This is a genomic window from Nitrosomonas aestuarii, assembly GCF_003046585.1.
Lineage (GTDB): Bacteria > Pseudomonadota > Gammaproteobacteria > Burkholderiales > Nitrosomonadaceae > Nitrosomonas > Nitrosomonas aestuarii.
The window spans coordinates 57,672-173,014 of record NZ_QAAE01000005.1 but is presented as its reverse complement, the minus strand read 5'-3'; the positions used below and the strand labels follow the sequence as shown (position 1 = coordinate 173,014).

Annotated in this window: 97 protein-coding genes, 2 tRNA genes and 1 pseudogene (2 of these 100 cut by a window edge); 35 read left to right on the top strand and 65 right to left on the bottom strand. The window is 44.8% G+C overall.

Translation table 11 applies throughout. From position 1 onward, the window contains the following. On the top strand, positions 1 to 1,174 hold the 3' portion of the coding sequence (locus tag C8R11_RS06500; protein ID WP_244907573.1) for a putative bifunctional diguanylate cyclase/phosphodiesterase. Its footprint begins 1,172 nt before the window's first position; the window shows 1,174 of its 2,346 coding nt (coding positions 1,173-2,346); its start codon lies off the left edge, out of view; the stop codon is at positions 1,172 to 1,174. A 522-nt stretch (positions 1,175 to 1,696) separates the two neighbouring features. Next, positions 1,697 to 2,818 (top strand): site-2 protease family protein, encoded by a 1,122-nt coding sequence (locus C8R11_RS06495; protein WP_107794991.1) that lies wholly within the window; start codon positions 1,697 to 1,699, stop codon positions 2,816 to 2,818. A gap of 55 nt (positions 2,819 to 2,873) precedes the next feature. Here C8R11_RS06495 and C8R11_RS06490 read toward each other — a convergent pair whose 3' ends face one another. From C8R11_RS06490 to atpD, 9 genes are all read right to left on the bottom strand, one after another. Next, the gene (locus C8R11_RS06490; RefSeq protein ID WP_107794990.1) at positions 2,874 to 4,307 is read right to left on the bottom strand and encodes a lipopolysaccharide biosynthesis protein; all 1,434 of its coding nucleotides are present in this window, start codon (positions 4,305 to 4,307) and stop codon (positions 2,874 to 2,876) included. A gap of 373 nt (positions 4,308 to 4,680) precedes the next feature. Beyond that, entirely contained in the window at positions 4,681 to 5,541 is an 861-nt protein-coding gene (locus C8R11_RS06480; RefSeq protein WP_107794988.1) for a F0F1 ATP synthase subunit gamma, read from the bottom strand. Between the two features lie 7 nt (positions 5,542 to 5,548). Further along, positions 5,549 to 7,036 carry a F0F1 ATP synthase subunit alpha gene (locus tag C8R11_RS06475; protein WP_107794987.1) on the bottom strand — a complete coding sequence of 496 codons (1,488 nt, stop codon included), beginning with the start codon at positions 7,034 to 7,036 and terminating at the stop codon, positions 5,549 to 5,551. Beyond that, complete coding sequence (locus tag C8R11_RS06470) at positions 7,026 to 7,775, bottom strand: F0F1 ATP synthase subunit delta (protein ID WP_107794986.1); 750 nt, start codon at positions 7,773 to 7,775, stop codon at positions 7,026 to 7,028. The genes C8R11_RS06475 and C8R11_RS06470 overlap by 11 nt, the downstream gene beginning before the upstream one ends. A gap of 8 nt (positions 7,776 to 7,783) precedes the next feature. Next, positions 7,784 to 8,056 carry a F0F1 ATP synthase subunit C gene (locus tag C8R11_RS06465; RefSeq protein ID WP_107794985.1) on the bottom strand — a complete coding sequence of 91 codons (273 nt, stop codon included), beginning with the start codon at positions 8,054 to 8,056 and terminating at the stop codon, positions 7,784 to 7,786. After that, complete coding sequence (locus C8R11_RS06460; RefSeq protein ID WP_107794984.1) at positions 8,053 to 8,727, bottom strand: F0F1 ATP synthase subunit A; 675 nt, start codon at positions 8,725 to 8,727, stop codon at positions 8,053 to 8,055. Before C8R11_RS06460 ends, C8R11_RS06465 begins: the two co-directional genes overlap by 4 nt. Beyond that, on the bottom strand, positions 8,727 to 8,999 hold the full coding sequence (locus tag C8R11_RS06455; RefSeq protein ID WP_107794983.1) for an AtpZ/AtpI family protein: 273 nt from the start codon (positions 8,997 to 8,999) through the stop codon (positions 8,727 to 8,729). Before C8R11_RS06455 ends, C8R11_RS06460 begins: the two co-directional genes overlap by 1 nt. Positions 9,000 to 9,024: 25 nt before the next feature. Beyond that, positions 9,025 to 9,432 (bottom strand): F0F1 ATP synthase subunit delta/epsilon, encoded by a 408-nt coding sequence (locus C8R11_RS06450; RefSeq protein ID WP_107794982.1) that lies wholly within the window; start codon positions 9,430 to 9,432, stop codon positions 9,025 to 9,027. Further along, complete coding sequence (gene atpD / locus C8R11_RS06445) at positions 9,429 to 10,826, bottom strand: F0F1 ATP synthase subunit beta (RefSeq protein ID WP_244907572.1); 1,398 nt, start codon at positions 10,824 to 10,826, stop codon at positions 9,429 to 9,431. The genes C8R11_RS06450 and atpD overlap by 4 nt, the downstream gene beginning before the upstream one ends. Before the next feature lie 167 nt (positions 10,827 to 10,993). Between atpD and ygfZ the strand changes: the two genes are divergently transcribed. The 4 genes from ygfZ (at position 10,994) to C8R11_RS06420 (ending at position 17,030) form a co-directional block, all read left to right on the top strand. Further along, the gene (gene ygfZ, locus C8R11_RS06440; RefSeq protein ID WP_342352460.1) at positions 10,994 to 12,037 is read left to right on the top strand and encodes a CAF17-like 4Fe-4S cluster assembly/insertion protein YgfZ; all 1,044 of its coding nucleotides are present in this window, start codon (positions 10,994 to 10,996) and stop codon (positions 12,035 to 12,037) included. A 511-nt stretch (positions 12,038 to 12,548) separates the two neighbouring features. Beyond that, positions 12,549 to 15,332 carry a response regulator gene (locus C8R11_RS06430; RefSeq protein ID WP_107794980.1) on the top strand — a complete coding sequence of 928 codons (2,784 nt, stop codon included), beginning with the start codon at positions 12,549 to 12,551 and terminating at the stop codon, positions 15,330 to 15,332. Between the two features lie 115 nt (positions 15,333 to 15,447). Then, positions 15,448 to 16,626, top strand: a complete 1,179-nt coding sequence (locus tag C8R11_RS06425) for an acetyl-CoA C-acyltransferase family protein (RefSeq protein WP_107794979.1) — start codon at positions 15,448 to 15,450, stop codon at positions 16,624 to 16,626. Between the two features lie 17 nt (positions 16,627 to 16,643). Beyond that, positions 16,644 to 17,030 (top strand): hypothetical protein, encoded by a 387-nt coding sequence (locus C8R11_RS06420; protein ID WP_107794978.1) that lies wholly within the window; start codon positions 16,644 to 16,646, stop codon positions 17,028 to 17,030. Between the two features lie 17 nt (positions 17,031 to 17,047). On the opposite strand, the gene C8R11_RS06415 is transcribed toward C8R11_RS06420, so the two are convergent. From C8R11_RS06415 to C8R11_RS06400, 5 genes are read right to left on the bottom strand one after another with little or no spacing between them, the layout of a single operon-like run. Then, entirely contained in the window at positions 17,048 to 17,218 is a 171-nt protein-coding gene (locus C8R11_RS06415; RefSeq protein WP_090700411.1) for a DUF3330 domain-containing protein, read from the bottom strand. 39 nt (positions 17,219 to 17,257) lie between these two features. After that, positions 17,258 to 17,902 (bottom strand): hypothetical protein, encoded by a 645-nt coding sequence (locus C8R11_RS06410; protein WP_107794977.1) that lies wholly within the window; start codon positions 17,900 to 17,902, stop codon positions 17,258 to 17,260. Further along, positions 17,895 to 18,368 carry a universal stress protein gene (locus tag C8R11_RS06405; RefSeq protein ID WP_107794976.1) on the bottom strand — a complete coding sequence of 158 codons (474 nt, stop codon included), beginning with the start codon at positions 18,366 to 18,368 and terminating at the stop codon, positions 17,895 to 17,897. The genes C8R11_RS06410 and C8R11_RS06405 overlap by 8 nt, the downstream gene beginning before the upstream one ends. A gap of 57 nt (positions 18,369 to 18,425) precedes the next feature. Further along, the gene (locus C8R11_RS16920; protein WP_280142074.1) at positions 18,426 to 18,557 is read right to left on the bottom strand and encodes a hypothetical protein; all 132 of its coding nucleotides are present in this window, start codon (positions 18,555 to 18,557) and stop codon (positions 18,426 to 18,428) included. 22 nt (positions 18,558 to 18,579) lie between these two features. Beyond that, complete coding sequence (locus C8R11_RS06400) at positions 18,580 to 20,163, bottom strand: YeiH family protein (protein ID WP_107794975.1); 1,584 nt, start codon at positions 20,161 to 20,163, stop codon at positions 18,580 to 18,582. 344 nt (positions 20,164 to 20,507) lie between these two features. Here C8R11_RS06400 and C8R11_RS06395 point away from each other — a divergent pair, with 344 nt between their 5' ends. Together C8R11_RS06395 and C8R11_RS06390 are read left to right on the top strand one after the other, a co-directional pair. Then, entirely contained in the window at positions 20,508 to 21,059 is a 552-nt protein-coding gene (locus C8R11_RS06395) for a peroxiredoxin (RefSeq protein ID WP_107794974.1), read from the top strand. Between the two features lie 107 nt (positions 21,060 to 21,166). Next, positions 21,167 to 21,538 (top strand): TraR/DksA family transcriptional regulator, encoded by a 372-nt coding sequence (locus C8R11_RS06390; protein ID WP_090700422.1) that lies wholly within the window; start codon positions 21,167 to 21,169, stop codon positions 21,536 to 21,538. Positions 21,539 to 21,570: 32 nt separating this feature from the next. On the opposite strand, the gene C8R11_RS06385 is transcribed toward C8R11_RS06390, so the two are convergent. Together C8R11_RS06385 and trxB are read right to left on the bottom strand one after the other, a co-directional pair. Next, positions 21,571 to 22,122 carry a Smr/MutS family protein gene (locus C8R11_RS06385; protein ID WP_107794973.1) on the bottom strand — a complete coding sequence of 184 codons (552 nt, stop codon included), beginning with the start codon at positions 22,120 to 22,122 and terminating at the stop codon, positions 21,571 to 21,573. A 34-nt stretch (positions 22,123 to 22,156) separates the two neighbouring features. Beyond that, entirely contained in the window at positions 22,157 to 23,107 is a 951-nt protein-coding gene (gene trxB / locus C8R11_RS06380) for a thioredoxin-disulfide reductase (protein WP_107794972.1), read from the bottom strand. Positions 23,108 to 23,379: 272 nt separating this feature from the next. On the opposite strand from trxB, the gene C8R11_RS06375 reads away from it, so the two are divergent. Next, a tRNA-Arg gene (locus C8R11_RS06375) sits at positions 23,380 to 23,455 on the top strand. A 143-nt stretch (positions 23,456 to 23,598) separates the two neighbouring features. Here C8R11_RS06375 and cysG read toward each other — a convergent pair. From cysG to C8R11_RS06305, 14 genes are all read right to left on the bottom strand, one after another. Beyond that, the gene (gene cysG, locus C8R11_RS06370; protein ID WP_107795025.1) at positions 23,599 to 24,984 is read right to left on the bottom strand and encodes a siroheme synthase CysG; all 1,386 of its coding nucleotides are present in this window, start codon (positions 24,982 to 24,984) and stop codon (positions 23,599 to 23,601) included. 27 nt (positions 24,985 to 25,011) lie between these two features. Further along, positions 25,012 to 25,764, bottom strand: coding sequence for a hypothetical protein (locus tag C8R11_RS06365; protein WP_107794971.1), 753 nt, complete (start codon positions 25,762 to 25,764; stop codon positions 25,012 to 25,014). 83 nt (positions 25,765 to 25,847) lie between these two features. Beyond that, positions 25,848 to 26,231: a type II secretion system protein gene (locus C8R11_RS06360; protein ID WP_090699857.1), complete on the bottom strand. Its 384-nt coding sequence runs from the start codon at positions 26,229 to 26,231 to the stop codon at positions 25,848 to 25,850. 25 nt (positions 26,232 to 26,256) lie between these two features. Then, a complete protein-coding gene (locus C8R11_RS06355; protein WP_090699858.1) occupies positions 26,257 to 26,766 on the bottom strand; it encodes a type II secretion system protein in 510 nt (169 codons plus the stop codon). A gap of 10 nt (positions 26,767 to 26,776) precedes the next feature. After that, on the bottom strand, positions 26,777 to 29,089 hold the full coding sequence (locus tag C8R11_RS06350) for a secretin and TonB N-terminal domain-containing protein (protein ID WP_107794970.1): 2,313 nt from the start codon (positions 29,087 to 29,089) through the stop codon (positions 26,777 to 26,779). After that, positions 29,086 to 29,682, bottom strand: coding sequence for a hypothetical protein (locus tag C8R11_RS06345; RefSeq protein WP_244907571.1), 597 nt, complete (start codon positions 29,680 to 29,682; stop codon positions 29,086 to 29,088). Before C8R11_RS06345 ends, C8R11_RS06350 begins: the two co-directional genes overlap by 4 nt. Continuing rightward, entirely contained in the window at positions 29,675 to 30,217 is a 543-nt protein-coding gene (locus tag C8R11_RS06340) for a hypothetical protein (RefSeq protein ID WP_107794969.1), read from the bottom strand. Before C8R11_RS06340 ends, C8R11_RS06345 begins: the two co-directional genes overlap by 8 nt. Positions 30,218 to 30,479: 262 nt before the next feature. Further along, positions 30,480 to 31,025, bottom strand: coding sequence for a PilN domain-containing protein (locus C8R11_RS06335; RefSeq protein WP_107794968.1), 546 nt, complete (start codon positions 31,023 to 31,025; stop codon positions 30,480 to 30,482). Then, positions 31,013 to 31,849, bottom strand: coding sequence for a hypothetical protein (locus tag C8R11_RS06330; protein ID WP_107794967.1), 837 nt, complete (start codon positions 31,847 to 31,849; stop codon positions 31,013 to 31,015). The genes C8R11_RS06335 and C8R11_RS06330 overlap by 13 nt, the downstream gene beginning before the upstream one ends. Continuing rightward, positions 31,830 to 33,506 (bottom strand): GspE/PulE family protein, encoded by a 1,677-nt coding sequence (locus tag C8R11_RS06325; RefSeq protein WP_107795023.1) that lies wholly within the window; start codon positions 33,504 to 33,506, stop codon positions 31,830 to 31,832. The genes C8R11_RS06330 and C8R11_RS06325 overlap by 20 nt, the downstream gene beginning before the upstream one ends. Before the next feature lie 11 nt (positions 33,507 to 33,517). Continuing rightward, positions 33,518 to 34,702, bottom strand: a complete 1,185-nt coding sequence (locus tag C8R11_RS06320; RefSeq protein WP_107794966.1) for a type II secretion system F family protein — start codon at positions 34,700 to 34,702, stop codon at positions 33,518 to 33,520. Between the two features lie 20 nt (positions 34,703 to 34,722). Further along, the gene (gene gspG, locus C8R11_RS06315) at positions 34,723 to 35,160 is read right to left on the bottom strand and encodes a type II secretion system major pseudopilin GspG (protein ID WP_090699870.1); all 438 of its coding nucleotides are present in this window, start codon (positions 35,158 to 35,160) and stop codon (positions 34,723 to 34,725) included. A 79-nt stretch (positions 35,161 to 35,239) separates the two neighbouring features. Then, entirely contained in the window at positions 35,240 to 35,923 is a 684-nt protein-coding gene (locus C8R11_RS06310; protein ID WP_107794965.1) for a zinc metallopeptidase, read from the bottom strand. Positions 35,924 to 36,323: 400 nt separating this feature from the next. Beyond that, on the bottom strand, positions 36,324 to 37,712 hold the full coding sequence (locus C8R11_RS06305; RefSeq protein WP_107794964.1) for a KamA family radical SAM protein: 1,389 nt from the start codon (positions 37,710 to 37,712) through the stop codon (positions 36,324 to 36,326). Between the two features lie 1,421 nt (positions 37,713 to 39,133). On the opposite strand from C8R11_RS06305, the gene C8R11_RS06295 reads away from it, so the two are divergent. Further along, positions 39,134 to 39,514 (top strand): hypothetical protein, encoded by a 381-nt coding sequence (locus C8R11_RS06295; protein ID WP_146159087.1) that lies wholly within the window; start codon positions 39,134 to 39,136, stop codon positions 39,512 to 39,514. A gap of 191 nt (positions 39,515 to 39,705) precedes the next feature. On the opposite strand, the pseudogene C8R11_RS16670 reads toward C8R11_RS06295, so the two are convergent. The 7 genes and pseudogenes from C8R11_RS16670 to C8R11_RS06245 form a co-directional block, all read right to left on the bottom strand. Beyond that, positions 39,706 to 40,347, bottom strand: a pseudogene (locus tag C8R11_RS16670) (IS256 family transposase); the annotation flags it as partial. A 223-nt stretch (positions 40,348 to 40,570) separates the two neighbouring features. Next, on the bottom strand, positions 40,571 to 41,104 hold the full coding sequence (locus C8R11_RS06270) for an aspartate carbamoyltransferase (RefSeq protein ID WP_244907570.1): 534 nt from the start codon (positions 41,102 to 41,104) through the stop codon (positions 40,571 to 40,573). 75 nt (positions 41,105 to 41,179) lie between these two features. Continuing rightward, a complete protein-coding gene (locus C8R11_RS06265; protein ID WP_107795020.1) occupies positions 41,180 to 42,307 on the bottom strand; it encodes a cytochrome-c peroxidase in 1,128 nt (375 codons plus the stop codon). A 406-nt stretch (positions 42,308 to 42,713) separates the two neighbouring features. Then, entirely contained in the window at positions 42,714 to 42,974 is a 261-nt protein-coding gene (locus tag C8R11_RS06260; RefSeq protein WP_107794958.1) for a hypothetical protein, read from the bottom strand. A 268-nt stretch (positions 42,975 to 43,242) separates the two neighbouring features. Then, on the bottom strand, positions 43,243 to 44,202 hold the full coding sequence (locus tag C8R11_RS06255; RefSeq protein WP_181258182.1) for a hypothetical protein: 960 nt from the start codon (positions 44,200 to 44,202) through the stop codon (positions 43,243 to 43,245). A gap of 185 nt (positions 44,203 to 44,387) precedes the next feature. Further along, entirely contained in the window at positions 44,388 to 46,529 is a 2,142-nt protein-coding gene (locus C8R11_RS06250) for a TonB-dependent receptor (RefSeq protein WP_107794956.1), read from the bottom strand. A 67-nt stretch (positions 46,530 to 46,596) separates the two neighbouring features. After that, positions 46,597 to 47,529, bottom strand: coding sequence for a hypothetical protein (locus C8R11_RS06245; RefSeq protein WP_107794955.1), 933 nt, complete (start codon positions 47,527 to 47,529; stop codon positions 46,597 to 46,599). A 54-nt stretch (positions 47,530 to 47,583) separates the two neighbouring features. Between C8R11_RS06245 and C8R11_RS06240 the strand changes: the two genes are divergently transcribed. Further along, positions 47,584 to 47,817 carry a hypothetical protein gene (locus C8R11_RS06240; RefSeq protein WP_107794954.1) on the top strand — a complete coding sequence of 78 codons (234 nt, stop codon included), beginning with the start codon at positions 47,584 to 47,586 and terminating at the stop codon, positions 47,815 to 47,817. Positions 47,818 to 48,127: 310 nt separating this feature from the next. Continuing rightward, a complete protein-coding gene (locus tag C8R11_RS06235) occupies positions 48,128 to 48,631 on the top strand; it encodes a hypothetical protein (RefSeq protein WP_146159085.1) in 504 nt (167 codons plus the stop codon). Between the two features lie 280 nt (positions 48,632 to 48,911). On the opposite strand, the gene C8R11_RS06230 is transcribed toward C8R11_RS06235, so the two are convergent. The 3 genes from C8R11_RS06230 to C8R11_RS06220 all read right to left on the bottom strand — a co-directional run bounded on the left by C8R11_RS06230 (position 48,912) and on the right by C8R11_RS06220 (position 50,737). Next, entirely contained in the window at positions 48,912 to 49,319 is a 408-nt protein-coding gene (locus C8R11_RS06230) for a hypothetical protein (protein WP_107794952.1), read from the bottom strand. A gap of 173 nt (positions 49,320 to 49,492) precedes the next feature. Then, a complete protein-coding gene (locus tag C8R11_RS06225) occupies positions 49,493 to 49,714 on the bottom strand; it encodes a hypothetical protein (protein ID WP_107794951.1) in 222 nt (73 codons plus the stop codon). A 414-nt stretch (positions 49,715 to 50,128) separates the two neighbouring features. Continuing rightward, the gene (locus C8R11_RS06220) at positions 50,129 to 50,737 is read right to left on the bottom strand and encodes a cytochrome P460 family protein (RefSeq protein WP_090699912.1); all 609 of its coding nucleotides are present in this window, start codon (positions 50,735 to 50,737) and stop codon (positions 50,129 to 50,131) included. A gap of 553 nt (positions 50,738 to 51,290) precedes the next feature. On the opposite strand from C8R11_RS06220, the gene C8R11_RS06215 reads away from it, so the two are divergent. Beyond that, a complete protein-coding gene (locus tag C8R11_RS06215) occupies positions 51,291 to 52,484 on the top strand; it encodes an NnrS family protein (RefSeq protein WP_244907569.1) in 1,194 nt (397 codons plus the stop codon). Positions 52,485 to 53,101: 617 nt separating this feature from the next. Here C8R11_RS06215 and C8R11_RS06210 read toward each other — a convergent pair. Continuing rightward, on the bottom strand, positions 53,102 to 53,485 hold the full coding sequence (locus tag C8R11_RS06210) for a RidA family protein (RefSeq protein ID WP_107794949.1): 384 nt from the start codon (positions 53,483 to 53,485) through the stop codon (positions 53,102 to 53,104). Positions 53,486 to 53,586: 101 nt separating this feature from the next. Here C8R11_RS06210 and sbcB point away from each other — a divergent pair, with 101 nt between their 5' ends. From sbcB to C8R11_RS06195, 3 genes are all read left to right on the top strand, one after another. After that, complete coding sequence (gene sbcB, locus C8R11_RS06205) at positions 53,587 to 55,056, top strand: exodeoxyribonuclease I (protein WP_107794948.1); 1,470 nt, start codon at positions 53,587 to 53,589, stop codon at positions 55,054 to 55,056. A gap of 87 nt (positions 55,057 to 55,143) precedes the next feature. Continuing rightward, positions 55,144 to 56,655 (top strand): threonine ammonia-lyase, biosynthetic, encoded by a 1,512-nt coding sequence (gene ilvA, locus C8R11_RS06200; protein ID WP_107794947.1) that lies wholly within the window; start codon positions 55,144 to 55,146, stop codon positions 56,653 to 56,655. Positions 56,656 to 56,939: 284 nt separating this feature from the next. Continuing rightward, entirely contained in the window at positions 56,940 to 57,986 is a 1,047-nt protein-coding gene (locus tag C8R11_RS06195) for a hypothetical protein (RefSeq protein ID WP_090699925.1), read from the top strand. A gap of 85 nt (positions 57,987 to 58,071) precedes the next feature. On the opposite strand, the gene C8R11_RS06190 is transcribed toward C8R11_RS06195, so the two are convergent. Together C8R11_RS06190 and bioA are read right to left on the bottom strand one after the other, a co-directional pair. Further along, positions 58,072 to 59,481 carry an MBL fold metallo-hydrolase RNA specificity domain-containing protein gene (locus C8R11_RS06190; protein ID WP_107794946.1) on the bottom strand — a complete coding sequence of 470 codons (1,410 nt, stop codon included), beginning with the start codon at positions 59,479 to 59,481 and terminating at the stop codon, positions 58,072 to 58,074. A 31-nt stretch (positions 59,482 to 59,512) separates the two neighbouring features. Beyond that, positions 59,513 to 60,847: an adenosylmethionine--8-amino-7-oxononanoate transaminase gene (gene bioA, locus C8R11_RS06185; protein WP_107794945.1), complete on the bottom strand. Its 1,335-nt coding sequence runs from the start codon at positions 60,845 to 60,847 to the stop codon at positions 59,513 to 59,515. A 215-nt stretch (positions 60,848 to 61,062) separates the two neighbouring features. On the opposite strand from bioA, the gene C8R11_RS16110 reads away from it, so the two are divergent. The 9 genes from C8R11_RS16110 (at position 61,063) to lon (ending at position 71,221) form a co-directional block, all read left to right on the top strand. Continuing rightward, the gene (locus C8R11_RS16110; protein WP_181258180.1) at positions 61,063 to 61,212 is read left to right on the top strand and encodes a hypothetical protein; all 150 of its coding nucleotides are present in this window, start codon (positions 61,063 to 61,065) and stop codon (positions 61,210 to 61,212) included. 707 nt (positions 61,213 to 61,919) lie between these two features. Then, positions 61,920 to 62,210: a co-chaperone GroES gene (gene groES, locus C8R11_RS06180; protein WP_107794944.1), complete on the top strand. Its 291-nt coding sequence runs from the start codon at positions 61,920 to 61,922 to the stop codon at positions 62,208 to 62,210. 68 nt (positions 62,211 to 62,278) lie between these two features. Continuing rightward, a complete protein-coding gene (groL, locus tag C8R11_RS06175; RefSeq protein ID WP_107794943.1) occupies positions 62,279 to 63,934 on the top strand; it encodes a chaperonin GroEL in 1,656 nt (551 codons plus the stop codon). Between the two features lie 184 nt (positions 63,935 to 64,118). Further along, positions 64,119 to 64,877, top strand: a complete 759-nt coding sequence (locus tag C8R11_RS06170) for a YciK family oxidoreductase (RefSeq protein WP_107794942.1) — start codon at positions 64,119 to 64,121, stop codon at positions 64,875 to 64,877. Positions 64,878 to 64,939: 62 nt separating this feature from the next. Beyond that, positions 64,940 to 65,024: transfer RNA gene (locus C8R11_RS06165), tRNA-Leu, on the top strand. Between the two features lie 144 nt (positions 65,025 to 65,168). Beyond that, positions 65,169 to 66,473, top strand: a complete 1,305-nt coding sequence (gene tig, locus C8R11_RS06160; RefSeq protein WP_107794941.1) for a trigger factor — start codon at positions 65,169 to 65,171, stop codon at positions 66,471 to 66,473. Between the two features lies 1 nt (position 66,474). Beyond that, on the top strand, positions 66,475 to 67,116 hold the full coding sequence (gene clpP, locus C8R11_RS06155; protein ID WP_090699942.1) for an ATP-dependent Clp endopeptidase proteolytic subunit ClpP: 642 nt from the start codon (positions 66,475 to 66,477) through the stop codon (positions 67,114 to 67,116). 78 nt (positions 67,117 to 67,194) lie between these two features. Further along, positions 67,195 to 68,472, top strand: a complete 1,278-nt coding sequence (gene clpX, locus C8R11_RS06150) for an ATP-dependent Clp protease ATP-binding subunit ClpX (RefSeq protein ID WP_090699944.1) — start codon at positions 67,195 to 67,197, stop codon at positions 68,470 to 68,472. A 331-nt stretch (positions 68,473 to 68,803) separates the two neighbouring features. After that, positions 68,804 to 71,221, top strand: coding sequence for an endopeptidase La (gene lon, locus C8R11_RS06145; RefSeq protein ID WP_107794940.1), 2,418 nt, complete (start codon positions 68,804 to 68,806; stop codon positions 71,219 to 71,221). 838 nt (positions 71,222 to 72,059) lie between these two features. On the opposite strand, the gene holA is transcribed toward lon, so the two are convergent. Continuing rightward, positions 72,060 to 73,100, bottom strand: coding sequence for a DNA polymerase III subunit delta (gene holA, locus C8R11_RS06140; RefSeq protein WP_107794939.1), 1,041 nt, complete (start codon positions 73,098 to 73,100; stop codon positions 72,060 to 72,062). A gap of 9 nt (positions 73,101 to 73,109) precedes the next feature. Next, on the bottom strand, positions 73,110 to 73,655 hold the full coding sequence (locus tag C8R11_RS06135; protein ID WP_107794938.1) for an LPS-assembly lipoprotein LptE: 546 nt from the start codon (positions 73,653 to 73,655) through the stop codon (positions 73,110 to 73,112). 363 nt (positions 73,656 to 74,018) lie between these two features. Between C8R11_RS06135 and C8R11_RS06130 the strand changes: the two genes are divergently transcribed. After that, positions 74,019 to 74,486 carry a DUF5658 family protein gene (locus tag C8R11_RS06130; protein WP_090699953.1) on the top strand — a complete coding sequence of 156 codons (468 nt, stop codon included), beginning with the start codon at positions 74,019 to 74,021 and terminating at the stop codon, positions 74,484 to 74,486. Positions 74,487 to 74,544: 58 nt separating this feature from the next. Continuing rightward, positions 74,545 to 74,751, top strand: a complete 207-nt coding sequence (locus C8R11_RS06125; protein ID WP_090699956.1) for a DUF6447 family protein — start codon at positions 74,545 to 74,547, stop codon at positions 74,749 to 74,751. Here C8R11_RS06125 and C8R11_RS06120 read toward each other — a convergent pair whose 3' ends face one another. The 14 genes from C8R11_RS06120 to C8R11_RS06055 all read right to left on the bottom strand — a co-directional run bounded on the left by C8R11_RS06120 (position 74,752) and on the right by C8R11_RS06055 (position 94,226). Beyond that, positions 74,752 to 76,098: a TolC family outer membrane protein gene (locus C8R11_RS06120; RefSeq protein ID WP_107794937.1), complete on the bottom strand. Its 1,347-nt coding sequence runs from the start codon at positions 76,096 to 76,098 to the stop codon at positions 74,752 to 74,754. After that, the gene (locus C8R11_RS06115) at positions 76,099 to 77,451 is read right to left on the bottom strand and encodes an HlyD family type I secretion periplasmic adaptor subunit (RefSeq protein WP_107794936.1); all 1,353 of its coding nucleotides are present in this window, start codon (positions 77,449 to 77,451) and stop codon (positions 76,099 to 76,101) included. Positions 77,452 to 77,513: 62 nt separating this feature from the next. Further along, on the bottom strand, positions 77,514 to 79,307 hold the full coding sequence (locus tag C8R11_RS06110) for a type I secretion system permease/ATPase (RefSeq protein ID WP_107794935.1): 1,794 nt from the start codon (positions 79,305 to 79,307) through the stop codon (positions 77,514 to 77,516). Positions 79,308 to 79,394: 87 nt separating this feature from the next. Next, positions 79,395 to 80,267 (bottom strand): NAD-dependent epimerase/dehydratase family protein, encoded by an 873-nt coding sequence (locus C8R11_RS06105; RefSeq protein ID WP_107794934.1) that lies wholly within the window; start codon positions 80,265 to 80,267, stop codon positions 79,395 to 79,397. Beyond that, entirely contained in the window at positions 80,260 to 81,201 is a 942-nt protein-coding gene (locus C8R11_RS06100; protein ID WP_107794933.1) for a glycosyltransferase family 2 protein, read from the bottom strand. Before C8R11_RS06100 ends, C8R11_RS06105 begins: the two co-directional genes overlap by 8 nt. Beyond that, the gene (locus C8R11_RS06095) at positions 81,198 to 82,169 is read right to left on the bottom strand and encodes a glycosyltransferase family 2 protein (RefSeq protein ID WP_107794932.1); all 972 of its coding nucleotides are present in this window, start codon (positions 82,167 to 82,169) and stop codon (positions 81,198 to 81,200) included. Before C8R11_RS06095 ends, C8R11_RS06100 begins: the two co-directional genes overlap by 4 nt. 41 nt (positions 82,170 to 82,210) lie before the next feature. Then, positions 82,211 to 86,791, bottom strand: coding sequence for a rhamnan synthesis F family protein (locus C8R11_RS06090; protein WP_107794931.1), 4,581 nt, complete (start codon positions 86,789 to 86,791; stop codon positions 82,211 to 82,213). A gap of 27 nt (positions 86,792 to 86,818) precedes the next feature. Next, positions 86,819 to 87,916, bottom strand: a complete 1,098-nt coding sequence (locus C8R11_RS06085; RefSeq protein ID WP_107794930.1) for a glycosyltransferase family 2 protein — start codon at positions 87,914 to 87,916, stop codon at positions 86,819 to 86,821. A 38-nt stretch (positions 87,917 to 87,954) separates the two neighbouring features. Next, the gene (locus tag C8R11_RS06080) at positions 87,955 to 88,908 is read right to left on the bottom strand and encodes a GNAT family N-acetyltransferase (RefSeq protein WP_107794929.1); all 954 of its coding nucleotides are present in this window, start codon (positions 88,906 to 88,908) and stop codon (positions 87,955 to 87,957) included. Positions 88,909 to 89,065: 157 nt separating this feature from the next. Beyond that, a complete protein-coding gene (locus C8R11_RS06075; protein ID WP_107794928.1) occupies positions 89,066 to 90,229 on the bottom strand; it encodes a class I SAM-dependent methyltransferase in 1,164 nt (387 codons plus the stop codon). Then, positions 90,226 to 91,152, bottom strand: a complete 927-nt coding sequence (locus C8R11_RS06070; RefSeq protein ID WP_107794927.1) for an LpxL/LpxP family acyltransferase — start codon at positions 91,150 to 91,152, stop codon at positions 90,226 to 90,228. Before C8R11_RS06070 ends, C8R11_RS06075 begins: the two co-directional genes overlap by 4 nt. Next, positions 91,128 to 92,174, bottom strand: coding sequence for a glycosyltransferase family 4 protein (locus C8R11_RS06065; RefSeq protein WP_107794926.1), 1,047 nt, complete (start codon positions 92,172 to 92,174; stop codon positions 91,128 to 91,130). The genes C8R11_RS06070 and C8R11_RS06065 overlap by 25 nt, the downstream gene beginning before the upstream one ends. Beyond that, the gene (locus C8R11_RS06060; protein WP_107794925.1) at positions 92,174 to 93,409 is read right to left on the bottom strand and encodes an ABC transporter ATP-binding protein; all 1,236 of its coding nucleotides are present in this window, start codon (positions 93,407 to 93,409) and stop codon (positions 92,174 to 92,176) included. Before C8R11_RS06060 ends, C8R11_RS06065 begins: the two co-directional genes overlap by 1 nt. Then, entirely contained in the window at positions 93,399 to 94,226 is an 828-nt protein-coding gene (locus tag C8R11_RS06055; RefSeq protein ID WP_244907568.1) for an ABC transporter permease, read from the bottom strand. Before C8R11_RS06055 ends, C8R11_RS06060 begins: the two co-directional genes overlap by 11 nt. 484 nt (positions 94,227 to 94,710) lie before the next feature. Between C8R11_RS06055 and C8R11_RS06050 the strand changes: the two genes are divergently transcribed. Together C8R11_RS06050 and C8R11_RS06045 are read left to right on the top strand one after the other, a co-directional pair. Continuing rightward, positions 94,711 to 97,629: a beta strand repeat-containing protein gene (locus C8R11_RS06050; RefSeq protein WP_107794924.1), complete on the top strand. Its 2,919-nt coding sequence runs from the start codon at positions 94,711 to 94,713 to the stop codon at positions 97,627 to 97,629. Between the two features lie 789 nt (positions 97,630 to 98,418). Beyond that, positions 98,419 to 100,878 (top strand): O-linked N-acetylglucosamine transferase family protein, encoded by a 2,460-nt coding sequence (locus tag C8R11_RS06045; RefSeq protein WP_107794923.1) that lies wholly within the window; start codon positions 98,419 to 98,421, stop codon positions 100,876 to 100,878. Positions 100,879 to 101,130: 252 nt separating this feature from the next. Here C8R11_RS06045 and C8R11_RS06040 read toward each other — a convergent pair whose 3' ends face one another. The 5 genes from C8R11_RS06040 to C8R11_RS06020 form a co-directional block, all read right to left on the bottom strand. After that, the gene (locus tag C8R11_RS06040; protein ID WP_146159084.1) at positions 101,131 to 102,015 is read right to left on the bottom strand and encodes an HDOD domain-containing protein; all 885 of its coding nucleotides are present in this window, start codon (positions 102,013 to 102,015) and stop codon (positions 101,131 to 101,133) included. A gap of 319 nt (positions 102,016 to 102,334) precedes the next feature. After that, positions 102,335 to 103,024 (bottom strand): orotidine-5'-phosphate decarboxylase, encoded by a 690-nt coding sequence (gene pyrF / locus C8R11_RS06035; RefSeq protein ID WP_107794921.1) that lies wholly within the window; start codon positions 103,022 to 103,024, stop codon positions 102,335 to 102,337. A 95-nt stretch (positions 103,025 to 103,119) separates the two neighbouring features. After that, positions 103,120 to 106,020 (bottom strand): RNA polymerase-associated protein RapA, encoded by a 2,901-nt coding sequence (gene rapA / locus C8R11_RS06030; protein ID WP_107794920.1) that lies wholly within the window; start codon positions 106,018 to 106,020, stop codon positions 103,120 to 103,122. A 102-nt stretch (positions 106,021 to 106,122) separates the two neighbouring features. After that, complete coding sequence (locus C8R11_RS06025; protein WP_107794919.1) at positions 106,123 to 106,701, bottom strand: response regulator transcription factor; 579 nt, start codon at positions 106,699 to 106,701, stop codon at positions 106,123 to 106,125. A gap of 5 nt (positions 106,702 to 106,706) precedes the next feature. Continuing rightward, positions 106,707 to 107,966: an ATP-binding protein gene (locus tag C8R11_RS06020; protein ID WP_107794918.1), complete on the bottom strand. Its 1,260-nt coding sequence runs from the start codon at positions 107,964 to 107,966 to the stop codon at positions 106,707 to 106,709. Positions 107,967 to 108,209: 243 nt separating this feature from the next. On the opposite strand from C8R11_RS06020, the gene C8R11_RS06015 reads away from it, so the two are divergent. From C8R11_RS06015 to ispH, 3 genes are all read left to right on the top strand, one after another. Continuing rightward, on the top strand, positions 108,210 to 109,940 hold the full coding sequence (locus tag C8R11_RS06015; protein WP_107794917.1) for a chloride channel protein: 1,731 nt from the start codon (positions 108,210 to 108,212) through the stop codon (positions 109,938 to 109,940). A 94-nt stretch (positions 109,941 to 110,034) separates the two neighbouring features. After that, positions 110,035 to 111,150: a 3-deoxy-7-phosphoheptulonate synthase gene (locus C8R11_RS06010; protein ID WP_090702201.1), complete on the top strand. Its 1,116-nt coding sequence runs from the start codon at positions 110,035 to 110,037 to the stop codon at positions 111,148 to 111,150. Positions 111,151 to 111,206: 56 nt separating this feature from the next. Beyond that, positions 111,207 to 112,151 carry a 4-hydroxy-3-methylbut-2-enyl diphosphate reductase gene (gene ispH / locus C8R11_RS06005; protein WP_107794916.1) on the top strand — a complete coding sequence of 315 codons (945 nt, stop codon included), beginning with the start codon at positions 111,207 to 111,209 and terminating at the stop codon, positions 112,149 to 112,151. Between the two features lie 16 nt (positions 112,152 to 112,167). Here ispH and thiO read toward each other — a convergent pair whose 3' ends face one another. Then, positions 112,168 to 113,310, bottom strand: coding sequence for a glycine oxidase ThiO (gene thiO, locus C8R11_RS06000; protein WP_342352459.1), 1,143 nt, complete (start codon positions 113,308 to 113,310; stop codon positions 112,168 to 112,170). A gap of 235 nt (positions 113,311 to 113,545) precedes the next feature. Here thiO and C8R11_RS16915 point away from each other — a divergent pair, with 235 nt between their 5' ends. The 3 genes from C8R11_RS16915 to C8R11_RS05985 all read left to right on the top strand — a co-directional run. Further along, positions 113,546 to 113,896, top strand: coding sequence for a type IV pilin protein (locus C8R11_RS16915; RefSeq protein ID WP_425320576.1), 351 nt, complete (start codon positions 113,546 to 113,548; stop codon positions 113,894 to 113,896). 62 nt (positions 113,897 to 113,958) lie between these two features. Further along, a complete protein-coding gene (locus C8R11_RS05990) occupies positions 113,959 to 114,495 on the top strand; it encodes a PilV family protein (RefSeq protein ID WP_219908550.1) in 537 nt (178 codons plus the stop codon). Between the two features lie 29 nt (positions 114,496 to 114,524). Further along, a protein-coding gene (locus C8R11_RS05985; protein ID WP_181258179.1) for a PilW family protein crosses the window boundary here: on the top strand, positions 114,525 to 115,343 show its 5' portion. Its footprint extends 225 nt past the window's final position; the window shows 819 of its 1,044 coding nt (coding positions 1-819); its start codon is at positions 114,525 to 114,527; its stop codon lies off the right edge, out of view.

Below are 115,343 nucleotides of genomic sequence, written 5' to 3'. Positions count from 1 at the left end.
TTATTTTGATCTGGATGAGTTTAAATTTATCAACGACACTTTTGGGCATGGCGTGGGTGACAGTGTGTTATTGCGTACTGCTAACGAAATCAGTGTCCTGGTGCGTGGGATTGAAATGTTTGCGCGTGTGGGTGGTGATGAATTTGCCTTGATTGCCGCACTGGGACAAAGCGATGATGTCAGTGCTTTGCCGGTACGCATTATAAGCAAAATTGCATCAATCCCTTTTCGGTTTCGCAATACTAATTTACGTTTAACCGCCAGCGTGGGCGTGGCAATTTTTCCGGAACATGGAAATACTGTTGAAGATTTGATTGCTCACGCAGATACGGCGATGTATCAAGCAAAAAATCATGGTAAAAATACTTGGTCAATTTATGATCCTGGGCGTAGCAACTCAGTGCAGATGGTTAATCGCATGAACTGGAGTCGTCGAATTGGTCAAGCGTTAGAAGGTGGCCACTTCGAATTGCACTTTCAGGGTGTTCACCATATAGACACGCGTAAACTCAGCCATTTTGAGGTTCTAATACGCATGCGTGATACCGTCGATCCTGAAAATTTAATTATGCCGGGTGCTTTTATACCGTTTGCTGAAAAAAATGCACAGATTGTTGAAATTGATCGTTGGGTGCTTGATCATAGTATTGCGTTACTGGCTTTGTATCCTGAACTACCCACGCTTGCAGTCAATATTTCCGGACGCTCTTTTGATGAACCGTCATTGCCAGATTATATTAGTGGAAAATTAAACCATTACGGCGTTATTCCAACGCGGCTGATTATTGAATTAACTGAAACTGAGACTGTTTCCGACCTGCATGATGCGCAACGATTCATCGAAGCCATTAACCAGGCGGGGTGTAGAATATGTTTGGATGATTTTGGAAGTGGGTTCTCGACTTTTACGTATTTAAAATACCTGAACGTCGAAATTCTAAAAATCGATGGTGAGTTTATTCGGGATTTGCCGAATAATCATGAAAATCAGATTTTTGTAAAAGCGATGGTAAACATTGCCCAAGGTCTGGAAAAATTGCTGGTCGCTGAATTTGTTGAAGATGCTGAAACACTTCAGCTACTGCAAGATTTTGGCGTGCAATTTGCACAAGGCTATTATCTGGATCGCCCGGTAGGTCAGGAAGATATGCTGCAACAACAAGGTATTACTTGAATCCGAATATCAACAGGCCGTTGAAAAAAATTTTTCGAGGCAGGTAATACAAGGTAAAAACAGTCGGTAAAGCTGCTACAAGCAGTTTTTGGATGGCTGGAAGCCGGTCCAAAGGGCGAGGTAAATAATGTGCCGAGTAAAAAGCTGGGTTATGCATAACAAATAAGCATTCTGAGTCTGTATTTGGCGCCGCAGTGTCAACGCAGACAGTTTTTCAACAGCGTGTTAGCGTTCATTTGTTTTTACAAGTTACAAATTTCACAAATTTTGTAATTTACAGAGTTGAGACGACCGCAAATGCATCGAAAGAGAAATTCGCCCCAGATAAAAATGGGGAGTATCATTATCTTTGACACATACGCATCACTTGAGTGCTGAAGCCTAAAAAACTCAGTTGGCCGTTATGGAGAGGAGTAACACAATGAATAAAAACCAATATTTTGGTTGCACGTCTTTGTTGGATTCTGTCAGGATAAAACAACAGCGCACGCTAATCAACATTCAATTGAGGACTTAGGTTAAATGCTTGAATCGTCATTGCGTATCGGTGCAATTGCAGGTATTCGCATCGGTGTGCATTACACGTGGTTTATCGTCTTTTTGCTGCTTAGCAGCGTGCTTGCAGCCTATTTCAGAGAAACACATCCCGAATGGAGCGGGGTAGCGGTGGTACTGACTGCTTTGGTAACTACATTGATGTACTTTGTCAGTATCGTCTTGCATGAACTGGGACATAGTCTGGTAGCGATTGCGCGGGGTGTTCAGGTACGCGCTATTACGTTGTTTATTTTTGGCGGTATTGCACAAACTGAAAAAGATGCCGATACTGCGGCAACCGAATTTTATATTGCGATTGCAGGGCCTCTGGTAAGTTTTTTACTGGCTGGCCTGTTTTATCTTCTCAAACTCGGGTTTGTGTCATACAGTACAATCGCCACAGAAGCTTTTAACTGGTTGGCCACGATTAATTTGGTATTGGCTGTTTTTAATTTGATACCCGGCTTTCCACTTGATGGTGGGCGTGTTTTTCGTGCGCTGGTATGGCGGTTTACGGGAGACGCTGCAAAGGGCATGCAGTGGGCTGTATTGGGCGGTAAGCTGGTCGCTTATGGTCTGATGCTTATAGGTGCACTGGTTGGTCTGCAGCCTGGCATGTTGTTCAATGGCATCTGGCTGATAGGAATAGGCTGGTTTCTGTTTGCCGCTGCCGAAGGCAGTCGGCGTGCCTATTTCTCGTCGCAACTGGCAGCACATGTGCTTGTCGGCGATGTCATGCAAAAACAGGTGCCGACGATAACGGCAGACATGAGCATCCTGCATTGGATTGATACGCAGATGCTGTTGACCGGTCAGCGCTTCGCGCTGGTTACTGAAGGTGGCCAGATCGTTGGTCTGATAACACTAAATGACGCAATACAGTGTCCACGTGCACAGTGGGCAGATACTCCGGTGTGCGAGGTCATGACTACATTTGAGCGTCTATATACGGTTAAGCCTGCCAACAGCGTACTCGAAGTAATGGAAATCATGCGGGAGCAGAATATTAATCAAGTTCCCGTGATGGATGAAGCGGCAGTTATCGGTTGGATTGATCGTGAACACTTACTGAAGATTCTTCAACTGCATTCGGCCATCGGACGTTGATTCAGTGTGTTCGAACAGACCATATGCCGTGCGGGTTTTGCGGCACTTATCTTTCTCAGCCTTTAAGTGTATGGTATGTCTTGAGAAGATCATTTTTGAAAAAAAGCATCATAACCGATGAATAGGCGATGACACCGATACCGATCAGTTGCACCAAGTGCAGTATTTCTCCCGATGAGCCGAAGGCAAATTGATTCAGGTAAATAACGGATAAATACATAAAAACACTTGCAATGACAGGTCCCGTCATGGTCTTCAGGCAATCGGTTACCTTGATGTCTATGAGCGGGCATGCTCTCGCCAGGAAAATAAAGTAGATTATTGGAAAAACGAGTACCCAACTCAAACTTAATCCCACCAGGCCCCAATGCGCACCTGTCACAAAGGCGATGGGCATAATTGTGGCGGCTATCACCAAATTGGTTGCACTCACTTTCGGCTTGCCTATTCCCCATAAAAGCGGAGTTATGATGTTGCCGAGTGCTCTAAACGGCATGACCAGTGCCAGAATCTGTAACGGTAAAATAACAAGCTCCCATTTATCTCCAAGTAAAATGATCGTCATTTCGGGTGCGACGCACGAAATACCAAAAAACACCGGAAACGTAATGACGCAGGCCACCTGGTTCGCCTGTAAGAAATATGTGCCGGTCTTGTCGGTAATTTGTTTTGCTTTTGAAAATGCTGGAAAGGCAATGGACTGGATAAGCCCCGCAAGCTTCTGAATCGGCAGCGATGCCAGATGCGATGCAACGGAAAAATAACCCAGCAAGTCGGCACCCATCATCCGGCCGCAGATGAATTTGTCAGATTCCGTATATATTCTTAACAGACCCCTTTCAAGCGAAACAAAGCCACCGAAAAAAAAGTGTTGTTTCAAACCGGTGAAGGTAAAATCGGGTTTGCACCAACTGGGCGCGATAAAATTAAGACCAATGGTTTTTGTCGTGTGTAAAATAAGCGTCCCATACACCAAAGACCATACTCCAAATCCATGATATGCAAATGCCAGCACTGACAGGCCGGTGAATACTGTAGTGATGAATTCGACAATGGATCGATGTTTGAATGCAATTTCTCTATCCAGATTTGCTAAAGGAAGTATCAGGAAAATATCAATTAAAAAAGAAAGAGAGAGGACTCTGATAATGGCGATCAGTTGTTGCTCGTCAAAAAAACTTGCGATAAACGGTGCTGAAAAAAACAATCCGAAATAAAAAAACAAATTGACCAATATTGCAACACCAAAAATACGCGCACGCTCTGTCTCTGTCAGGTCTTTTTTCTGAACCAATGATGTATCCAGACCAAGTGTGTTCAGTGCCATTAAAAACGCAACGAATATGGTAGCCATGGCTAAAATGCCATAATCCTCCGGATTCAATAGCCGGATCACAATAATAGTTACCACCCAGTTGAATAGCTGGGCTGCAAAACGGGCGCTGATGGTCCAGCGCAGCCCTGAAAGTACTTTTGCTTTTATGTCCACAATAAAAAAATCAAAAAAGTAAGTAGGTGTTGGTATTCGACATGGTTTCCGTCTGTATTTAGCTGGAAACTAGAAACTGCTGAAGTTCATCGTTTCGACTTACAAAAAATGCTAGAAACATGCAATTAATTAGCAGGTCGTTAAAAAACATTTTCGAGGCAGCCGATGCAAGGTAAAAACAGGCTCAAAATGCTCATTTATTATGTAAAACGCTGCATCGACAACGCGGATAGTTTTCCAACGGCTTGTTGGGCGGTTCGTTTGATTAAAAGCGAGCCAGTATACTATTTTTTTGTGCCACTTGTTTTGCTTAAAAGAACCGATTATCGGCGTCTGATTTTGTATCCATATAAATGAGCGGACAATAAGCAATTTATAAACGAAAAAATGATTCTTCACTATTTGACAGAGCTTCCGCACTCAAAAGAATGATTTCAATTTCTTCAATTATTTCTTCCTGGCGTACTCTGTTGTAGTGCAGACGTAATTGCGCATCATTTTTTTCCAAACGATGAATGGCGTTTTCCATATGTTCTAACCGCATGTGATTTTCCACCATTAAAGACGTATAGAAAACTTCATGTAACGCAGCATAAAGATATTGGTCGGTCAATTGCGTCAGAAACTGTGCAGGTTCCAGATTCAGTAGGGGAGGATAAGCAAAGTTTGATTTTATATCGGGTATTGCCAGTGGTAACAGCTGTCTCAGTCTTACAGTTCTTTTTTCATAATCGTGATAAATTGCGCAGATGCGCCCAATTTGTTCGAGTTTTAACTGCTGCCGCAGCTGATTGAGTGCCTCGGTCAGATGTATCAATGTAACATGAATTTCTTCAGCAACACTATGACCGGTAATATAAGCTACGACTCGCTGATCATCCTGAAGTTTGGTATGCAATTTGTTTCCAATAACCAGCAATAGCATATTAGTTTGTGTCGCTTGGGTCTGTACAAACTGCAATAGCGCTTTATTAAAGTCACCACAAAAACCACGCTCAGAACCGATCACAATCCAGAGTTGCTGTAAATGCGTTGATTCTGCCTGAAGATTGGAATAGAAACTCAGAAAATCCTGCGATGCTGCTTCAATACTGTTAACAACACGTTGCTGTGTGGATAAGAAAACATCCAGCTTGCGTATTTCCAGTAACGCTAGATTCTTCATTGCGCCCATAATGTTTTTAATTTCACCCAAGGTAGTCAGGCGGTCTTTCAGTTCGCGGCGCTTACTCATTTCAAATTCATTTTAACCAAGTGCGCACTAACATCTTCCATTGATCACGGCTTTCATCAATATGGATACTCGCATTTTTAACCTGTTCTTGCAGATGCGTTAAAGAAGCTTTGACTTGCTCGGGTTCCAGGTTATCCAGCAGTTGTTCATTATAAGCCAGCAACCAGGCCATTTGAAATTCGACAGACAAAGGTGTAAGTAAATCCTGCTTGAGTATCTCACGTAACAGTTGACCACGTCTGATGCGCGCTTCCATGCTGGCTTCCAGTCGCGAGCCAAAACGGGTAAACACTTCCAATTCTAAAAACTGCAGATAGTCCAGTTTCATCCGCCCCGCTTCTTTTTTGATGGCAGGGTGCTGTGCATTACCGCCGATGCGTGATACCGAGCGCGTAACATCGATAGCGGGCAAAAAACCACGGGCAAATAGCTGACGGTCAAAATAAATTTGACCATCGGTAATTGAAATTAAATTAGTAGGAATGTAAGCGGCAATTTCGCCCTGTTCCGTTTCTATGATTGGCAATGCTGTCATGCTGCCGCCGCCCTCTTTTGCTGACAGACGTGTAGACCGCTCGAGCAAGCGCGAGTGCAGAAAAAAAATATCTCCCGGGTAAGCTTCCCGGCCTGGCGGTTTGCGTAATAATAATGAAAGTTCACGATAACTGCGCGCGTGCGTGCTTAAATCGTCATAAACAATGAGCGTGTCGTGCCCTGCAGCCATCCAGGCTTCCGCTACTGCGCAGCCTGCAAATGGAGCCAGATATTTCATGCCCGGCATGGCGGTAGCTTCTGCCACTACCACGACCGTATAGGTCATTGCTTCGTTACGGCGCAGTGTTTCAATGGTATTCACTACCGTGGAGCGTTTTTGTCCAATCAATACATAAATACAATAAACATCCTTGGCATGTTGATTGATAACGGTATCAATAGCCAGGGTACTCTTGCCGCTGCCGTTATCTCCAATAATCAATTGCCGTTGACCTTTACCGATAGGAATCATGGTGTCGATCATTTTGTTGCCGGTGTACATGGGTTGTGCAACAAAATCACGTGCGATAATCGGCGGTGAACGCACGTCCAGTAAACGACTGGCGCTGAATGAAATGGCTCCGGTTCCATCAAGCGGAATCCCTAATGGATCAATCACGCGCCCCAGCAAGGCATTACCCACACCAATACTGAGCCGTTTTCCCGTAAGAAAGACCTGCGTGCCGGCAATGAGTTGACTGGTCTGGTGCAATATTATTGCCCCCAACCGATCATGTGCCAAATGAAATACCAGTGCATTGCTGCCATCTTCCAGTTGTACCACCTCATCCATGCGGGCGGAAGGTAATCCGGTAATCCAGGCGATACCGTCACCAACTGAGATGACAGTGCCCTGCTCAGATAAACGCAAACCATACTGGTATTGCGACAACCAGGTTGCTTGCCTGGCGAGTGGCGAGTCGGTCTGAGCATTGGCAGAGATGGCTGCGTCATCCGGCATGTCGCAATGCTCCGCTAAAGAATTTTAATTCATCGCGTAAATTGGCATGTAAGATCCACGGGCCAATGTCTATCTGAAATCCAGAAATCAGTTCCGGGTTTATATGAAATTCAATCGGCAATGCTCGATCAGTCATCTTGAAAAGTAATCGGGTTAATTCGTTGCGTTTCTGTTCATCCAGCGAAAAAGCGCTTTGTACTTTTATATGTAATCCTGGTTCAGACATCGCTTCAGTGACAATATGTCTGTTTTGTTCGTGTAAGCCTTGCAAATCTTCCAGTAGTAATACGTATAGTCTGTCCTCCAGTTCCGGGGAGGCGAGTCTGGTCAGCAATTTGCTGGAAAATTGTGCGCCTTGCGCTATGCCCTGTTCCTCTATTAAACGTTGAAAGTCAGCCTGGCGCCGCTCGTCCAGAACACGGCGACGCTGTGCTTCCTCGGTGATTTTAACCTCAAGTTCAGCCAGCTTGCTTTCTCGTAAAGCCGCTAATTCTGCATTTAACTGTGCCTGTTCATTTTCTTTCTTGACTTCCCACTCGGCTAGATACTGTTCATTCCGGTGCTTGAGTTCATTGGCTTCTGCTTCGATACGCTGTGCATCTGCCAGTTTTTTTTCGATATCTTCACGGCGTCTGGTAATGGCGTTCAGGACGGGTTGGTACAAGAATCTCTTCAGTATCCATATTAGAATCAGGAAGTTAATGATTTCCAGTATGAACGTGGTCCAGTCAAAATCCATGTTTCCTGTCAGCTCCCGGTAACGAGATATTCTAGTAATGGGTTGCGAAACAAGATAATCAGTACAATCACCAGCACATAAATAGCCAGTGATTCAATCATGGCCAAACCGATAAATAAAGTACGCATGACCGATTTTTCCGCTTCCGGTTGGCGCGCAAGCGCATCCAGTGCCTGACTGATTGCGCGACCCATTGCCAGTGCAGGGAACATCATGCCAATGGCAACAGCAAGCGCTGCACCTAAGGTAGAAAGAATCGTAAACCAGGTCATGTCGCTCATAAATCTTTTCCTTTTTCATGCTGTTGTGATTGCATGGCGCCCGCAACGTAAACCAGCGCCAGCATTCCAAAAATATAAGCCTGTACCAGTGCTTCGACAATATGCAGCATTAACAATGGCACCGGCACCAATAAACCCGCCACCAACAAAACCAGCAATGCCACGAGTTCCAGACTCATAATATTGCCAAACAAACGTACTGCCAGTGCAATCGTACGCGTTATCTCACTGATTAAGTGAAATGGCAACAATAAAGGTGTGGGGCTCAGGTAGTGCTTGAAATATTGGCGAATGCCATCATTACGAATACCAAACCAATGCACCGAGATAAACACTAATACCGCCAATCCGGCTGTTACCGATAAATTTCCAGTTGGGGAATGTAACTGCGGGATCAGGCCGGTTAGGTTGGCAGTGACGATGTATATCCATAACGTTGCGATGAATGGCAGTAATTGTTGTGCACGATCTGGCAGAACACTCTGTATGCTGGTTTCCATTGTCGACACCACGCCTTCCAACATCGTCTGTAACGGCCCCGGGATGAGTGACAGATTTCTTGTTGCAAACCAACACAACACACCCAGTAGCAGCATAATTCCCCAGGTGGTTACCACAATTGAGGTAATTCCAAACGGCCCGACATAAAATACTATCGATGGCGTTTCCATCAATGATGCTCCCGTACATACAGGTAGACATTTATCATGCCAACAACAAGGCCGACAAATATTAATCCTATTGTCCAGTGGATAGAATAACTTTCTGCCTTATCATCCAGCCAAATACCCAGATAGGCTCCTACAATGACGGGCAAAACGAACAGCAAGGACAGCGTCCCCATAAATACCGATTGTGCCAACAATGTAGGACGCTCTTTTTCAGCACGTTGCATTCGTTTAATCTGCTTCTCTACAGACTTGCGCAGCTGCTTATCATTCATTCAGGCCTCCGTCGCGGTTTATCCATTATAAATGAGTGCCACTGCGTTCCATTTGCCATAAGCGGCGAAACATTTCCTGCTCTAACTGGCACAAGCTATCTTGTAATTTCTTGAGTTCTGTTTCTTCGGCAAGTAATTGCTCCAACAAGCCTGCGCTGATACGCTGGTAGTCAGTATCGCTGAGGAAACGACGTGAACTGATATACAGATGGTTATCTAAGAAATAGAGTATGCCTCCGGGAAAAGCCAGGTAGTACCAACTGTTATCGTGTAACTGATAGCGTGCCAGACCGTAATTCAGCGCCGTCATAAAACGGGCATGACCAGCGAGAATGCCAAAACTGCCCGATGGGTCTGCTCCGACAAAACTGGTCACATTTGTCACGGGGGTATATTGTGTAGCACTCTGAATGTGCAAAATAAATGTTTTCATGACATTTCCTGCATGGAGCCGCGCATATAGCACTTCTCTTCTGGGACAGAGTCATAATCACCGTGTAAAAAAGCGTCGCAATCGGTCAATGTTTGCTCGAGCTTGACTGAGACGCCCTTAATGCCACTATGTGAGTCCATTACATGAAATGGTTGCGTAAGATACCGCTGCAACTTACGCGCACGCATAACGATCTGCTGATCTTTTTCTGATAACGCTTCCAGTCCCAGCATGGCAATAATATCCTCCAGTTCCCGATAACGCGCAAGATGCTCACGTACATTTTCAGCTACATAATAGTGGCGATCGCCTAAAAATGTACGGTCCATCATTTTGCTCGAAGATTGTAACGGATCAACTGTCGGATAAAAACCTTTAGCTGCCTGGCTGCGGGACAGGACCACGGTCGTATCCAGGTGTGCCAGAATCGTGCTGACTGCAGGATCTGTCATGTCGTCAGCCGGCACATAGATTGCTTCGACAGCAGTGATATCACCACTATGGGTGGAAATGATGCGTTCCTGCAATTCGGCAACTTCACTCATTAGCGTGGGTTGATATCCTAAAGTAGCCGGCATCCGTCCAAGCAGACCAGAAATTTCGCTACCCGCCTGAACAAAGCGAAACACATTGTCCATCAGCAATAAAACTTCCTTGCCAAGAGTGTCGCGTAGATATTCAGCATAAGTCAAGGCTGACAGGCCTACACGGAATCGTACGCCTGGTGATTCATCCATCTGTCCAAACAACATCAGTGTCTGTGGCATGACACCGGCGTCTCGCATCTCATGCCATAATTCATGTCCTTCACGAATACGTTCCCCAACTCCGGCAAAAACCGAAACACCCTGATGCAGACTGACAACCGCATGCATAAATTCCATGATCAGCACCGTTTTACCCACTCCGGCGCCACCAAACAGCCCTGTTTTTCCGCCTTTGATAAATGGACATAACAAATCAATGACCTTGATTCCTGACTCAAGAATACCTGTGGCAGGTACTGTCTCAGCCAATGATGCAGGCGGTGCTATAATGTTACGCATTTTCATTGTTTGCAGCGGCGGGCCGCCGTCGAGTGGTGCGCCAAACATGTCAAGTACACGGCTCAGACAATCCGGTGAAACGGGGATGCGCAGCGGCCCGTTACTATCAAACACTTTCAAGCCCCGCTGAAGCCCGCCAGTGGGGTGCAGGGCGATTGCGCGCGTGCGACGCGCATCAAGGTGTCGGTGAACTTCAAATAGATAGTTTTGATGATCAGAAACAGAATACAATGCCTGATGCAATGGTGGCAAACGATCACAAATTACATCCACGACCGGCCCGTGAATTTCCTCAATGACTCCAATCGGGTCACTTGTGAATCGCATAGCTTCTACCATTTGTTCCATGATGTTGCGTTCCTGGATTTCTTGTATGGATAACTGTCGTTATACACTAAATTAATCGCTGCTCACAAACAAAGCATGCTGCAACGTTACAAATCTGGTGGGTTGCATGTTTTTATTCAAACTGGATGTTCGTATAATTATGCGAATGACTAATTCTTTTTTTACACATGATGCAAAAAAACTGGCGCACTTTTTTACAAAATTATAATGCAGTTATTGATAACGATCGCGTGATCCAATTTGGAGATTGTCAGGCAGAGTTAAAGCATGCGCAGACAGAAACGATTCTGACTGACCTTTCTCATTATGGCTTGCTCTGTTTTTCCGGAAATGATACACAGGCTTTTCTGCAAAGTCAGTTAAGTTGTGATGTCATGGAGGTAAAGGCTGATCGAGCACAATATGGCAGCTATTGCACACCTAAGGGGCGCGTGTTGGCAAATTTTACCCTGTGGCAACGAAACGACGAATGGATGATGCAATTACCGATCAGTCTGTGCGAAGCCATACAAAAAAGATTATCGATGTTTGTTTTGCGTTCGAAGGTTCACATAAATGATTGCAGCGAGCAGTGGATTCGTATCGGTGTTGCCGGTATCGAAGCATGCAAACGTATTGAAGATGTCATGGAAACATCACTTCAAATCTGTCAGCAATTGCGCGTTATGCATACACCCAAAGCCAGCATTTTCTGTTACGCGCCAAATCGATTGGAGCTTCTTGTTTCTGAGGTATATGCTGGTGAGCTATGGCAGACATTAAGCAAAAATATTCATCCTGTTGGTGCTGCATGTTGGGACTGGATGCAAATACGTGCAGGCATTCCGGTTATCTTGACACCGACACAGGAACAATTTTTGCCGCAAATGATTAATCTGGATATTATCGGTGGTGTCAGTTTTAAAAAAGGCTGTTATCCGGGGCAGGAAATTGTTGCGCGCACCCAATATCTTGGAAAGCTGAAGCGTCGTATGTTTTTGGCCAATATAGCGACAAACAACCCTGTGTCAGCAGGTGATGACTTATTCGATATAGAAACGAACGATCAATCTTGCGGCAAAATTGTAAATGCTGCGCCTGCACCGAACGGCGGTTATGATGTGCTTGCCGTAATTCAGCACAGCAGTGTTGATGCAGGCAAAATTTATTGGAAAAATCCCTGTGGTCCTGTTCTCAGTATTGACTCATTGCCTTACACACTGGATGTGTGATTTCAGACGTTCGATATGGCGATGACAATAAGCGTGTTTTTCGTTTCTTCGACAGTATTCATCTCTTCTGGAAATTGGGCGGATTCCTGATATGTACCTGTTCCATCAATTTATTAATGATGAATCCAGTTAGCTTTTGAGCGTTGCTGGCGAGGCAGGTTTCGCTGATAAGGATTTTATGACCATACCTGCGTGCCGCAACACCATGCAACATAACATCCGTGAACGCTGTATACGTCATTACTCAGTTGATAAAGTGCTAAACGCGGTTTCAAAAAGTTGATTCTTGTTGCCGGATATGCAATCTATAAACTACCGGAAGTTCTTAAAGAAATTTAAAAAAAAACCGTTTTTAGCATTGCTGACAGAGAGCATCAATTGAGCAATGCATTATTCTGAACTTGATGGTTGCTTGAGACAACATAATTTTGAAGCAAATTATATGATCGCTTGAAATGTAAGGGTTCGCGCTTAATTTCAAGCTGTTTTATTTAGCAACCAAGGTAAGTCAATGAGTGTAATGAAAAATCCCATAAATGCCACTCAGTCAACAATGAATGAACAACTACTGCGTATTGCACGTATGACGCTAGGCAGTACGCTGGCTATTGTTGCAGTGGTGCTTATTATCGGAAATTTTGTTCTCAATCTTCTCTCGTTGATCAATTCGAATGAAACTAAAGCAAGCGCTTTTGCTGAAAATTTAGCGGCTTCTCTGGCGTTTGAAGATGTTGGCTCAGCACAGGAATTACTGGATTCCCTGGCAAGTTCGGATGATGTGACTGCAGCAGTGGTTTTTACGCGTGATCGTCAACAATTTGCCCGTTTTCAGGTCAATCAAGCGCTGTCGGAAGATTTTTTTACGCTGCCTGAAAAGAATCTGAAAACTAATTTGCATCATGTCAAGTTAGTACAACCGATTACTTTTCAACAAGAAAACTACGGCTATTTCTTTTTGGCAACAAGCTTGTCGGCCATTTACTGGCAAACGGCATGGTTAACATTAGTTATCTTGATCACTGCTGCACTCGCCATGATAACCAGTCACTTAATGTTGTATCGCCTGAATGCGGCTGTACTGGTTCCACTAACAAAGCTAAGTGATTTAATTGATTATGTTTCCATAAAAACTGATTTTAATATCCGTGCTGAGCATAGTGCCATCGTAGAGCTTAATACCTTGGCCAATGGATTTAATCATATGCTGGAACAAATCGGGCAGCGCGATAAACGTTTGGCGTACCAAAGAGATCAACTTGAGATAGAAGTGGGTGTGCGTACAGCGGAACTGGTTACTGCCAAAGAAGCTGCAGAAGCCGCTAGTCGTATCAAAAGTGAATTCCTGGCGACAATGAGTCATGAGATCCGTACGCCGCTCAATGGCGTGCTTGGCATGAACGAATTATTGTTGAATAGTGAATTAAATCCACAGCAAAAAATTTGGGCTGAGTCCGTGCAGTTATCGGGTCATCATCTGTTGGGTGTTATAAACGACATACTCGATTTCTCAAAGATTGAATCAGGTTATATGCAGTTGGAGTCTGTTGATTTTGATTTGGTGAATCTTGTTGAAGAAGCTGCGGCTATGTTCTCGAAGCAGGCCAAAGACAAAGACTTGGAGTTGGCTGTACAATTTTTGCCGCCCAACACACCGCTGAATCTGCAGGGTGATCCGTTCAGATTGCGACAGATCGTTATTAATCTTATTAACAATGCGATTAAGTTCACCAAAAAAGGAGAGGTTGTTGTTCGCACGACAGTTCAAGAAGAAACGGAAAGACAATTAAAAATACGAATATGTGTTGAGGATACAGGTATTGGCATTGCACCTGAAGCGATTAAAAAAATCTTTGAACATTTTTCACAGGCGGATGCGAGAACAACACGTCAATATGGTGGTACAGGTCTTGGCCTTACGATATGTAAGCTCTTAGTTGAATTGATGCATGGCCGGATCTGGGTGAATAGTGTCCCGGGGAAAGGGTCACATTTTTTTATTGAGTTACAGTTAGATAAGGCGCTTAATCCAGTGGCGGATAGAAGTGCCGACATGATGTTCAAAGATATTTACGCGTTAGTTGTTGACGATAATCAAACTAATCGTGAAATTCTGGTAAATCAACTGGCAAGCTGGAATATGCATGTATATTGTGCCTCTGGAGGATCGGAAGCGCTGCATATAATGAAGGAAGCTTCTAAAGATAATGTTTTATTTCATCTTGTGATTCTGGATATGCATATGCCCGGCATGAATGGAATGCAGTTAGCTTGTGCCATCCAGTTAGATGATCAGCTGGGTAAGCCGCATCTGATGATGCTGACATCGACCGCTTCAGATGGTGCTCAGCTAAAGAAAAGTAAAGAAATTGGTATCTCGCGTTACATTCATAAGCCCATTCGGCAAAGCGATCTCTATAATGTCATTGCAGATATCCTGTCGGCTGCGCCAGTTGATTCTCAATTTCCTGTTGTAAATAAAAAAATTCATGAAAAAGACTTGCAAGGTGTTGTGTTGCTGGCAGAGGATAATCCGGTTAACCAACAAGTCGCACGCGCTATGCTGCAAAGTGTCGGTCTGCAAATGGAACTGGCTTCTAATGGGCAAGAAGCTTACCAAATGGTAAAAAATAATTATTATGACTTGGTTTTTATGGATTGTCAGATGCCAGTTATGGATGGTTATGAGGCGACAAAATTGATCCGGGAATTACCTGATAACCGTGGCAATCTTTCAATTGTCGCTTTGACAGCTAATGCTTTATCGGATGATCGTCAAAAGTGCCTGGATGTTGGCATGAATGATTTTTTGTCGAAGCCTTTCTCATTGACACAATTGCGGGCAATGCTGGAAAGGTGGCTGCCAAAGCAGGAACTGAGTGAACAGGTGGAAAAAGAGAGTAATGTTGATATTGAAGAGCATGATGGATATCAAAAAGTTGAGCATTCAGTAATTAATCAGGAGAAACTGACCACGCTGAGTTCGCTTGATACCGATGGTAGTAATTATCTGTTAAAAAATGTGTTATCTGTTTTTCAATCTTCAGCGCCACAAACAATGTCTCAACTCAATCAGGCTATGCTTGCCAAAGATTCCGAGGCGTTACAACGGGCTGCACACACATTAAAATCCAGTGCAGCTAATGTCGGAGCAGAACAACTTGCCCATTTATGCAGACAGATTGAATCATATGCATCTGAAGAGCAAATGGAATCTGTGCAGAAATTAATATTTACGCTTAATCATGAGTCTGAAAAGGTTTTTAATGAACTTCATTCGTTAGTGGACGACATGTAATCAGACGTTTATCATCTTTAGCCAACAGCAGGCTTCCCAGTTACAAAGCAGGATAGTCTTTTGAAGTAAAATACAGATTGTCGTCTAGTCAAGATCATAAAACAGAGGAAATCGCATGCGTGAAGTAGTTGTGCTGAGTGGTGTACGAACAGCGATTGGAGATTATGGTGGTGCACTTAAAGATATTGCGCCCGCCGATCTGGCGGCAAAAGTTGTCACTGAAGCAGTGAAACGGGCCGGAATAAATCCTGATGAAATTGGACATGGTGTGTTTGGGCATGTTATTCACGGCGAAATACGCGACATGTATCTGGCGCGTGTTGCCTGCGTGAATGGCGGGTTGCCGCAACATGCTGCTGCACTTACTGTCAATCGCTTGTGTGGCAGCGGGCTACAGGCCATTATATCCGCAGGTCAGCATATCCTGTTAAATGATACCGATATTGCCGTCGCCGGGGGCGTCGAATCAATGAGTCGCGGTGGATATCTACTGCCTGCATTGCGTTGGGGGCAACGTATGCACGACGGTGGGACAGTCGATATGATGGTGGGTGCGTTGACTGATCCTTTTGAGTACGTGCATATGGGTGTAACCGCAGAAAATATTGCGCGAAAATGGCAGATCAAACGAGAGGAGCAGGATGCTTATGCAGTTGAAAGCCATCATCGTGCCGTTCATGCTATTCAACAGGGTTTTTTTAAAGACCAGATCTTGCCTGTTGAAATAGTAAACCGAAATAATGTGACCGTTTTTGATACTGACGAACATCCTCGTGAGAATGTAAGCCTGGATTCTTTGGCTAGACTAAATGCAGTTTTCCAGAAGGGGGGTACGGTCACGGCAGGAAATTCCTCGGGTATTAATGATTGTGCAGCAGCAGTTGTTTTGATGGAACGTAAACTCGCTGAAAAACGTAATCATCAAGCAATGGCGCGACTGGTTTCTTACGGACATGCAGGTGTTGACCCGCAGTTTATGGGCATGGGGCCGGTGCCGGCGGTTCAAAAAGCGCTCAAACAGGCAGGTCTTGATATAAATGATATTGATGTGGTTGAATCAAATGAAGCTTTTGCAGTACAAGCCTGTGCGGTTGCAAAAGAATTACATTTTGATCCTGCTAAAACCAATCCGAGCGGAGGCGCTGTTGCATTAGGTCATCCTATCGGCGCAACGGGTACAATTCTTACGATCAAAGCGATGTATGAATTGCATCGAACAGGCGGACAATACGCGCTTGTAACGATGTGTATTGGTGGTGGTCAGGGTATTGCTGCAGTGTTTGAGCGTTTGTAACAGATGAGGGATATGAGGTGAAGCTACTATCGATATTGTTATTGCTGGTGTTGCCTTTAAGTGGGTGGGCCGAAAATGAGAAGCAGATTTTCCAAATAGAAAGAGCGCTGATGCGTGTCCAGCAAGATGCGCAGGCAACACATCAGCAATTTCTGATGATTCAGGAATTACGCCGCAATGAAATGCTGGGCTCGCCAGTTGCAGAATTTCCCAGTGCGACTGTAGAGAACGTGCCCATTCCGAAATATGAAGAGATGATGCGGCGCCAACAGGAAAGAAAAGACCGTGTTGAACAATATACAGCTGATTTGGATCGGCTTTATACTCGTTTTAGAGCGCTGGAGGAAGAAAGACTGATGCTTATGGAGCAAATTAATCAGCTTGAGCAATCGCCTGCGGATTAGTCCCGTCGAAAAATGTATTAATCTTTTTTTTCATTCTGTTCTTTCCATTTGGCATAACAGTCCAGACTGCAGTAATGCACTACATAATCACTGGCTTCGTCACTCTTGGCTTCTGAAACAGGAATTTCTTTCATGCAAATTTCGCAGGCAATTGTTTCCGGATCAATGGGTCTTCTTTCTTCGGTCATGATTTTATCCTCAGTATTTTTTGATTTTTATAGCAGCTTTTATTCAGTATATTCCAGATAATATACTGCAGCACCCAATAAAATCAAAGCCAGTTCAAAAAAAGTTACCCAAAATAAAATGTATGTAATGCGGCGCCCCATTGGTTTCATAGGTTGCCAGACATGGTGCATAAACCAGCGCCATGGTCCGTAGCGTGACCATTTCTTCCAGTAGATTAAAAACTGGTGTAAATCATTCGCCCATACGGTCAGGCTTTTATCAACCAGATGTAATTGTTGCGTACGTTCATTTTCAGGCAAACGGTCGTAATAGTCTGTGATGGTTAATATTGATTGATTTTTTTGCTGTGTTGCCTGCTGACCCTGGAGTGGTTGAATGATAAGCGTCGTACGGGTTTTCAAACCATGTGCATACTCGACCTCAATGCCATCAGAAAGTTGTCTGATTGCGAGTGTCAATTCGAAATCAAATGGCGGGTCCTGGCTGATGTTTTGTCCAGAAAAGTAATAACGATTAGAACCTAAAGATTGCCATTTTTTGAAGTTGAGCATAGGGTTGATGCGAAACAACCGCTCAATATCCTTACAGAATAGTTTTAGTTCTGCGGTACTCAATGGTGCATAAATGACAACCCATGCGGCGTCCCTGTTGTCACAACTGTTCGCTTCTTTCTGTTCATTCATCGCTAGGATATGGAGCAATGAGCAAAGCGGTTTGTATTGCTTGCATCATTTTTTTTGTCAACATGCTGGAGTGTAAACCCTGTAAGCCGGGTGTACCTTTGGGACGCGACGAGCCGAGTACAAGCAGGTCATATGCGTATGCTTTTTCGCGCTGCAGCAATGCATCATCCGGTTTTCCAAACAGGATGATGCTGCTATAGGTTAATTCATGCGCGGTGATTTTCTGATGCAGCCGGTCACATTGCTGATCAATTTCCAGGCCTAATTCCGATTGCAGATATTCGCAAAACTGATCCCGTGTGGCACCGTTATTGAGCCAGTCGTCGCCTGTCATGCTTTGCCAGAATTCAGGAACGACAATGAGATGGTCGATCACTGCCCCTCTGGCGCAGACCTGCACGGCCATATTTTCAGCAGCAATGGCACCTTTAGTACCGTGGCTGGCAAGCAGAATACGTTCGAACATAAGTTTTTGGTTGCCTCATAGCCTGAATATAAGTCAAGAGACTATGGCTTCAATGCATCAATAGCTGAAGTAAATGACCATTGCCAAGACAAAAGCCAGGATCAGTGCCATAACATCTTCTTTACGATCGCTCCCAAAAATTGATAATGCTGATCCACGTTCAAAGCTTTTGATAGTATCTTTCTGCATAATTGCTTTCCTTTAACTTGTTTCAGACTGCTTCGCTGACCAACAGCATGACTACAATCAGGGATAATGCCGCTTTAATAAAACCGACGATGCCGCCAATAATTGCAGGCTCGCCGCCTGCCTGTTTCATTGAGCTGACCGTAATCTGCATGCCAAGGCCTACCAGGCCGAATGCAAACAACCAGGTAATCCATTGCCGGAATGCTTCTATTTTCTGCGCGGTATGCCGCACCGCCTTATGGGCAGCTGTCAGAATGCGATTAGCTTGGTCAGATAAGATTTGTGCATTGATCATGCCACGCACGGTATTATCGTCTTCGACAGACATGATTTTGCCGTTTTCGATCAATCGTTCCAGTGCGGCAATATGATCCGTACGTTCGATGACTCTCGCTTCTAATTGTAATATTTGAATCTGTTCAGGTTTTAACAGGTGTTCTTGTTTGAATCCCTGTTCTGCTGTATTGCCAAAATATTTACCTTGGTAATGACTTGCCGGTGCAAAGATTCCTGTGGTGGAAAGCGCAAACATCAGCATGAAACCCAACACAAAGACTGGGAATTTTGTTATGACAATGCGACCGACATTCACTTGCGTTGTTGTAGTGCCTTCCCGTTTGACATACCAGACGGCCAGCCAGAGCACGATAACCGGTAAAATCAATACGCGGGTTATATTGAAAATTTCGGCGACCATTAAAGTTTCGATACCATCTGGCTGAAACGCCATTGCTGCACCGGCGACTTGAGCAGAATTTAATATGCCTGTGCCGGCCCATGCACCAAATTGCACATAACTCATATTCAGTAAATGGCCGATAATCGGAAACAGAAACATGCAACCCACGCCCCATAATAAAATGGTGCCAATGGTATAAGCGATTTCGACGGGTTTGGCTTGCACAACAGGCGCAACCGCTACAGTTGCTGATACACCGCAAACACCCATGCCGGCAGAGAGTACGCCACCCATTGAATTGGAGATATTACGCCGTGCACCTATCCACAAGACAATACCGACCGAACCCAGGACAAAAAAGCCGATCATGAAGATAGAAAGTCCGCCGAGATTTTTTAATTCGGCTGCACTGTAGAGCGCACCCAGAAGAATCACGCCGGTTTTGAGTCCGAGGCGGGATAAGCGGACGCCGTTTTTTGCCCATTCCGGTATTTTGAAAACATTGGCAATAATGATGCCGGCGACAATACCCAGAACGACGTAGTTAAGACCGAGCAGTTCGTGAATATATTTGCCGGTGTCGCCTATTTCGCCAAAGTCCACACCGATTACCTCGATTTGCGGTGCGATAAACCAGCGTACCAGCATGGTAATGAATAAAATCAGCATTCCACCCGCAATTGTGGAGAAATAATAATCCAGGTGCCCTTCCTTGTGTGTACCCAGCCAATGCCAAAGACCCGTAAAGACGGCCACCAAACCAAAATAAAGCGGTAATGAAGTGAGCTCATTTAGATATTTATATTCCTTGCCAGATGCGAGATATTCCAATAACGGGGCCAACAAGCCTGTGTCCGTAGAAAACCAGATAGCGAGCATCAACAGGCCAATGATTAATAGTGCAGGGTTTCTTTGGGTGTAGATCATGATAATTTACTGATGAATGGTTTTGCTGCGTACAATTACAAAACGTTTATTTAAGTTAAAACATAACGTTAGTTATTCCGGGTATCCTGATGTCTGAGGCGCTATTGGATTGTATATTATTATATATAATAGCTTTTTAACTGGATAGGCCAGGCAGGCTTTTCAGGTGGAGAGGTTAATAGTTTGTCAGTTTTACCATTGAGGTCATTGATGAAATTTTGACAATTGTTTGTAACTGGCATCTTGGTTCAATTTATCCTATGATTGGTGTTTGATGTGAGGTAGTGCGCTGAGAGTCTCAATATTGACAGCGTGCGCGTTTTAATCAACTTTGGAGCAACGGAATGGTGTGGTTGTTCATCATCATCATAGTGTTAGTCTTGATTATTTGGTTTTATTTATCAGGACGCGGTTCACTTGCCCCGGGTCAGTTGGCGCCTGATTTTGAATTAGCAGATCAGAATGGTGAATTACATTCGCTTACTGAATTCAGAGGTAAGTGGCTGGCACTGTATTTTTATCCAAAAGATGATACGCCAGGCTGTACCCGTCAAGCCTGCGGCTTTCGTGATGGTTTTCATAAATTGAAAGCACTGGATGCTGAAGTCGTCGGTATCAGCATAGATACAGTTGACAGTCATGCGCAGTTTGCGAAGAAATTCGGTTTGCCGTTTCGATTACTGGCTGATACAAGGGCAGAAACGGCTGCGCGTTATCACTCGCTGCTGAACCTGGGGATAGTTAAATTCGCCAAACGCAATACTTTTTTAATTGATCCTCTGGGCACAATCGCTAAAGCATACATTTCAGTAAATGCGACGCGTAATGCAGCGGATATTGTTTCAGATTTAGAGCGTCTTAAAATTAGCGAAGTAAACGGAATAAAGGAATATTAAATCAGTATCATTGGCTGGAAACTATCGCGATCATTTGAAATCTATCTAAGGTTGAAAAACTGATCGCAAACAAACGATACATTCATGTCATTTAGGAGGTGCATGTAATGGCAAATTTTACAGAAGAACAATTAGCGCAAATCAAATCCGCGCTGCACAAGCGTTATTTGGAACTGCAAGCGGAAATTCGCAGTGAATTGGTGGAAAGCAGCGAGGAATTTAATATTAATCAGGCAGATGATATTAATAATATTTTGGCTGACGTGGACACTGCATTGATTGATAAGCAAATCAATGAAATGCGGGAGCTGGAAATGTCAGAGAAATATCTGATGGAGCTTGAATTTGGTGATTGCGCTGATTGCGGTGAAGAAATTGGGTTTGAACGATTAATCGCGAATCCTTCCGCGCAACGCTGTATCGAATGTCAGAGGAAATATGAGAAAACTTTTCCGCATGAATCGAATCCATCACTATAACTGTGAAGACAGTTTATTGCGTGCGCTCTTCTTTATCGCCCTTTCAGTAAAACCATTACTGCACCTCTTCCGCCATCTTCCGGTCTGGCCTGACAAAAAGCAAGCACGGCATGACATTGTGCCAGCCAGCTGCCAATTTTGTTTTTCAGTACAGGCATACGGTCTTTAGAATTCAGTCCTTTGCCGTGAATGATCTGTACACAACGGATATTTCTTTCTAAAGACTCGTCCAGAAAAACCGCCAATTGCCGCTTTGCAGCTTCTTGTGTGAGTCTGTGCAGATCCAGCCTGTGCTGAATACGCCAGTAGCCTCGTTTTAAGCGGCGCAAAGTTTGTCGTGAAACACCTGGTCGCAAAAAAGACCATTCATCATCCGCGCCAATTTCCAGGTTAACTGTATTGGACTCGGCGTCAGCATCAGACAATTGCTCGCGAAGGTTCTTGCGTCGGGGTCTGGGTGTTGGTTTCTTAAGTGTGAGGACAGTCTTGTCAGGCGCGGTTAGTGGCGCAACATCTTGCATCGCAGCGCGAAATAACGCTTCGTCATCTATTTCTGTATTGGTTGTATCATCCTTTGAGGACATATCATTAATTGATTCATGTGTTCATGGTGACAAATTATTCCATCAGATCGAAGTATTTTTCTGTGTCCAAGGCAGCCATGCAGCCACTCGAGGCACTGGTTACTGCCTGACGGTAAATATGGTCCTGTACGTCGCCTGCTGCAAATACTCCGGGGATGCTGGTTGCGGTTGCGTTGCCCTGATTGCCGCCCTGCGTGATGATATAGCCATTCTCCATTTCCAGTTGACCGTTAAAAATGTCCGTATTGGGTTTATGTCCAATGGCGATAAAAACGCCGTGGAGATCAATCATCTTAGTGGTGTCGTTCTGTGTGTTTCTGATGCGCATGCCAGTAACACCCGCATCATCACCGAGTACTTCGTCCAGCACAAAGTTCAGCTCAAGCTTGATATTACCGCTTCTGACTTTTTCCATCAGCTTATCTATGAGAATCTTTTCAGAGCGAAATTGTTCCCGGCGATGCACCACAGTGACACTTCTTGCGATGTTAGACAGATAAAGTGCTTCTTCTACAGCGGTATTGCCACCGCCAATAACGGCGACATCCTGATCTTTATAAAAAAAACCGTCGCAGGTTGCGCAGGCAGATACGCCGCGGCCCATAAATGCTTCTTCTGATGGAATACCCAGATACTTTGCAGTTGCACCTGTAGCGATTATCAACGCATCGCATGTGTACGTGCCTTGGTCGCCCGTCAGCGTAATAGGTTTTTCCTTAAGTCTGGCGGTATGAATGTGGTCAAAAATAATTTCAGTATTAAATCGCTCAGCATGCTTCTGAAAACGTTCCATAAGCTCAGGGCCCTGCACCCCCATCGCATCTGCCGGCCAGTTATCCACATCTGTTGTCGTCATAAGTTGACCGCCTTGTTCCAGTCCGGTGATAATGACGGGATTTAAATTTGCACGGGCTGCATAAACTGCGGCTGTATAGCCAGCCGGGCCGGAACCGAGGATTAATAGTGGGCAGTGTCTTGTTGTCATAATTTAAACCATTTTTGTGTAAATCAGTGAACTATACTGAGTAACGCTTATGATCTCAAGATTCAAACTTGCTAAATCTGTATTCCTATAAAATTGATAACAAGAAAAGCGCAGGGCAGGCATGTCAACAGTGTCATGTGTTTTATAATAACTTGTGAAGTAAAAAAACAGTGATTTGTGGCGGCTAAAGGTAGGCTTTGGCAGGACTTGGAAAGTATTCGCGGCTTATACAATGTGAAATACTCGCGTAGAATTATGGTTCTGGTAGCATAGCCCTGGTAGCTCAGTGGATAGAGCAACCCCCTCCTAAGGGGTAGGTCGCACGTTCGATTCGTGCTCAGGGCGCCATTAAATCAATAGGTTGTAGGATATTGCATAAGTCAGTACATTGTGGAGCCACTGGTGCTAATTCAGTAACAAGTAAGCTTCAAGATAGGGTAGTACTAAGCGAAGTACATTACATCCTGCAGAATCATGGTAATCGAAGCATTCTAATCCGGCTCAAACCAGGCAAGCTTTTGGTGTAATCGGACAACTTCCCCGACAATAATGAGTGTCGGCGGTGTCAATTGCGCAGTAGCGGCCAGATTCGGGAGTGTATCCAGTGATCCCGCTACAATTTTCTGCGTCTGTGTGGTGCCTTGCTGAATAATGGCTGCGCAGGTAGAGGATGGCAGTCCATGTGCTATTAACTGTTGGCACAGTACCGGCAGTCCGAGCAGTCCCATGTAGATGACAATGGTCTGATTGGGGCGGGCCAGAGAAGACCAGTCGAGATCAATAGAATTGTTTTTCAGATGACCGGTGACAAAAATGCAAGACTGTGCATAATCCCGATGTGTCAGGGGTATGCCTGCATAGGCTGCCACGCCGGAAGCCGCGGTTATGCCGGGCACGACCTGGAACGGAATTTGATGACTGGTCAGGGTTTCAATTTCCTCACCGCCGCGGCCGAAAATAAAAGGATCGCCACCCTTGAGCCTGAGTACGCGCTTGCCTTCATTTGCCAGCCGCACCAGCAGTTGATTGATGGATTCCTGCGCCAGGGTATGACGGTTACGCTCTTTGCCGGCGTATATGCGCGCGGCATCGCGCCGCACCATTTCAAGAATTTCAGGTGACACCAGCCGGTCATACACTACCACATCAGCCTGTTGCATCAGCCGCATGGCGCGGAATGTCAGCAAATCCGGATTGCCAGGACCTGCACCGACCAGGTAGACTTCTCCCGCGGGTGCATCATCTTTTTTATTTTCCAACAATTTTTGGAGATGGATTTTTGCTGATTGATCTTTGCCAGCTAGCACCATTTCAGCAAATTTCCCCTGCAGTACGTTTTCCCAGAACAAACGTCGATTCTCTTTCTGAGCGAAATGTTGTTTGACCTGCTGGCGAAATTGCGCTGCAAGCGAGGCCAGACGGGCATAGGCATGTGGAATCAAAGTTTCCAGCCGTGCGCGAAGCAGTCTGGCAAGCACCGGTGACTGTCCACCGCTCGAAATGGCGATCATCAACGGCGAACGGTCGACAATGGCGGGCATGATAAATGTGCATAAATCCGGGTTATCAACCACATTGACAGGAATGTTGCTTGCTTTGGCGGACTCGGAAACCTTGCGATTGACTGCATGATCATTGGTTGCAGCGATCACCAGCGTACAACCTGTTAGATGTCCAGGTTCAAATGGTTGTGCATGGTAGGTGATTTTTTGCTGCTGCAGCAGTGCTTGCAGTTCCTCGTCCAGCGATGGCGATACGATGTGAACATTAGCTCCCGCGCTATGCAACAGTATGGTTTTGCGCAGAGCGACTGAACCGCCGCCGACCACCAGACAGGGTTGATTGCGTACGTTCAGGAATATAGGTAAAAAATCCATTTTTGTCAGAATCCGTTTTTGTACCAATTATTGCGCAAATGGATTCTGGCCAGCACCAGCGGGTGGCGATGAAGATGGTGCAAAAGGGGATGCGGGTGTGCCGCCTTGGGTACCCTGTCCCGGCCTTCTTGATGTGCCGCCGGGCGTTCCGAAAGGCGATGACCCCGTTCCGGATGCACCCTGTTGTGTTTGCCGGGAGGCATTATTATCGTTGCCGGTTTGCTGCGTATGCACAAATTGCCAGTCCTGATAGGTTTCAGCCTCGGTAAATTTGGCAAAATGGTCTGGAAAATTTTCTTTTTTCCGGGGTGTTTTACTCGACAGACTGTAAACCCCCACAATCCCTTTGCTGCCGCTGCTTCCGAGGTTGCTGCCAACACCGCTGGTATTATTTGCGCTATTGATGTCACTGTTTTGACCGCTGTTCTGTCCTTGTACCTGCTGTTGCGGCAAATCATCTTCCTCCACCAACCCCCATTCATCGGTCATTGTCATCGGATCAATATAAATTTTTCTCAGATGTCGCTGTATCACCGGCCCACGCTTGTCTTCAAGGAGCTGATCCAGTGACTCCGGATACTGTCTGATCCCGGTTAGCTGGTTGCTATGGTAGGACATGATCGCTTTTCTGAACTGGTCACCGATAAAAAGCAGTTCCATTTCTTTTTCCCGCTGGATTTTCGTCTGCCACAACTGGCCGGTCCCTGCCATCACAACCCCTGCCACGGTAACAGCAAACAACGCCCAGAGATAAATAATACCTTTTTCCATGTTATTCATAACATCTATGTTGCTGTAGATTCGGAGTTGTAAGTATGAAAATATAAGAAAAAATCAAAAGGCTATATCTCATTGCCGACAAATTACCATTCTTCATAAAACGTGCCATCCAGCGCTCTGCCAGTAAAACCGCTATGCACATCATAAACACCTTCTTCATCCTCATTTTGAGGCGGCATCTCAATCCAAGTGGTATTACTCTCAGTCATTGGATCGATTGGAATACTGCGCAGATAGCGCTTGTCAACCAATTCTTCCAGGTCAAGGGGATATTTGCCAGAATCCGCATAGAACTGGTCAATTGCGTCGCGCATAATTTTAAGATCCTGGCGCAACACCGCTTCCTTGGCCTTTTCTATCGATTCGAAATAACGCGGCGCGACAATGCTCAGTAAAGTAGCAATAATGGCCATAACCACCAGCAGTTCGATCAACGTGAATCCGGTTTGCTTACGTAGCCTTGTCATCAAAGTCATTGCAAACACCAATCTATCACCACTTGTTATATTCGATGCCGTTCAGGCCAGTGGCTTCCGATAAGGAATAAACGTCAAAAACGTCCTCACCCTCCTGTGGATTTTCCGCCGAGCTTTCATAGCTGCGTTTTCCCCAGGTATCTGCAGCCGGAGTTTCTTCGATCCCGGCAACATCAAGCGCTTCAAACATCGGATCGCGCGGTAGCCGTCGTAAAAAATAAATCATTTTTTTCTCAGTGTTTTTGATATCCGGAACACCGATTACAAGATCTTCAAGTGTTGGCGGATAGCCGGAATCATCCGCTGCTTTTTCGATATGTCCATCATCTACCGCCTGTTTGTAGGCATCAATCGCATTGCGGATCTGACGTAATGCGACTCGCAAATCATGCTCTTTTTCACGCTTTACGGCTAATTCACGCAACGGCATAGCTGCTGTGGCGAGTACAGCCATAATTGCCACCACAATCATCAGTTCAATGAGTGTAAAGCCACGCTGATGGGGCGATTGATTGAAATGAAACATGTGTAGTACGTTATTGAATTTTGATAGTCGCAGGCGAAGGCAATGTGATCTCGACGGATTCTCCGCTCTCAGTATCTTCGCCAGTTGCACTTTGGACATTGATTTCCGTTTCGCCCGGATTAGCTGTAATGACTTTAAACCGTAACTGCGCAGCCATCCCGGTTGGTTGATCCTTGCCAAACTTAATGGTATGCGTTCCACTGTTTTCCGAACTGTCCAGCAATTCAAGCATGTCTGTTTCGTAACTTACTTGTGCCTCACCACTCACGGAGGCTCGAGCACCGACCATTCTGACTCTCACCGAAAACTCCCTGTCTAAAGCGATATTACTTGGAGCCTGAATGGATAATGTTGGTTCACCCGCATTGGCTGCCGTTTGCTGCGCAAATGGATTGGGAGAAACCTGTGGTCTGGTCGGTGACAGCGCTTGCGCGCCTCTGCTTAATAAGGATGCAGCGCCACCTCGGCCGGGAGGGCCTGCAGGCGCCAGTGCCAGCCCACCGGCTGAAGTCTTGCGTATTCTGACCGGTAATTTTCCTGCTTCATTGGAAGTGCCAAAATGAAATTCGCTTTCCAGGTTAGTTTGTTGCGAAACATTACGTATGATTCGCGGGGTAATCAGTAAAACAACTTCACGTTTTCTACGAGTCGTTCCTTGTCCCGAGGTTAATCGATCAAGTCCCGGGATATTGATCAGGCCAGCCAGACCACGAACATCTCTATTTTCACTTTCTTCAAGCAAGCCAGCTAGTACTTCGGTTTCACCGTCTTGTAATGTCAGCAAAGTTTCCGCATTGGTTGTTGTAATGATAGGTGCTGTGGCACCGCCTGGCCCGGATTCTTCTCCAACGATGGAACTTACTTCAAGCTGAACTTTCATCATCACTTCATTATTTGAACTGATAATAGGTTCAATATCCAGCTTTGTACCGACATCAATATAAGTCGGTGTTGAGGTAATTACATTACTAACCCCTCCGCCTGCGACACTGGCCGAAAAAATCGGTTGTCTTGTGCCAATATGAAATTTCGCCGCTTCACGATTCTTAACCCGTATGCGTGGATTGGCGAGCACATCACCTAATGTTAGGTTATGCATGAAATCTATTAAAACTTGGTTGCTGATAGTGAAATTTCTGAATTTTGGCAGTGAATCAATTTGACTCAGTTTTACCGCTGCATCTGCGGCGGCGCCAACCGCAGTGCCAGTACCCGGCACAAAGCTAAACGTAGTGCTTTGCGGGAGCCTGGGGCCCAATTGAAATATATTATCACGCGTGATTGATAATATGGTCACTTCCAGCATTACTTCCGGTTCGGGAAGGTCGTTAAGCGACACCAGTCTTTCAACCACACGAATCGCTTCCAGCGTATCGCGCATGATAAACAGATTGAGCTGTTCGTTGACATAAATATCCTTCGCTTTCACCAGCCCTCTGACCATCGCTACCATTTGCTTGACGTCGGTATACGCGATCTGAAAGCTGCGCACCACCAGTTCCTGATATTCCTTTTGTTTTGCCGGTGTATTCGGATAAATCAGCAAGGAATTTTCATTCAACCGGGTATAGGCCAACTGGTTGGTCATTAGCAATAGTTTAAGGATATCCTCGACGGTATTGTTACGAACAAAAACCGAAACTTTAGCCTCCTGCCGCACATCTTTGTCAAATACAAAATTGACGCCGGCGGTGCGTGACATGATTTCAAAAACCGATTTCAGTTCTGTATCCTTGAATTCCATCGACAAAGGTTTCTTGAATGCTGTTTCCAGTGTCAGATCGGTACTTTCAGCCCGTACAATTTGCTGGTTAATCTGTTTAATCAATTCACGTGCATTCGCCTGCATCGGATTTTCCTGCAGTACTGTTCTCACGGCTGCCTCCGCACCTTCCACATCATTGCGCTTCAGAAGTTCCTGCGCATATTCCACGGATGCAATATGATTACGTTCCTGCCTGATCGTATCCAGACCTGCAAGGGCTCTTTCATTACGCGGAAACAAATCGAGTATGCGGTAATATTGTTCTTCTGCCAAATCCAGATCGCCTGACAAGCGCGCATTGTTTGCATCAAAAAGCATTGTGTCGGCTACTATGTCGCGCTGCCGTATAAGTACTGTACGGATCTCCTTGTTGTTGGGTTCTTCCTGTGCCGCCTGCTCCAGTCTGAGCAATCCCAGCTCCAATTCACCACTTTGAATCAATAGCTGGCCTTCTTCAAAAGCCTTGTTCCGGGTGCCAAATGTTTTATTATTGATTGCACATCCGCCGGCTGTTAAAGCTAATATCAATAAAAAAACAGTACATCTATTCACTCTCATCGAAAATTCCCTGCTTGCTTATCATTTATAGGAAGAACCTGCTTGGCATTCAGCGGCAAATAAGTCACCGTAACCGATTCATTATTGATGGCATCCAGACGATATTGCTCATCAATGTTTTCACCAATTCTGGCAATATAATTTTCATTTTCCTGCGTGAGAAAAACCCAGGTCCTGTTACCCTCAATGGCCTTGCCGATATATTTAAATTGCAGCGGTGGTGGTGTCGGCGCAGGTGGAGCAGCCTTGATCTTGGCCTTGGCGCGCTGCTGCTGCGCCATGATAGCCTGTTGTTGCGCGCTTACCGGCGGCCGTTTTGGCGCCCATGAAGTTGCTGCAAACAATTCTCCGGCCTGAGGATCGAATGTCCTTTGCCCAAGTTGCGCAACGTCCAGATATTCATTCTTTATTTCTTGTCTATTTGTGTCTCTGGGTGAAGACCGGGTTGATTTTTGCGTCGTCACAGGTTGCGCCTGGTCAACGGTTATTTCTGCTTCATCTTCGACCAGGACAACGGCAATCAGCGTTACAATCAAGGCTGCACCAATAATCGTCTTGCGCTTTTTCTCAGCTGGATCCATGGGCTCATTCATTCAGATAAAGACTCATTTCAAAACGTACTTCAAGCTGTGTTGACTGCACGTTGTCACGTTTAATGGCGAAACCCGTAATCGCCATAGCCGGCAAAGTTTCCAGTGCATCCGCCATGAAAGCGCGAATTTGTGAATAACGCCCTCTGACAGGCAAAATTATTTCATACCGGGATAATCGCCAGTCCCGTTCAAACGTTAACCGGAAATCGCTGCTGTTGATTTCAACGCCATTTTTTTGCGCCACACGTACCAGTTCACGAACCCAGAATGGAGAAGAATCAAAACGGGGGAAAAATTCATAAAATGCCTGTAATGCCTGATCATTCGTTAATATCCTTTCTGCTGCAGGTATATCACCGGATTTTTTAGACTGTAATTGCATTTTCAGCGTTTCGGCACGTTCCTTGAGTGCTGCCAGTGTATTTTTTTCCGGCTGCACAGCGCCCATAAAAAAAATTCCTGCAACAACCAGCAGCCCCACGCCGATTTTACCCATGTTTCCAAGGCGCGCCGCCTGCCAGCGCAGTTGCTGCATTAAACGATTTGCTTGAAACTGTATTAAATCGTATTTCAACCTAAAAATCTCTGTTGGGTGGTGTTTAGAGTGCGTTGATGTTTTTTTTGGGCGAAGCGCAATGAAGCGTAATAACTGCTCATTACAATGAATCGCAACGCAGCGAAAAACAAACGACAGCGTGTTATAAACATTATATTTAGGGTGAAGTATGAAACCAGAATATTTTCTTTATATTTATCTTGTTGGTTATTTTTATAACGATCGGCTGAGGTGATGAAATTCAAGATTTGGCGGCCCATACCGTGGTAAGCAGAAAATCAACAGGTCGATACGGGCTGTCCTGTTTGATTTTGTAACTGACAAGATGCGCTTTCTCAAAAATAACTTCACGTTCCATCGCTTCGATAAAATCAAGCAATACAGCCATATTTCTGGCTTCCCCACTGATACGCAGGGTGCGATTGGTCACATTCGGCTGTAAAGCCAACAACGCGACGTCTTCAGTGATGATATGCTCTATCGAATCAAGCAACGCTTCCCAGGGTAAGTTGATCTGATCCAGAATAGTATTGGCTTTGAGCAGTTCCTTGCCGATTTCCTGGCTGAATTCCCGCGTTCTTGATGTTGAACGTGATCGTGTAGTCGTCTTGGGTTGCTGCGCTTCCAGCCGTTCAACGCGAACACTCCAATAATTGGATTCTTCAACTATCAACCTGAACTGATAAAAAACAGCGAGCAAAACCATCAAGCCTGCGAGTAGCAATGCAATGTCGATACTGCGGACATGTTGACCGGCATATGGAAACGTTAATTTCAGGCGGAACATGCATTCTCCTTAGTTTTATCACTAACGGGGATTGGATAATGCATGGGCACGGTCACCGTTTCAGTTTGCAGCGGTACCATATACCAGCCACTATCATCTGGCAGCGTCAATGCCGGATGCTCTGGCGCAAACAGAAAAACCTGTTCGACAGATTCTTTTTCACCTGATAACACAGCTTCTTGATCAAGTGCAGCCAACAATTCATCTGCAACATCCTGTAACACCCGCTGGTTGCGAATACTGTGCCAGATTCCATTTTCCAACAATGCAACACAAACACGGTCGGTTTCAACTAAAGCTACATAGGATTTTCGCCGATTCAATGATTTAATCCATTTGTCCAGAACTGCGGTCAGATAAGGTTCAATGCCATTGAGTTTGCTATGATGACGCTTCGCGACTTCTTCCAGTTTTATCAGCAACTCTTGCGAGATAGCCGCACATATTGCACCGTATACCGGACTCCAGGTGCTGATACTCAGAGACCAATGGTCCACGCGCGCGCCATAAATTTCACGCATACGAAAATCTGCATAAGCTAACACTTCTTCGGGCGTCGTGATTTCAGCCTGTGGTGGCAGTGTCACGTAACGGACAAAGTGATTGGAAAGCGTCACAGTCATACTGATTCCGGTATATTCGGACAGCATTTTCTCAAGTTGCTGCATCGGTTGCAGCCAATCCGGCTGTCCTGATTGCGCATCATCAATCATTTCAGTTAAGACCGGTGACTGGACTGGTTTCAGTCCACGTTTTAAGTGCACCAGATTGAGACGTCCTGGCGCAAAAAAAACTTCGATCTGATCACGCAACAATGGTGACACGATTGGCCTCCTCTAAACTGGTCAATCCGTTTTTGACCATGTCCAACGCTGCTTCACGTAAAAACTTGGTACCGTTATTTCTGGCTGCTTCTTTTATCTTGCGTATCGGTTCCTGTGCAACTATCAATTCACGAATTTCGTCATTCAGCATCAGTATTTCGGCTATCGCGTTACGTCCACGATAGCCGCTGCCGCGGCATTGGCCGCAACCTTTTCCGATTCGGAAAATAAAACTGTCTGCTTCTTCGTGATTGATCCCTGATTCATGAATCTGCTCTTCAGCAGGGCGCTCGTCCACTGTGCAATGCGGACACAACAACCGCACCAGTCTTTGCGCTGCGATGCCATTCAATGCCGAAACAAAACTGTAAGGATCTACGCCCATATGCGAAAAACGACCGATCACGTCAAACACATTGTTGGCATGCACAGTGGTGAAAACAAGATGTCCCGTGAGCGCCGCCTGAATAGCAATTTGCGCTGTTTCAGAATCACGAATTTCGCCGACCATGATTTTGTCGGGGTCATGCCGTAAGATCGAGCGCAGTCCCCGCGCAAAGGTGAGTCCTTTTTTTTCATTTACCGGAATTTGCAGCACACCGGACAGTTGATATTCAATCGGATCTTCAATGGTAATAATTTTGTCATGACCCTTGTTCACTTCCGAGATTGCCGCGTACAATGAGGTCGTTTTGCCACTGCCGGTTGGACCGGTTACCAGCAACATACCGTAGGGCTCTGAACTCAAACGACGCAGCGTGGCGATATCTGCCGGATTAAATCCCAATTGGTTAAGCGTGAGTCCCTCTACATGATCGGACAATGCCTGGCGATCCAGAATACGTAAAACAGCATCTTCACCAAAAATGCTGGGCATAATAGAAACCCGAAAATCAATTTCCCGTCCCTGGATTGAAACCTTGAAACGACCATCCTGTGGCACACGCCGCTCTGCAATATCCAGTTCTGACATGACTTTGATTCTGGAAATCACCTGTTCGGCCAGATCGGCGCCTTTTATGACGCCTATGGACATCAACACGCCATCAATACGGTATTTAATTGATAGTGCTCCGGTCACCATTTCCAGATGAATATCACTGGCCTGTGATTTATGCGCATCATACAGCGTTGAATGCACAAGCCGTACCACCTGGCTGGTACCTTCATTGATTGTTTTTAAGGAGAGATCTTCAACGTTGCTCTGGATTTCGTCCAGACCCTGATCTGGCAGCACATGATCCATCGCACGCATTGTTTTTTCCTGCTGTGTGAAGAAAGCGGTCAGGTCGGCAGGATGGACCAACCGCCACGCTACATTCATCTCAAAACGCTCTTCAGCCCATAAACGTAATTTGGATGAAAAAGGATTACTTATAATGAGTAAATATGTATCCTCGCTCTTGAACAATACACATTCATTCCGCACAGCTTCAGAGAAAGGTAATATATCAAAAGCAGGCTCCAGTTCATGGATTGTTTTCATTTCCAATGCGGGAATATGAAGCAGTCGACCCAGTTCCTGAATCAGTTCATAAGGCGTATGTGTACCAGTTTCTTCGAGCATCTCAATGACGGAAACGTTTCGTTTGAGCGCTTCCGCATGCGCATGGCTGAGATCATTAAGATTTAATTGTTGCTTTTGGTGGGTTTCCATGTGCGCTTCAATCAATTGATACTGCCTGCCAATTCAAAAATAGGCATATACATCAGGATGATAATGCCGCCGATCACTATGCCTATGACTGCCATTAAAATGGGTTCTATCAGTTTGGTAGTCCACTCCACCCAGCGCGCGATTTCTTCATCATGAAAGCTACCGATGCGTTCCATCATATCACCCATCAACCCCGTGCGTTCGCCTACCCTTAACATACGATTGCCCACAGCTGTTGTCAGACCCTCCGCTTCCATCGCACTTGAAATAGTTTGGCCTTCACGAATATGTTTTGCCGCAGCTTCTATCCTGGGCCGAAAGTGCGATTGTAACAGGCCACTCACCATTTCAAGAGCCTGTGTGATTGGGATGCCGCCTCGCAGCAGCATGCCCAGCGTTTTATAAAAACGGGCTAGTTGGTAAACGCGCATGCGTTCACCGACTGCCGGAATACGCCATAACAGTTGCATAATATAGACGCGAAACGATGGGCGCGTGACGGCATAGCCGACCACACTCATAAATGCCATTGCGAAAATAGCCAATTCCCAGCCACGCTCCTGAACAAAGTGTCCCCATTCTATAAGCAGTACAGAGAGCCAGGGCAAATCCGAGTTCATGTCGTCATAGATTGCACTGAATTTCGGTACCACGAAAACCAGTAAAAATAACGATACCAACAAACCAACGACCAATAACAAAACGGGATAAATAGAAGCGCCAACCAGTTTTTTACGTACAAAATCCATTTGTGTCTGATAAGTGACAAAACGAGTTAATGCTTCAGCAAGATCACCCGTACGCTCGCTGGCACGAACTGTAGCAATATACAGCACCGGGAAAGCCTGTGGATAAACCTCAAGGGCCTGTGAGAATGTAATGCCTTCATATAGGCGCGCGAGTAAATCATGAATGATTTTTCTGTTGTTTGCGTCCTGCTCCTTCTCTACCAGGGTTTCCAGGCATTCCACAAGACTCAGGCCAGCCGTCAGCAAAGACAGCAATTCCTGGCTGAAATGAATCAGAGGAAAATGCGCTTTTGATTTGAACGACAGGCCGGTAAAACTGCGTTTTACACTCAGTACCATGCCGCCTTGATCCATTACCTGTCGACGCGCTTCTTCTTCGCTGTTTGCTTCCAGCTTAAGATGTACCGTTCCCTGTCCGGACATTACAGCTTTCACTTCATAGTGCATGGCTCAATCAACCAGACTGATTACCAGTTTGTAATATCGGCTGCTTCTCCTTCGCCGCCGATTTGTCCGTCTCTACCCATGGAAAACAGATCAAATTCAGCATTTTCACCTGGGTATCTGTACACATAGGGGCGACCCCATGGGTCAGCAGGCGGTGTTTTGGACAGATAAGGCCCTTGCCATTTGGGTTCATTGTTGGGTTGTGTTACTAATGCAAGGAGGCCATTTTCCGTTGCAGGATAGTTGCCGACATCCAGACGATATTGATGCAGTGCCTTTTCCAGTGCATCTATTTGTGCTTGAGCCATTTTGATCTCGGATTTTCCAACCTGTGAAAAATATTTTGGCCCAACATAGGCTGCCAAAAGGCCAATAATAACCATCACAACAAGTAACTCTAGCAGCGTAAAACCACGCTCAGATTTAACAAATCGTCGTTTATACAAAAGGTGCAACATTTCTGACCCTCTCAGTGCTAAATGATTAAAGAAAATTTCGGTAATATCGGAATATTGAACGTTTAACAAGCTGTTAGGTTTATCTGCGTAATATTGCCCACCATCGACCGATATTCAACAGCGTCATCAGCGAAGCCGACACATATGTCAATGCGGCCGCTCTTAAAATTCGTCGCGCATGATGTTCATCGCCTTTGATTAAATAACCGCCTTTTTCCAGCATAGGCAGTGCTCGTGAAAAACTGGCATGCATCTCCATCGGCAGCGTAATTAAATGTACCAAAGTAGCCGCCCCCAGTGTCAGTAATCCGCCCGCAAAAAACAGTGCGCCTGCAATTGGCGCACGCGTAACAACCATAATCAAAGGCGCAAGCATTAAAATTGCAGCACCGAGTTTCTCGGCGGGCGCTGCAATCTGTACTAACCGTGTTCGTATTTTTAAAGGCAGATAACCGTCGCGATCCTGTATCGCATGTCCCACTTCATGAGCCGCCACTGTGATGGCTGTCAGCGATTTTCCGTTAAATTTGTCAGGCGTCAATCGCACAACTTTTTCGATGGGATCATAATGATCGCCTTGCGCTGTTTCTTCAACCTTCACGGATGGCAGTTTGGCCCAGTCAAGCAGAATACGTGCAAGTTCACCACCTGTCCCAGGATAACGATCATCGGGAATGCTATATTTTTCGAGCGTATGCTTAACCCAATAGGATGGCCCGTAAATCAATGCAGCCACAACAACAATGATGATTACATATAACATGAAATATCAGACGTTTATTCCAAAACACAAACGCAAAATTATAATTGACTAATGATCGCAGATGATACTAGTCTACTGCATGCCAGCCAGTACGCAATCTTTTCAATCTTATATCAGATAATAAAAAGACTCTATTTTAAAACAATCAGTCATCTTAAGGACTGTATTCAGTCAGTCAGCTTCCTGGGCGTTCAGAATACCCAACTGCAACAGGGTATTCTGTGATATTTATCATCCAGATTTACGAAGACCAAATATTTTAATTCATAAATGTTTAATTTTCATGAACAGATGCGCTAACAACAGAAAACAATTCCCAGGAGAGACACTAATGACCAAAAGAGCAGATTAACAGACCGTTAATAAATAGCTGAGTTGCCACTGCGGCGTTAAAAACAGGCTAATAAGCTCTCGGACTAATCTGTTTATTCAGCATTGCATCATATTCATCTTGGAAGAAAAACTTTGTTTCTCCAAAAGCCGGTTGCAACTGATCCAGCCAGGTTGCGTCAGGATCGAATTGCGCAAAGAAAGGGCGCTGTACCCAGTCAGGATTGCGCGCCTGCAGGAAACGTAAAACAAATACTTTTTCGCCATTGATTTGCGCAATTCCCTGAATCTCAACTTTTCCTGGCCCGGTGCTCATTGATGGTCCGCGTGCTGTTCTTCCCAGTCCCGATACACGTTGTAATGCTTCGCGATAGACTTCCCATGCGCGGGCAAGCGGTACCTCAAAATAGCGGCGTGCACCTGTGTCGCGCTCGACAAACATATAGTATGGTACCAGTCCCTGGTGTACTTGCTCCCGCCACATATAAGCCCAGACTTCAGGATCGTTATTAATATGATTCAATAGCGGCGATTGTGTACGGATCACGACGCCTGCAGCACGCAAACGCTGTATAGCTTCCCGCACGAGTGGTGTCGCCATTTCACGCCAATGATTAAAATGCGCCATAATCGCAATATGTTTGCCTGCTTTGACCATTCTTTCCAGCAACGATACTAATTGTGCAGCGTCTTCGTCATTGACATAGCGTTGCGGCCAGAAGCTCAAAGATTTTGTGCCGATGCGTATTGTCTGAATATGCGCAAACTCCGGTTTTAGCATAGGCTCCAGATAAGCAACCAGATGATCGGTTTTCATAACCATGGGATCACCACCAGTAATGAGCAAATCACTGATGTTTTTATGCTGACTTAGGTATGTATGCAGCTTTTGCGCTTCCCTATTGGAGAATCGTAAATCTTTGTCTCCGATAAACTGTGCCCACCGAAAACAGAAACTACAAAAACTATGGCAGACTTGCCCTTGGCTCGGGAAAAATAAAACCGTTTCACGGTATTTATGCTGTATGCCTTCAATAGGTGCATCTTCTACATACGGTACATTTAATGATTGTTGCTCAGCAGGGTGTGGATTTAGACGCCGCCTGATCTCGTTAGCTTTTTCTAAAATAATGCTACGGTCACTGGTGTTGCGCAATACAACTGCCATTTGCTCAAAATCATCTTGTGACAGCATGCCTTTTTGAGGAAAAACCAACTGAAAAATCGGATCAGCAGGAATATCCCGCCAGTTAATCAGATTATCAATTACATACCTGTTAACCCTGAAAGGCAAGACATTGGCAACCACTTTCATTTCGAAACGCTGTTCATCTGATAACTGGGCGAGCGCTTTTATTTTATCAAGCTGTCGTTCTGTATACACCTGAAAATGTTCAGGTGTATCATCAAGTTGTTCTGAAATAATCTGTTTTTTTATAAATGGTAAAACGGGTGTCATAATATTTTTTCTCCATTCTAAAAAAATGCCTTAAGGAGAAATTGCCACCAGATTCAATCATAATGACAAGGCCATATTTTTGTTTTATATAACAAAATAATAACAATTCTTATTGACTAATAAGAACTTCTCACAAGAAAAACAATAATTTATATCATTTAGATATCAGGGTTATTAACAATTATTCAACAATAAATATTCTGTTTAGTTTAAATATCGTATATATCTATGATTAAAAAGATAAATAATTTGGTTGTATATATAAATTACATAAGTGTTTGTCTATACAGTACCTGTTCCAGCTATCAATAAATATACGATATCTATATATATCAAAATGTTAAGAAAATACCTGATTACTGATGCCAGAATTATAACATGCATAAAAAATAACCCTCTTTAGCACTCTCGGCACTCTCGGCACTCTCGACAGGTGCGCTCATGATTATCGGCGTTGGATAGGTGTATGCAGTTTTCAGTGTCTTCGCCATACGGGACAGTCCAAGTTTGCAAATGAACGAATTAGGATACTTTTACCCTGTTTGTAGCATTATTCTCACGACAAAATAATTTGTAAACTCTTATCAGTTCAAGAATTATATGAATGGTAGTCTGACAATAAATTGATGATTAAAAATCAACGCCTACACGTCATAATGGAGAATGCGCATGGAAATCCAGTACGCAATTAAAGAAAACAGCATCCGAATCATCAAGTGTGAAATAAAATTAACAACACGTGATGGAAAAAGATTTATCTATCACGGACTTTTTAAATCCACATCAGAAGCAATTATGGATGCCATAAACCGCTTTGATATTGTGACAATTTTTGTGCGAACCATATAGCAGTGAAGCTGAGAATAAAACAAGCAAACTATTTCACTGTGACCAGAATCTCGAGATAATCATCGCGATTTTTTCCATGAACTAACTGTGAAAATGCGATTTTGGTAGCGATGCGGTGCTGTTTGACGGGAGATGGTAATGGGGATGCAGCATGATATTATCCGCCGATCGATTCGACTGTGAGAGGTCGTTATCAAATCGAAATCTATAAGCCTGTCCAGGCTGACTAATCGCGCATTTAACATATCTGTATAGCTCGCTTATACACATCTATTGAGCAAACAATCCCGGATTTCCGAAGCGCAGTCATCATCCTTATCACGTTAAAGAATTGAAACACTTTTCGCCACCATCAAATTTACCAGGGCGATATGTAACTTAATGGTTTCTCTTAGAAAAAAACAATACTTTCTCCAATATACATCATAGCGCCGGATCAGTTAGGATGCAGTTGTGTTGAACAATATAGAGCTATGACTAACATGGAAACAAAAGCAGGAATAAATGCGATAAAGTCTTCGAAGCTTACATTTTCTGGTAAGCATATTGTGTATTTATTAGGAATTGCACTATTGAGTGCCTGCGCACCAATGCGCTCAGTTTCATCTGTTCAGGCTATTGAAACCCGGTTCGTTCAAGACAACGGCGGAGTTGCCAACCATGCGGCTTTGGCAAAACAGTATGAGAATCTGGCGAATGAAATGCGCAGTAACGTGCAAGCACAGCAGCGAATGCTCAAGCGTAGATCCAATGCCGTTTTATTCGGTAAAAACGGAAAGCATATCAAAGCACTGGCTGACTTTAAAATTCGTGAATTCCAAAAAGCTGAAAAACAGAGTCTGACAAAAGCCCATTATCATAGAGCCATGGCTGCGCAGCCAGCATCACCCAAATCATACATGTACACCAACTACCAGCAATCTGATAAAACCAGTCAGTCAAACGATTACTGAAATTTTCAGTTTGTTTAATTGAATCTGCTTTTCAAAAAAATGAGGTAATTGAGGGTATTCAAATTCTGTGTCAACCTGCAAATTACCTGCCGTGTTCTGCTTGTTGAACCGCTTCAATCGGCAACCGATCGACACCGTGCGTGTCGATGGGCTGACCATTTCCAATGGTATTATAAAAATCCCTAATCAATTTATAAATCCAGTGTTGCATCCAGACGTTCTTCAAAATATATCGCCAGCTGCGATAATGCCAAATTCCAGTTTGGAAAGGGCATTGTCCATTTCCTGCTGGCGTTCTTAATGCCGACACACAGTAACTTAAGTAAGCTGCTCTGTTCGAAAATCTGACTTTGATTTTTGTAAGTTTGTGAAACTGACGATGGATCGCCTCTATGGTATTTGTCGTATACATAACACGGCGTATCTGCTTAGGATATTTAAAGAATACCAATAAATTCTTCCATTTGTTTCACCAGGATTTGATCACAAAGGAATACTGTTTTCTCCATTTGGCTTCCAGCGCATCAAGTGCATCTTCAGTACATCCCTGGTCTGTGCTTCGTATGCCGGCTTTAGGCCAGCCATGAAAGCTTAGTGATTCTTTGGCGCGACATATTTGATCGAATTGTGTATGTGATGAATGATGCACAATTGAATCCCGGTTTTTGGAAAGATTCTGTTAATCGCTTCAGTAAAACCTGTAAGACCGTCTACGGCAGAATAAAGATATCCTATGCGCTACGATTATTCAGATCCTTCAATACAGACAGCCAGAACCGGGCGTTCTCGCGTTCCGACAAATACAACCCCAGGATTTTCTTGTGGCCTCTCAGCGTATTCAGCGGAAAAATAACCTGTGACCGATTTCACGGTTTTAGATGTTGATCCATCTTTACGGTTCGATACATCGCCGGATCCAATAGGCTGTTCAAGTTCTGCCGCTAATGCTGCTTAATCGGCAGTGTTAATATGCCTAACATTTAATCATAATGGAATGGCACAGAATTGCTAATATTCTCTGCAATAACTATATGATTGTACATTATTAATTGATCGTTAGTCATGCGTATGCTGATGTCCTGGCGCAGCATGTTGCGCATGGTCGTTTAATTGAGCATCAAACCATTGGTGAATCGCTCTGATGAGCCGTGACAATTTGCTGAAATACTTAATTTGGGCGCCATCTGGTAGCGCCATATACTCAATAGTGATCTGGTGATAACCGGCTGCTCTCAATTCAGCCAGTCCTGACATATCTTTTCCGTGAATGCTTTCTGGATCGGAGAAATTCCGCTGTTTGAATGCTTCAGAAATTTCCATTAAGTGATCGCGTATCAGCTGAAGCTGTTCAACATCTGATCCGTTCTTGACAATAACCTGTTGAATCCCACCGCTGGCCGATTTGGAAAAAACATGCAAGGTTTTTTCCAAATCGAATGGCATAACATGCGTTCCGCGCTCTGCAACTTTATCCAGCCTTTTTTCTTCGGATGCCCCCAAGGAATTGGCAGAAGGCACTGTCATCAACGACACAAATAACAGCAGTCCTGCCAACAGATACATACGACTCTTATTTGATGTATCGGTCACTTGGTTTTTTTCTCAAAATACTTCTAGCACCGCCATCGAATTTTAACAGTTTAGGCGTTGCCAATGTCATTACACTTATTGCGTATCTTTAGCAGCATCCTTGGCCGTTAGAGCTCCCAGAAATGCTTTGATATCTCTCACCATTCCGTGGCCAGCATGATCACGGCCCAATTGATGTTTTGCCATCAGTTGAATGGCCTCATCAAGTGTTTCAACCGAACCATCATGAAAATAGGGGGCTGTTTTGGTTATATTTCTTAAACTAGGCACTTTAAATGCTTTCTTGTCACTCTCGATTTTAGTCACTTCATAACGACCCATATCTGATGTTTCATAGGGTGTCACAATACCGATTTTTTTGTATGAATTACCGCCAATAGCAACCCCATTATGACAAGTTACGCAGCCCATATTGATGAATTTTTTCAGCCCCCTTTTTTCCTTTTGACTCAGGGCATCTTCGTCGCCTTTGAGATAATCATCGAATCGCGATGGGGTGAGCAGTGTACGCTCAAATGCACCGATTGCCACGCCAATATTCTTGTAATTCAATGGATTCTTTTCATCGGCAAAAGCTTTCGCAAACAGCTCTTTATATTCTTCAATTGCTGTCAGTTTTTTTACAACTACATCCGCGCCTGGCATACCCATTTCAACAGCATTCAAAATCGGGCCTAAGGCCTGTTCTTCCACAGTACTCGCGCGCCCATCCCAGAATTGCGCAATGTGGAGCGCTGCGTTCATGGTGGTTGGAGAATTTCTGTCACCCCGCTTGCCTTCATGGCCTGGAGAAGTTGGTTCATTATCCACGCCAAAATTACTGAGGCTATGGCATGAGTTACAAGAAATCTGATCATTGACAGACAGCCTTGGATCCAGATAAAGCTTTTTACCCAGCTTGATCAAAGCAGCGTTTTTTTGTGCGTCAATAATGGCATCGGGCAATGGTTCAAAAAATTGTTTGAGAGTGGTCTTGTCAATCTTGTGGCCATGCCCGCCACCATGCATACCACCTTCATGTCCGTGGTGGTCATCACCATGTCCCCCACCTTCATGTTTATGATCATCGCTATGTTTACCACTTCCATGCCCGTGACTGGCACCATGCTCGCCATTTTCATGCTCAGAACTACTTTGGGGCTTATTATCTTGTGCAAATGCTTGCGCACTCAAAAAGAGTGTCAGTAATAAAATAAATTTCATGTGATCTCCATTGTTTTTTATAAACTGAATCCAAGCAGATTCAGATGTAAACGTTGAGCTGATACCTTGGTGCAGCATCTCGCTGATTATTTAATACAAAGTTTGTCAGTAATACGCTCTCTTCCTTGATTATTATGCATCGGAACGAATTTCTCGGCAATTCATCGTTTCAATAGATGATTTAGCACCTGTTTATCGTCGCCTGTGTTGCACTCTCTTGATCCAGAACTGTTTAACTAACCGGTGAGAATAATGAAAGGAAAGCCAGCATTCGGTAAGTTAGCAAAAATCACAAAACAATAGAATACGTGCTAATACGTAAGGATAAATATATAGGCGCAATCTGGCTTGTTACACTTGTTCTATCGGAGAACCTCTCAGTGCGGATAAGAAATCAAAGCCGAGACTAAGCCATAAAAAAATGAGTGGCGTCATTATCTGACCCAAGATGGATGAAAGCAATGTGACATATTGCCGCATCTTTAATCGGGTCAATATCCTCAAGCAGCTGTAAGTGTAAAGTGGTCTCTTTTGTGGAGCTAAAATCAGCCCAGGGTAAGACAGAAAGGCGCCGGTCAATGATAGACATCCACCGAATAAAGTTTGTTTTTGAAGCGAAAGCGGTAATCTGGCGCCAGATATTGGTAGTGACGTCACAGTTATCCATGCAACGCTTCATACAAGTTATAGGATTAATTCACATTCATGTGGGCAAGACTGGGTCGTGTCAGTTTCACCGCCAAGATGATAAAGGAATGCACCTGTGCACGCACGCTGTCAGCAATATCACGCAAGCTGATGCGGCCGGGTGATTGTACCTTATCATTTATGTATTAGCAGGACAGCTGTGAAATTGTTTGCAATAATACACAGCGGTATTGATACTGCCATTGGTGATATGTCACCCATAATAATACTGTTTACAACAGGGCCGATTAAAGTCCTGCTTGCGCTGTCAGTACATCAAATTCACCCAACATGACTATATTGGCACCAAATTCACCACCTACCGCAAAGATATGATTATCTTTCACGGCCACACAAACACCATTTTGATAACACCGGGCATAAAATCCAAATGCTATGAATGATGTCGTCGCATGTGGAAACAGGGATGGATAACTGGATTCCGCCCAACTAAAAAGTTTATCAGCTAATGCAGTGTCGGTACTCGATTGCAGTACACGTCCTGCTACGGCTTGTTGAAAGTCCTCCAATGCCAAACCATTATTAAACATGATCCATAATGTATCAGAGGGTTCAGGATAAGTTTCGGTAATTAACTGTAACTCAACCATATAAGCGCCAATCGACGCATCCGGGGCACCCTGACTGGTCTCAATAATCCAGTCCAGATGCGTGTGCAAAGAGCCGTCGGAGCGAATTTCACCGACAATGAGCGATGGCGTACCATCGATGCCATGCCGATTGAACAGGGTAAATCCTTCGACAGTTTTGGGAATACAAAATACCTGTCCACAATCTTGATTAGGTTGCAAGTCCAAGCCGCCAGCCAAGCGAATCTGCACGCCTTCCGGTGCCAGGGACCATTGACGTTTTTCTGTATCCCAATAACTTAAGTGACCGCTCGCCAGATATCGAACCCTGTCTCCGGGCGTCATATCTCCTTCCAGTCCTTCAAAACCGGGACTGTCAATTGCAGTGCGATCAGGAAAGATAATAAATTCAGATACATAAATTGGGGTGCCAGTCAGCTGATCTACGGGCATTTGCGCAGCAGGGAGGCCGAGGGTTTCTGGTTTTACCAGGCTGCATCCTTTTTCGGGACGACAAAAGCTAGTATGTACACGCTGGTCAACAATTGTAACCTCGATATGCTGATGCAATTCGCCGGCAAACAGTGTTATTGGATACAATAAATAGGTGCTACTCAAAATACCTATGGCTATGTTGCGTAGCTTAAAAAGACAATTTAAAAGCCGCTTTGTGTAGAGATTTTCAAATAAGATCATCATATTGAGAATTAAGCATAAATGGATTTGGTTTGGTAACAATAAGATTATAAAAAAATTAAATAAAATGCCATGCCTTGCAGCGATGCATCGCGATCAGATAATGACTAGAATGTTGCGCTCATTCCTGCTAATGCGCTAAAACCGGCTTCAGGTGCAAAATTTCGTAAAAAAGATGTAGAGTTTCTTATGGTCGTATTAGTCATATTTGAAAGCTTGGCGAAAAAAAGTATTTTTCTATAGTCGGACATTTTCCAATCGTAAGATAAATCTAGGTCCAATCGATCATAACGCGGCGTATTGGTTTCCAGATTTCCAGGCTTGTTTTGCTGCAAGGCATGGGTATAACGTAAAGCACCTCGCCACTGTGCCCATTGAAATCCTATTTCACCGCCGAATCGCAATGGTGGAAGTCGTGGCACATCCCCTAAAGCCTCATTCTGAAACCAACCTCGCACATAATCAGAAAATAGCGTTAAATAAGGACTGATGGGCAGGCCCAGACGTGGATGAGCGGTAATCTGAGCCTCATAACCTGCAAAATTGGCAGTATTGGCCTGATATCCAAAAACAGGGAGACAACTTCTTAAATCGGCACAAGCCAATTGAAAACGCGGTGGATCAGGCGCCAAATTAAAAAACACTCCCTGATTTTCTAAATAAATAAAGTCCTGTATCGATTTATAATAACCATTGGCCTGCATAGAAACTTGATTACCGTTAAAGCGTAGACCAAGTTCGTAGTGATTCGTTTGTTCAGCATCCAGATTGAGGCGACCAATTTCGAAACTACGCGTTGCAAAATGTGGTCCCGACGCAAAGAGCTCCTGCACGTCTGGTGCGCGTTGCGCGCGCTGCCAATTTAAGTACAATGAAGTTTTTGGAAGGATTTCATAATTCAAGCTTGCAGCGAGAGAATAAGTTAGATAGTTTAATGCGTTCGGCAAAGGTAACGCTGCCGAAATCCCTGCTAATTTGATTTCATTACTCTTTGGAGTCGTGGTTTGATGTTCGATACGAGCGCCCACTTCAAAGTCGAGACGTTCAGTGATAAACACAGTTTCAGTGATAAAAAAACCTAATGAATCAATATTGGCAGCAGGGGTGAACGTTTCGATCCCTGTCGCTGCGAAAGAACGATTCTGCCACTGCATGCCAAATGTACCATCAAGCCACTCTCCTCGTTGATGGTTCATTTCTAAACGTGATTCCCAGACGGAATTCTTAAAACGAGTCAGCGATGCGCTTCTATCCGTCACACTTTTATCAAAATCCTTATGATCGTAGTCGATATAACTCAGTTTCGCTTTTATACTAGGTAATGATGCCCAATAAGTTTTCCACAAACCATCTAAATCATAGCGGCGCTGCGACATGTCAATCCTGATGGCTTCTTGTTCGGTACTCCCGGTCTCAGTGTGTCCTGGAACACCCGGAGGAATACCATAATTTCTGACCATTTCATGATAACTCCCGCCTATATGTCCATGCTTGCCGATCATTGATATTCCGACTGAACCGCCCTGGCTACTGGAGTGACTATTTTGAATGACCTTGGCGCTATTGGTGCTGGGTTCAACCTGGAATTGTTGCCGGATCGCTGCTTCGTCCAAAGCAGCCCCGGGAATATGCGTATTATTTGAGGCACGATGAAAATAATCAACATGAATTGCAAACATTCCTTTACCGGCATCAAAACCAATCATGCCGGCCTTGTCTGCAGAATTATGGTCGTAGCGAAAATCCATTCGACCCGCGGTGCCATTCAATGGAATTTTTTCAGGTATACGTCCATGCTCGATATTAACCATGCCACCAATGGCATTACCACCATAACGCAGGGTCGCAGGACCTCTCAACACAGTAACACTATCTGCCAGCATGGTTTCAAAAGCGATTGCAAGGTCGGGACTTAGAGCAGATAGATCATGTGCGCCGATGCCATTTTGCATGATTCTGACTCGAGGACCACTCATACCCCGGATTACGGGTTGACCAACACCAGGTCCATAAGACAGATTACTGACTCCCAATTCACGCTCCAGCGTTTTGCCGAGCGTTTCGCCAGTGCGAATACGTAACTCTCGACTGTCTAGTTGTTGTACAGGATCAGCAGGACTGGAAGTCGCTTCAATGGTGATAGTTTCGAATCTGACAGTCTCTTGTGGAATATTCGCGTTCGCACGTTCGGTATTGTGCTGATTTTCTGCTACTGGTCTCTTTGTTGTACTTTGATCACTTGCGGACACAGAGTTAAAAAAAAAATCATAAAACCTGTCAGAAAAATATAGCGAGAGTACTTTTGTAAGCCGTGCATTAGAGCCCCGCTATTTCATAAAAAGTTTCTATTGAACCATGTTCAGTAATACCACCAAACACTCCGCCAGCAGTATAAATTTTGCCGTCTTTGCTACCGAGACAAACTGAATTGGCATAACAGCGAGCATAGTATCCGAAGATAAAACGACTCTCTGCAGAATGCGGGAATAACTCCGTAACTTGTAGTTCAGCCCAGTCAAATAGCATATCCATCCGAGTGTAATCATTCAATTGGATCTCTGGCACTACTTTTAAAGCTTGAGCAAGGGCCAATCTATCAAAGTTTGCTTGCGCATTGATATGAAAAACTAATGCAAATGGAACGGAGGGTTTGTAAAGAATATTTTCACCTGATTCATCTACTCCTAATATATTGATGAAAACCATATAGGCGCCATCGTCAGGTAAGGCATCATCTGTTTTTTGTATTCGAAAAACAGGATGTGCTTCGAAACTGCTGCTGGTTGTCAAATTTGTAATAAACCCCTGCAAGCCATTTCCTTCATTGTCCGTCACTTTTTTTTCATCTGATAAGCGGCTGATGACCAATTGTTCTGCGAAACCTGCTTGCAACCATGCTGACTGTTCTTCTGACCATTTCAACAAGGTACTTTCTGTTTGATAACTGATTATGCCGCCTTGATCGAAACCTGATCCGGTAAACCCGGAGTCGCCCATGCGATAAGGCGTGAAAGAGTCGGCGAAAGATATGACAAATGCCTTGTAGCCCCCCAATACTCTTCCTTGCTGAGCGATATCTACTTCAATATTGCCATCACGCCATGCAAACGCCATATTTGGCTCACCCTCGTGAGCCATTGTCGTTATACTTAATAAAAACAATAAGAAACCTATGAAAAGTGAAATAAACTTATACAAGTTTTGATGCTCCGGAGATTTTTCTAAAGAAAATTCATCAAAATGAATCAATGAATGCGTTGTAGTAGACCGAAAAAATTCTACTTTCTCAATGCAAATCCAAGAATGGTATTTGAATATGAACTGAGGATCAATGCGACAAATTGTCGCAGACCAGATAAAAATAATGTGTTAATAGCAGTGGAAGATTGGTCATGTGATTCACGCATCATGCGTAAATTATTAATCAATATGCAAGAGTTACCAGGAAAAGATCAATATCAACAAAAAAGTATAAAATACAATTCGTTAGTTATTTTTCCTGATAGCTTTTGGATATTGATAGGCGGTAAATTTTAATTGTTGATTGACAATTAACCGCTTTAATTTCGTCCATGTCCCCGCAATCCATTGTTGCCAAAACCATCCGCGATGTTACCTGCCTGAGTATATTGCTAGAAAACCCTAAAGCGTGAGTGAATTCATGAAACACGGCTGGATAGGGGGTTACGGGATTCACATTTTTTCTTTGTGCATGTGGGATTTGTCACTGATCGCTTGAAATATTCATATTACATTTATCTTCACTCTGGCAATTTTTTTGGTTTTTCGAATTCAAGCAGAATTGGCAGATGGCATATTTTTTCATTTAATTGTAGAGGAGTTTGTTATGAAACACACTGCTATTAAATCTTTATTAGTGTTGTTGGCGCTGCTATATATTCAAAGTGCTGTAGCGGGTATTTCGACCTATTCAGCAAGTGTTACTGCCGAAAAAGGGGGTATTGTGAACCAGACTCACGTTGCCGCACCTTCATATCATGCCTGTGAGATACAAAAAAGTGATGTGATCAATAATTATATCGCCGCAGGTTTTACGATTCTCAATGCGACGAGCTGCACGCCACTATATTTCAGACTACCGGAGTTAATGCATCCAGAATGGAAAATTCGCTGGCCAATTCCACCGGTGTGTCTGAGTTGCCCACCGTGGGATATCAGTATTCTTGAAGTTTTCGATCCTTTCCTGGCCAAGCAGGTGCATGAATTAACTCAGAAATACCGGGTCAATGAATATCTGAAAGAATTGCATATTTTACAAGAGAAATTTGATCTGGAAGGCTTCGATAAAGCGCTGGAAGAGTTGGATGTCCAGCAACAACAATTTAGATAAATTTAGAAAACGAATTTACTTCGGGAAAAGGCTGAAACATGTTTCAGCCTTTTTTATGATATCGAAAGCGGGAACCTCATTGAGAGAGATTGTCTGTCTTGGCAGATCGTTCGGGGGCATCCATCATTGCGGCTCCCGCAGCACTCATGAGAAAATTTTCATTTTTCTTGATCCATAAAAAAACCCACCGAAGTGGGTTTTAAAAATTACCATTTAAAACAAGGGGAACTACAGGATAGCTATTGACTGCTTTTTTAGAACTATATGGGTAGTACCAAGGCTAGCCTTTAATCCTGCCTGATTCGGCGAATTGCTGGCGATTTTTCTGATCTTCGGCCATTTTGTTATGGTAAGCCGCTTTTTGCAGATTTTCTGCTGCAGCTTTTTCGAATTCGTGAATTTTAAAAACTACATGTTTTTTGATTCGTTGCCCGTTTCTACCCAGAAAGCTGGTGCTTGGTTTATGATTGAACGCTTCTACCTGTTCTTGTATTTTAGCCTGCATTTCTTTGGCCTGATCTTCATAGTAATGTGCCAGCTTTTGGTGATCGGTATTGCCTGCAGTTTTTATTGCGGTTGAATTGACTTGCGTATTTTGTTCGGTTGCGTAGGCGACTGCAGGCAGCCCGATCATCATAAGAGCAAATATGGATATAATCGTGAAATAATTAATGGTTGCTGTTCTCATAATAGTCACCTCTTTCAATCGAATATTAACTTAGTTCTCAGTCTAAACAAGTCAATATCTGAAGTATATTGGGGAGACTATTATTCTTATCTAAGGGTAACCATTAGCACAACTGGACGGCAGGTTTTCGGTTTTTGACGGATGATCATCGGGAGCTGACTTTTTTACTGTTTCTAATTTAATCCGATACGGACGAGCGTTTCAGGGAATGTATGTGTCGCCTTGTCGGGATTATTATGGTCAAAAGTAAAGGTATAGCCTGTTTCGAATTGCATGCGTCCATTAGGTATGGTTGCAGTTCTCAGACTGAATGTGGGACGGTCTGTCGCAATTGATCCGGATAAAGGTTCGAGTTTGCCCGAATAACTTTGCGGACGAGGTATTTTCTGTGTCAAGGCGCATCTGTGTATATCCAAACGCGCCCCATACCAGTAAAGTTAATAAAACACCAATACTTACATATCCTTCCGGCAAGAACGTATTTACAGATTTTATCAACAGGACTATGGCCGGTTTCATGTGGCAGGGGCAGAACTTTTGTATAGTGAACTCGGTAGCTCTGAAACCATAAACTATCGAAGTCTGAATAAGTGAGCGTGCATAAAAACCAGCAACATGTGTTTTTGATGAATTGTTTGCGCATATTCATGCTACACACAGTTGTTTCCATGTTGCAATCCTCCATCCTTAATCTATTGCAGGCAGGACGGTTTGCCATAGGTATGCTTTGATGCAAAAGCCGTCCCGTTATATCCCGTCAAATAGATTTGCTACAGCGCGGGCATTCATAAGCCCGCGATAGATTTATGCTACTTCTTTGGTGGTTGTATACCTGATATTCCAGTAGCTTTGGCCGCCCGCAGCACTGGATAAAACTGGGTGAAAACAAGATCATCTTTAGCGTTGCTTTTATGACAGGCCGCACATTCTTCAGTAGGCAGGTTTTTAGCCGCAGTAACCATCTGCATATCCGGTACATAAAAAATATAAAATGCCCAGTTTCCAGGTTCGTTAGCGAAACGTTTGGAATCTTTAACAGAAGCTTCCAGACCAATATAGTCCCCCATGAAGTAACCGTTGCCGCTGCCCGGACCTTTGCGCTCACCAACACTGATTAATTCTTTGACGGTCATGGCGCCATCACGAAATTCACCGGTTTTCTTCCAGTGTGCATAGCTGCCAGGATCAAGATAAACAGTTCGGATTTCAGCAAAAGGAGCATTGCCTTCATTCATTTCATTGGGAGTGACCTGTGTACCTACCATGACCCATTCACGGTAGTTCTGTGGCAGTAACAGCTCGCCCGCTTCATTATATTTTGCAGGTCCGGCGGCGAATACGGTATTTAAAGCAAGTCCCAATGTCAGTAATGCTGCAAGCGTCAGAGTAGTGTACTTGAGTAAATGTTTAAACTTCATATGAATTCCTTTTTATACTTGTTAAGATAATTTATTTGATATAACAACTTAATCGTAAATTGTTATATCGGACGGGATACATGCCGCAGGGGAGTGTACCGATGATGTTATTTTTGTGTCAACGACGTCCTGCTTGTGTTGTCGGTTATAGATGATATCTTTCTGACATCTTCATGCTGTGATCTTTCGAGTTGCTGTATATCGCGTCTTGAGTTTTCGCAGGTGCTTACTTCATGGTTGAGTATTTACCTGAAATTTTTCGTCAAGGTATTCTAATGGGAAGATTGCTGGATAACGTCAAGTGCGCGATACGAAGGATAATCAGTACTGAATTGATAAATTCTATGAGTAAGAGATGAAAATTCCATTTGTTTTTGGGCGACATTGATGAAAGAATAATCAAAGATTCAAAAAACACGAATTTTCAAACATCGATTTCAACCCTGACTTCCTATACGCTATCATCAAACTCATTCGCTCGTAAGAATAAGAGTGCTATGCACTAACGTATCGATTGATAACATGATCGACAAACTAAAAAAACATCTTTCATTTGAAAAATAAATGGCTGTCCCTGATTAACTTAGAAACCAAAGCCTATGCGCATCAATGGTTCTTTCTTGCTGCCTGCGGCTATGCCATTTTGATCATGCCACTGACTATGCTGGCGAGACATGGCTATGGTCCGGCAATACTGGCAGTACCAGCGAACCATGCTTTTGAAATGTTGTTCGGTTTTGCGTTGGCATTGATCGCCGGTTACTTACTGGGCCCAATGCCCAGACGGCAATTGGCTTTATTTCTGTTTTTCTGGTTACTGGCGCGCCTGACCGGGTTGACCAATATGGCGACGTGGCTTGTGCTTGCCAGCAATGCTGTTTTTGCCGTGTTACTGGCGCAACAGTTGCTCCCACGTCTGTGGGTTGCAAAAAAATGGCGTAACCGCATACTTGCGCCATTACTCGGCCTGATTTGTATACTGAGCATTGCAGTTAGCTTGATTAGCCAGTCCGGCCATCACGAATTAACGCGTTATCTGTTAGGTGAAAGTGTACAGCTGTTTGCTTTGCTTATGCTATTCATGGGAGGTCGTATGTTGGCGCCTGCGATAGCCGGTGAATTTTACCGTCAGGGCATGGAGCTTCAGGCAAGAGTGCAGCCACGAGTTGAGGCCGGATTAATCGTGACAATCATTGCCGCAGTCATTCTTGCGCCGGTCTCCACATCGGTATCCGGCATTTTGCTCATTACCAGCGGTATGCTTGCAGCTATTCGCCTTTTTCGCTGGCAATTATGGCATTGTCTGGCGCGGCCTGACCTGATTTGCCTCAGTATCGGTTACGCTTGGCTGGCAATGGGGCTGATAATGCTGGGATCGGCGAAACTGGATGAGCATATCCATCTGGGCACGGCAATTCATGCCATTACAGTAGGCGCGCTGGGCACACTTGCATGCAATGTTTTGGTCCGCGTATCATTGTTACACACTAGACAATATCCTTCACACATCGCGCATATTCTGGTGATAACCGTTTGCATGACAGTAGCCGCCATGTTGCGCATAAGTGCGGATTTCAGCGTATACCGTGAAATATTGCTCGCCGCCTCAGCAATAGTTTGGAGTATCAGTTTCTTTGTTGTACTTGTCATTTTATTCAGCTGCCTGGTTCGTGAGCCCATACGCAAAACCGCTGTGGATACGTCTCTCCTGTCGATGAAGACAAGTAAACATAACGCACTTCGATAAAATTCGAGAGAAGGCTCTTGCGTTGATGCACATAACAGGCTGCTTCTCAACTTGTGTACAGTGAGGAATCAATAATGGCGCGACAGTTAAGAATCGAATTATCGGATGTTGCATAAATGAACACTTTCGAAAAGGTAGAAAGAACACAGGCTTGCTGAGAACGTTACAAACCTCTGACAATTCATCGCAAAGCATTAAACCCTGCAGATAGTACTTGACGAAAAAGTACAGGATGGGTTTTACTTGGAATTTCTATAATAACTATTATTTGATTGCTAATATTGAGGGACTTGAGAGCCATGAAAAAACTCGTCATTATCGCATTGTGCATTTTTATACCGAGTTATATTTACCTGATGATACAGTATTTCTAGGGATGCAATGATTAATCGCCTGTGCAAGCAAATTGTTACATTGGACGGAACGCATAAACGTATCTGTCGATATTAGGTCTCGTTTCTTGCGTTTCGTCCATCTTGCACTTTGACTCATTAGGTCAATTAATTAAAAAACTTTCTAATAATCCATCAAACAATAGCGAAACTAAAAGTCTGGCTGGTAAAGAAAGCAAATGCGAACTAGCCCCATTTTCAATAATTCTCACATACTATACAAGCTTATTCTCCGCAGTAAGCGGTCACCTGAATTTCAATTTTCATCCTGGGATCGGATAATCCCGCACTCAGCATCATAGCCGCGGGCCTAACGTCACCAAAATATTTGCGCGTCACCGGAAAACATTTCGGAAAGTCGTCCACATTCGGTAACACATAAGTTACACGAACCACATCTTTCAGGCTGCTGCCGGCCTCCCGCAACGCGGCATCAATATTCTGGAAGCATTGTTCGGCCTGTTCCAGCAGATCGTCAGATATGGTCATTTTGCTGTAATCAAATCCGGTGGTGCCAGATACCATGATCCAGTCACCTGCGCGGACTGCACGGGAATAGCCGATTTCCTGCTCGAATGTAGAACCGGAACTGATGCGCTGTCGTGCCATAAAATGTACTCCTCATAAAGTTTTTGAAAAAATATCACTATAAATAGGTTAGCATGTGATTTCAAAACAGTTTTGATTTTATGGCGAGAAACGGATCCTCAATGGCAACAACTTTGTACTGGCATGATTATGAGACATTCGGCACAGACCCCAGAAGGGACCGGCCTGCGCAGTTTGCCGGTGTACGTACGGATGAAGCGTTCAATGAAATAGGCAAGCCTCTGGTAATTTACTGCAAACCGCCACGTGATGCCTTGCCGCAACCTGTTGCCTGCTTGATCACCGGTATTACACCGCAACTGGCAGATGAGAAAGGTTTGCCGGAGCCCGAGTTTGTTGCCCGAATCCACGCCGAACTGGAGCAGCCGGACACTTGTGGCGTTGGTTACAATACCTTGCGTTTTGACGATGAGGTGACACGTTATGCGCTTTATCGCAATTTTTTCGATCCGTATGCACGTGAATGGCAGAATGGCAATTCGCGCTGGGATTTAATTGATCTGGTGCGCATGACCTATGCGCTGCGCCCTGAAGGAATTGAATGGCCGTTGCGCGAATCAGAACAGAGTGGTGAGAACGAAGGAAGCGGACAGCCGAGCTTTCGATTGGAAGATTTGACTGCGGCCAACGGCATCAGTCATGGCGCTGCGCATGATGCGCTCTCCGATGTGCGCGCCACGATTGGATTGGCGCGCTTGCTGTATGATCGGCAGCCGCGTTTGTACAATTGGCTTTTCCAGCTGCGTAATAAACGGCGGGCGGCTGAATTGCTAGATTTCATTCAATATACGCCAGTGGTGCACACATCACGTATGTATCCTGCCAAAACGGGTTGCACGACATTAGTGATGCCGTTGGCCGCCGAATCGGATAATCCAAACAGCGTGCTGGTTTATGATTTGCGTCATGACCCGGAAAGGTTTCTGGATATGAATCAATCTGAACTGGGCCGAGCTATGTTTACTCGTGCCGAAGATTTGTCGGATGGTGAACAACGCTTGCCTGTTAAATCGGTGAAAATCAACAAATGCCCTGCACTTGCGCCACGCAATACACTCACTGTGCGAGCTGCAGAACATATTGAAATTGATTTGGCTGCTTGTCAGCGGCACTGGCAGAAACTTTCAGTACGCTGTACACAAACCGATTTTGCACAGCGGGTCGTGCGCGCTTACACCGGCAGAGAATATGCACCTGCTGTGGATGTTGATCACGCGCTCTATGACGGCTTTATAGATAATGCCGACAGGCTGTTGTTTACACAGATACGTCGCGCCACGCCTCAGGCACTTGCAAAAGCCCGATTTGATTTTCACGATAAACGATTGCCGGAATTGTTTTTTCGTTACCGTGCCCGCAACTGGCCACAGGCATTGTTACCCGATGAAGCGCTGCGATGGGATCAATTGCGCCGCGAACGATTGACCCACGGTACGGGTGGTGACAGTTTGAATGCTGAGCGTTATTTCGATCAGATTGCGATACTGCGAAGTGAACAAGTGGATAATGCCAAAGCACTGGGTATACTTGATGCGCTGGCGTGCTGGGGAAATGATCTCATGAATTTCTGATCATGAGATGCCATGATAGAATTCGTATATTCATAATTTAACAATAAAATAACCCATAATATCTTTTTGATATGTTTTTAGGCGTTTATGAAAAAAAATTACCTTGAACGAATTCTGACAGCACAAGTTTATGATGTTGCGATAGAAAGTCCGCTGGACAATGTGTCAAACCTGTCAGCGCGCATTCATAATCAGGTATTACTGAAACGTGAAGATTTGCAGCAGGTTTTTTCATTCAAGTTGCGCGGCGCTTACAATAAAATGCTTAAATTATCGCCCGAGGTACGCAATCGCGGTGTGGTAGCGGCGTCGGCCGGAAATCACGCGCAAGGTGTTGCATTGGCAGCGAAAAAACTGGATTGCAGCGCGACCATCGTTATGCCGGTTACTACGCCACAGATCAAAGTACAGGCGGTGATCGCGCGCGGCGCGACTGTGGTGCTGCATGGCGATTCATATAATGACGCCTACGACCATGCAATAAAGCTGACCGAGGCGCAGCAGGCAACTTTCATTCATCCGTACGACGACCCGGATGTAATCGCCGGACAGGGTACCATCGGGATGGAAATCCTGCGCCAGCATACCGGCAATATTCATGCCATTTTTGTACCGGTCGGCGGCGGTGGATTGATTGCCGGAATCGCTGCGTATGTCAAACGACTCTATCCTGAAATTAAAATCATCGGCGTGGAGCCGGTGGATGCCAATGCACTGTATCGTTCATTGCAAAGCGGGCGCCGCGTCAAGCTGACGCAGGCCGGTTTGTTTGCCGATGGTGTGGCTGTAAAGCAGGTTGGTAAGGAAACGTTTCGCTTATGTCGCGAACTGGTTGATGAAGTCATTCTGGTGGATACCGATGCAATTTGCGCTGCAATCAAGGATGTGTTTGAGGATACCCGCAGTATTCTGGAGCCTTCCGGCGCGCTTTCAATCGCAGGCATGAAGGCGTATGTGGAGAGGGAAAATATTCTCCATCAGACGTTGATCGGGGTTGCATCCGGTGCGAATATGAATTTCGACCGCTTGCGGCATATTTCCGAGCGTGCAGAAATCGGTGAACATCGCGAAGCGGTTATGGCGGTCACGATTCCGGAAAAACCGGGCAGTTTCAAGAAATTTTGTAATTTACTCGGTACAAAAAGTATCACGGAATTTAATTACCGCTATTCAGACTCCATGGAAGCGCATGTTTTTGTCGGGATCTCTGTACGCAATCGCGAGGAAACCGAAAAGCTGATCGCCGACTTGCAAAAAAGCGGTTTGAATACACAGGATATGAGTAATAATGAAATGGCCAAGCTGCACATACGTCATCTGGTAGGCGGACATGCGCCGGAAATTCAAAACGAGATACTTTATCGTTTTGAATTTCCGGATCGACCCGGTGCGTTGATGGATTTTCTGAACGCGATGAGTCATAACTGGAATATCAGTCTTTTTCACTACCGTAACCATGGAGCGGATTACGGACGTGTTTTGATCGGCATACAGGTGCCGCCGGACGAAAAATCGGATTTTAAAGCTTTTCTGGATCAGCTCGGCTATCGTTACTGGGATGAGAGTAAAAATCCGGCGTATAAGTTGTTCCTGGGTTAACGAACATTGAGATTCAATTACGTTTGTAATTTCGGGGTGACACATTGACTAACTTATCAGGCTGTTGAAATGTGCATTTGCTTTTTGTAAACGCTACTTTTTTTGCGGCACATTATGTGCCCGCTGAAAGTCGGCTTTCAGCCGTTCATAATCTTTTTTAGCAGTTTAGTTTTATCGCCAGTTTTTGTTTGGAGCTTGTAGCGCGCATGAGATAGTAAAGTAACCAGTAACCGGTTAAGGATAAACGATAAAGTATTTTGATGATTATATCGGGAGAGTCATAAATGAATGAATACATAGCAGAGTTTTCGAACCTGTTCGCTTTTGATGAACTGGTTAAAAGAAGCTGGCAGGAGATTGCACTTGTTTTGTCACCATCGGTTTTGTTGATTTTTCTGTTGTTCGGTTACATTGGTTTCCTGAAAACAAAACTGTGGCAATGGACGATATATGTGACTTGTTTTGTTCTTCTTGTCGTCTACATGCCTTATGAACTGATGCGGCAGTCAACTGAAATGTCCAGAGCGCAAGCCAATATCGATGAAATACACGACGGCCTGCAGGAATTTCTTGACGCTGCCAAACTGGGATATGTCAGCAGCTTAAATTCTAGCGAAGTGGCCGCCAGTATGTTGGATGAAGTGATTGATGGACTTGATGCGCAGGAAAAAAAAGAATTAATCGTGATTTCGTGGATCATGGCGGAAAATGAAAAGCAGGCGCTCAGACAAATTGATAACAAGCAAAGATTATTGGCGGATGATATCAAAACGAGCGTGAGCACGGCTAAAAATGAAATTATTGATTCCAGAGCGCCCGTTGAAAAAATTTCCGGTGATGTGGTCAAACGGCTTGAAGCGGATGTGAATCATTTGTTGGAGGATAAAATGAATGCCTTCAAGCAGGAAATTGACAATACCCTGGATAATTTTGAAAAAGATATTAATACATTTATACAGGTCGAGCTAGGTACCTATGAAGAAAAACTGGCTGCAATAACCCAGCAGAATGTGGATGAGTTGAGGGACTATTCCAGCAAAGCGAGCAGATCAATTGCGCAGCACGTCAACAAAATTAATAAAGAATCCCTGCAAAGACTGGATGACACCAAAGTCAGCATAGACGGGATTGGCGCAGCAATTAGTAATATCGATCTTCAGGCAGTGATCAGACAGATTTCCGAGCTTTCATCCAAAGTTGAAAGCGCACAGAAAAAGAACGACATTCTATTCGAATATAGTGAATGTATGCGTTCTACGGGTATGCTTGATCTGGGTGGCAAGAAAGACGAATGCAAGAGCGCATTAGACAGCGCATTAAACGAATTATAAATCGCATCGACGTGACTCTGGCGATCATTGGTTTGACGGCAATGGTTGTCAGACAGCATTTTGCCTTGTCTATGGACGCTGTTTTTTACAGGACAACAACTGTTTTTTGCTCGGGCACGGCAACATTCTGCCAGTGCAGCTTTTCTTGAATTGCTGTTGCCATGGAATTTGCATTGCTTAATTCTCCATGCACCACAAAAGTTTTCTCTGGTGCGGACTTGAAATGACTGAGCCAGTTTAGCAGCGCTTTCTGATCGGCATGTGCAGATAACCCGCCAATCGTATAAATATCCGCCCTGACAGGAGTATCCTGTCCAAATATCTTGACGATTTTTGCGCCGTCGACCAAACGCCTTCCCATAGTTCTTGCCGCTTGGAAACCGGTGATAATGATACTGCATTCCGGGCGACTGAGATTGTATTTGAGGTGGTGTTTGATGCGTCCCGCATCGCACATGCCGCTGGCGGAAATAATGATCGCGCCATGCTTGATTGTATTGAGGCGCATCGATTCTTCTACGTCTTGAACAAAATGAATACGCGGTTTTTTGTCATTCGTATCCATCCATTGCATTGCCTCCCGGGTCTCCTTATCGAGTAGCGCGATATGTTTCGTGGTAATGTCCGTAGCTGCCAGCGCCATCGGTGAATCTACGTAAATATCCATTTCGCCCAACCTGCCAGCGCGATGCAGGTCGATCAGCAAAAACAGCATGTCCTGCGTGCGGCCTACAGTAAAAGCCGGAATAATGATGTTGCCGCCCTTATCGATGAGCGTGTTGTTAATCGCATAAACCAGCTCGTCTAGAGTGTCGGACATGTTGCGATGCAGTCGGTTGCCATAGGTCGACTCGACCAGCAGTATATCTGCATGATGGATTGGCGCCGGATCACGTACGATTGGATGGCCCGGTTGTCCGAGGTCTCCGGAGAAGACGATTTTCCTGGTTTTTGTGCCGCTGCTGATCCAGAGTTCAATGATAGCCGAACCCAGAATGTGGCCGGCATCCCGGAAAACGCAACGGACTGAAGCATGTGGCGAAATTTCAGTGTCGTATTCTACATTTTTCAGTTGCCTGAGAAAATTTTCCGCTTGGGCGACAGTGTACAGTGGTGCATATTCCTGCAGTGAACTGTGCTTGCGCTGTGCTCCCCGTTTTTTGTTGCGCCATTCGGTTTCCTTTTCCTGAATATGGGCGCTGTCCTTGAGCATCACATGCAGTAAATCATTTGTTGCCGATGTTGCATAGACCGGTCCTCTGAAACCCCAGACGCTTAATCTGGGCAATAGACCGGAGTGATCGATATGCGCATGTGTGAGCAAAACGAAGTCGATTGTTTCCGGATCAAAATTGAATGCCGTACGGTTTTTTCCGTCTGCTTCGCGTCCGCCCTGAAACATCCCGCAATCAATTAAAATACGCGTATCCGCTGTTTCAAGCAGATAGCATGATCCTGTCACCTCGCCCGCGGCACCTAAAAAAGTCAGTTGCATAATAAAAAGTGTAGTCAGATTATTGGAGTTATTAAAGTGTGTTGAGTATATGCAACGTACCGTTGACGAGTAAATCAATTTCTTCTTCAGTGATGATATAAGGCGGCATAAAATAAACTGTATTTCCAAGTGGACGAAGCAATAATCGTTGTTTCAGCCCAGCCTGGAAAAATTTGTGTGAAAATTGAAGATCTTTCGTTTCAACCTCAAATGCCCAGATCATGCCGCAGTTGCGGAAATTCACAACCTTAGGGTGAGACAAAAGGCCAGTGGCGGCATCGTTAAGATACTTTGCCTTGACTTGATTGGTTTCAAGTATGTTGTCCTGCTCAAAAATGTCCAGCACCGCCAGTGCGGCACGGCAGGCTAGTGCGTTGCCGGTATGCGTATGCGAGTGCAGGAAAGCATGTGCCGATTGATCATGATAAAAGCCCTGATATACGGTATCGGTTGTCAATACAACTGAGAGCGGTAGGTAACCACCGCTCAAACCTTTGGCCAGACATAAAAAATCAGGCGTTATTTTGGCCTGTTCACAGGCAAACATGGTACCGGTGCGACCGAAGCCAACGGCTATTTCATCGGCGATCAAATGCACTTGGTATCGATCGCATATTTCTCGTGCGCGTTTCAGATAAACCGGATGATACATGCCCATGCCCATCGCGCCCTGAATAAGCGGTTCAATAATGAGTGCCGCTGTTTTTGCATGATGTTCAGCCAGGTGCTCTTCAAGCGCAGCGGCGGCCCGTAATGCATGGCTCTCGGCAGATTGGCCTTCATTGGCATAGCGCCAGTCCGGCGTCATGACATGCGTGCAGGGTCGTAGCAGTGGCGCATAGGTTTTTTTAAAAATGGCCACATCGGTTACGGATAATGCACCCAGTGTTTCACCATGATAATCGTTTTGCAGGCTGACGAAATGCGTTTTATCGGATTTGCCGGCAAGCTGCCAGTAATGAAAGCTCATTTTCAGGGCGATTTCGGTCGCTGATGCGCCGTCGCTGGCGTAAAAACAATGCCCAAGATTGCCGGGGGTGATGGCTTTCAGGCGCTCGGACAAGGCGATCACTGGCTCATGCGTAAAACCGGCCAACATGACATGTTCAATTTTATCGAGTTGATCCTTGATTGCCGCATTAATCACCGGGTGGGTATGCCCGAACAAATTCACCCACCACGAGCCGATTGCATCGAGATAGCCGTTATCATCCGCATCATATAGCCAGACACCCTTGCCGCGCACAATCGGTACCAGTGGAAAAGTTTCATGTTGTTTCATTTGCGTGCAGGGATGCCAGACAGCATCCAGGCTGCGTTGCTGAAATGGAGATATTGTAGAAATTTTAGATGTGGTAGTGGTCATAATTGTGTATCGAGTTGAAAATAAAATGATGTATAAATGTTGAACGTTAATGATCAGACGAACAGCTTAAATAGACTAAAGATATGTCAGGGATGGTAAACCGATTTCAGGCAGCTTTCCAGTCAAGTGGATAAGCGGGTTTGAGCATTCATCAATTACACTGACATAATGCATACTGTTCTGTCCAGTATTGTTAACCACAATGCAAATGAATCATGTCCGCAAAAAATATTGAATCTGATAAATCCAATATCGACCGCAGCGAACTAATCAGCCGACTGTGCAAATTGGCTGAGCGAGACCGTGAAGCAGTAGCGGAGTTTGCCGCGGGTTGTGAGCTGCAGGTGCTGCCACTTACAACGTGATAGAGTATTTTTGATCCATGCAAAAAAAATCAACGCGAACATGTGCAGAGTCTGTGTGCTGCTTGCATGTCGGGATTGGAATATCGTTTGTTTAGTGACAACATCTAAACTACCGCACATAATCCGCGCCAGCTGAAACGTTTGTATAACAGTTTTAATCTGTTGCGCCATTGGTGTGGCAACGATCAGGCCAGCGATCATATGCTGGTGCTTTTCTGGCTTGAATATTCAGACAGCCAGACAAACAAACAAAGAACGTGCTGCTACGCGGAAATCGAGTGAACTATGAGTGTCATTGCACACTCATTTTAAAAAATAATAATGCGCATTATGGAATTATCGAATAGCAAGTCATGCCATCTGCCTTGCTAGCACTCGATAGGCTGAAAGGAATTTAAAAGAACCAAATAAATAGTCGGTTGACGGTGGTAAACAGACGCCAACAGACCGCCTTGCACTCGCTTTATTGAGTTTCTCGTTTTCTACAGTTTTATGGGCATTAAAAAGAGTCTTAAAAATTTTTATTGCGCATGGTCTTGAAATTCTCAATCATAGCCCTTATTATTGTTAGCACTCATTGATGGCGAGTGCTAACACCGTTCGGTATTCTCAGAATCTTGAGTTTGTCAGGATTGCTTATCAATTGATAAACAAATTATTCCATATAGTTATAGCTTTAAATTTTTTATTTAATAGGAGACAAAAGCATGAAAATTCGTCCATTACATGACCGCGTGATCGTCAAACGGCTGGAAGAAGAGCGTAAGACAGCATCTGGTATCGTGATTCCAGATAGCGCTACTGAAAAGCCAGATCAAGGCGAAATCCTGGCCGTTGGTAAAGGTAAGGCGGGTGACGATGGAAAGGTGCGTGCATTGGAAGTCAAAGTGGGCGACAAAGTATTGTTCGGCAAGTATTCCGGGCAAACAGTCAAAGTTGAGGGTGAAGAACTTTTAGTGATGCGAGAAGAAGACATTATGGGCGTGATTGAAGGTTAGTCAGTCTGAATGAACCGAATCAATTGACTTGCAAAACAATATTTTAAAGAATTAGGAGAAATAAGATTATGTCAGCAAAAGAAGTGAAATTTGGAGATGTGGCGCGCCATAAAATGATGGATGGAGTGAACATTCTGGCCGACGCTGTAAAAGTGACGCTGGGACCAAAGGGCCGCAATGTGGTGCTGGATCGTTCATACGGTGCGCCGACAATTACCAAGGATGGTGTTTCAGTTGCCAAAGAAATCGAGCTGAGAGACAAATTCGAGAATATGGGCGCACAGATGCTCAAAGAAGTATCGAGCAAGACATCGGACGTGGCTGGTGACGGTACCACGACAGCAACTGTGTTGGCGCAGTCGATCGTGAAGGAAGGACTGAGATACGTTGCTGCAGGCATGAATCCGATGGATCTGAAACGGGGTATTGATAAAGCAGTAATCGCTACTGTTGAAGAACTCAGAAAAATGTCAAAGCCTTGTGCGACCGCAAAGGAAATCGCTCAAGTTGGTAGTATATCCGCAAACTCGGATAATGAAATCGGTAAAATTATTGCTGATGCAATGGATAAGGTTGGGAAGGAAGGTGTGATCACCGTTGAAGACGGGTCCGGACTGCAAAATGAACTGGAAGTGGTTGAAGGTATGCAATTTGACCGCGGTTATCTGTCTCCCTATTTTGTAAGCAGCGCTGAAAAACAAATTGCTTTGCTTGAGAATCCTTATATCCTGTTGCATGATAAAAAAATCACCAATATACGCGATTTGCTTCCGGTATTGGAGCAGGTTGCTAAAGCCAGCAGACCATTATTGATTATCGCGGAAGATATTGAAGGTGAAGCGCTGGCAACACTGGTGGTTAACAATATTCGCGGCATTTTGAAAACCTGCGCTGTAAAAGCGCCTGGTTTTGGCGATCGCCGTAAAGCCATGCTGGAAGATATTGCGATTCTTACCGGTGGCACAGTTATTGCTGAAGAAGTCGGTCTGTCGCTTGAGAAAGTAACGCTGGATAACCTTGGCGAGGCTAAACGTGTAGAAGTAGGCAAGGAAGATACCACCATCATCGATGGTGCAGGCGAGGCTGCTAATATTGAGGGCCGGGTTAAACAAATCCGTGCGCAAATAGAAGAAGCGACCAGCGATTATGACAAGGAAAAACTGCAAGAACGCGTAGCCAAACTGGCGGGTGGCGTTGCCTTGATTAAAGTAGGTGCCGCGACAGAAGTAGAGATGAAAGAGAAAAAAGCACGCGTAGAAGATGCCTTGCATGCAACTCGAGCAGCTGTTGAAGAGGGAGTGATTCCAGGTGGAGGCGTTGCCTTGCTGCGCACCATTCCTGCCGTGCAAAAATTGAAAGGCGACAATCATGATCAGGATGCAGGCATAAAAATTGTGATTCGTGCACTGGAAGAACCGTTGCGTCAAATTGTAACTAATTGTGGCGATGAGCCTTCAGTGGTTGTCAACAAGGTTGTCGAAGGTAAAGGCAATTACGGTTACAACGCTGCTACCGGTGAATATGGTGATATGGTAGAAAGTGGTGTGTTGGATCCAACCAAAGTAACGCGTTCAGCACTCCAGAATGCGGCTTCAGTTGCCAGCTTGATGCTGACAACCGATGCAATGGTTGCTGAGTTGCCAAAAGATGAATCTGCCGGTGCTGGCATGGGTGGCATGGGTGGCATGGGTGGCATGGGCGGCATGGGTGGTATGGATATGTAATAAAAGCCCAAATGCAATGGCGCGCATAGCGCCAAGCTTTCTGGTTCAGATAAGCAACAGCTCTCTTTTTAGAGGGTTGTTGCTTTTTTTTAAGCTTGAAATTTGAATTGATTGTGTGAATATCATGCGAATCCTGTTCCTTATTCGTTTTTTGTTATGATTGATACATGTTACATTCCTTTCTATGAATAAATATAAAGATTATTCACCACCTGAAAATTTGCTGCAGAATCGTGTGATTCTTGTGACCGGCGCCGGGCAAGGATTAGGGCGTGCGGCGGCAATAGCATATGCAAAACATGGCGCGATTGTCATTCTTCATGGTCGAAATGTAAAAAAACTTGAACGTGTATATGATGAAATTGACGCACTTGGTAAAACGCAACCCGTTATCTATCCGCTGGATTTTGAGAAAGCCACAGAAAATGATTTTTTGACTTTTGCGCATGCGATTGCTGAACAATTGGGGCGTCTGGATGGGATTTTGCATAATGCTGCTTTTCTTTATGGGCCGAGTCCTATAGAAAATCAGACGCTTGAACAATGGCAAACGCTGTTAAGAGTTAATCTGATGGCGCCATTTGTATTAACAAAAGCATGTCTGGGGTTATTGAAAGCTGCGCCGGATGCCAGTGTCATCATGACGACAAGTATGCAGGGCCATAAACCAACAGCTTACTGGGGCGGATTCGCGGTTGCTAAGGCGGGAGTTGAAGCGTGGGTTAAAATGCAGGCGGATGAATGGGAAGCGCTGCCCAATTTGCGGATCAATGCGTTAATTCCGGGCGTGGTAAATACGCCACAGCGAGCCAAAACACATCCCGGTGAAGTCAAGCAGGCATTGCTGCAACCAGATGATTTAATGCCTGTTTACTTATTCTTGATGGGGCCGGATAGCGGAAAAATAAGCGGAGACGTTATTTTGTGCCAGGCGCAGCAATGAGTGCTCATCATGGAATAAACGGGTATAATCATTGAGTTGAGTCGATGATAAAGTAGAACGAGGCGAAAGTGGCGGAATTGGTAGACGCACCAGATTTAGGTTCTGGCGCCGCAAGGTGTGGGGGTTCGAGTCCCCCCTTTCGCACCATCAATACTGCATGGATTCGGCATCAGATTCTGTCGAAAATTTTTTGAAAATAGAGCAGTAAAAAATCATATGCGCATATGATTAGAGTTTAGTAAAGTTTTTAACAATTCAATTTATTATATTGTCATTTAATCAGGAATTTTAATGCGATCAAATGTAGAAAGTCTCGGTGCATTGGAGCGTCGTATAGATATATCAATTTCACAGGATCAAATACAGGATGAAGTAAATAAACGCCTGAAACAACTGGCAAAGAAGACCAAGATGCACGGTTTTCGCCCTGGCAAGGTTCCGTTAAAACTGGTATCACAACGATATGGTGCAGAGATCGAACAAGAAGTACTCGGAGATGCGTTACAGAGAGAATTCAGTGAAGCTGTCAAAGAGCATGATCTGCAAGTTGTCGGCTATCCGCGGTATGAAGCGAAACAGGATAATGAAGATCCGGAGCAAATTGCATTCAGTGCTCAGTTTGAGATATATCCCGAAATTGTGTTAGGCGATCTGAGTCAACAAACAGTAGAAAAACCAAAGACTCAGGTCAGTACGGATGATGTCGATAAAACAATCGAAATGATTCGTAAGCAACAGGCTCAATTTCAAGAATCAGAGCACGCGGTTATGGATGGGGATCGCGTCAAATTAGATTATCATGGCAAACTGGACGGCAATGATTTCGAGGGTGGTAAGGCTGAAGATGTGGTTCTGATTGTGGGTGAGGGGAAATTTATGAAAGATTTTGAGGCGGCGCTCGTGGGCCTGAACGCTGGCGAAGAAAAATCTTTTGATGTTGTGTTTCCGGAAGACTATCACGGTAAGGAAGTTGCTGGAAAATCGGTTGTTTTTGAAGTGAAACTGAAACTTGTTGAATCACCAGTTTTGCCTGAAGTTAATGAGGAATTTGCCAAGCTGTTGGGCATTCAAGATGGCGATCTGGATAAAATGCGTGACGGCATACGCCATGACCTGGAACGTGAAGTTTTAAAACGGATTAACTCCAGACTGAAAGAACAGGCCATGCGCTGTTTAATGGACACCACGTCCATCGATGCGCCTAATGCTCTGGTCAATAAGGAAATAGAACGATTAATAGAAAATATGCATAAAGATTTTGCTTCGCGCGGTATGAATGCAAAAGATATGCAGTTGAAACCAGAGATATTTAAAAGTAAAGCTGAGCACCGAATAAAACTGGGGCTCATTTTGGCAGAATTGTTGAAAGTACATAACTTAAAAGCAACACCCGAGCAGATACGTAAGGTCATAGAGGATACAGCGCAAAGCTACGACAATCCGGAAGAAGTTGTTAAATGGCATTACGCTTCTAAAGAACGTTTGCAGGATGCGGAGTCACTGGCACTGGAGGAAAATGTTGTGCAATGGGTTCTGCAACAGGTAAGTGTGGTTGAGAAATCTGTGACTTTTGACGAATTGATGGGAGTAGCCTGATATGACAGTTGAACTCGAATGGCAGCGTGATATGGAACCAAGTAACCTGGGTCTGATCCCAATGGTAATAGAAACAAGCGGGCGAGGAGAGCGTGCGTATGATATTTATTCACGCTTATTAAAGGAAAGGGTTATTTTTCTGATTGGCCCTGTTAATGAAACATCTGCCAATCTTGTAGTTGCGCAATTGCTGTTCCTGGAATCTGAAAATGCAGAAAAAGATATTCATTTGTATATCAATTCTCCCGGCGGAGTGGTGTCTGCTGGACTTGCTATTTACGATACAATGCAATACATTAAATCAGATATCAGTACGTTGTGCATTGGGCAAGCTGCGAGTATGGGTGCCATGTTGTTGACGGCCGGGGCCAAAGGAAAACGTTATTGCCTGCCTAATTCTCGTGTCATGATTCATCAGCCTCTCGGCGGTTTCCAGGGCCAGGCGTCGGATATAGAAATTCATGCCAAAGAAATATTGTATCTAAGATCGCGATTAAATGAACTTATGGCGAAGCATACTGGCCAACCTGTATCGGAGATAGAAAAAGATACTGATCGGGATAACTTTCTGAGTGCTGAAGAGTCAGTCAAATATGGATTGGTTGATGCTGTGTTAACGCACCGAGATGAAACTGCTGATTAAGTTGTATGATCAATGTATAAACTAAATTTTATTTTTTAACAAATGCCATAAACATAAATGATGCCAGGATAAATATATATGCCAGACAAAACTAATAGTGAGAAACTGCTTTACTGTTCTTTTTGCGGTAAAAGTCAGCATGAAGTCAGAAAACTGATAGCTGGTCCTTCAGTTTTTATATGTGATGAGTGTATAGAACTCTGTAATGACATCATTCGTGAAGAAATGCAGGGTGATGAAGCGACCAAACTGGTTAAATCCAACTTGCCCGTGCCTCATGAGATCAGTCAGACGCTGAATCAATATGTCATCGGCCAGGAATCTGCAAAAAAAATACTGTCGGTTGCTGTCTATAATCACTACAAACGTCTGAAGAGCCTGGCGAAAGTGAACGATGACGATGATATAGAACTTTCCAAAAGTAATATCCTGCTGATTGGCCCGACAGGTTCAGGTAAAACATTATTGGCTCAAACACTGGCGCGGTTGCTGGATGTGCCTTTTATCATGGCTGATGCTACAGCGCTGACCGAGGCTGGTTATGTTGGCGAAGACGTTGAAAATATTATTCAGAAGTTGCTTCAAAAGTGTAATTATGACGCAGAGAAAGCGCAACGTGGTATCGTATATATTGATGAAATTGATAAGATATCACGTAAGTCAGATAATCCTTCAATTACGCGCGATGTTTCTGGAGAAGGTGTGCAACAAGCATTGCTGAAGTTGATTGAAGGCACAACTGCGATGGTTCCTCCTCAAGGTGGGCGTAAACATCCAAACCAGGAGTTTGTACAAGTTGACACCACGAATATACTATTTATTTGTGGCGGTGCATTTGATGGTCTCGATAAAGTTATACGTGCACGTTCTGAGAAAGGTGGCATTGGATTTGGTGCCGATGTAAAAAGTCGTAATCGTAAAGATATCAATAAGGTACTGCAGGGTGTGGAACCCGAGGATCTGGTTAAATTCGGTTTAATCCCGGAATTTGTAGGACGTTTGCCAGTTGTAGCAACACTTGAAGAATTGAATGAAGATGCCTTGGTTCAAATTTTAACCGAACCGAAAAATGCACTGGTTAAGCAATATTGGAAAATGTTTAACATGGAAGGTGGCGTAGATTTGGAGTTCCGTGAAGCAGCACTCAGAGCGATAGCCGGAAAAGCTTTGTCACGCAAGACTGGTGCGCGTGGTTTGCGTTCTATCATGGAAGATATTCTACTGGATATTATGTATGATCTCCCATCATTGGAAAATGTTACAAAAGTCGTGATTGACTATAACTCAGTGAATGAGGACATCAAACCTATTCTGATTTATTCAGATGAACAGAAAGTTGCCAAAACTTCCAGTTAGTAGCCATTGATTTACATGGATTACGCATCACTTCTTTATGCGGCATTATGAATTGATGCGTCATTTTTCTTTATTTCTTCCTTTCTAATCCCTTTGTTATTGAACAATAAAGGGATGGCATCCACTGCACCAGATTAAAACGAACCTTATTAATCAAGTGCAAAAAAACCTTCAGTAATCTTTTAAAGATTTGAATCAAATAGAAAAAACACTCTTGTTCTTGTTATTTACCAAGTGGATATCTGTTACTGTATATTAGACTTGAGATTTCGATGAGCGACCATATACTCATCTATACGAGCAACAACTTAACTTTAAAAATTGAGCCGATATGACTACCTTAATTGATGATTCCGAACAAATGTTACTGCCACTTCTCCCGCTTCGGGACGTGGTCGTTTTTCCGCACATGGTGATTCCGTTATTCGTTGGACGACAAAAATCTATTAAAGCACTTGAGCTTGCAATGGAGTCAAACAAAAATATTCTGCTGGTAGCGCAGAAAATAGCGTCCAAGGATGAGCCTGAGCCCGAAGACATGTACGAAGTGTGCAGCGTTGCCAATATTCTGCAAATGTTGAAATTGCCGGATGGGACAGTGAAAGTACTGGTTGAAGGAAATCATCGCGCGCGCATTCTGGAGTTCATAGATTCTGATAGTCATTTTGATGGAAAAGCTGTACAAATTCAACAGGAATTGGATGACAATCCGGAATCAGAAGCCATGCGGCGTGCATTAATGACTCAGTTTGATCAATATGTAAAGCTCAACAAAAAAATTCCACCTGAAATCATTACTTCTTTAGGTGGAATAGATGAAGCAGGCCGCCTGGCCGATACAATTGCTGCTTATCTTCCCTTGAAGCTTGAGCAAAAACAGGAAGTTCTGGAAATATTTGATGTGACAAAACGACTGGAACATTTGCTGGGCTTACTTGAAACCGAATTGGACATACTTCAGGTTGAAAAGCGTATTCGCGGCAGGGTAAAGCGTCAAATGGAGAAAAGTCAACGTGACTACTATCTAAATGAACAAGTCAAAGCCATTCAGAAAGAATTGGGCGAAGGTGAAGACGGTGCGGATCTGGAGGAAATCGAACGAAAAATTAAGGCTGCCCAGATGCCTAAAGAAGCGCGTGAGAGAGCAGAATCTGAACTTAGAAAATTGCGCCTGATGTCGCCGATGTCTGCTGAAGCAACTGTTGTACGTAATTACATTGATACGCTGGTAGGTTTGCCATGGAAGAAAAAAAGTAAAATCAGCAAAGATCTTGAAAGTGCAGAAGCTGTTTTGAATGAAGATCATTACGGTTTGGAGAAAGTAAAAGAAAGGATTATTGAATATCTGGCTGTCCAGCAACGTGTTGACAAAATGAAAGCCCCGATACTTTGTCTGGTAGGGCCGCCAGGTGTAGGCAAAACATCTCTGGGGCAATCCGTTGCGCGGGCGGTAAACAGGAAATTTGTGCGTATGGCATTAGGGGGTGTCAGAGATGAAGCTGAAATACGCGGACACCGTAAAACCTATATAGGTTCGATGCCAGGTAAAATTCTGCACAATATGACCAAAGTGGGCGTAAAAAACCCATTATTTCTGCTGGACGAGGTCGATAAAATGGGAATGGATTTTCGCGGAGATCCCTCTTCGGCATTATTAGAGGTGCTTGATCCTGAGCAAAATCATACCTTTGTCGATCATTATGTCGAGGTTGAATATGATTTGTCGGAAGTGATGTTTGTCGCAACAGCCAATTCGCTGAACATACCACCTGCACTGCTTGACCGGTTGGAAGTGATTCAATTGTCTGGTTATACTGAAGATGAAAAACTAAATATTGCAGCAAAATATTTATTACCAAAACAATTGAAAAATCATGGCCTGAAGAAAAGCGAATTAGTGCTCTCTGATGCTGCGCTGAAAGATATTATCCGCTACTACTCAAGAGAATCGGGTGTCCGTTCCTTGGAACGGGAAATTTCCAAAGTCTGCAGAAAAGCAGTCAAGACACTGTTGGTTGAAAAAGAGAAAGGAAAAGTTTCTGTCACATCGCGTAATCTTGATAAATATCTGGGTGTGCGTCGTTTCTCTTACGGCGTAGCCGAGAAAGAGAATCAGGTTGGCCAAGTTACCGGATTGGCGTGGACCGAAGTCGGTGGAGAACTATTGACTATAGAGTCGGTTATTTTGCCTGGCAAAGGAAAAACGATAACTACCGGAAAGCTGGGTGAGGTTATGCAGGAATCTATACAGGCAGCTTTTTCGGTTGTGCGCAGTCGAGCACATCTTCTGGGTATACCGGACGATTTTTATCAGAAAAAAGACATCCATATACACTTACCGGAAGGCGCTACGCCTAAAGACGGCCCAAGCGCGGGCATTGGTATTTGTGTAGCTATGGTATCGGTCCTTACTGATATTGCTGTCAGGTCGGATGTGGCAATGACCGGTGAAATTACGTTGCGTGGCGAGGTGTTACCCATTGGCGGGCTGAAAGAAAAACTGCTGGCGGCACACCGTGGTGGTATTAAAAAAGTGATTATTCCAGATAAAAATGTCAAAGATCTGGTGGATATTCCTGACAACATCAAAAGTCAGTTGATTATCAAACCGGTGAAATGGATTGATCAAGTGTTGAACATTGCACTGGAGCATAAACCACAATCCGTCCCATCCGCATTATCAGCTTCAGCAGCTTCGATACAATCTGGCGCTGAAGATAAAATGACGGGACGTGTCATTAAGCATTAGATAGCACACTACTATCAACAGAGGTGGTAACAGGGTACAGATTGTTGCCGCCTCTATAAGATGTAGATGTCTATAAACCACGTGTGCTCAGCATGTGTTTTTGAGCTGTTTGTATCAGTGCCCGTTTATCCCTTCGCACTTTAGCGTACTTGACGAATAAATACTTTTATTTACATGTATATACCGAATTTTAATATGCTATAGACACTGTCTGTAGCCACCATGTGGAATATTCGACAAAACTTATTTTTCGCTTTATTTACAATATGGCAGGTGTGTCCATAGAGGCCGGTATTCCTGTTCTTGCTTTGGCGTCCAGTTTTCCCTCAAGTTGCCGCTGCAAGTAGATTTGTTTGTTGCGAAATTGAAGTTATTACTTGAGTCTGCGTTCAAAGAAAGAGCATAGTTTTTGTTGGATATCGGAACGCCCGCCTGATTTTTGTTGAATACCTACAACCTGTCTTGACTTACTCCAACCCGGTGTCTGGTGGTCAAAACCATAAATCGCAATATCATTATCCAGTACCCATTAGTCAGTTTATCGAGGCTATAATCCTGAGACGCCATATATTATTGTTATTGTGGGTTTGTTACCAGGGCTTCAACATTATGGGCTATCTCGTGTGCATCTGACATAAAAGCCATCAATGGGTGGTGGGTAATTACGCACGCGGTTCACGTTGATTATAATTCAGTATTGCGCCAGGCGGGTGACATGAATTTTTATCATTTGAATCAGAGAGTATCTTCGATCACAGTCCAGCTACGGCAGGCCCTGAGCTTTTACTGTTGACTGTATCTGGTCGAATATTCGTTACATTAAGCGCATGCCTATATGCTAACGTTGATTGTTAGAAACGATGGATTGTCTTGAGATAATGTTCAGTCCCAGCTGCAGCAATTCATGCCAGATGTCCGCCGTATTTCCTTTTAGCGCGCCTTTATTGATCCGGTCTATTTTTGCGGCATGAATGAGGCCTTGCAATAATCGCCCGACCGAAATGCGCCTGGCTGCCGAGATAGCAGTTTTTTGTCGGTCTCCCCATATGCGCGCTGATTTCAGTAGTTGCGCGGGCGGTATACCTCTATCCAGCCCCTTTCGTAGAAAGATCAACTGGCGAATTTGTTCGGCCAATGCTGCAAGGATCAATGGTGGTGCAGTACCTTCACCCTGTAAACCTGTCAGTATGCGGGTATAACGATTTGGATCGAAGGCTGCCATGGCTTCGGATAATTGGTAGACATCGTAGCGGGCCACGTCCAGAATCGCGTTTTTAACCTGCTCAAAAGTCAGCGAACCTTGCGGATAAAGCAGTGCAAGCTTTTGGACTTCATGGTGGGCAGCCAGGAGGTTGCCTTCAACGTTGTCTGCTATAAATTGCAGGCTGTTTGAATCAGCAGTTTGTTGTTGTAATCCGAGGCGCTGTTTGATCCATGCTGGCAACTGTGCGCGGGTTACCGGATAAATCGGCACCATAACCCCAGTATGTTCGATTACCTTGAACCATTTGGTTGACTGGCTTTGTTTGTCCATTTTGGGCAATGTAATCAGCGTTACGGTATTCTGAGGTAACGTCAGACAATAAGATTCAATTGTTTTGCTGCCTTCTCTGCCGGGTTTTCCAGATGGGATGCGAATATCGAGTATTTTTCGATCGCCAAACAGCGAAAGATTACCGCCTGCATATAAGATATCAGACCAGCGGAAGTGATGATCGACAGTGAAAATTTCATGCTCGCTGAAGCCCTGTTGGCGGGCGCACTTACGGATTAAATCGGCAGCTTCAATCACGAGCAGTGGCTCATGACCAAAAATCGTATAAAGCGGCGCGAGTTGACTATGCAGCTGTTGATGAAGTTGTTCCGCTTTTATCCGCATGTTTCATGATCAATTGACCGGATTAGTATTCGACTCTGCCTGTGACTCTCGAATAGTTGATAAACGCCAGATAATCTGCTGCACGGCATCCGCCTGCATATCCTGATACAGCATCTGCTCTTCGGCTTCTTTCGCCAGGATTTGTGCATCTAGAAACGGCAGGATCCGCATCAGAGTAATTTGATTTTGCGGCATTATCTCAATACCTTTATTGTCAACCAGTCGTGTGGTTATTTTGAAAATCAATTCAAACTCACGCACACGACCGCCGCCAGAAAGCGACAGAATTCTTCTTTCGTTGCTTGCATTGAGTACCTGTAAAACAGCCTCAGCTTCTTCAATCGAGTCAACAATTTGTGTCGTGGTTGTAGCGTCAACGGCGCGTCTCAAGTCCGATCCGATGGTATGGCCAGGTGGCGCGGCAATGTATAACGTTTCAAACGGCAAGGTTGAAATCTGTCCGCGCAGTTTGAATCCACAGGCTGTTAACAAGAACAGCATGAACAGCATGGTCAGATAAAAAAACTGGGGTAATACGGAATGTTTGGAATTCATGTGATTTGGAATAAGCGATATAAGCTTCAAATAGGCCCGTTTAATTCTACAGCAAATAAAAATCAATTGTACTGTTGTTCAATTTGCTAAGCCGCAAAACCTTTATAGGATGAACAGATGTAGGCTGTCAGGTCGATTTGACGAAATTTTTCAAAGATTGAAATTTATAAAGTGAAAACCCGCGTTCAGGACGCGCCGCAGGGCAATCTTTTCGTACCGGGTGTTGCATCCAGGCCAGATCGTCAATGAAAATTGAAGATTCAATCAGCAGGTGACAGGTTATAATAGATGCAAAACGCAATTCTATTTCTAATACATCTATTTTGCTAAAACTTGCAGTTTATAGAAGAGAGGTTATCAAAAATGGCTATAACTTACGATTTGCGGGTTCAGGATCGGCGTCGAGAAGTTCCGTTTTTCTGTGCCTATCATTTAGGTATTAAGCAGGGTAGAAGAATGGATGAACGGCGTAGCAGTGAAGGAAGATGGAATGCTGCTTATGTAGACCTTTATACCGATCGTTTGATGTTGTGTGTTGTGGGTATTCTTGTTTTGAGCATTTGCGATGCGGTTTTTACATTAAAAATACTTGCACAAGGCGGTGATGAACTTAACTGGTTCATGGCAATTTTGATTGATGATAGCGTAGAGAAATTTATTGCAGTTAAAATGGCACTGACCTCTTTGGCGCTGATCATGTTGGTAATTCACCATAATGTGAAGGTTTTCTACAAAATGAGGGTCAGGCATCTGAAATATATGCTGCTATCAGGCTACGGTTTCTTAATTGGCTATGAGCTGTATCTGCTTGAGCTTGTCTCCGGTGTGTAACATTATGATTGATTATGATAAATTGTAATATTTCGACAAATTAATCTTAAGGATAAAAATGACTGATACAGAACAAAAGATAATGATTGATGGCCACGAATATTTGCTGTCTTCTCTCAGCGATGAAGCAAAGGCGCAAATCACCAATTTGCGTGTTGTAGAAAATGAGATCGCACAATTGAAAGCGAGGCTGGCAATAGCAAGCACTGCAAAAATGGCCTACCAGAATGCATTAAAAAACGCATTGCCTGTTGATACACACTGATTATTCAGTTAAAGAATTGCCGGGTATGAAATAAGAGGCGATTTTTCTCAAGTCTTCGAGTACCAGCGTACCTGCGGTCAAGTTTAATCGCAGGTATGCAAGCAGGAAATTATACTTTGCTTCTGCCAGGTGTAGTTGAGACTGAAACAATTGCTGCTGCGCATCCAGCAGGTCCAGATTGATACGAATTCCGCCTTGTATACTTTTCTTGGTAGCATGTACCAGCAATTTCGCTGATTTTACAGCTAGCTCTAAAGATTCTATGCGTCGAACACTACTGATTACAAGCTGGTATTGTTTGCGTAGCTCGACCAGTGCCTGGTCTGTCATTGCGTCCAGATCGGCTTCAGCGCGCGCGTAATTGGCTTTTGCCTGGCTGGTGATGGCATTCACGCGACCACCAGCGTACAGAGGCAAATTGACTTCTACGCCAATTGAAGCCAGTTCAACATCTTGATTGGCAGTAACAAATGATGCAGACTTGTTTCTACTGATGCTGGCCACAAGATCCACGCGTGGCGCATGGCCTGCGTGGCTTTTACGTATTTCTTCCTTGCTGGATCGGAGAATGTGCCTTTGTGTCACCAGTTCGGCATTGCGATCAAGGGCGAGGGCCCGCCAGTCTTCAAAATCAGGCAAATGGATTGTATTTACCTGAAAATAGTCTGACAATCGATGTAATTGTGTGAATTGTCTGCCAGTGATGGATTCAAGCTTCAGTTGTGCAACATCGAGCTCGTCTTGCGCTTCGATGATACGTGCTTGCGCCAGTGCATGTTTGGATTGTGTTTCCAGTACGTCGGTTGTGGTGCCTTCGCCTCTTAGCAACATCTGCTCATTGACATTTTTGAGTTCTTCAAGCGAATCCAGTTGCGTTTGCGCAAACTTCAGATGGTCTTGTGCCAACAATGTTTCGAAATAAGCTTCAACCAATCGGACGACAAGCTGTTGGCTTTGTCCGGAAAACCTGGCACGACTGGAATTCGCATCGGCTTGGCCCTGACGATAGCTTGCCACGGCTTCCATATTCAGTAGTGGTTGGCGTAAAGACAGCGAACTTACCTGACTGCTAAAATTTAAAGGAGCTGATGGTTGGCCCGAAAATGTGCGTGTACCCGTATTTTCGCTTTGTGTATGAGTGATGGATAAATTAGGCAGCAAACCGGCAAAGTTGATTGCTTCAGTTTGTTGTCCGGCCTCATTTTCATGTATGGCCGATCGATAGACCGGGTCATGTTCCAGTGCGGACTCGTAAGCATCCAGAAGACTCAATGCCTGCGCAGAATTGATCAGGACGGAGAATAACAATACGGATGCTGTTTTGTGACAAATGCGTGTAAATGCCATTTATTCTTCACTCATAGATGCGTGGAGGCGGTCAAGAATTGGCTTGAACAGATAATTCATCAGAGAACGTTCGCCTGTTTTAACAAAAATCTCAACAGGCATCCCCGCCCGCACTTGATGGTGGGTAAGTAGTTGCATTCCTTCTGGAGTCACTCTGACTCTTAACTGATAATAAGGCTCTTCTGTACGTTCATCGGTAAGTCTGTCTGCAGAGACCTGCAGAACCTCACCCGGTATATTGGGTGTTATGTTCTGATTAAAAGCTGAGAAAATCAGATCGACATGAAGGCCGGGGTGTACCTTGTCGATCAAATGCACTGGTACACGTCCAGTAATCATCAAAGGATCATCACTGGGTACGATATCCATTAAACGAAATCCTGGTGAAATAACACCGCCTTGCGTGAAAACGTTCATGCCGACAACAATACCTTCAACAGGTGCTTTTACCAGCACATTGGCCAGTTCAAATTCCTGCCCGATGAGCTGGCTGCTGAGTGAATCTACTTCGCGTTGAATATCGGATAGCTGCTGACGCACTTCTTTTTGATGCTCCTGGAAACGCTGTATCCGTCGCTGTTTTAATTCGGCTATCTGGCGTTGAATACGCCCGATTTCACCCGTTTCAGCAGAGATTTCACCATTTAACTGCACATGGGTGCGTTCCAGATCAAGCACTCGGTTACGCGGTACAAAACCGTCTTTGGCTAGTTCCCGCAAACTGGTCAGTTGTTCTTGTAGAAATACAAGTTGTTGTTTTTTGCTGCTTCTGGAAGCTTCGAGGCCACGGAGTTGGACTGTCAAACCCGCGACATTTTCATCCAGCGCGGCCATTTCATGCTGCATGGCAAGTTGACGTGAATTAAACAATTGATTTTGCGTCAAGATGTTATTGCTGATGCGAGGATCATCCTGAGCAGCAAGTAAATTATCCGGGTATTGGATGACGTTTTTTTCATCGCGTTCTGCGATCAGACGCGCTTGCATGGTGCGTGCAGTAATGAGTTGTGCGCGTGTTATTTCCGCTTGCGCCATGACTTGAACATCATTCATACGCGCCAGCACCTGGCCGGCTTCTACGTGATCGCCTTCCTTGACATAAATCTCATCGATAATTCCGCCAGTGCGATGTTGCACAGCTTTGCGGTTGGTGTCCACTGTGACTGTACCAGATAATGGCACACCCTTATCCAATGGTGCAAAGAACGCCCATAAAACAAACCCTCCTACACCGACCAGTACAATCCACCAGCCAAGCCTGGCATGTACTGTTTCATCAGTCTTAACCTCAGATGATTGATCGGTTGGTGCAAGCTTGGACTTGATTGCGTTATTTTCTGCTTGCAACTTCATAATTGTTCCTGTTGAGTGCTTGTGTCATTTTGATGCGAATTTGAAGTGTGTTGTATAGTAGCTCAAGTTTCTGGGTCAAAGACATTGACAGTCTGTATTGGCTTTTGTTGTGCTTGGGGAACGGGTGCTTCCTGCGTTTGTTTAACAGATTGTCCCTGTTGCTGCTTTTGCTGTTGTTTTTGCAATTCAGTCAGCACTTTCTCGGTTGGACCGAACAGTTTTGCCATACCCTCATGCAGTAGCAATAATTTATTGGTGACGCTGATAATACTGCTACGGTGGGTAATCAGGACAATTGTTTTACCGCGTTTGCGCAAGTCAATCAACGCAGTCAACAACGCCTGTTCGCCAATTTCATCAAGATTGGAATTGGGTTCATCCAGAACAATTAAAGCTGGATCATCATACATGGCGCGCGCAAGGCCAAGGCGTTGTTTTTGACCGCCTGAAAGTCCTGCGCCACCATCACCCAGTTTAGTGTCATAACCCGCTGGCATATTCAGAATCATCTGGTGAACACCTGCGCGTTGGGCGGCAAGAATGACTTTCTCGGATTCAATTTCACCAAAGCGCGCAATGTTTTCAGAAACGGAACCGCTGAACAGTTCGATATCCTGAGGTAGATAGCCGATATGAGGTCCCAGTTCATCCTTGTTCCACAGATAAACATCGGCGCCGTCCAGACGTACCTTCCCGGATGCAGCAGGCCATACACCAACCAGAAGGCGCGCTAATGTGGATTTCCCGGAACCGCTAGGGCCGATAATGCCTAATACTTCACCGGCTGAAACAGAGAAGTTCAGCCCTTTGATTACAGGCACGCGCGAACCGGGCGGTGCGGCTGTAACATTTTCAACTGTGATAATGCCAGTAGGCTTCGGTAGCGCCATCCCAGGTTTGCGGGCGGGATTTTGTTCCAGCAATTTCGTGAGTCGTTCGTATGCGCTGCGGGTGCTGCCAAATTGTTTCCATACGCTGATTAATAACTGAACCGGCGCAATGGCCCTGCCCATTAAAATCGATGCGGCAATCATCATGCCCGGAGAAATCAGGTTTTCCAATACCAGTAATGCGCCCAAGCCCAGCATCAATGATTGCAGTGCCACGGTGCTTGATTTGGATATGGCTGTAACCACGCTGGATTTTTCACTGGCTTCCGCTTGTAAATTGAGGAAACGGCTATGGGGTTTGTCCCAGCGTGCTTGCAGATTGGGCAGCATTCCCATGGCTTCAATAACCTCAGCATTGCGCAAATTATTGGATGCCATATTGGTTGAAACCACTGCCATGGAATTGGCTTCATCCAGTGGTTTGCGGGATACTTTCTCATTGATATACGCCAAAATAATGAGAACCGTGGTGCCGCATAAAGCGAATATCCCCAGCCAGGGATGGAACATGAAAATAACAAATATATAGATTGGAAACCAGGGTGCGTCGAAGAATGCGAATAAAGCATTGCCGGTCATGAATTGGCGGATACTGGTCAGGTCTTTCAATGCCTGACCGGCATTACCTTCATTCTGCTTCAGGCTTTGCTCAAAAGCAGCGGTATAAACGCGTTTGTTTAATTTCATGTCGAGCTTTGCGCCGACACGGATCAAGACAAAACTGCGGATATATTCTAGTGCACCCAGAAAAATATAGGCACCTATGACGATTAATGTCAGCATCAGCAGCGTCATTTCATTGCGGCTCGTTAAAACGCTGTCATAAAGTTGCAACATGTAAATGGCAGGCATGAGCATCAAAGCATTAATTACAGCGCTGAAAACACCGATGGTGTTGAAAGCCTTTTTGAAACTGACTAAAACTTCCGTGATTTCATTCTTTGGGGCTTTAAATATTGGTTTCATTCATTAAAGATTATATGCAAAAATAAAGATCGTTCTATGAAAATGGGTTTGGCAATGTAAGCGCGAGGATTTAAAAACAATTTGTTTTCATGGTAAATCTTTAGCAGACAAAACAAACGATCCGGGCGAAAAATGAAGATCCTGTTGAGTGTTTAAACTATTAAATACCAGATCCTGATTCATGCGTTCAGCCATTGCTGCAGTCCAGAGCCGATAGCGCGGTATTCGCCTCATTATCGGTATAATTAACCGCAACAGCCAGAGCGGAATCCGGATTAAACGTGGCTTTTTATTGAGTGCTGAAAAAATGCGTTTGACCATATCCCGGTAAGTGAGTGTCTCTCCACCCGTAAGATTATAGGTACAGTTTTTCAAATTTAAAGCTTCCAGGGCAAGAATACATGCTGTTGAGACATCAGTTGCGTGAATGGGTTGTCTGAGGCCCTTAGCAGCACCCAATAACGGAAAAAAACCAAAACGAAGAATAAAGCGTGCTATCTCAGTAATATTTTTGTCGCGTCCCATACCATAGATCAGGGTGGGCCTTAAAATAATCCACTCAACATTATTGATTCTTGCCCATGTTTGCACCTGGTCTTCACTTTTTATTAACAACTGTGCGGTATGTTGTTCATTTTGGTCGGACGAAACATTTTTGGTAAAGCGGCTGGTTGAAGACAGAATAACGATCCGCTGTATCCCATAAGTTAACAGAAGATCAAAGTATTCGGGTAAAACCCATATTGGCGCAGCACATATCCAGATAACAATCTTATTGTTGGTGTGCGGTATGGGCTGAAATTTTGTTCCAAGCTGTAGCCAGGTAATGTGGGTGTGACTGTTTCTGATCTTCTTACGGGAAAACGCAGTGATTCGCCAGTTTTTGTTCAGCAATTGCTGTTGTATGCACCCTCCAACCAGACTGGTTGCGCCCAGGAGTCCGACGTGTTGTTTATCCATTCTTGAATTTTAACAATTTATAGAGATGTCGCGTCGAGTAAAATAATAAAGTGAGGCTTAGTCGTAACCATATGCCGCATGCAATCACGCCTGATAACAAAACCGGGTAGTTGTTTCGAAAAAATTTTCGATAGAAGCGCAGCATGCCTTTATGCTTGTGCCAGGCTACAAAAAAGGGTCGTGCACGGCTGCAGGTTCCTTGATGATGAATAACCGGCGCGTCCGGGACAAAAAAAATTTTCCAGCCCTGTTGTCGGAATCGCATGCACAGATCAAGATCTTCACAGTGCAGAAAATAACCCTCATCCCAGCTTCCGACATTGTCAATTGCGGTGCGTCGAATTAGCATCAGCGCGCCGGAAATGGCTTCTACCTCAACAGGTGTCCGTGGTAATGGCTGTCGATGCAGATGAAAGTCGAAAAAAAATTGTGGCCAGTATTTATTTAAACGATAAAGTCCGGAAGCGCGGACAAATGCGCGCCACGGCGTCGGAATGGCGCGTCGTCCGCCGCCTTGTTCGGTACCGTCCGGATTGATTAAATATCCGCCCGTCATGCCAATCTGCGGATCCCGCTCAAGTACCTGAACCATGCGGCGCAGTGATTGCTTTTCGGGTAGACAATCCGGATTGAGAAACAGAATATAGGGTGCTGTTGATGCGGCAAGGCCGATATTGCAACCTGCGGCAAATCCCAGATTCGAACCGGTTGCTATCAGTTTCATACGGGATTCTACAGGAAACCGGGTGGTTAATCCCGAAAGACTGGAATCTGTTGATGCATTGTCAGCAATAATAACTTCTTTAACTGTATCATATACACGCGCAACGCAGTCTGCCAATATCGCGCCCGCATTGTGGTTGACAATTACAACTGATACGGGCAGTCTTTCAGTGTTAACGTGACTATTCGGGCCAAATTGTTTGGCAGTCATTTTTGAAAACGATTGCGGGGAAGCCAGCACATCATGCGGAGCAAATTGAAACAAGAGCAGGTACGTTGGGGCTGGATTTTTCTTCGTTTGGCCAGTTCCGGGCCTAATTGCCGGATTGCATCCTTTTTGGCGCGCGCGTAAGGTCTGAAGCGGCCACTCAGGGCAAACATCAATCCCACATAAATTGTCATGGCTAAATGAATCGGCAACAGAAAAAACAGCAAAGGCATCGGCATGTTTTTGATGAACGTCCAGGTAAGATTGCGGTGTCCGTGATAGATCGAGAAGTCACTTGAACGACCTGTGATTGCCGAGCCGACATGGTGTACTCTGGCATCGGGCAGCAATATGCAGGTACCACCGGCAAGGCGCAATCGGAAACCCAGATCGATATCTTCTGAGTAGGCAAAATAAGATTCATCAAAGCCTTCTAGCTGGCGAAATGTTGATGCGCGATAAAAAGCCGCTGCTGCGCATGCAGAAAATACTTCTACAGGCTGAGCAGGAACGATTGCGTGATGTGAGCCGTGACCATGACGCCAGTGCAGTCCGGATACATGATAAGTGTCGCCTATACCATCCAGCTGCATCGGTAGATTTGCATTAATCAATGTACACGCAAAACAGTCTATTTCAGGCATCTGGGTGATATTTCTTGTGACAGCCATCAGGCAATCCGGCTCGGGGTAAGCATCGGGATTCAGTAAAAAAATCCAGTCTCCTTGAATATAATCCGCTATGGCAAGATTATTTGCTGCTGCAAAACCGATATTTTCTTCCAAACGAACAAGTTGGCACGGAAAGCTGGTGTGTTCGGCCGCTTGCCAGGAATTGTCCACGCTGTGATTATCTATTACAACAACTTCATAATTCGAGTAAGTTTGCACGGCTAGTGCAGACATTACTCTGGACAGCATGTCACCGGAATTATAATTAACTATGATAATAGAAATAAAAGGATTTTCCATTGGTGGGCTTTATGGAGTGATAGGGCGCTTGCAATGGTAACCTAACTTACCAGGCCGCGGCCACAATAATAGTCATCCAGAGTCAATTTTCTCAGAATATCCAATTCTGATCTGGAAGGCTGCTCGACAAATGTTTCAAACAAATCTTTTGCAAGTTCTGAAGGAACGATAAAGTCACTGACTAGTTCCGCCCGGATGGCAATACTGCGGTCCACAAAATCCATGATGCCGCGTTGTATTTCAGCACGAGTTGTCATCGTCTGGCGTTCCGTCTCGGTTAGCTTGCGAAACTCGGGCACAATATCGCCTGTGCTGCTAAGGTGGTAACGAACAATTTGTGGATCGTTAGAACTGAGTAGCTTTTCCATAGAAAAACTTTCTTTGAAAACCAGTGGTGGATTGTTGAAAGCATTGACATAGTGGCCAAAACAGCCCTGTGCAATGACGTTATGCTCAACGCAAATCTTTTGTGCACGCTCTTCAGTGACCAGATAATAACCATGCACGGGTTTATGTAATAAGCGGTTCAGTCGACCCTGAATCGTCGCGGCATATCCGATATCAACTACGGCGGTAGACTCGGTTGAGTTGAATTTCATTCCATCCAGATATGCAAATAATCCAGTGCGCTCATCTTCGGCCTGAGCGAGTATTTTTTCCTCCAGTGTGCGAAGGAGGGGTATCAAATGATCTATATTTTGATCCTCAACAGAGACCCGTTTATTTTTTGGCCATAGTTTGTTATGCGCAAAATGGTCACATTCTGCAGAAGATAATGTAAATCCAAAGCGTTCTTCTATAAAAGTGGTCAGTGTATTGGGTGAAAACTGTATACGGGCAATTTCAAAAATATCATCAAGGTTTGAAATCATTGGAACCGTTACTGTGCGGCGGGAAATAACAAGATAATCGGAGGCAACGGCCTGCGTATCATTGGATGTCCAGCGATCGTACACTGTTTTTAGGATTTGGCCTTCTCGGGACAAAAAAAGTAAATGCTGAATGCCATCTGCAGCTGCTTTCGCTGTCAGCCATTGAACAAAAGCAAGAATCAAGGGGCCGGCAACGGCAAATCCAATCGACCAGGGTGTGGCAGGAACAAGATCGGAAGGATCAAAACCTGGAAACGATACGGGTTGAAAGGTTTCCTGCACAAGGGTTCCAAGTGTGAGTTGCACATTCAAGTCTTCATGATAAACCGATTTTTCAATTAATGGTCCCAGACGCGGCATAGTGCGTGCCAATTCGACCGGGCGCAGAATATGGCATAATTTCATATCCATGTTGCCGGGTATTTGGATATCGGAGTGCTCATTATCTCCAATAACCATGACAGTATTGGGTGTAACCTGTTCCTCAGACAGTAAATGACGGTACAGGTCCCCTGTATCTTTACGCAGGCCAAGATCGGAAGATACATATAACCGATGCCACCCGGTTATGCCGTTTTCTTTAAGCATGGCTTCGATAGTTGACTTCGGCAGGTACATATCGCTGGCCAGCACCACATGTTTGCCCAAGGCGATAGCCGTGTACAGTAGAGCAATCACTTCCGTCCTTGGTGCGACGGCTCTCATTTCGGTGATCTCTTCCAGGTGGCGCAGTTTTTCGATGTTTTCCGGTGAAAGACCGGATAAAGCGGCCAACTCTTTAAAAATCGCATCAAGACTAATGTCTCTTCCGGCTTTTTGTCGTGCCTGAGACTCTGCTGTTGCCCGTAAATCCAGATAAATTTTTCCTACTTCATCCCCGGCGCGTTGCGCAATAATCGATTTGATCCGCTCCGGATAGAGCAGTGGTCGTGTCAGCAGTGTATCGAAAATATCAAAAACAACAACCTGCACGGAAGAATCCGACAATCTGGCTTGAATATTTTCCGGTTTGCGCACAAGATATTGTTCAAAGCGCCAACGGGACCAGCTGTTTGACGGTATATCCCTGAGAATCGCGGCGTTAAATCCTGATTTTTTGGTTACCAGCACCAATAATCGTTCCAGACAATGGGCCAGAGTCGCATCTGTTTGGCCCGCTTCTTCAGGGAAGTCTTCAATTGTGATCTGTGCTTCAAACAATGGATGCAGTGCTTTTGTCCGGGCCCAGAACATCGAGCCGGCGGGGAAATCAAAGTATCCGGCGGGAAATGGATGAATGCCGAGTTTATTGCACCAGGTGCGGCCAAGTGCTTGATTGGATAGCCAGGTATACGCGGAGTAGGGCAACCTGGCAAAGTTCTGTGGATAAACGAGACCGGCTTTATTTTCATCAGTAAGCAGTGTAAAAATTCTGCGTATCTGCTGGTCGCTGCCAAATAGATTGGTTAATAAATATTCTCGCCAGCCGTCAGTGGCGCCATTATTGTAGAGTGATTTTTTACTGTGGATATGCGCGATGTAATCATAATTTTTCAGAGTATCACCGAATGCACAGAACATCGGTGCTATGTCGCGTCCCCGGTTTGGTACAGTAGTGACTGTCAGTCGTTTCAATCGTGGTAACTTGGTAAAGTGCTGCTTGCATATTACGTTGGCAGCTTCATCCGGTGTGGAGACAAACAGATCATATGCAAACGGCATATTACGTAGAAATTTCGCAAACTCGGCAGCCAGGTCGGGATAAAAAATATGTGCGTGAATGGCTATGCTTCCGGGTATTTCATTGGTGGATGGAGAAAATCCTGATAGATCAATCATGTTTGCCAGAAAACCCGTAGCGGTTGTGGGCAGGCGATAAAAAGCACGTCTTGAGTTGGAACGCCAGAGTTCGTAATGATTCATGCCGGAAAAAAAAGGACCAGCAATCCGGTATGCCATGGTTAATATCTTGTCGCGCCATGCGGCAGGCAGCCACCAGTAAACTGTGCGCAGAATGGGCATAAAACGGCGGCGCAGGCCGTCCATTGCCGCGTGATTTTGACCACGTAAAATCCTTGAAAAGAACCGTAGCGGCGCAGTTATTTTCCAGGATGTCGACTGGGTTAAATCGTTAATCGTTTTTTGTAAAGAAGCTTCTCTTGCGCTTGCTGCAAGTGATTCTTGCATCAAGCGGTTCTGTTGATTCAACAGTGTCTCGATCTGGTTTTCACTGCTGGCCAATTGGCCACGCATGGCTGCTAAATTATGCTGCAGGCCGGTGATCATTTCTTCCCTGTATTCTATCAAATCATCCAACTGTTCACCGCTCAGCAGCGTTTTCCATTTGTTATAGAATTTACCTCTCAACGCTCTCATGGTATTTTTGTCTTGCTTGAGCCCCAATCCAGAATGGCCGAAATTTCTATAAACCGCGCCGATTTTGTCAACGTGCAACATTGAAGTATGCTGTGAAATTTGAACCCAGAAATCCCAGTCTTCAAACAAGTCAAGCTGTTCATCAAAACAGCAGCCCTCGGCCAAGAGGGTACGCTCAAACAGGATAGCGTGTATCGGGATGAAATTTCTTCCCCAAAGTCTGCGCTGGTCAAACGGTTCATTGAATGCGCCTGATGTTTCAAGCTTTTCGTTCACATAATAATCGACGCGCACACCCGCATAGGCGCAACGAAAACCTGTGTGTTGCTGCAGGGCGCTGACAAGATGGGCGATATGTTCCGGTAAAAAAAGATCATCATCGTCAAGGAAAATCAAATAAGCACCAGCGGCAGCCTGTAAACCCGTATTTGCTGCACTGCTTCGTTGCAGCGACTGCGCAGGCGTTACCATGCGCAGCGGAAAACGTCCGCACCACGGCTCCAGTTCGCTGTGTTCAGGGCCTTTGGCGTTGACAACGATAACTTCTATATTGGCGTATGTCTGGAGTGCTATGGAGTCAAGCGCATCAGTCAATGTGGGGCGATCTGTGCTGCGGATGATGACGCTGACCAAAGGAATGTCTTTTGTATCCAGTGCCAGTCCTTTTTTTTGTTGGCGCGCATGCTCGGATTGGTAAAGCCTGAATGGATCGCCTGACAATTCTGTTTTGTTTGTCAGAATATAAGCTTCTGCCGCAGTAACTTCCGCAGGCAGGGTGTAGGTTCGATAGCGGTTCAGTGCGGCTATATCGAGGTCGTAGCGCTGGTTAGCATTTTGGGAGGTAAAACAACCCATCGCTTTCATTTTTCGCGCAGCCAGATCACTGATGTCCAGGAATAGATTGGGGCGCATGGGCAGTCCGACTTCGTATAATGCGAGTTGAACCGGGCTGTCTTTATCTGTCCGGCGAACAGCTTCAACTGTTGCCATACCCAGAGCGCGGTGATCAGGGTGAATTTCATAGACGGAAGGGGCGTAAACCAGATCGGCTCCGGTCTCATGGATAGCCGTTAAAATTTCCGTTATCAGTTTTTCGCCGTAGAATAGGTCTCGGTCATGATATTGCCAGAAATCCGGGGTGCCGTAGCCGAGTATGACGGCGGCGGCGAGGCTTTCCTGCTGGCGCTGACGTATATAGTCGGGTATCGCCTCTTGACTGACGCCATATGCGCCGTTGGTGACGATAATGACTTGAACCGGCACATGGCGCTCAACATGCCGCATAATCGCGCCGCCACAGCCGAATACTTCGTCATCAGGATGTGGGGCTAATACCAGCACGCGCTTGGCGGTGATTTTTCTAACGGCCTGGAAGGGAATAAGTAAGTTTTCCAATGATTCTATTGAATTAAAGTCTTGTTGTTAATAAGTCTTTGATGGATAGCCCTGCCATTGCCAGTAGTATATCAAATCTGGCCTGGATACAGGTTCGGATAAGCGTGCGAAATAAATTTTGTCTTGTAAGCGCTGGAATAAAGCAGTGTCAACTTCAGCTGTGGGACCGCTGCCAAAATGACCGATTGCCGGTATCAACTGCGGTGATGTGCCTAATTCCAGTAGCCAGGCATGTTGTAATTCAGAGGGGACGGGGAATATCAGTTTCTCATGTTTTACTGTGATCGGCATTATGTCGGGCGTTGCAGCAGGCGGTAATCGTTTATTTATCCAGTTCACAAACTGAAAGCGCTTATTGTGTCGGAAATGTTTCAGTTGAAAGATCGACCAGCCTTGTGCAATGAGATGATCTTTGGTATGCGCATGCGTGTAGTAATGCAGGCACTTCGCTTCAGGTTCCAGATATAAACGATAGCCGGCTTTCTTTAAACGATGCATGAGATCGGTGTCTTCCCAGTACATAAAAAAACGTGGGTCAAACAGGCCGCCGCATTTTAGAATTGCTTCGCGGCGTATCAGTATATGCCCGCCTGATAAAGCCTCTACGGGCACGAGTGTATTACAGGTCCATGCTTGCAGCACTTTTTTGCGAAAATCAATTGACGAGTATTGAGACATTAGCGGATGCAACCGCGAAATAGCTTCTTTATAAAAACTTGCAATGGATGGATAGGTACTGGGCGGCATTAAAAATCGACAGTCGTCGTCCCAGTATACGCGTGGCCCAACCGCGCCTGCATCCGGGTGTTGTTTTAAACTTTCTGTGAGCTTCGATAAGGCTGACGGCAGCAAACGCGCATCGGGATTAAGCAGTAGTATGAATTCACCATTGGAATAATCAAAAGCCTGGTTGCAGGCTTTGGCAAAACCGATATTTTTATTATTCTGGATATACGTGACGTTATGCGGTAATTGCGCAGCCAGTGAAGTATGTGCGGTGTCAGCCGGGCTGTTGTCGACTACGATAACTTCAAGTGGATCAGCTGTTATTTGGGTCAGTACCGATGCAACCGCATCAAGTAGCTGATCATTCGTTTTGTAATTAACCAGAATAATCGAAATCATGGAAGCTGCAGATGAAATTTGATAAGGTTAATATTGAATTATCTGAAGTCAGTGTCGCCGCTCATGAGCCAGCAGCGTGATTGTAACTGATTCGCTGTTTTTACAAGATCGGGTGTGGCAATGTGTACACCGGCAACTTCAGATTGTGTGACCGGTTTGGGTAAACAGGAGAGGATATTGGGCGTTAACCAGCCAAAGATGCGTGAACGATTAATTTGGCCGGCATATCTTTGAGCCACTCTCAATAATTGACCCAGATTATCAGGAAGTCCCAGCAAATCAATTAATTCCACGCCTTGTTCTGGCCCATGGTCGCGTAAAATGACAATGCCGACAATTTTGTTGCTCCATTTCCAGGATACAAGTTTTGCAATATAAGTATGCGTGGGATGTTTAAGGTAGCGCCAGTCGAAGAATTGTGCGTCCTTTTGAGGCACTAAAAAACTTTGCAGCGATTTTTGTACAGTATGCCAAAGTTGATTAATGGTTGTATTGTCATTTTCTGATAATGATCTGGATTTGAGCCAGAAAAGTTTTTTTTGAGGTGTTGAGGCTCGCCAGGAGGCTTCCAGTATAGTGTCGATGCGGGCATATAATCCTGTTTTCTGACCAAGACGTGATGCTCTGTCCGACGGAAATCCAAAAGCAAAGCGATAAGTCTTGTCCTTACCTGTTTTTGCAGTCAGGAAAGTTTTCGCGGTTTGAACAAATGCACCATTTTTTGTCAATAATCCCCGTGTTTGCGGTGCGACCATGACGTCACAAATTTGAACGGCATTAATTTTTTTTTTTTGTAACCAGAATAATCGTGGCAAACCGCCATAATAAGCAATAATACCGTTATCGGTGTAGGCCAGAACGCCGAACTCGTCTTGCCAGTCATATTTCCATGCCCATAAACTGGCGTTCATGGGATGACCAAAGGCGGATAGAAAAAGAGACAGCAATACATCACGATCTTGTTTTGTTGCCCAGCGGCACTGCCATTTCATCCTGTAATAATAGCCTTGGTGAGAGATTGTTCGGTTAATAAAAGACCTTGGAAGCTATCAGAGATGATAGCTGGAGTCAATAAAGATCAAAGTCTTGGTTAAGAAACAAGATGAAGCGCCGGCATGTAATAAAATATTGCCAAGGAGCCTGAAATAATTACTTGCATTTTGCTAAAACAGTAAAGGCATTTGTTGCTAAATTCTCATAATCGACATCCAATCCTGATTTCTGGTAACTGTTAAAACCGGTCAATATTTGCTCGGGTATTGGAATGCAGTGCTTTTCAATCAGAGTGACCGTCAGCCCACAGCTGTCGAGTAACTGCCGCAAAGAATGCTCCGTATAAAAACGCAGATGCGTATTGCATAGTATGCCCGCTGGAACATAATCCCAGCGGCCTGCAAGCAGATCGTCAACTACAGCCCAGAAGCCGACATTGGGTACGTTTAACAGGATATTGCCATCAGGCGTGAGCCATTGTTTTATCTTGCTCAACAGTTTCTCCGGTTCAGGCATATGCTCCAGTACATCCAGGCAGCTGATACAGTCAAATCGATCGTGAATATCCAGTGATAAAACATCGCCAACCCATAATGCATCGAGTGTGGCTTGTGCAACTTCCGCTTCATGGCGGTTTATTTCAATGCCGGCAACCCTGCAGCCGATTGTTTTTTTGACTGTGGCGGCAAATCCGCCCCGGGAACAACCGATATCCAGCAGAGACTGAATTTTTTCCGGCACAAAAGGCAGGATGTCGGGACGGGTTTCACGATAATAATTATAAAAAGGATGGGTATATGCCTGCGGTATGATCATGATCTGTTCAGCCGGCAATTGGTGCGGCAGTTCAAAAAGATCGTCAGGCAGATCGAGATTTGACAGAGACTGCGCTGAGATCAGAAACAGCCAGCACTCCCTTCCGTCATAACCAATGGGGGCATTATCATGTTGCGTTAATTGCTGACTGAATTGCTCAAAGCCGCGTAAGGTATGGTAGTTTGGCGTTAAAATAATACGCGCGTTAGCAGGATCATTCGGCAGCGCTATCTGAGTTTCGGGGTTTTGTTCGAGATGTTTTTTTAATAAAGGATACATTTCTTTACTGGCCAGCATTGCAGGCTCTTTAATAAATAAAATGTAGCCAGCCGGCGGCAGGTTCAGGCTGACGAGTTCCTTTAATGACAGCGTTGAATCAGGAGTATGCATTATCCAGCTGGCATGGGGAAATGTTTGCTGCAGCATTTCCAGCGACAGTCGAAGCTCGGATGAGTAGGTATAGGATGCTGTGATCGATGTAAATATCGTCAGTGATTCATTCATGCGGTTTCCTCATCGTATTGATTGATAATGGCAGTACCCATCCATTGCCATGGCTCCCGGCGGACGATACTGGATAACCGGTCGGCATAATTTTGTAAAATAGTTTTTTTGTCGGCAGTAGAAATACCTGGGTCAATGCGCAGGTGGCGTTTAAAGGAATAATCAGGCCTGAGTTCGATCGTGCTCCATACTGTCAGAAAGAGTGCGTTGTATTTAATACCCAAATCGATAATGCGCGTAGGTAATGAAGCTTTTTTGCCTAGCAGTTGCACTGGGAAACGGCTGGTGGGTATGAATTTACGTGGAATATCGGGTAAGACCAGCAGAATTCCGTTATTTTTACAGGCGCTAATAATATGCCTGTCTATCTTATTTGCATTGTTGGTAAAAACATAACGTCCCTGCATTTTGGTTTGGGTTAGAAAATAATTGCTATGCTCAAAATACTGTTGCGGTAGCGGGTTATATTGTGAATTGTCGACTGTACGTGCAACAGGGTCGATATGAATCCCCAGTTGCCCCAGCGCAATGGCAATCGTATAAAAACTGCCCGTATGCGCTGTCAGTAAAATTATTGGGCGGTTCAGCCCGAGCGCATTGTGCAAATGTTCAAAACCCGAGATTGAAAAGTTTTTATCTAAATTTTTTTTATTCATGCTCAGGCACGCGTAAGCATCACTATTTCGTATCGCCCTGATCCGCAGCGCTTTATCAACGGCATGATCAATATCAATGACATCGTTTGTGTTGGCGTAAAATGCCTGCAGACTTTTTTTAAACGCGAATGCGTCGTTTTTTAACGTTGATTGCATGCGCAGCCAGCGCTCCTGGGTGCGCCAGCCGATTGCCCAAAACGGCAAATCCAAAAAAAAATAACGCCACATTGGATACGAGTGTTTTATTGATCGAATGATTTTAAGCATATTTGCTCCAAACGTTCTGCAGCAGCATTAGCAGCGAATAGTTTTTGCATGAGCTGCGGTCCGCGTTTGCGAAGATACATTTGCTGATCAGGACTGTTTAATAGTGTGCGCATGGCATGGGCAATGGCCGTGGGATCGGATGGCGGCACAAATGCTGCATAATCATGTGTTTCATCAAAACTCAAGTGAGAAGGGATGGCGGTGGCAACACAGGCCACGCCGCTTGCCAATGCTTCAGCAAAGGGTAACCCGAATCCTTCAGCTGCGTGCGATGGTGCTATCAAAAAATCATGCGCACGATATAAGCGCGCCATTGCTTGCGGTGATAATTTCGATAAATAACAATCAATGGGCGTTATTTCTTTTTCTTTATCTGACAAAGCCCGGTTGGAGATGCGGGTAACATAGAGCCTGACATCTTTCCGCCTCAGTAGGCTGATTGCGTTTAAAGCATCGGGTATGCCTTTGACGCTGCTTTCAAATAAGCCGATCAGTAAAATTTTTGCCGGGCGGCGAAATAACTTTCTCAATAGTTGTTTATATGCAAATGAATGTGGCGTAAACAGCGCTGTGTCGACAAGCTGTCCAATTGTCTGCACGGTAAAACTGGAATTGCCGTAAATTTGTTGCAGACGCGTTGTAAGCCAGTCTCCGACGGTGAGTTTGGGAATGGGGAGGCGATAAGCCTGCTCGATTTGCTCACGCAGGCTGGCATATTCGGGAAAGTCGCCTTCATAGCCCTGACAAAAATGAAATACCTGCGGGCAATGCAGTTGCAGGGCGGCCTGTGCTGTGGTCCAGAACGTTGCGATTACAACATCCGGGACGGTATCTGTTGAAAAGGGTTGCGCCAGATTATCAAAATAGTTGATATTGATTGTATGGTGATACCAGTGATGATTTCCCAATCTGGCGCGAATCGTGACTTTGTGGCCTCTTTGCATAAGCAGATATGCCTGGTCAAAAACGACGCGCACGCCGCCAGATAATTCGGTCGATTCGAGTAGAAAACAGATATTCATTATTTCCAGTGATGCGGCAACATAACAAATCCCTGTTCCGTGCCTTCCTGTTCAATTTTCAATTGAATGATATTCAGAGCGGCGTCATAACAATGCAGCGCATTCTCGCAGCCTAGATATACACTTAATGAATAATCGCCTTTAAGCAGCGGTATTGATGGGAAGACAACCTCAATCTTTTTGTTTTGCATGTGATACTGCGTTAAATCGATTGCGTCATGATAGGATGAGGCGCTGCTGATACCAAGGCCGTCAGTGGTGGAAAAAGTAACGACAAGGCTCGGTGTGGGTAATGCCGGGTCGAAATCGAATTGAACAGCAATAGTTAAGGTGCTTTGTTGACTGATGGCTTGTAAAATTGTACCGCTCATGCCGTCTACGGCTGCCTGCACGCCGGTAATACGTGCCGCGCCATTATTAGTATCGGAAGCCTGTCGCGACGGCGCGGATTGGGATGATGCAAACCTGGTCATGTGACTGTCTGTATCAATCAGCGTTTGACCATATTGATTGGTCACATCGCCACTTGAGCCGATCATGGCAATTCTGCCTCGATCCAGCCAGATTGCGCGATCACAGAGCGCAGCAACCTGATAGATTGAGTGTGAGCAAAATAAAATTGTTTTTCCGGCTTTTCTAAACTGCATGATCCGGTCAAAGGATTTTCGGGCAAAAGCGCCGTCACCCACGGATAAGGCTTCATCAATGACTAATATATCGGGGTCGACGTTAATAGCGACAGAAAATGCCAGACGAACATACATGCCGCTGGAATACGTTTTGACCGGTTGGTCGATAAAGTCGCGTATTCCAGAGAAATCAACAATCGCTTCAAAGCGGTCAGCTATTTCGGCTTGTGTCAATCCCATAATAGCCGCGCTCATCAGTACATTTTCTCGTCCGGTAAATTCAGGGTTGAATCCGGCGCCCAGTTCCAGCAGGGCTGCAATTCTGCCGTTAACCGAGAGCTCGCCGCCTGTCGGCGTCAGCGTGCCGCTTACTAATTGTAATAAGGTTGATTTTCCTGAGCCGTTATTGCCGACAATACCGACCACTTCACCTTGTGCGACTGTGAAATCAATATCCCGTAATGCCCATAGTTCACGATAATATCTGCGCTTGCCGCGCCATAGAAACTGCTTAAGGCGATCTTTGGGTTGGTTATATAGCTGATAACATTTGGATAATTTGCTGGCCTGGATGACGGGGTTTGCGCCAATTGACTCAAAGGACATCGGCAAACCCTTTGCGCGTTTTTTCGAACCAGAATAACCCGGCCCATGCAATGCATGTGGAAATCAGGTAATAAACAGCCAGCCCAGCCCAGTCAGGCGGGTTACCGGCCAGTATGACCCCGCGTGTCTGCTCAATGATGAAGGTAAGTGGATTAAGAAACAAATAATCGCGCACAGATTCCGGCAGGGCGGATGCAGGATAGAAAATAGGGCTCATGAATAACATCATCGTCAATATCAGGCCGATAAACTGTCCAATATCGCGAACAAAAACCCCGATGGACGCTAACAGCCAGGATAGTCCCATGATGAGCAACAGCAGCGGCAGCAGCACGATCGGCAGAAATAGCAGTGTCCAATGTAACGGATGGCCGATTATCAAAACAAAAGTCAGTAATACCAGATAACTGATGCAGGCATGAAAAAGCGCAGCGCCCATGGTGACCCAGGGTAAAATTTCCAGTGGAAAAATAATTTTTTTTACATAATTGGTGTTGACAAGAATGAGACCGGGTGCGCGCGAGATGCATTCGTTGAACAGATTGTAAACAATCAGCCCGGCAAACAATAACAGCGCAAAAGTAACCTTGTCATCATAAAGTGTATTGTTCTGATCCAGGCGCACCTTAAACACGATGCTAAATACAAAAGTATATATCGCAAGCATTAATATGGGATTGACTAAAGACCAGAGCAGACCGAGAAAAGAGCCTTTGTAGCGGCCCAGCACCTCACGTTTAACCATTTGTATGGCGAGTGCATGGTTTTGCAGCAGACTGTGAAAAATATTGAAATGAGTCGTATTGGACGGGCGCAAGGAAAATCAATAATGAACTAAAAAACGGCATTATTACAGATATTGCCGAAGTATAGAATATGAACTTGATCCGATCATGAAGTTGTTCCATTTCTGGACAGCTTTCAAAGTGTTTGTCTGACAGTTTGTTGCCTCACCAAATGAATATAAAGATTGGCTTCAGCCAGAATCGAGCCTGCCGGTTATGCGCGGTAATGACGCAACAATAAAAAAATAAAATTTTTCAAATTGTTATATTTTTATTTGAAGAGTTCACCTGAAGAATATTTGCTTTAGTTTGGCATGGCGTTGTAAAAATGCGACAATACTTGCGTAAGCAATGGAAAAACTTGATCGTGCTACTTGCAAACCCTGTTGCTTTTGTGCAAAATGCGTTCTAACTAGCTTTTTGTGTGAGCATGTGACAGTAATTTTTATTATTCAAGCATAAAGAGTCAGAACAAAAGCTTGCAAATTTTGATTTTAATTTAACAAGGGAGCACCCATGGATAACCAGGAAACTCAAATTCACAAAATTGTTGCAGGATTGTTTGGTGCAGCGTCTGGCAGTGATCTGCTCGCAGTAATGAACGACTTTGTAGAGGCTAATGGTACGCAAGCCTTTGCAATAACACTGGCCACATTCTTGCCTGAAGCCACCACAGAAGAAAGAACAGATGCTTTGATGAGCAACTTCGGCTTTGTTGCTGATGATGATGCGGAAAGCCCCGGTTCACTGGCCGAAGCTTATATTTCAGGCCGCCTTGAAGCAGGTGCGGATGCTGGACAGATCGCTTTAAACGTTGTTAATTTCCTGTCTTCTGAATCTCTGGCAACTGATTTTCCTGCATTTGTGCCCTGGGCTAACTTGCTGGCGAATAAAGCGCAGTTGGCATCAATTTATTCCGCCAATTTCCCTTCAACCACGCTCGAAGAGCTGTCCGCTCCACTGAATGTTGCTGGCATCCCTACCGATTCTGTACTGACTGCAACTGAAGCAAGAGCCTTGCTGATTGCCGGAGGTGTGGCGCTTCCTCCTGTATTTGAACTGGCTGCTGAAGCTGCTTCGGTGGAAGAAGGCGGCGTAGTGACATTTACAGTAACTGCCAGTGAAGCGGTTGCTGAAGACACAGACGTTGTGTTTACGGTAGTGGCTGGCGATAACGCAGCCGCAGATCAGGGAACTGGCACAACAAACCTGAACGATTTCGTTTCAGGTACATTCACTTCTGTCACTGTTACGATTCCTGCAGGAAGTACAACAGCGACATTTACCGTGACCGGTAAAGAGGACGGTCTGACTGAACTGGCTGAATCTTTCAGCGTCGAGGCTGTTGTTAATGGTGAGACATTAACGGTGGCTGCCGATTTGGTAGATTCTGCAGGCTCTTTGATCACATCACTGACAACGAGCGCTGATAATTTCCCTGGTACATCCGGGGCGGATACATTCAGTGGATTCGTCGGAGCAGGTACTACTTCAACACTGACAGGTGCGGATACTGTCGCAGGTGGTGCTGGCATAGACATCTTCAATATTACGAATTCATCAGGTGCGGGTGTTACCAATACCAATGGCGCACTGGTGAATGGCATTGAGATCTTCAATCTGCGCGGCTCTTCAGCTGCAGATACATTTGCATTCGATGCGTCCGCCACGCCGGGTGCGACTGACCTTAATAGCTTCCTGAGTCTGGGTGCTGTAACCGTTACAAATGTCCCATCAGGTGGAAGTGTTGGTGTCATCGGTAATAATTCAGTAACAAATGCGGCAACCACTGCTACCTATGCGGCTGGTGCGACAGCTCAGGTTCTGAATATCAAAGGTGGAACACTGGGTGCAGGCGCGATTGTTGTAAATGGCGCAGCTGCTGCTGATCCAACTTCGCTGACAATTAACTCAACCGGCGCAGCGAATACAGTTGGTACAATTACCGCAAACGGTACGGTCACAACGACTACAATCAATGCGGCCACATCATTGGCCACAGGCGGTTTGGCAATCGGCACCAATGCGGCTGCTCAGTCACTGGTAGTAAGCGGTGCGGCAACCAGCGTTGCAGCAACAGCAACTGCGGCTGAAACATCTGCGGTTGTACTGGGCGCCCTTGATACCGACTTTACTTCAATTAATGCATCCGGACTGACAGCAGGTGGTGTATCGGCAACGTTGTCAGCAACAGTTGCAGCTACATTTACCGGTGGTGCAGGTAAAGATATGATTACAACGTCTACAAGTGGGCAGACAGGTGTCGTTAACGCAGCTGGTGGTGATAACGATGTTCTGACACTGGCAGATGCCACACATATTGATACCACAGCAGAAGGCGCTATCTATCAGGGCTTTGAAATTCTGTCATCAGCTGCTGCAGCGATTGATATGGACCTGATTACAGGTTCAACGATTACAGGTATCTGGCTGGGTGCTGCAGGCTCCAATGTGACTGACATGAACGCTACACAGGCTGCGAATGTAACGGTAATTGGCGCGCTGGGTGCGACAACATTGAGCATTAAAGATGCAACAATGGCAGGTACGCTGAATACACTGGGATTGACCATATCGGACGGTGATACAACGACATCGGAAGCACTGGTGGTAGGTGGTGACCTGACACTGGCAGGTGTTGAGACTATTACCATTAATGCCATCGACGATGCTACCTTTGCAACAATGGCCAATATCACAGGCATGATAGATCTGACAGTATCGGGCCCTGGTGATGTAAGCATTACAACGGGTGCGCAGGCGCTTGGTGTGAATGGTAATATCGACTTCTCAGGCCTAACAGGTACATCAACGTATGATGCATCTCTAGCAACAACGAACGCGTTTGCATTCACCGGTGGTTCGAATGTTGATACCGTCACCGATAACGCTGTTGGCGGCAGCACCATCAGCACAGGTGATGGTAATGACCTTATTACGCTGACCGCTAAAGCAGGTGGCACATCTGGCACAACGATTAACGGTGGTAAAGGTGCCGATACGGTTACCAACAACGTGATTGGTAACGGTGCAGATGACGCTCTGAAATTTGTCTATGCAGCAGGAGATTCTGTCAGTGATGCATCGACAACAGGTATCAGTGCCACATTAACGGATACGATCACAGGCCTGGATGGCGCTACATTAGGAGCAGCTGCTGGTATATCTGCAGAGTTTGATACTGAAGTACAGGCAACGGCCGTGACAGTAGGTACCACCGATGTAGTACTGGGTACCACAATGGTTACCAATGCCGGTGACTTCTTTGTCAATATTGACAGCGCCACAGTAGCGTACATTTACCAGGATACTGATGGTGATAGAATTATCGAAGCAGGTGAATTTGCGGTGGCTTTAACCGGCATAGCAACAGATACATTAGTGGCTGGTGACTTCACTGTTGTTGGTGGTGATTTGATGCTCATTACCACCTAATATCAGGTGTATTATCAAGTGAACCCCAGTACTTAGAATTAGGAGTTCACTTAATCAGCAAACAAACCCCTGGCTTTGAACAAAAGCCAGGGGTTTTTTGTTTTTAGCCTGAGTATCAGTGGATTATTTGACGTAATTGGCCCGGCTCAAATGCGAAGTGTCCAGAGCCGGATTTGAGAGATAGTTAAATTTCCTGGCGTGTAAACCCAGCAGGGGATAAGTTACAAAACGGCAAGATCGGTCAAGCAGGTGTTTTGTTACAAACCATGTTGTTGAGAGAAGAGCAACGCCGTCTAGGTCAGCGATCAGACAGGGAACGAAGTCGCAGCTCACAGTGCATGCCATGAGTACCTGTGGCTGATTGAACAGATGAACACTTAAACAATGTTTGGTGAAAGCCTGCATTTACTGCACCTGAGGAAACCGTTGATACATGCTGTTTCGAAGCTGATATAGACTGTTTGCTGAACAGCATGAAGGTCACATCGTTGGGAATGGCATGTTCGCCGTACGGTACTCCGAATACTTCGCAGACTACTTTGGGTCGACCATTGCATGGGCAATCTCAAGACTGCGTTCAGCGGACGTAACTTTATTCAATCACGCCCTGTATGGGCATCGTTATCTCGCTGAGTTTTTGTTTCGCTTCAATCTTTGTTTTGAATTGACTGCCGTGCTACCGCGAGTGATACACGCGACCTTCACCACAAATCCTCTCTCGCTTGGTATATTAAGGATTCTGAGGCAAGTAGCCAACCCGTAAATTCTTAGAAAGAATCTGATAAGCCTATGACAGATAATGTAAATGAAAATATTAGAAACTATCAACAGGCACTTGAACTCGAGCCGGATAATGTGGAGGTTTGTCTTGCCCTTGGCGCAATATTGCAACAAAAAGGGGCATTAATTCAGGCCAAGGAAATATATCAAAGATTTATTGCTGGAAAGCAGGATTGTGCGGAAGTTTATTGTAATTTGGGGATTACGTTAACAGCTCTGGGAGATCAAGAGTCTGCGATCGAAACATTCAAATTGGCGGTTCAGTATAAACCTGAGTTATCGGTGGCACATTATAACCTCGGCAATGCGTTGCAGTTACAAGGAAAACTGACAGAAGCCGAAAAAGCATACCGGCAAGCAATCTATTTAAATCCAAAATATAAAAATGCGCATAATAATCTGGGTAATATTCTGCAAACGAAGGGGCAGCTGGTTGCAGCTGAACAGCATCTGAAATTGGCCCTTGCGCTTGACAACAATGACGCTCAGACACTTAACAACCTGGGCAATGTGTTTAAACATCAAGGATTATTGAGTGAGGCGGTTCAGTATTACAGGAAAGCGCTGTCACTTAAAGCGAATGACCTGGCGATTCATAGTAATCTGCTCTATGCACTCAGCGCGGATAAAAACTGCTATCCCGAAGCGTATTTGGCGGAAGCAAGAAAATATAGCCTAAAAGCGAATGTTATTAAACCTTTTATAAATCATTCGGGGATACCTGGAAAAAATGCATCGCGGCGGATACGGATAGGTTTTGTATCAGGTGACTTAAAATCACATCCAGTTGGCTATTTTCTGGAGAGTACATTTCGAAATCTGGAACAGGATAAATTTGAACTTTTTGCTTATTCAACAAGAAATCAGGAAGATAATCTAACAAAAAGAATAAAAACCTGTTTTAGTCAATGGCACATTATAGCTGGTATGCATGATAAAGAGGCTGCCAGCAAAGTGCATCAAGATAACATAGATATACTGGTGGATCTGGCTGGTCATACGGCACTTAATCGCCTTTCATTGTTTGCCTATAGGCCTGCTCCTATACAGGTGAGCTGGCTTGGATACTTTGCTTCTACAGGGCTGGACAGCATCGATTATCTTCTTGCAGATCCAATATCGGTGCCAGAATCTCATCATACGCATTTCACAGAAAGAATTTGGTATTTGCCGGAAACCCGGATGTGTTTTACACCACCTGAAGAGGCTGTTTCTTTAAATGTGGCGACGTTACCTGCCAGCCGGAATGGTTATTTTACTTTTGGTTGCTACCAAACATTGTCAAAATTGAATGATGATGTTTTGAAGGTATGGGCTGAATTATTTAAATTGTTGCCACAAGTACATTTACGGATTCAGAACAAACAATTGGGCTGTTCGGAAACCAGAACACAATTTATAAAACGACTCGCACAGTTTGGAATACATGAGGACAGATTGCGCTTGTGCGGGCCGCAATCACGAAAGGAATACCTTGCCAGCTATGCGAAGGTGGATGCGGTTCTGGATACCTTTCCATATCCGGGTGGGACAACGACCTGTGAGGCATTGTGGATGGGTGTGCCGACATTAACGCTTGCTGGGAAAACGCTCCTTGCACGCCAAGGTGCAAGTATTCTAATAGCAGCAGGTCTATCAGCGTGGGTTGTGGAAGATACTGATGAATATGTGAAAAAAGCAATTGAACTCAGTTCTGATTTGTCGGAATTGGCTAAATTACGGTCCGGTCAAAGAGAGCATGTACGAAATTCTCATCTCATGGATGCGAAGCGATTTGCAAGAAATCTGGGTGCAGCCTTTCAGGGCATGTATAAAACAAAATATGCGCAAATTGAGAAAATACGAATGACCGAAAATTCAATGGAAAAAGTTTTTTTGCATGTGGGCTGTGGATCAAAAAATAAAGCGTACACAACTTCCGGATTTAATAATAATCTTTGGCGGGAGATCAGGTTGGATATTGATGAAACTGTTAATCCCGATATAGTTGGAACCATGACAGATATGTCTGACGTAAATGTAGCATCTGTTGACGCCATATTTTCTGCCCACAATATTGAACATTTGTATGCGCATGAAGTGCCGGTGGCCATCAGGGAGTTTCTGAGAGTGTTGAAGCCGGATGGTTTTTTAGTGATAACATGCCCTGATCTGCAATCAGTATGTGCCTTAGTGGCAGAAGATAAACTGACTGATCCAGTCTATACCTCACCAGCCGGCCCCATTTCACCAATAGATATTCTTTATGGATATCGTCCTTTTATTGAACAAGGGAATCTCAACATGGCACATAAATGTGGGTTTACTAAGAAAATATTAGTTGGAACTTTACGTGGTGTTGGTTTCATGACAATTGCCGCAATTAATCGAGGCCATCCGCATTATGACTTATGGGCAGTTGCCAGCAAATCAGAAATAACGCATGATGAAATATGTGAATTAGCCAAACATCATTTCCCGTTAAATTGAGTCCAGGTTAAAGGTTATTGAGTTATAAGACCAGTATTCCATTAACTGGATAAATATTAGGTTATAGTCGCACAAAGTCAATGCGAGCAACTTCCATATGTTAATTGTAGCTTTCCTAGTCAAGCTGCAATTTGTGTTTGCGCGATTGAATATTCTGTAGTCGTCGGTGATCGTACACTCTGACCTGCATGCAAAAAGCAGTCGTGTCGGCATCAGGCAGCAACTACAGTGGCCGCGGTGACTGAGTGTACCTTAAGCCGCCAGATCAGTAGCGAGTGTGTCAAAATCATCCAGACAGCTATCGATCATTTGCAGCGCGGCCTCAGCATCCGGGGCAGGTATCTGCAGACATTCCAGCAATGCTGCCGTTTCTATATGATCGCATGCATCGGAAATGCCCTCATTTTGTAATAAGCGATTGGCAACTGCAACCAGCTTGACATAGTGAGCATGTTGTCCTTCATAATCCGGAAAGTGATGTTCGGCAACAGCCGTTACAATTTCACCAGGTAATTGCCACGCTTCGATTAAATAGGCCCCGGCAAAATCGTGGGTAATACCAAAAACCTGGAGTTCCAGGTGTCTTGTTTCTTTAGCCGGATAGTACAGGCACAGATCGTTCAAAAAAGTATATTGTTGCGGGAGCAGGTGGCCAAAGAGTAAATATCCAAAGTTATGGAACAAACCGCATAAATATGCAAGGCCGGAATCTACGGATTGCTTTTTTTCCATCGTTTTGGCTAACTCACGGCATAGCGCTGCGCACTTGAGGGCGTGATGCCAGATACGAATGCGTCCCAGCGGCCCACGATTGGTAATTTTGAGACACCCGGCTGAGGCGACGCCAGTGGCCATATTCAACGCACTATTGAAACCGAGTGCTAATGATATGGCGTGCCATACCGAAGTGATCCGCTCCCCATAACCAAAGATTGCCATGCGCGCGTATTTCATTATGAAACTGGCCAACCCGGGGTCTTTTTCGATGATGGTGACGAGCTCATCCAAATTTGCGTTAGGGTTGTTGCGCAACAGGATGAGTGCCTGTGCCGTTTCTGGCAATGGGGGGAGTTTTTCTGGGTGCAGAAGCATTTGTTGCAGATTAGTTTTCGCTGCTTCGTTATGTCTGTTTTCCACGAGGTATGTCTCTCTATGTTTCTGTAAACAGTTTTTCGGTAGGTTTTCGGTCGTAAAGCCTGAATCAATAACACATGAATAAGATGGTTCCGATAAATTGTGATGCAGCTGCGATCGTTACTGCCTTGTAATGTGACGTGATTAAAAGTAATACGGTTGTTCAGATAGCGACAAAATAGCGATATTCTTTAACAGATAGTCAAAGAAATCAAAAGTGCGTACTTACCTGATAAAAAAATGCCCAGTAGCAGGGCTCACACAGTCTCGGCTTTATGCTTCAAGGCTGCCAGTAAACGGAGTCTGTTGTAGAAAACGATGATTACATCGTAATCGACTGATTCAATTTCTGTAATACCAGCAGCGGATCTTTTGCCTGAGTAATCGGTCTGCCAATGACCAGATAATCAGCCCCGTTTTTGATAGCAGTGGAAGGGGTGGCTACCCGTTTTTGGTCATCCAGACTGTCTGCTTCCAGCCGTATACCCGGCGTGACCAGATTAAAGCCCGTGTTAAGGTGTTGTCTTAAATTGCTGACCTCCAGTGCGGAGCAAACGACGCCATCGAGTCCGCAATTTTGTGTAAGTCTGGCAAGACGCAGCACAATCTGTTCGGGTTCGCCCTGCAAACCAACATCATTTAGATCATCCTGATTCATGCTGGTCAGCAGTGTGACTGCAATGAGCCTGGCAGTGCCCGGTGGCACCGCTTCACGTGCTGCCACCAGCATTTTCTTGCCGCCCAGCGCATGTACATTCATCATCCAGACACCCAGATCAGCAGCAGCTTTGCACGCCTTGGCAACGGTGTTGGGAATATCATGAAATTTCAAATCGAGAAAAATATCGAAGCCTTCCCGGGTCAATTGTTTGACGAGGTTGGGACCGGCCACGGTAAAAAGCTCTTTGCCCACTTTTAAGCGACATAATTCTGGATTAAGCTGGGTTGCCAGATTCAGTGCTTTTTCGGCACTGCTAAAATCCAGCGCAACAATAATGCGCGGTTCATTCATAATCAAGACTGCTCAATAAAATACGTTAGTATAAAACAATGGCAAGCATATGGAAAATAAGAGAAAAAAGATGCTTCCATGAAACCTGAATTTATTCAGGTGGCAACGATAACCCGAATGGCATCGAGTCGGATACGTGCAGTATCTAGCACCTGTATTAAATTAGCCAGCTGCTGTTCAAAAAAATGGATTTCCTCTGGGCGGACGTTGGGGTTGATTTTCTGCAGCGCTTTCAGTCTTTCAATTTCTGTAGTAAAGACTGCATGCGTCTGGTCTCTGGTTTGTCTGGATAAAGTGGGAATTTGTGCGGAAGCAAGTTGTTCGCTGGCCGCTACCATTTCTTGAATAACGTCTTTTTTCAGTTCGATTACTTGTTTGGCGATATCCTGTGAAATCGTTTCCAGGCATTGATTGACTGTTGCATGGTCCAGTGCGGGATAATCAGAACAGCCTTGTTCATCGATAATTGTCCGTATCATGATTGATGGTAGAATATGGCTTCCGGTTGCAGTGTGAGTTGTGGATATTTCGAGTACAAACAGGCACTCAAGAAACAATATGCCTGGCTGGGCATCGCGATGTGAAAAGCTTGAGACCGTAGCATTACCGGTTTCGTTGCCAGTGATGCGATCCATGGCGTGGATGACCATGGGATGCTCCCAGGTAAGAAACTGCCAGTCCTCGTTGGCAAGCGCCTCGCTTCTTTTATAAGTAATGACTATTCCCTCGTCGTGCAGTCCTGGAAATGCCGATGTCATATGTTCACTGGGTTCGATGCGATAGCTTTTACTACGGTGCTCTTCAACATGCACGCCAAAGCAATCGAAAGCGATATCCATGTAGCGTTGCAAACTGTTATTTTTATCCTGAGAAAGTGCAGTCTGGTACAGCTGTTTAGCAATCTGCGGACGAAATGAATTGTATTCAAGCAGTCGGTCTCGCCCGCGATCAAGTGCTTCACCCAGTATCTGGCTGGTTTTCTGGGTATGTGTAATCAATTCAGAGAAGTCATTTGAATCAGGGTCGCGCAAATGAAGTGCCGTTATCAATTGTTTTTCAAATTGTTGAAAAACAGTCTGGCCCGCCGGACAGATCTTTGCGAGTGCGTTAAGGCCCTGGTGATACCAGTTCAGCATGATCGCCTGCGCGCTGTTTAGCAGATAGGGTACGTGGATATTGATTGTTTCTGTTTGACCAATACGATCCAACCTGCCGATACGTTGCTCCAGCATATCAGGATTAAACGGTAGATCAAACAAAACAAGATGGTGGGCAAATTGGAAATTACGACCTTCACTACCAATTTCTGAGCAAATCAATACTTGGCATCCCGTTTCCCTGTCGGCAAAGAACGCGGCGGCCCGATCGCGTTCCAGCAAACTCATGTGTTCATGAAAGACTGGAAAATGTTGACTTGTCAATGTCTTGAGTACTTGTGCAATATCGCGCGCGGTTTGTGCGCTGGCAGTAATCACCAGAATCTTTTCCGGTTTGAGTTGACGCATTGTATTGTACAGCCAGCTGATGCGGGGATCTATTTCTGTCCATGCCGGATATTCAGTGACAGCGCTGGCCTGATAGAGCAGCTCCGGATAAAGTAGTAATTGCGGTTCCGAGAGTGTACCTGACTCAAAGACAGTCAGACATTCGTCATAATAGTCTGGTAGCGGCAGCGGAGCCACGAAAAGCTTTCTTTCAGGAAAACCTTTGACTGCTGCGCGCGTATTACGAAACAATAGGCGTCCCGTGCCGTGACGGTCCAGCAACAAAGCAGCAAGTATTTGCCGTGCCTGCTTGTTTTGTTCAGTATCGGTAGCTGTTTTTTCCAGACTGGATAGCAGCGAGTTGGTCTGGGTACTGTTTTCAATCGCCAAAATTGTTTTTCTGGTTGTTTCATCCGGTTGTTGTTCGCCGAGTAGTGCCTCGACCGCATTAGCGATCGGTTCATAGGCCTGTTCTTCTGCGACAAAATGTTGAAAATCGGCAAAACGATTCGGGTCCAGCAGTCGCAGACGGGCAAAGTGCCCCGCTTTGCCCAGTTGCTCAGGGGTGGCGGTGAGTAGCAGTACGCCGCTTGTTTGTGCGGCCAGTTGTTCGATGACTTGATATGCAGGGCTGGATGATTGTTCAGACCATTCCAGGTGGTGTGCTTCGTCGACAACCAGTAAATCCCAATCACCATTTAAAGCCGCTTGAAAATGTTGCGGACTATGACAAAGAAATCTCAGGCTGCACAGAATTAACTGCTCGCTGTGAAACGGATTTTCTCCGGTGCAGCTTTCTTCAATGGCGGTATACCGTTCCTCATCAAATATACTGAAGTGAAGATTGAAGCGGCGCAACATTTCCACCAGCCATTGGTGGATTAGCGTCTCAGGAACGACAATCAGGATACGTTTGGCGCGCTCGGTCAGGAGCTGCTGATGCAAAATCATGCCAGCTTCAATTGTTTTTCCCAGTCCGACCTCATCAGCGAGTAATACGCGTGGCGCGTAACGGCGGCCTACCTCGTAGGCGATATAAAGTTGATGAGGAATCAGACTGGTGCGCGTACCGAGCAGACCGTATAACGGCGCACTTGCAAGCCTGCTTTTTTGCAGCCAGGTTTGGTAGCGGACCCGGAACCACTTGTCGGCGTCAATATGCTGATTGAGTAATCGTTCGATAGGCCGGTTGAATTGTAAATGATGTGCGAGTTGCTGTTCTGAGATTGTAAAATGGTTGCCGTGCTCGTTTTGTCCGGAGTATATGAACAGGCCGTCTTCTTCCTGGATAGACAGAATTTGGACAACAATGCCATCACGGTTCATGATTGTGTCGCCTACATTGAAAATAACACGCGTTAATGGTGCGGATTGTCGGGCATAGGTGCGCGTTTCTCCAGTTGTCATGAATATAATACGGACCATACGTTCTTCAACTGATTGCACTGTCCCTAGGCCCAATTGTAAGTCAACATCGCATATCCAGCGCTGACCTGGTTTGAAGTCTTTCATGCTCGTGGTTTATAGAAAAGGAGTAATAGGGTACATGAAGCGGCTGAAAAATTCCGCTGCAAATTTTTCTATTATGAAAATGGCTGGTTTTAGGGCTGTGAATTATTCCCGATGCGGTTTTTTGGCCAGTTTGCGCTGCAGTGTCCGGCGATGCATGTTTAGGATTCTGGCGGTGACTGAAATATTGTGATCATTTTCAGCCAGAATGCGTTGAATATATTCCCATTCAAGTCTGTTTACGGATAGAGGATTGGCACTGATTGGTGTTTCGGCGTCGCCGTTGGTACGTTCAAATGCAGCCATGATTTCATCGGCATCAACGGGTTTGGCCAGATAATGTGTCGCGCCCAGTTTTATTGCTTCCACAGCTGTTGCAATACTGGCATAACCGGTCAGCATGACAATGCGTGTGCCAGGGTCCAGTACTTTTAATTTTTCAACCATAACCAATCCGGATTCGCTGGCTAATTTGAGATCAACAATGGCGTATTCCGGCGAGACGGTTTCAGCCTGTGCAAGTGCATCATCAATGGTATGTGTAGTATATACATTGAAGCCCCGCTTAGTCATGGCTCTCGCCAGTACATCAGAAAATATCTCGTCATCATCGACAATGAGCAGATCGGGCTGCTCGCTGGCTTCGTCTGTTTCATTTATTTCGAGAGACTTTGATGTTGTCATAATTCTTATCCAATTATTGGCAGTGTGACTTGTGTGCAAGCACCGCCGTCTTCAAGATTAAATAAATGTACGCTGCCGCCCAGCCGCTCTATATTGGCATTGGCTAAAAACAAACCAATGCCAAAGCCTTGTCCAGGTGCTTTGGTGGTAAAAAAAGCTTCACCGGCACGCTGGGTGACGGCATCCGAGAGACCTTCGCCATCATCAATGATTTCCAGGTGCAGGTTTTTGTGATCCCATCTGCTTTTGATTTCGATACATTTTGAAGAAGCATCGGCGGCGTTATTGAGCAGATTCAGAATTGACTGGCTGACTAGTTGATTATCCATGATTTTAGGACTGGGAAGCGGACCATCGCTCTTATAGGTAAATTGAACGGTGGGTCGTATCAGTTTCCATTTCTCGAGTAATGAAAATATAAATTCATCAACGGGCAACTGGGTGCCGCCTTCAACTCTGGTCTGCCCGGCTTTGGCAAGAAGTTGAGTGAGTGTTTGTTTGCAATGTGCGATCTGGTCGCGCAAAATGCGAATGTTATTTTGAAATTCACTATCGTTGATATGGTCTTTTTGCAGCTCGCCCGTGATTACGGCCATGGTAGATAATGGCGTGCCCAATTCATGTGCCGCACCTGCAGCAAGCGTGCCCAGGGCAATAATCTGCTCATTGCGAAGCGCGTGTTCACGCGCCAAGGCAAGATCATGGTCGCGCTCCCGAATGGAGATGCTCATTTTTACAACAAACCAGGCAATAATCACAGTGCTGAGTACGAAAGCCAGCCACATACCGGAGACATGCAGATTGAATTCAATCAGATGTTTGCTGTGGTCATGAGGAAGCGGTACATAGTTAAACAAAAGCAGCGTATAGCAGCCGATAGTAATAATGGCCATGACCCAGGTGTAGCGCCAGGGAAGGGCAGCGGCGGCAATAGTCAGTGGTAAAAGATACAATGAGATAAATGGATTGGTTGAGCCGCCACTGAAATATAACAATGCACTGAGCGCAAACACATCGATCAATAATTGCGCAAAAAACTCAATATTGGATACCGGCCAATTCTGATACAGACGTATCCAGGTAAGCAAATTCAATGCTGACAGCAATATAACAACTATGATCATCTCAGTCCACGGAATGTCAAGATCGATAATGGTATAAACAAGGCTGAAAGTCAGACATTGTGCGAGGATGGCAATATTTCTGAGCCAGAAAAGGCGTTGCAGGTTTTTACTGAGTGGTGATTTGCTAAGGTCGCTGAACATGTTGCTATGGCTTGGGTTGTTGGAAGGCGGTCAGAGAAAAAAGCAGCTTGCTCTAAAATGCTGTTTTATTATATTTTCAAGTCCGTTTGCTTAAGTAGAACAATGGAAACAATTTTCTTAGCTTAAAAAAATAAACTACATTAACCTAAATTGATATAAATGACTATGTGACATATTGTCGCATGAAAGATTATGTGCGGCAGTAGCAAAAATACGATTTCCTATGAATAACAAACTGACTGAATGATGGAAGTTTCCAACAGAAACTGGCATGAAACCTTTTTTATGGCGTCCCTGGCAACAATTGTAGGTGTTGTGGCCAGTTATGCCTCGATGGGCTTCTTATGGGCTATCGATAAGCTGCACCTATTATTTTTGGGGGTAAAAGGCAGCCAGCTTTACGCGTATCTGGACAATATTTCTGTTTGGTATTTATTTATTCTGCCTGTTGTCGGTGCCGTTATTGTGCGATTGATTATTCAATATGGAATGCCAGAAGGCCGAAATCATGGACCGGCTGATGCAATTGAAGCGGTACGGCTGGGTGCCGGGGATATGTCTATTAAAGCAGGTATTGGCAGTGCTGTTGCCAGTATTGTGTCAATCGGAAGCGGTGCATCAGTTGGAAGGTATGGGCCGGCTGTGCATCTGGGTGCTTCTCTGGGGTCCTGGCTCGCTCAATTACTGAAACTAACAGCCGAACATAAGAGAACCTTACTGGCTTGCGGTGTGGCCGGCGCTATTTCAGCGTCATTTTCAGCGCCACTGGCCGGGGTAGTGTTTGCGCATGAGGCAGTTCTGGGCCGTTTCGGGGGCAGGTCTGTAATGCCTATTGTGATTTCATCGGCGGTGGCCAGCGCTGTTGTGAAAATGCATGCGTTTGATAGCATACTTTTTCTGCTGCCGGACATGCCGAGGGTTGCGGACTGGGAGTATTTTTTGTTTGCACTGGTGGGTGTTTTAGGTGGCGCTTTGGCAGTGATTTATATGTCCATGATGGACCATTTCAGCAGGTTGGCGCAGTTATTGCCCGTTTCTGCCATGGCAAAAGCTGTATTGGGGGGCATGTTGCTGGGTGGAATTGTGGTTGTTTTCCCACAGACTTTCGGGTTGGGTGAGCAGATTATACGCGATGCCTTTCAATCTGAAATAACAGCTAATGTCTTATTGATGCTGGTACTGGCCAAATTAGTGGCGACATCCGTGAGTTTTGCCGCAGGTTTCTCCGGTGGCATATTTGGTCCCGCAATTTTTCTTGGTGCAATGATGGGTACTGTATTTGGGATGGGTGCTCAGGAATTGGTTGGGATTACATTATCGCCCGCCGTTTACGGTGTGGTTGGTATGGGCGCCGTTATCAGCAGGGTAATCGGCGCGCCCATTACGACTATTTTGATAGTGTTTGAGTTGACAGGAAGTTATTCGTTGATGACTGCTGTCATGGTGGCAGTTGTTGTGGCAGGTGCTGTTACCAGAGAGTTTTTTAATCGTTCCTATTTTTATCACCAGTTGCGTGTGCGCGGCGTGGAGCCTGAAACGTCTCAAATACAGCAGATCTTGAGTGAAATGTCAGTTAGTGCATTTATATCAAAGCCGACTGTTGTTTTTGTTGCAGATATGACATTGACAGCGGCGCGTTCTGCGATTGTTGAGTCTGAGTCTGCGGTAAGTGTGGTTTATGTAACTGATAAAAATGGTAAATTAATTGGTCAGATCAACGCTGCGGTATTGTGCAGCATGTATGATGAAAAAATGCTGGAAGAACGAATTGAGAACGTTCTTTTGAGATCGTCAATTGTTTTTACAACAACAACCAATGTCTATGAAGCATATTTGCAATCAAAATGTTTTAAAGGCGAAAGTATTCCGGTGACGGATAGCCAGACCCGGCAATTGGTTGGAGTAGTTTATGTGAGTGATCTGGTAGATGCATGCTTGCAGGCATTTGAGCGATTTCGAATGGAAGAACGTTAATTGCATCATGGCAACAAATCGGGTTTTCGGTTAGAATTCATAACCTATTTACTTTGTGTCGGAAATCCCGGCATAAATTTTTTGATATTATTTTATGATTCTAGTTTTGGTTCCCAATACCCGGCCTGAGAGCTCGGAATATAAGCAACTGTTGGCACATTTGGCTAACCTTCCTGGCATTACTACGCGTGTGCACACCGAAGTTGGCGTTGAACAGACGTTGACAGAGCTGTACCTGATAGGCAATACAAAGGCGTTATCAATTGATGAGATTAAAAATCTGCCATGTGTTGAGCGCGTTGTGCGTGTTTCTGAGGAATATCGCGTACTCGGACGGCATCAGAATGATGATCGTCCAACCAGCTTCAGCTATAACGGCGTTTTATTTGGTCAGAATACTTTAAACGTATTTGCTGGTTTGTGCGCCGTTGATACGCTTGAGCATGTAGAAATCATGATGAGAGCGTTGCAGGCGCAAGGCCAGGTTTGCACGCGAATGGGTGCGTACAAACCAAGGACCAGTCCCTACGCGTTTCAGGGGCATGGAAAGAGTTGTCTTCCTTATGTGTTTGAACTGGCGGGAAAATATGGTATTAAAGTGATAGCGATGGAAATAACGCATGAAACGCATCTGAATGAAATTCGTACAGCACTACACCAAACCGGTAATGCCACTGGCGTCATGTTACAGATTGGCACGCGCAATACTCAGAATTTTGAATTACTGAAAATAGTAGGGAGACAACAGGACTATCCGGTATTGATTAAACGCGGGTTTGGCATTACGTTGGATGAATCCTTGAATGCGGCGGAGTATTTGGCCTCAGAGGGTAACCGTAAGGTAATATTCGGTTTGCGTGGTATGAAAACGAATATGGGCGATCCACATCGTAATTTTGTTGATTTTGCACATGTGCCGGTTGTCAAACGTTTGACGCGGATGCCGGTCTGCATTGACCCATCGCATTCTGTGGGAACACGTGCTGGATCACCGGATGGAATTCTGGATATTATGCATGTAACTGCGCAAGGGATTATTGCAGGCGCCAACATGGTTTTGGTTGACTTTCATCCAGTACCAAGCAAGGCACTGGTTGATGGACCTCAGGCATTACTTTTAAAAGAACTGCCACAATTTCTGGAAGATATTCAGATTGCGCGCGACGCATATTTAAAGCGTGTTGAACTTGTTAAGCGTTATCTGGACTGAATGATAGTAATCTATAGATTATGTATTTATATGCATCCTGTTATGGAGAATAATGAATGATCAGAGTGTTGCTCTCAAATCCGAGAGGATTCTGTGCGGGTGTTGATCGTGCGATTGGGATTGTAGAACGCGCATTGTCGATGCATGGTGCACCGATTTATGTGCGTCACGAAGTTGTACATAATCGTTTTGTTGTAGAAGACCTGGAGAAAAAAGGTGCTGTTTTTGTTGAGACACTGGATGAGGTGCCGAAAGACAGTATTTTGATTTTCAGTGCTCATGGCGTATCTCATGCAGTTCGCAGGGCAGCGGCAGAACGAAAGCTTCAAGTATTTGATGCGACATGTCCACTGGTTACAAAAGTACATGTGGAAGTGGGCAAAATGCGTAAGGAAGGTAAAGAAATCATTATGATTGGGCACCAGGGTCACCCAGAGGTTGAAGGTACGATGGGTCAGGTGGAAGGTGATGATAAAGGCATGTATCTGGTTGAAACTGAAGATGATGTAAAAAATCTGCAAGTAAAAGATTCTGCTAATCTGGCTTACGTCACTCAGACGACCTTGTCAGTCGATGATGCGGCACGGATTGTAGATGCTTTAAAAAATCGTTTTCCACTGATTATCGGGCCCAAGAAAGATGATATCTGCTATGCAACCCAGAACCGCCAGGATGCGGTAAAGAAAATGGTCACGCAATGTGACTTGGTTATTGTGGTCGGCTCGCCTAACAGTTCCAACTCCAATCGTCTCTGTGAAGTTGCCAAAAATGCCAATGTCGAGTCGTATATGGTGGATAATGCAGAGCAATTAGAAGATGAATGGTTTGCAAATAAACATCAAATTGGTATTACTGCAGGAGCGTCTGCGCCTGAGATACTGGTACAGCAAGTAATATCGCGTATCAAGCAAATTGGTTCGAGGCAAACTGGGGAAGAAGTCTCAGTAGAAGAATTAAGTGGTGTCGTGGAATCCGTGGTTTTTCCATTGCCAAAAGCATAGACACGCCTGAAGCAGCTCAGTTGCCATTCCATCCTTTTTGATAGGGAGTGATATCAAATGGTTGTGTTCCGCCAACTATTTCTTTTGTCAGAATTTCTGCACTCGCAGGTGCCATAGTGATGCCATAACGAAAATGCCCGCTGTTAATATAAAGATTGCTAAGTTGAGGGTGTTGCCCTATGGTCGGAATATTCCCAGGTGAGGCGGGACGTAATCCTGACCATTGACGAATAATGGGCAACGCACCCAATTGTGGTATAAGGTTTTGTGCAAATTTCAATAAATGATCGCGTGCGGATATTGTGATCTGTTTATTAAATCCGGTATCCTCCAATGTGCTCCCTATCAATAAATGACCATCTCTGCGAGGAATAATATATAAGTTATCTTGCACTACGACGGTTCGCAAAGGGGGCGAGTCGAATTTGAACAATAACATCTGGCCGCTGACGGGTTTAATGTTAAGGTTAAGTGCGTAGTTTCCTAAGATTTCTGTACTCCAGGCACCTGCAGCGATAATAAAGTAACCTGCTGAAAATTTTCCAACTGATGAATTAAACGATAATACTGTCTTATGTTTGAGCGCCATATCATAGACAGAGCAGTTTTCGATAATTTTTGCGCCAAGCTGAATCACACGCTTATGAAGCGCATTTAACAATCGAGGATTGCGGATTTGTGCAATATTGGGCAGGAAAATGGCCTTTTCTATGGTTTTTCGATTATTGATGTCAGCGTGCGGATTGATTGAAAAAGGTATTGATACCGCTCGTTGAGTCATTGTGACATTGTATTTTAAGCACCAAAGCTCAGCCCTTTTAAGATCATAGGGTGGCAGAACAAAGACGCCGCATTGATCATATTCAGGATCAATCCCTGTTGTAGTGCGTAGCGTGTTTACCCATGCCGGAAATAGATCGGCGCTGTATTGGGTAAGCTGTGTGACTTCTTTAATATAGTTCCACGGACAAATTGGTGACAAAATTCCCCCTCCTGCCCAGGAAGATTCCTGACCGACCCGGCCTCGTTCAAGTAACGTAACCTTTAATCCCTGCTTGAGCAGGTATTCTGCGGTTGCTAATCCGATAATGCCTGCGCCAATTACCACAGCATCATGTTTCATTATCTTCAAATATTTTCCTAAAAAACAAAAATGCACTAACCAGCGAATAAAATAAAAGACTGCGCTAGTGTTTTATTGCTGTTTCGTAGAAGTGAGAAAGTACTGTTCTGCTCCTAAAGTTACCCAAAATTATAGCCGTATATGCCTTAGGATTTGTAATGAATTACAAAAATCAGATTGGCTATAAATTTCAACAATAATTTATCTATATATGCAACTCAGCTTTTTTATAAAACCATGTAAACAATATGGCTTTACTTTGATTGAACTCATGATTACGGTTGCTATTGTCGGAATTCTGGCCACTATAGCTTATCCATCGTATACACAATATGTGATCAGGACTCATCGTGTGGCGGCACAATCAGAAATGATGGCTATTTCAAATCGTCAACAACAGTTTTTGCTGACGAACAGAAGTTATGTTGATAAAACAATCTTGGAAGCAAGTGGTTATGCGCTTTCCGCAGATGTGGCCAATAAATATAATTATGACATTACGCTTGGCGGTGGGGCTGTGCCATTTTTTACACTGACTTTTACGCCCGTTGGTTCACAATCTAACGACGGAAACCTAACCATTAATAGCGATGGTGTTAAAACTCCTGCAGAAAAATGGTAACTCGGCACGTAAACTTTTCAGTTCTTTCTGCAACCACTACGTTTTCAGTGCGCGGGGTATCAATGATTGAAGTACTTGTTACAGTAGTTATTACAGCTGTTGGGTTACTGGGTCTTGCCGGATTACAAATGCGCTTGCAATCTTCAGAGATTGAATCTTATCAACGTACACATGCATTGATTTTACTTGAAGATATGGCAAACAGAATTGCGGCGAACCGTAATAATGCGGTCAACTATGTAACCGGTGCTGTTGCCCCTTTGGGTACGGGGGACAATCAGCCAGCAAATTGTGCAGGTGTGGGGCAGGTCTTTGATGTATGCCAATGGAGTAATGCTTTGAAGGGTGTATCTGAACAATCCTCTGGGGCCAATAATGTCGGTGCAATGATAGGTGCACGTGGCTGTGTTGAGGATCTGGGAACAGGAGATCAATTCTTAATAACAGTTGCATGGCAAGGGTTTGTGCCAACAGTGGCGCCATCATCAAATTGTGGTATTGGCTTATATAATGGTGCGGCAGGGACAAGCTGTATTAATGATTTGTGCCGAAGATCGATGAGTACCATTGTGCGTATAGCCGATTTGGCTACTCCATAAAGGTAAAAAACAAGCAGGAAATGAATAGCATGCAACAGAGTAACAAAAGCTTTGTTCACCAAGATGGATTTTCATTGATTGAATTAATGATTTCCATAGCGTTGGGTTTGTTGGTTATGTCTGGTGTATTAGCTGTTTATATTGATTTGTCGCGTAGTAATACCGAATTGGCGAAAATGAATCGGCAGATCGAGAATGGCCGCTTTACTATCCAGCTTTTACAACAGGAGTTATGGCATGCAGGATTTTGGGATGGATACACTCCACCTGCACCATCCATGACTCCGCCAACAGCTATACCAAATCCGTGTTCTGCTTTTGCTAGCTGGAGTGTCAACGATATAAACAACATATATGCGATTCCGTTACAGGGATATGTCGCTGGCGCGGCGTTGCCTGCTGAATGTTCAGATATTGTGACAAGCCGTCAAACTGATTCCGATGTCCTGGTGGTTCGATATGCCGCAACTTGCGTTGCAGGCACAGCAAGCTGTGAAGATGTTAATGCAGGAAAACTATATCTGCAAACACAAAGTTGTACCGACACACTTCATGGAAATTATCTTGCAAGTGCTGCGGACAAACCCATGCTCGGTACACCAGGTACTACTGTATACAAAAAGGATTGCACAACAGCTGCTGACAAGCGCAAGTTGATTACTTCAATCTTTTATGTGCGCAATTACTCTGTAACAGTTGATGACGGTATTCCTACCCTGATGCGCGCTGATCTTGACTTGAATGGTAACAATGTATTCATGCAAACGGCTCAGCCAATTCTGGAAGGCATTCAAAGTATTAAGTTCGATTATGGCCGAGATACAGATGAAACAGGTAGTGCTGATGTT

Bases quoted from the DNA above. Each gene is read 5' to 3' on its own strand.
- C8R11_RS06385 (WP_107794973.1), bottom strand. From the start codon at position 22,122: ATGTCCTCAAAGGATGATACAACCAATACAGAAATAGATGACGAAGCG.
- groL (WP_107794943.1), top strand. From the start codon at position 62,279: ATGTCAGCAAAAGAAGTGAAATTTGGAGATGTGGCGCGCCATAAAATG.
- C8R11_RS06495 (WP_107794991.1), top strand. From the start codon at position 1,697: ATGCTTGAATCGTCATTGCGTATCGGTGCAATTGCAGGTATTCGCATC.
- C8R11_RS06220 (WP_090699912.1), bottom strand. From the start codon at position 50,737: ATGAAGTTTAAACATTTACTCAAGTACACTACTCTGACGCTTGCAGCA.
- C8R11_RS06060 (WP_107794925.1), bottom strand. From the start codon at position 93,409: ATGTCCTTTGAGTCAATTGGCGCAAACCCCGTCATCCAGGCCAGCAAA.
- atpD (WP_244907572.1), bottom strand. From the start codon at position 10,826: ATGGAACAAATGGTAGAAGCTATGCGATTCACAAGTGACCCGATTGGA.
- C8R11_RS06430 (WP_107794980.1), top strand. From the start codon at position 12,549: ATGAGTGTAATGAAAAATCCCATAAATGCCACTCAGTCAACAATGAAT.
- C8R11_RS06065 (WP_107794926.1), bottom strand. From the start codon at position 92,174: ATGAATATCTGTTTTCTACTCGAATCGACCGAATTATCTGGCGGCGTG.
- C8R11_RS06070 (WP_107794927.1), bottom strand. From the start codon at position 91,152: ATGCTTAAAATCATTCGATCAATAAAACACTCGTATCCAATGTGGCGT.
- gspG (WP_090699870.1), bottom strand. From the start codon at position 35,160: ATGTTGCACCTTTTGTATAAACGACGATTTGTTAAATCTGAGCGTGGT.
- C8R11_RS06120 (WP_107794937.1), bottom strand. From the start codon at position 76,098: ATGGCATTTACACGCATTTGTCACAAAACAGCATCCGTATTGTTATTC.
- C8R11_RS06190 (WP_107794946.1), bottom strand. From the start codon at position 59,481: ATGCAACTGACTTTTTTAGGTGCCGCGGGCGAGGTGACAGGATCATGC.
- C8R11_RS16920 (WP_280142074.1), bottom strand. From the start codon at position 18,557: ATGCAGAAAGATACTATCAAAAGCTTTGAACGTGGATCAGCATTATCA.
- C8R11_RS06410 (WP_107794977.1), bottom strand. From the start codon at position 17,902: ATGAATGAACAGAAAGAAGCGAACAGTTGTGACAACAGGGACGCCGCA.
- C8R11_RS06365 (WP_107794971.1), bottom strand. From the start codon at position 25,764: ATGAATAACATGGAAAAAGGTATTATTTATCTCTGGGCGTTGTTTGCT.
- tig (WP_107794941.1), top strand. From the start codon at position 65,169: ATGCGATCAAATGTAGAAAGTCTCGGTGCATTGGAGCGTCGTATAGAT.
- pyrF (WP_107794921.1), bottom strand. From the start codon at position 103,024: ATGAATGAACCGCGCATTATTGTTGCGCTGGATTTTAGCAGTGCCGAA.
- C8R11_RS06395 (WP_107794974.1), top strand. From the start codon at position 20,508: ATGGTGTGGTTGTTCATCATCATCATAGTGTTAGTCTTGATTATTTGG.
- lon (WP_107794940.1), top strand. From the start codon at position 68,804: ATGACTACCTTAATTGATGATTCCGAACAAATGTTACTGCCACTTCTC.
- C8R11_RS16110 (WP_181258180.1), top strand. From the start codon at position 61,063: ATGTCCGCAAAAAATATTGAATCTGATAAATCCAATATCGACCGCAGC.
- C8R11_RS06015 (WP_107794917.1), top strand. From the start codon at position 108,210: ATGATGGAAGTTTCCAACAGAAACTGGCATGAAACCTTTTTTATGGCG.
- C8R11_RS06455 (WP_107794983.1), bottom strand. From the start codon at position 8,999: ATGAATGATAAGCAGCTGCGCAAGTCTGTAGAGAAGCAGATTAAACGA.
- C8R11_RS06480 (WP_107794988.1), bottom strand. From the start codon at position 5,541: ATGAGTAAGCGCCGCGAACTGAAAGACCGCCTGACTACCTTGGGTGAA.
- C8R11_RS06460 (WP_107794984.1), bottom strand. From the start codon at position 8,727: ATGGAAACGCCATCGATAGTATTTTATGTCGGGCCGTTTGGAATTACC.
- ygfZ (WP_342352460.1), top strand. From the start codon at position 10,994: ATGATGCAAAAAAACTGGCGCACTTTTTTACAAAATTATAATGCAGTT.
- C8R11_RS06095 (WP_107794932.1), bottom strand. From the start codon at position 82,169: ATGGAAAATCCTTTTATTTCTATTATCATAGTTAATTATAATTCCGGT.
- C8R11_RS06075 (WP_107794928.1), bottom strand. From the start codon at position 90,229: ATGAATGAATCACTGACGATATTTACATCGATCACAGCATCCTATACC.
- groES (WP_107794944.1), top strand. From the start codon at position 61,920: ATGAAAATTCGTCCATTACATGACCGCGTGATCGTCAAACGGCTGGAA.
- C8R11_RS16915 (WP_425320576.1), top strand. From the start codon at position 113,546: ATGATTACGGTTGCTATTGTCGGAATTCTGGCCACTATAGCTTATCCA.
- trxB (WP_107794972.1), bottom strand. From the start codon at position 23,107: ATGACAACAAGACACTGCCCACTATTAATCCTCGGTTCCGGCCCGGCT.
- clpP (WP_090699942.1), top strand. From the start codon at position 66,475: ATGACAGTTGAACTCGAATGGCAGCGTGATATGGAACCAAGTAACCTG.
- C8R11_RS06450 (WP_107794982.1), bottom strand. From the start codon at position 9,432: ATGAAAACATTTATTTTGCACATTCAGAGTGCTACACAATATACCCCC.
- C8R11_RS06240 (WP_107794954.1), top strand. From the start codon at position 47,584: ATGGTATTTGAATATGAACTGAGGATCAATGCGACAAATTGTCGCAGA.
- C8R11_RS06135 (WP_107794938.1), bottom strand. From the start codon at position 73,655: ATGAATTCCAAACATTCCGTATTACCCCAGTTTTTTTATCTGACCATG.
- C8R11_RS06235 (WP_146159085.1), top strand. From the start codon at position 48,128: ATGAAACACACTGCTATTAAATCTTTATTAGTGTTGTTGGCGCTGCTA.
- C8R11_RS06415 (WP_090700411.1), bottom strand. From the start codon at position 17,218: ATGACCGAAGAAAGAAGACCCATTGATCCGGAAACAATTGCCTGCGAA.
- C8R11_RS06080 (WP_107794929.1), bottom strand. From the start codon at position 88,908: ATGAAATGGCAGTGCCGCTGGGCAACAAAACAAGATCGTGATGTATTG.
- C8R11_RS06350 (WP_107794970.1), bottom strand. From the start codon at position 29,089: ATGAGAGTGAATAGATGTACTGTTTTTTTATTGATATTAGCTTTAACA.
- C8R11_RS06265 (WP_107795020.1), bottom strand. From the start codon at position 42,307: ATGAAATTTATTTTATTACTGACACTCTTTTTGAGTGCGCAAGCATTT.
- C8R11_RS06210 (WP_107794949.1), bottom strand. From the start codon at position 53,485: ATGGCACGACAGCGCATCAGTTCCGGTTCTACATTCGAGCAGGAAATC.
- C8R11_RS06100 (WP_107794933.1), bottom strand. From the start codon at position 81,201: ATGACTGCCAAACAATTTGGCCCGAATAGTCACGTTAACACTGAAAGA.
- C8R11_RS06195 (WP_090699925.1), top strand. From the start codon at position 56,940: ATGAATGAATACATAGCAGAGTTTTCGAACCTGTTCGCTTTTGATGAA.
- C8R11_RS06130 (WP_090699953.1), top strand. From the start codon at position 74,019: ATGGCTATAACTTACGATTTGCGGGTTCAGGATCGGCGTCGAGAAGTT.
- bioA (WP_107794945.1), bottom strand. From the start codon at position 60,847: ATGACCACTACCACATCTAAAATTTCTACAATATCTCCATTTCAGCAA.
- C8R11_RS06045 (WP_107794923.1), top strand. From the start codon at position 98,419: ATGACAGATAATGTAAATGAAAATATTAGAAACTATCAACAGGCACTT.
- C8R11_RS06325 (WP_107795023.1), bottom strand. From the start codon at position 33,506: ATGGAAACCCACCAAAAGCAACAATTAAATCTTAATGATCTCAGCCAT.
- C8R11_RS06230 (WP_107794952.1), bottom strand. From the start codon at position 49,319: ATGAGAACAGCAACCATTAATTATTTCACGATTATATCCATATTTGCT.
- cysG (WP_107795025.1), bottom strand. From the start codon at position 24,984: ATGGATTTTTTACCTATATTCCTGAACGTACGCAATCAACCCTGTCTG.
- C8R11_RS06310 (WP_107794965.1), bottom strand. From the start codon at position 35,923: ATGTTATATGTAATCATCATTGTTGTTGTGGCTGCATTGATTTACGGG.
- C8R11_RS06465 (WP_107794985.1), bottom strand. From the start codon at position 8,056: ATGAGCGACATGACCTGGTTTACGATTCTTTCTACCTTAGGTGCAGCG.
- C8R11_RS06360 (WP_090699857.1), bottom strand. From the start codon at position 26,231: ATGACAAGGCTACGTAAGCAAACCGGATTCACGTTGATCGAACTGCTG.
- C8R11_RS06260 (WP_107794958.1), bottom strand. From the start codon at position 42,974: ATGGATAACTGTGACGTCACTACCAATATCTGGCGCCAGATTACCGCT.
- C8R11_RS06320 (WP_107794966.1), bottom strand. From the start codon at position 34,702: ATGCACTATGAAGTGAAAGCTGTAATGTCCGGACAGGGAACGGTACAT.
- C8R11_RS06405 (WP_107794976.1), bottom strand. From the start codon at position 18,368: ATGTTCGAACGTATTCTGCTTGCCAGCCACGGTACTAAAGGTGCCATT.
- C8R11_RS06085 (WP_107794930.1), bottom strand. From the start codon at position 87,916: ATGATTTCGATTATTCTGGTTAATTACAAAACGAATGATCAGCTACTT.
- ilvA (WP_107794947.1), top strand. From the start codon at position 55,144: ATGAAAAAAAATTACCTTGAACGAATTCTGACAGCACAAGTTTATGAT.
- C8R11_RS06400 (WP_107794975.1), bottom strand. From the start codon at position 20,163: ATGATCTACACCCAAAGAAACCCTGCACTATTAATCATTGGCCTGTTG.
- C8R11_RS06340 (WP_107794969.1), bottom strand. From the start codon at position 30,217: ATGCAGCAACTGCGCTGGCAGGCGGCGCGCCTTGGAAACATGGGTAAA.
- C8R11_RS06115 (WP_107794936.1), bottom strand. From the start codon at position 77,451: ATGAAGTTGCAAGCAGAAAATAACGCAATCAAGTCCAAGCTTGCACCA.
- C8R11_RS06050 (WP_107794924.1), top strand. From the start codon at position 94,711: ATGGATAACCAGGAAACTCAAATTCACAAAATTGTTGCAGGATTGTTT.
- C8R11_RS06105 (WP_107794934.1), bottom strand. From the start codon at position 80,267: ATGGATAAACAACACGTCGGACTCCTGGGCGCAACCAGTCTGGTTGGA.
- C8R11_RS06390 (WP_090700422.1), top strand. From the start codon at position 21,167: ATGGCAAATTTTACAGAAGAACAATTAGCGCAAATCAAATCCGCGCTG.
- C8R11_RS05990 (WP_219908550.1), top strand. From the start codon at position 113,959: ATGATTGAAGTACTTGTTACAGTAGTTATTACAGCTGTTGGGTTACTG.
- C8R11_RS06335 (WP_107794968.1), bottom strand. From the start codon at position 31,025: ATGTTCCGCCTGAAATTAACGTTTCCATATGCCGGTCAACATGTCCGC.
- C8R11_RS06305 (WP_107794964.1), bottom strand. From the start codon at position 37,712: ATGACACCCGTTTTACCATTTATAAAAAAACAGATTATTTCAGAACAA.
- C8R11_RS06110 (WP_107794935.1), bottom strand. From the start codon at position 79,307: ATGAAACCAATATTTAAAGCCCCAAAGAATGAAATCACGGAAGTTTTA.
- ispH (WP_107794916.1), top strand. From the start codon at position 111,207: ATGATCAGAGTGTTGCTCTCAAATCCGAGAGGATTCTGTGCGGGTGTT.
- C8R11_RS06125 (WP_090699956.1), top strand. From the start codon at position 74,545: ATGACTGATACAGAACAAAAGATAATGATTGATGGCCACGAATATTTG.
- C8R11_RS06425 (WP_107794979.1), top strand. From the start codon at position 15,448: ATGCGTGAAGTAGTTGTGCTGAGTGGTGTACGAACAGCGATTGGAGAT.
- C8R11_RS06020 (WP_107794918.1), bottom strand. From the start codon at position 107,966: ATGTTCAGCGACCTTAGCAAATCACCACTCAGTAAAAACCTGCAACGC.
- clpX (WP_090699944.1), top strand. From the start codon at position 67,195: ATGCCAGACAAAACTAATAGTGAGAAACTGCTTTACTGTTCTTTTTGC.
- C8R11_RS06475 (WP_107794987.1), bottom strand. From the start codon at position 7,036: ATGCCGGATGACGCAGCCATCTCTGCCAATGCTCAGACCGACTCGCCA.
- sbcB (WP_107794948.1), top strand. From the start codon at position 53,587: ATGGCAACAACTTTGTACTGGCATGATTATGAGACATTCGGCACAGAC.
- C8R11_RS06355 (WP_090699858.1), bottom strand. From the start codon at position 26,766: ATGTTTCATTTCAATCAATCGCCCCATCAGCGTGGCTTTACACTCATT.
- C8R11_RS06170 (WP_107794942.1), top strand. From the start codon at position 64,119: ATGAATAAATATAAAGATTATTCACCACCTGAAAATTTGCTGCAGAAT.
- C8R11_RS06470 (WP_107794986.1), bottom strand. From the start codon at position 7,775: ATGGATTTTGACTGGACCACGTTCATACTGGAAATCATTAACTTCCTG.
- C8R11_RS06345 (WP_244907571.1), bottom strand. From the start codon at position 29,682: ATGAATGAGCCCATGGATCCAGCTGAGAAAAAGCGCAAGACGATTATT.
- C8R11_RS06025 (WP_107794919.1), bottom strand. From the start codon at position 106,701: ATGACAACATCAAAGTCTCTCGAAATAAATGAAACAGACGAAGCCAGC.
- rapA (WP_107794920.1), bottom strand. From the start codon at position 106,020: ATGAAAGACTTCAAACCAGGTCAGCGCTGGATATGCGATGTTGACTTA.
- C8R11_RS06010 (WP_090702201.1), top strand. From the start codon at position 110,035: ATGATTCTAGTTTTGGTTCCCAATACCCGGCCTGAGAGCTCGGAATAT.
- holA (WP_107794939.1), bottom strand. From the start codon at position 73,100: ATGCGGATAAAAGCGGAACAACTTCATCAACAGCTGCATAGTCAACTC.